Source organism: Natronorubrum sp. A-ect3 (assembly GCF_041821125.1).
Lineage (GTDB): Archaea > Halobacteriota > Halobacteria > Halobacteriales > Natrialbaceae > Natronorubrum > Natronorubrum bangense.
This window is the reverse complement of record NZ_JBGUBB010000005.1, coordinates 1-115,343: the sequence shown is the minus strand read 5'-3', so window position 1 is coordinate 115,343 and position 115,343 is coordinate 1. Positions and strand designations below refer to the sequence as shown.

Here is a 115,343-nt window from a genome sequence, read left to right as displayed (position 1 = left end):
GCCGCAGGAAATGCGTTCGACGAGACGGCCACCATCGAGGGCGCAACGCTGTTCGACGTCGCCCCAACGATCTGTACGCTGTTCGACGTGCCAGTTGACACCGAGATGGACGGGACAACCCTGCCGGTTATCGATGGAGAGACGGAAGCCGCGTATCCAGCGTACGAGGGCGATCAAATCCGTGCAACCGACGATGCAGCGGTTGAAGACAGACTCTCAGATTTGGGGTATCTCTAACAATGGGTGTCGAGATAACCGTACTCGATCCACAGGCCGATGCTGACGAGTGGAACCGCTACGTCGAGCGATCAGACGGCACCAATCCGTTCCATCGAGCGGAAGCACTGCGACTGCAGGCAGAGGACACCGATTCGACGCTTCACTTACTGGCCGGCTTCAAAGGACAGGAAGCTGTTGGTCTCTTTCCCGTCTTCGAGTACACGAAGGGGCCGATCACCGGCGCGTTCTCACCGGCACCGTTCTCGTGGTCGTGTTACCTCGGGCCATCGCTGTTAAACGTCGACAAACTCAAGCAGCGAAAAGCCGATCGACGAACGAAACAGTTTCTCGAGGGAAGCCTCGAGTGGATCGAAGCGGAGATTTCGCCACAGTATACGAAGTTCGTCGCCGCAGAGTTCGACGACATGCGCCCGTTCACCTGGGCAGGGTACAACGTCGAACCCGGCTACACCTACGTCGTCGATCTCGAGGGTGACGAAGAGGCGCTGTTGAAACGGTTCAGCAGCGATGCCCGGAACAACGTTCGGAATGCCGACGAAGATGCCTACGTCATCGAGGAGGGCACCAACGACGACGTCGAACGGATCGTCGAACAGGTCGCAAAACGCTACGAGAATCAGGGGCAGGCGTTCCAGTTGAGTCCGACGTTTGCACGATCAGTCCATGAAGCGTTGCCTGACGGCGCGATTCGACCCTACGTCTGTCGTGTGGACGGCGAGTTTGTCGGCGGCATCTTGGTCGCCGAATCCGAAACAACCCGCTACCGATGGCAAGGCGGTGTCAAACCCGATACCGAGATCGATCTCCCGATCAACGATCTCCTCGACTGGCACGTCATGCGTGACGGGCTCCACAGTGGGATCGAGACATACGATCTCGTCGGTGCCGGCGTCCCGAGCATCAACCGATACAAGGCGAAGTTCAACCCACGTTTGGAGACCCATTACGAGATCACGTCGGGCTCGTTCGGCCTCGACCTACTGGTCGATCGATATCGGAAACTCCGGTAGCCAAAATATCAGTCAACGATTCGATACTTCGACTGCCGGGCATCCTCGAGAGAGACGCGGCTGGTGACCAGTTCCTCGTTTTCGAGTTTACCGAGCCCGTATCTGACCGTCCGAGAGCAGAGCCGTGACTCCGCGGCGATCTCCTCCTGGGTCATCGGACCCTCGTACTCGAGGACTTTGTAGACGAGTTTCGAACTCGGCGGCAAATCGGTCAGTGACGGACTCGAGTCCGGTTCGTCGACTTCGGTGTCGGGTTCGGTTGCACTCATTGGTTACCCCGCCGGGTTGTGGCGTCGGTTCGCACGGGACGGTGTGTGAGCGTGTGGATGAACCCTGTTGCCAGGAGACGTCTCTCAGTCACGGGTTCGATCAACTCGGTCCGTTGACGACGATACGATACTGAATCCATTACCAAGAGAGTCCAACGCTGGTGACTCATATATACGATACAGACAGTTCAGAAATATAGGGGGCCGCTAACGCGGCCACAAGCGGGGTTCGATCGGCCCCACAGCTGTGGGCGAATGGCTTTCTCAACGCCACGAACGACGCCGACCACCGGATTTCGGTCGTTGAAATGGTTCCGACTCCAACTCGAACTCAGTGACATCGCGTGGCGGACTGTGGTCGGGGGCCACCAGATGACGAACAGGCCACGTCCGTCGCCACCCCTTCTGTTCGGGAACGACTGCTCACTGTGATCGCGATGAAAAATCCGGCTGGATACGACACACCGTGGAGGGGGTCACAGAACCGTCAAGACGGAGCGGTAGTCTGTAGCAGCACAGTAGTTGAACACACGGCAACGGAACATGCACTCGAGAATCAGCTATCGGCGCTCTTTGGGGATGAAATCGGACGTCTTCATCTCACGGTACGTTGCACAGTCAGGACAGGCGTGAACGACGTCACGATTGTCCCCGAAGACACGAGCGAACTGCCGAGTGACCTGATTTCCACAGTTGACACAGCGAGGGGCATTCGTTTGCTGGCCGGACGTCATCGGTGTCCACTTCGTATCGGTAGGTTCCGTCGACATCAACAGTCCGTAGCCACAGAACACTATTTACTATAGACAGCATAATCAAGATAAATACGAATTCAACTGGCCATAAATCACAACTCTCAGCGAAAAATGAGAGTTCGGAAAACAGCAGTGTTATCGCACGACACGCCAGTAATACCGTATTTACATACAGTAACAGATCATTTTATTGGCTGTACGCGGGTGTGTACGCAGTGGGTGGGTATCCACAGCGACACACGAGTGGTGAGTTGCGTTCACCGCCCGTCACTGACACGGTTGCCCTTTATATTCTCTCGAGGTGGGTTCTCCGATGGAGAGAGACTGTTTGAAAGACAGCCGACAGGACGTTTCTCTCCAGGATGAAACCGCTTCGCTCGAGTGTGGGTCATGGGTCGACGGGTGACGATACCGTCTGGACTCGTGTCTACGGGGGTGGTCCGGGTCCGCTAGAATCGATGACTCGCGCTCGACAAAACTGAGGAGGCCACAGCGACGCCGCCGTGGCGGGTTCGGCTACTCGACGGTGACGCTTTTCGCGAGATTACGCGGTTTGTCGATCGGCCGATCCAGGAGGTCGGCAGCGTAGTACGAAACCAACTGGAGCTGAACGTTTGCGAGTAGCCCAGCGAGTGCGGGTTCTGTCTCGGGAATCTCGAGGTGGGCGTCGGCGACGTCGACCGCCCGGTGGCCGTCGGGACAGACTGCGACCACCGGTGCACCACGGGTCTGCGCTTCTTCGGCGTTTTTGAGTGTTTTCTCGTCTTCCTCGCCGGTAAAGACAGCGAAGACCGGTGTGTCAGGCGTCACAAGCGCCAGTGGCCCGTGTTTGAGCTCGCCCGAGGCAAACCCTTCAGCGTGTTCGTAGGTGATCTCTTTGAACTTCAGGGCACCCTCGAGTGCCACTGAAAAGCCGAGGCCGCGCCCGATAAAGAAGTACGACTGGCTGTCCGCGTACTGCTCGGCGATGAGGTCGGCGCCAGAGTCTACGAGCAGGTCGTCGAGCATATCGGGCATCGTGGCCAGTTCTGGCAGGAGCGAGCCGAGATCTGCCGGCGGCTCACCGTGTTGTTCAGCGGCGATACACTGGCCGAGCAGCGTGAGCATGACCGCTTGCGAGGAGAACGTCTTGGTGGCGGCGACGCCGATTTCCGGACCGGCCCGGATAAACACGGCCTCATCAGCCTCTCGAGCGGCGGTCGACCCGACGACGTTCGTGACCGTCACCGTCGTTGCCCCCTCGGCATTGGCCTGCCGAAGTGCGCTCAGCGTATCTGCCGTCTCACCACTCTGAGTGACCGCAATGACCAGCGTGTCGTCGTCAGTCGGCGGCGCCGAGACGCTGTACTCGTTTGCGAGCAGGGCAGTCGACTGAATTCCGGCCTGATTCAGCGCAAGCGAGCCGTACAGCGCAGCATGATAGGACGTGCCACAGGCAATGAGCTGGACACTCCCAACGTCAGTGAACGTCTCCGGGTCGAGATCCGAGAGTGCAATTCGCTCGTTTTCGGGGTCGATTCGTCCCTCGAGAGCCTGTGTCAGCGCCGTCGGCTGCTCGTGGATCTCTTTCAACATGAAGTGGTCGTACTCGCCTTTCCCGGCCTGCTCGGGGTCCCACTCGATCGTTTCGGGTTCCCGGACGACTGGGTTACCTTCGAGGTCAGTAAACTCGACGCCGTCGTTGTCGACGATGACGACGTCGCCATCTTCGAGATAGACCACGCTGTCAGTGTACTCGAGGAACGCTGGGACGTCACTCGCCAGGAAGTACTCGTCGTCTTCCATGCCGACGACCAGTGGCGACCCCTGTCGTGCGGCGTAGAGGACGTGTTCGCCCGACAGCATCGCTGTGACGGCGTAACTTCCCTCGAGTTCGTCGATCGCACGTCGGAACGCCGACTCGTTGTCCATCCCGTCGTCGAGATAATGCTGGATGAGATGGGGAATGACTTCGGTGTCGGTGTCGCTGGTAAACTCGTGGCCGTGGTCTGCGAGCCGAGATTTGAGTTCGACGTAGTTCTCGATGATCCCGTTGTGGACGACAGCAACGTCTTCCGTGCCGTCCGTATGCGGGTGTGCGTTCGCATCAGTTGGCGGCCCGTGGGTACTCCAGCGAGTATGCCCGATGCCGACTTCACCATCGAGCGGCGTGTCACCGATCGATTTTTTCAGTTCGTCGACTTTTCCCGATCGTTTTTGGATGTCGATACCGGAGCCGTTCTGCACGGCGACACCAGCCGAGTCGTACCCACGATATTCGAGATTTTCGAGACCGGTCAGCAGCGGTTCGAGGGCGTTCCCGTCACCGACTCGACCGATAATTCCACACATCGTAATTCACCCACCGTGAGCGTGTTCAGGGACAGGATCCCTGAACGACGTGGCAGTTTCTGAACGTGACCTCGGACGAGCGCGGACTGGAGATCGAACGGTCGCCCATGACTGTTGGAGTTGTTCCATAGGTAGTTGGTCGTCCGTGGCGACTGTTCGAGATGGCAAACGGTGCACGGACATACTACAGACCTTCCCGTCTGCAGTCATTACTATAGACGGACTACTGGAGGCGGTAGTTAGCGGGTAACAGACCGCCACAAAACGAGATCCGTAGTGATCAGTTCACAGGATAGTACTACATTCGAATTAATTTTTGAAGCATCCGTTCAATTTTTGCAACAATTTCTCCGAGAGATCGTTCAAAAGAAGATTAAAAACGGAGTATGTCAACCGAACGGCCATACAACGAGCGAGTATGTCTATTGGAACAAAAAGTATCACCCACCAAACAGCGAGCCTAATCTGGACCGCATCGGTGTGTCGATCACAGTTGCTGTCTGCGGCGCTCTCTTCACCCTGAGCGGTACAGTCGGAAGAGTCGTAAAGCCACGAATCTGAGAGCGGCGACGCCCATTCTGTTCAATATAGTGACAATAAAGTGTGAGTCGTATTCTCGAGATTTCGTGGGAGTGAACTGTGCGTGACTGGGCTCACCATCCCTGCAGCTGAAGCCACTGGACACAACGGAGCGTCGCCTTCGAACACAGAGACGACGGGCATCCGTCGAGTAAAATGGAATTGTACACGTATCCGCATTCAAGGATCCAAATGAGATATTTTATTACCCACCCGTTCATTTTCCGCGATGATTACGCTGTTCCGAGACGAAACTCACCGAATGCTGCCTAAATTGCCGGAACTGTCGCTCACCCTCTCGGTGGCAGCACGACAGTACAGCTATATTGACTGTCACGAACAGAGTGACTCGATCCACCGATGATCACACCACTCGTCGTCGACGGCCTCGAGGTCCCGCTCGACCAGCCGGTGCTGGTCTTTACAGTTGCCATGGCGGTCTTTCTTATCGGCCCCTTGCTGGCCAAACGGCTCGGCCAACCGGGGATCGTCGGTATCGTCGTCTTCGGTGCGATCATCGGCCCTGGTGCGCTCGAATTCGTCGAACACTCGTCGGCGATCGAACTGCTCGGTGAAGTCGGACTGATCTACCTGCTGTTTACTGTGGGGCTCGAACTCGACATTCAGGGGTTCAAAGAGGCACCGGAGAACGCAGCCCTGTTTGGACTTGCAAGTTTCTTTATTCCGTTTCTCGCGGGGACTGTCGCGACGTACACGATTCTCGGACTCGATATCTGGGCAGCACTGTTGCTTTCGTCGGTGTTTGCCTCGCACACGCTGCTCGCGTATCCGATCGTCAACCGACTTGGCGTGACAAAAAACCGAGCCATCACTGCCGTCTTCGGTGGCATTCTCTTTACTGATACACTTGCGCTGGTCGTTCTCGCAATCGTCACCGGTGCCGTCGAAGGGGAACTCACCATCTGGCTGTTTGCTCAGGTCGGCCTCGCAATCGTCGTCCTGTTCGGCAGCGCCTGGTTTATTCTGCCGCCGATTTCACGGTGGTTCTTCCAGAACTTCAGCGAGGAGAGCTACTTCGAGTTCCTGTTCGTGATGGTCGCGATCTTTGCGGCCGCGAGCCTCGCCGAACTCCTCGACCTTGCCGCGATCCTCGGAGCGTTCGTCGCCGGGCTGGCGCTAAATCAGCTCATTCCACAGGGTGGGACCCTGATGAACCGCGTCGAGTTCGTCGGAAACGCCTTCTTCATCCCATTTTTCCTGTTACACGTCGGGATGCTCGTTGATCCGAGCGTGATCCTCGACGGTCCCGAGACGCTACAGCTTACCGCGCTCATCGTCGTCGTCATGCTCCTGACGAAAGGCAGCGCCGCGTGGCTCGTCGCTCAAATACAGGGGTATACCACCAGTGAGCGAAACGCCATTTTCGGACTCTCAACCGGGCAAGCAGCCGCCGCACTGGCGATTACGCTTATCGGGTTCGAGGAAGGACTGTTCGGCGCAGAAATCCTCAACGCCGTCGTCTTACTACTGCTCGTGACCGCGCTCCTAAGCCCGTGGCTAACCGAACGGGCAGCGACGAAGATCGCACTCGAGCGTGAAACTGGTGAGGGAGACGACAGTACAAAAGACCCCAATATCCTGTTGCCGCTGTCACACAACGCCGAACTCCAGCAACGCCTGCTCGAACTCGCGTTCGTCATCAAAGGTGATCGTGGCTCCGAACCAGTTCACCTGATGACCGTCGTCCAGCCCGACAGCAAGCAGTCGACCGAAACACAGGTCGCGGAAGTCAACAACGAACTCGAGGAGCTCGCTGCGATCGGAAGCGCTGCAGAGGTTCCCATCGAAACCGAGACGCGTGTCAACCACAACGTCGCGTCCGGGATCGTACAGGGGTCGGTCGAGGTCGAAGCCAACCAGATCATCATGGGATGGGACGCAGCCGAGACGTTCCGCCACCGGGTCTTCGGGAGTATCATCGATCAGGTCCTCAAGCGGACCCCTCTTCCCGTGTTAATCTCCCGACTTGGCCATCCGATCAATACGACCAAACGGATCGTCGTGGTCGTCCCGATCGGTGCCGACCATCACGAAGGGTTCTACGAAGCCGTCCACATCGTCAAACGGATCGCTGCCAGTCTGGGTGCGGAGCTGAACGTTATTGTCGTCGAAGGATCGGCCCACCAGTTCGAACAGCTATTCGAACTCGTCGAGGAAGACGCCACAGCCGAGTTCGACGAACTCAGCGACTGGGGGCAGCTTCTGCCGACGCTCGAGGCCGAAACCGGCGACGATGATCTCATCGTCGCAATCGCACCACGACGTGGCGATGTTGGCTGGCACGAGGAACTCGAGGATCTACCGAGACGGCTGGCCGAGATGCCGCCGGAGTCGTTCATCACGATTCACCCACGTCAGGGTGAACCGGAGTACGACCGCCAGTATCTGCGGCTCAAGTGAGACGGCGTTGGGTGCCAGCCCGGATGAGTGACCGTCTCATGCATCGAATCCACAGAGACGGACTGAACCGGCACACCTTTAGGACTCACTAATCAAGGTAACATATGGGTTTTGGTAGCTACGACGAATCCGAACAACAGCAGCAGACGGCCGACGACGACGAAGACGTAGAAGCCGTCAACGTCCACAAAAACGACCACGACGGACAGATGTCCTTCGAATCCGACGCTTCGACCGACGAACTCGTCTCTCAGCTTGGTTCGATGAAAGACGACGACGAAGACGACGACGCGTAACCGGTCAGAAACGGATCACAGCAGTCGGCAGTCTCATCCACCGCGTTACTGGGACAACGCAGTGGAACGGAGGAATTTTGGTTTTTCATTCATCTGTCAGGAAGCGACGGGTCACCAAGTCGCTCTGTGATCCGCGGATCGTTGATCACACCGCTCACGGCAGTTTGACCTCGCAAGGGCGCTGTGTTTCCTTCTCATGGAACATAATATCGTATCAATACTTGTATCAAAGTGCTTTTTTAGAGTAATCTAAATCGAAAGACCGTATGCTGGATACAAATCACAGCAGTCAGTTTGGTGTTAGCACGGCAATCAACGAGAGTCGCCACGAACGCGGGCGCACGCTTGAAGAACTAGTTCTCGACCTTCTCCAGGCAGAGTTTGCAGGTGTTATCCGCTCACACGTCCGAGGTGAAACCTATGGAGGTTGCTAATTCCAACCTCGAGTTCCACGCTGACCGTGTCGATGAAATAACCGACGACGAGTACGTTGCGGTCACTCAGGAGACGTTCATCGGCCACGCTATCGACGAGTTCCGTGACTTCGAGCCTGTCACTGAGGAAACGACTGTCTACTATCTCTACGCCACCGACAACGCGGGTCGCCTCGTCGGCGTCATGTCTCTCCGGGAACTCCTCAACGCTCCGGAGGATGACGTCGTCGAGGATCACATGCAGACTGACCTCGTCACAATCGACGCCGACGCCGATCCGGAGTTTGCTGCCGACGAAATTGCCGAACTAGATTTCCCTGCACTGCCGGTCGTTGACGATGACGACCGTCTCGTTGGTGTCCTCCGAACCGACGACATGATCGATGTCGTCGAGGAGGAAGCCACCGAGGACATTATGAAGAGCGCAGGGTTTTCGTTCGCTGATGTCGAGCAGTCCCGGAGTTCTGCAATCCTCGAGTCGTCAATCCCAAAGATTCTCCGGCTTCGGCTCCCGTGGCTTATCGTTGCACTCGCAGGTGGCTTACTCGCTGGCGGTGTGATCGAGGCCTATGAGGATACACTAGAAGCCGTCGTCGCGCTTGCCTTCTTCGTTCCAGTGATTATGGATATGGGCGGCAACGTCGGTACACAGGCCTCGACGATCTTCGTTCGTGGACTCGCACTCGGTCATATCGACGACCGCAATGCGATGAAATACTTCGCTCGTGAGGGATTGATCGGCCTGCTGATCGGCCTGATCATCGGCGGCATCGGAGCGGGTGCGGCGTACATCTGGCAGATTGACGAGCCGTACGTCTTCGAACTGGCGACCGTCGTCTTCGTCGGCCTCGTCTCGGTCTGTGTCGTCGCATCGGTCGTCGGCTACGTCATCCCGTGGATCATGAACAAGCTCGGGTTTGACCCCGCAGCTGCGTCTGATCCATTGATTACGACAGTCAAGGACGTTACCGCCCTCCTGATTTACTTCGGGCTGGCGGCCGTCCTCCTGTCGGAACTGCTCTGAGAGGAGCTATCGGTTCGTTTGTTGCCTTCGGTTTTAGAGAACGGGGCTTGAAAAGACCCATATGACACAGCACGTTCTTGTCCCTGTCGATGGCTCCAGTCCAGCCCGAAGCGCCGTCGAATACGCAACGGAACAGTTTCCAGACGCACATCTGACGCTGTTGTACGTGATCAATCCAATAGCTGATTACAGTCGTCACCGAGCGTATCCGGGCTACACGCAAGAAGACGAATACAAGAGTGAACGAGAGAAGGGGGAACGCATACTCGAGTCAGTACGGACAGCGATTCCGGACAGTGTTTCTGTTGACACCGAGCTTGAAGCGGGTGATCCGGCTCGAGCGATCCTCCAGTACGCTGATGAGACGGATGTGAACCAGATCGTGATCGGCAGTCATGGCCGGCAGGGACCTGCACGATTCCTGCTCGGCAGTGTCGCTGAGGCAGTTGTTCGACAGTCTGCGGTCCCAGTGACAGTCGTCCGGTCAGACGAGAATCGGAGCCACTGACTGTCACTGTAAAGAGACCAACCGCTCACGAGTCGCCAGTCACCGACTCGAGCCGACCCTCAACACAGCGTCGACGCACAGAGTTCGCCGATTGCACGGCGGAGCCGCTGGGAAACCGCCGACTTCGAGACGCCCAATCGATCCGCCAGTTCGTCCTGTGAAATCCCGCGTGGAACGTCGAAGTATCCCTCCTCGTGAGCGACAGCGAGCAGTTCCTGTTGCTTTTCGGTCAGGGCGACGACGCCGTCGTCGTCGTCGTCCGACAGCCGCAGATGGTCGACCGTCACGGAAATGTCGCGCCCGCGGCAGTAGTCATTGAACGAGACGAGGTCGTCCCGATTCGGGAACTGAAGTTGGACGAGCCAGCCGTCGCGCGAACTCGAGAGGTCGAGCAGTCGGCCACCGGCCGTTGCCGTCTCCGCAATGAACGATACCGCCCGATCGGTCAGCGCGACCCGATAGACGCGCCGGTCAGGGTAGCGGTCGACGAGGATCGGATCGTCGATCGTCGGATCCATCTCGAGGGCTGTCTCGAAGCTATCGAACGAACTCCCATAGACACTACAGAAGACGAGCGTCCGGCCCGTCTCGAGTGTCGTCCAGTATTCGGGTTCGACAGTGACCTCAGGTGCGCGACGCAGAGTCGGTCGCAAGAACAGCGACGAGTGGTCGAGACGGAGTTGGGTAACGATGCCACCATCTGCCTGGGATCGAATTCCCGGCTCTCGGCGGGCTTCCGTACTCTCGATGCTCACAGATTGATCCGCCATCCAGATGGATGACCGCTGTAATATCCTGTTACCGTGAACTCGCTCATTGAACGTCTGATTCGACCGTGGCCATATGGTGGTAGACGCTATACAGGAAACGAACGGGAGCGCACACCGCTATATCTATTCAGCCGTCGTTTGTGCTGACTGTTTTCTGTAGAAAGAAACAACTGGTTAGCAATGGGTTTCAACGCAGGTCGGGACGGTAAGCAGTAACTACCGGGCTCGAACACGGTCACTCACCGCGTTCGGGAGCACGTTCGTCGAACAGCAACTCGAACAGCTTCTGCTGGGCAAGCCGGAGATGGCGACTGAACGTCGGCTGGGAGACACCGAGCGACTCAGCGATCTCTTCGCCAGTGCTCTCGCGGGGCCAGTCGAAAAAACCACCGTAGTACGCCGTCTCGAGGGTCCGGAACTGGCGCTCCGAGAGCCGACTCCGGAGTTCGGCGTCGAACGCACGGGCTGGCTGATCGGATCGATCTCGCTCGCGGCGGGCGAGCAGCTCCGTTCCCGGATGCGTTCGTTCGAGCATCTGGACGAACGATCGGACGTCGACAGTGCTCGAGAGCGCGATCACGAGCCGAGTTCGATCGTCAACTGGCGTTACCGATTGTAACACCCCACCGTGATACGCAAGCGTCTCCGCGACGGACGACTCGTCGAGGACGAGTTCGACCAACGAGTCATCGACACGGTCGCCAATGAACCGGACTGAGTCGACCGCAGCCACCGACTCGACGGCAGTGTCGATCGCTTCCTCACGTATGTCCGGGATCGTACAGAAAACCGTCGATCCACCCGACGATCGGGGGACAACCGCCTGCACGTCGAGTCGCCGCTGCAGTCGATGTGCGATCGTCGACAACGTCTCGGTGTCGTCTCGGAGCACGACCTCGAGTTCGGTGACGCGGTCGGCCAACAGCGCGCGTTTCCGTTCGATCGAAGCGATCGTGGCGCTGGCGACCGCCGCAAGATGCGTACACAGCTGCTGGAGATCCTCGTCAAACGTCGACGGCTGGTCTGCATACAGGGAGAGTGTTCCATAACAGAACTCCTCGGTAACGAGTGGAACGCTCAGAACAGACCGGAACCCCTCTTCGAGCGTCCGTCGTCGCCACGCCTGGTCGATCGGCCCGGACTCGAGTTCGTCGACAACTACCGGCTCGAGCGTTTCGGCTGCGGTCACCGTTGGATGGGCAGGCTCAACGTCACTGTCCATCGGAATCGAGACCGACTCGAGGAACTCGCCGTTCCGGCCGGCCCAGGCGCTCGGCGTGATTCGCTCGGATCCGGTCGCGACATCGCCGACCCAGGCCAGATCGATCGAACCCAGGGGGTCATCGAACTCGAGAGAGACGAGTGCCTCACAGAGTTGCTGTTCGAGTTCGTCGCGGGAGTCGCTGGCGAGAAGCGTTCGTTCGAACGCGTGCAGTTGGCGACAGCGATCGGCAGCAGACTCGAGGCGCTTGAGGGAACCGTGTTGGCGCTGGACCGTCGCCTCTCGCTCGAGTGACTCGAGTGCAGTCGTCGCCGCCCGAGAAACGATCTCGACAGGGGTCTGCTCGAGGGCGTCGAACGCCATCGGGTCGGTACTGGTCGCAAGGAGCAGACCATGGTCGGCGACAAGGATGGCGAGCACCCGATCGGCACGGATACCGGCTCGAGAGAGCACTGGTTCGAGTTCCGACCGGTCGAAGACGATTCCCTCGCCGTTGGTCTCGGTCTCCGTCTCGAGACGCTCGAGCAGGTCGATCCCAGCGCGCTCGATCGGTGGAAGCTCGACAGGTTCGGTGTCGTCTCGAACGGCGACCGCCGCCGGTCTGAGAACAGCCGGTTCGATGAGATACCAGCCGGCGAGGTCAGCCTCGGAACAGGCGACAGTGGCATCGACGGCTGACTCGAACACGGCAGTTCGGCTCTCGGCATCTCGCATGGCTGTGATCGCCTGCTGGAGCGTCGACAGGACAGTGGCTGGCGACCGACGACTGTCACGGACGACACAGAGTGTCTGGTCGCCGGGCAGCGGAGTGACGAACACGTCGACCGGCCGACGGGCAGCGCCGATGACGAGCGATCCCGAAACAGGGTCCATCCATCTGACGACCGGTGACTGTGCTCGCTCGCGTACCGCCGCCGCGAGGTCGTCGTCGAAGACGGTCTCGATCGCACGGCCGACAAGCGGCTCTCCCGCAGCCAGATCGAACAGTGTCGCGTTGGCAAACCGGATCGTCGACCCCTCGAGAACGATGAGTCCGTCCTCGAGCGCATCGACAACTGACTCGAGGAGATCGAACCGCTCCCGATCGACGGCGACGGATTCGGAATCCGGAGACTCGCGTGCGGACACGGTGACACCATCCTCGCTGGGATAGACAGCCACCGCGAGTTGCGTCTCGAGGGGAGGAGGGGTGATCTCGAACTCGACGGTGGTGTTCGTCGTCTTCGCCTCGAGAACGCGTTCGTAGAACTGGCTTCGAACGGAGTCATCGAGGAGATCCCAGACGACGGTTCCCTGCGCTGGGGTCCCCTCCGAGACGAACAACTGGGCCGCAGCTTCGTTGGCGTAGCGAAGCTCCCACTGTGGACCAAGGGTAAAAAACGGCTCCTCGAGTCGATCGAGTGCCGTTCGAACACCGTCAGCCGAGTCGGCCACCGGCACCGCCGAGAGCGTGAGCACGAGCCCTTTGACGAGCGGATCCGCAAATCGGTTGGCCACGGTCAGTTCGTATGCGTGCCACGTCCCGTCGGCGTGGCCGATGCGCACCGAAACGCGTTCGGTCGCCCCGAACGCGGCCGCCGAAACGCGCTCGAGACAGTCGTCGACCAGTTCCTGATCGTCCGGATGGACGAGCTGGGAAAGCGGCGTTCGCTCGAGTTCGTCCGGCGTGTATCCAAGCCGGGACTCGACAGCTACGCTCGCATACTCGATAGCAGCCGTCTCATCGAGCACCCAGACGAGCGCGTCGGATCGCTCGAGAAGCGACTGGCTGTACTGATCGGAACCGCTCTCGAGCCGGAACCGTTCGGCTGCGTTCCGAACCCGTGTCGCGACAAGCGGCCGAGGCGTATCAGACTCGATAACGTCGATCGCACCCGCCTCGAGTGCCTGCTCAAGTTGCGCTTCGTCGACTGGTTCGCTGTCCGCTACGGCGATGATCGGCACCGAACCAGCCCGATCTCGAAGCGCCTCGAGTGTCGACGGATCGGCCTCTGTTGGCTCGAACGGACAGACGACACAGTGGATTTCGAGCTGTCCGAGCCGGTCGACAGCGTTCGAGAGCGTTCGCTCTCTGACAAGTGAGATAGACGCAAGCTGCGAGGAGAGCGCCTCCATCGCTGCGTCGATCGATCGTGAGTCACCGACGACGAGCACTCGAAGCACGTCGCCGACGACGGTCGCGGCTCCGTCGCTCACTGGGTGGCCACCTCCAGCAACGGTCGGGAGCATGGCTGCTCGAGCAGGGACAGCGGCCGCTGGAGGGCCCGCTCAGTCACTGCTCGACTGTTGGATTTCAAGCGACGAACAGCCACGATGACGAGTCGTTTCAGCCCTGACTGGTTAATTATCGATTCCGTATCCTCGAGTAGCACTGGATTACGGTGGGTTCAACCGGCTCATGACGAGTTGGCGAACACACAGGCATCGACCGCCGGCCACAGCTGTGTCCGCCAGCCCTGTTTCGGAAGCGCCACACTCGAGCCGAGCAACGAGATCAGGCCCGATCTCGAACAGTAACGACTGGAACCGGCGCGTTTCGAACGACCTCTTCAGCGACGCTCCCGACGATCAGATGATCGAGCCCGGTGCGGCCATGGGTTCCCATCACGATCATATCGATCGGCTCCGTCTCGGCGACGTCAACGATCTCCTCTTGGGCAACACCGTGGCGAACGATCGTCGTCGACTCGAGTCCGGATCTGGAGACCGCCTGCTCGGCCTCATCAACTGCCTGGGCGGACTCGTCTTCCGGATCAGCGCGCATCTGATCGCGTTTGTCCGAGCTGTGGGGGCCGTCTTCGGAAACCGAGAGGATATGCAGGGTTGCATCGAGCTGAGAAGCGAGTTCGATCGCATGCTCCGTTGCCTGGTCTGCACCTTCGCTCCCGTCGGTTGCGAGTAACAGGTCCTGATACATCGTGTGACTGGATATTCAGTCGAGAGGCGGATACATCCCGGACTTGCCGATGCCGGCTCTTGTGAGTCGTTGACACCCCATCGGTTCCAGCGAACAGGGCTACGGCTGGGTCTGTTTGTGGTGCTCGTGTTGTAACGCCTGTCGCGTCGACGAGCTGAGCTGATCGATCACACCACGTGACTCAGCAACGTCGACCAGCAACTCGGTCAGGTTCACCAGGTCAGTGACGTATGCCTGGCGTCGTCGCTGCCAGCGGGCTGCTGCGCCGTCGTCGGCAAGGATCTCGAGTGCGCGCTCACGAATCGCGGCGTACTCGTCGAACTGCTCGGCAAGCCCAGCGCGCTCGAGTGCCTGAAACTCACCGTACTCGTGATCGTCGGTGCCACGATATCGGAACGCAGGCGTCCCAAGGAGTGCCGCCTCGGTTGCCATCGTCCCCGTATCCGCGACCAGCAACGACGCCTCGGCCATCGCGTCGTGGATCAACGCCGGATGGAGGCTGTACGGACGAGCAGGCAAGTCGCGAAGCTCTATCTCGCCGCCCTCATCCGAGACGAAGACCGTCGCGTGGTCGCTCAGCCGTTGGATCAGATCGCGACGCTGGTGCGGACTGAACCCTTCGAGACCAGCGTCGTGCAGCGCATCGAGCGCGTTGAATCGGACGATAACGTAGGGTTCGTCCGGATCGACGCCGAGGAACTCGCGGACGTTTTCGTCCCGCTCAAACACGTCGGGGTGGAGATACGCACATTCTTTGAATCCATCGAACGTGTAATGATCGTCACCGAGATCGCGGCGGGTGACTGCCGGCGAGAGAATCGTATCTGCAAACGGGCGAGAGACGGTGTGATTGAAATCACCCGGCTCGTCGTCGAGCACGAGCACGACCGGCGTTCGGGTGAGCGTCCCAGCATAGGCGGCGTACGGCCCCCGGCCGAAGATGACGTCCGGATCGAACCGGCGTGCCTCGCGAGCGATGGTGGCAAACTGACCACCGATCTCACGGGCAAACCGGAGTTTCGAGTAGCTCTCAGTCCCGTGGGTGCCGTATATCCGGTACGGCATCCCGAAAAACTCGAGTAAGTCGGTCGTACAGGCGTACTCTCGGGTCAGGACGAGCACGTCGTGGCCCGCGGCCTCGAGCCGGTCGACGGTGTGTCGATACAGATGGACGTGCGCAGGTGTGTTCGCAAAGACGAGGATCCGCATCACGTCAACATAGCTGCCGTCGATGCTTTGTAATCGTATTGCTACGGCCTCTGACGGCTGAAAACCGCGATCTCGAGTGCACTACATGTGCGTGTACGAGAAGAAAACTCACAGCCGATCGGGAACTAACAGACTGTTGTGACAGGTATTCCCGGATTGACTGCGGTGCCAGCGGCGTGCAGCACGGATAACAAAACGGTTCCGTCCCGTCTCTCCGGCAGTTCGAGATGCACGTCCTCACACTCACGACGCACGCCGACGCTCCATTCATGACACAGCAGATGGCCGCGCTCGAGGATCGAGGCGTCTCGTTTTCGACGCTGTCGGTGGCTGGCGAGGTCGACGCCGAGACTGCACGCAGTCCGGCCGATTATCTCCGCACCGTCCCATCGGTCATCAGCGAGGCAGGCAACGGGTACGATCTGATCCACGCCCACTACGGGCTGACGGCACCGATGGCGGTCGCACAGCGCCAGACGCCAGTCGTGTTGTCGCTGTGGGGGTCGGACGTTCACGGTCCCGTCAAACCGATCAGCACCGCGTGTGCGCCGCTGTGTGACGAGGTAATCGTCATGTCCGAAGGGATGCGAACGGAGCTGGGACAGGACTGTCAGGTGATCCCCGACGGCGTCGACCTCGAGCGATTCCAGCCGAAACCGCAGGCTCGAGCCCGCGAAGCCGTCGGCTGGGACGATGTCGGCGACGCCTTCCAGGTGCTCTTTCCGTACCCACCCGAACGGACGGTCAAGAACCACCCACGAGCCGAGCGGATCGTCACTGTGGTCGATAACTTACTCGAGCGACCGGTCGAGCTCCGGACGGTCCACGGCGTCGACCACGACGCAGTATCGGACTACATGAACGCTGCAGACGCGCTGCTGTTGACCTCCGACAGCGAGGGCTCGCCGAACTCGGTGAAAGAAGCGCTCGCCTGTAATCTACCCGTGGTCGCCACCGACGTCGGCGACGTCAGCGAGCGGCTGGCCGGCGTCGAGCCGTCGCGAATCGCAACCAGCGACGAGGAACTGATCGACGGGCTGATCGACGTCCTCCAACGTGAGGAGCGCTCGAACGGCCGCGAGGCTGTCCGCGAGGTCAGTATCGAACGAACCACGGAGCAGTTGCTCGAGGTCTACGAACGGGTTGCGGATGCGGGACGGCCGAAACGAATGACGGCTGCCGTCGACGCAGTCATGCAGCGACATCGCTGACGTGGAATCAGCGTACAGTGTCACGATCATCGGTTGGAACGCGGTGGCGGAGAGACACCACCCGTTCAAACGTTGCTGACGAAAACACGCTTTCGTCTCCTTACCCCACCCCAGACCCCACCGTGTCCAGTGTCTTACGGTCAGACGGTTGCACAACACCCCAGTACGTCCAGTGTCTTTGTACGCAGTAAGGTCGATCCACAACACACGCCACCGTGTCCAATGTCTAGCATCCATCAAATACGCTAACTACGCCGTTTCCGGATTGACTCGGTCACCCCAACCATATCCACTGTCTCATCAAGTGCCTCAAGTAACAGATCGGGATTCGTATCAAGCGAATACTCGTAATATCGTCCGCCGACCTCACCTTTATTCCGCTCTACCCGGCTGGCAATCCCTAACATTGCGAGCTCATTCAGGTGATCTCTCATTCGCCGTGGAACGAGTGAATCAACTGCAGCCCGATCACAGACGATTTTATACCGGTCCTGAATAGCACGTGCACGAGTCGGCGTTTTACCTTCTTCATGTAACATGACTAATGCATACAAAACAAGATGACCTTGTTGGGTGAGGCCAGCAACGCCATCGACAATCCGACTCCGCTCCAGGGCGGCACGTGCCTCATCGACGTGAGCCTCGGTAACTTGATCAGCATCTTGTTCGACAGCGATGTCGCCAGCCTCCATGAGCAAGTCCAGACTCTGGCGAGCGTCGCCAGCATCCCTTGCACCGAATGCTGCGCACTTTGCAATCACTTCTCGGGGAACAACATCCTCATAAAATGCAGTATCAGCACGTTGGCGAAGGATAGTTCGAAGTTCATTGGCGTTGTAGGCAGGGAATTGGAGTTCTTTCTCACAGAGACTGGATTGAACCTTCGAACTTAGACTTTCGCGGAATTTAAAATCATTTGAAATTCCAATGATTCCTACTTTTGCCTCCTTGAGGTTGCCATTCGCTCGCGCTCGTGGAATTTGATACAGAATGGAATCATCCTCAATATGGTCTACTTCGTCGAAAACAATGATGATGGTTCCGCCGATAGAGTCGAGTTCGTCCCAGAGCCATTCGTTCACTTGACGCCGGGGGTACCCAGTCGGTTTCAATCGATTCTCGGAACCACGGAGGTCATTAATCAGTTGAATTGCAACCTGATAACTCGTACTCAAATCTTCACAGTTAGTACGAATAGTCGTGAGATCAACACCGTATTCAACAGCATCTGATTTGAGCTCAGAGAGAAGATAGCGGGTACATGCAGTTTTCCCGACACCGGCTTTGCCATACAAGAATACATTCGCAGGTTGATCTCCGTTGATCACAGGCTGGAGAGCAGCGATATATTGTTGAAGTTCTTCGTCTCGGCCGACGATCTCATCCGGTTGGTAATCCTCTCGAAGAGCATCACGGTGACAGAAGATGTCCGTATCTGGTTGGAACAATCCCATTATGATCGTTATGTTACAATATTCAGCATTTATTATAAAACCATCGCGTCCAGTGTGTCTACTGTCCCCAAAATAACCCTACACCCCCACCCCAGTGTGTCCAGTGTCTACCAGTAGAGCGAGGTAGTCCGCTCTCAACGAACTCCGATCATAGAAAATTTTAATTGGAATGCTACTAGACTAGTCCGAATAGCAGCTATAATTAGTGGTTTGTGTCAACGTTATACCCATCTATCGGCCCACTCTCCAACTACACCTGAAGACACTGGACACACTGGGGTGGGTGTCTGCGGATCGTGCGTAAAACCGCACTGATCGGCTAGTGCTCCGACCGATACCAGTCCATCGTCTCGGGGAGATGGTCCTCGAGTGGCTGGTACTCGTACCCAAGTTCTTCGCTGGCTTTCCTCGAGGAGTAAAACAGCCGCTGGGTCGCAAGCTGGGCCATCTGTCGGTCGAACGGGAACATCCGAACGCCAGCGACAGAGCTCGCGGCTTCGGCAACTGGCCCGGCGGCGTGGATCGCCGTCGCCGGAACGCGGATTCGAGCCGGCGAGCCGTCGGCGGCGTTGGCGATCCGTGAGACGGCCTGGTTGTAGGAGAGGTTCTCGCCGCCGAGGATGTAGTGCTCGCCGTTCGTGCCGTGTTCAGCAGCCGCGAGCAGGCCATCGACGACGTCCGAGACACCGACGATGCTCAGTCCGCCGGGAAGATAGGCAGGCATCGTCGGCTCGAGTCCCATCGACAGCAGTTGGGCGGTAAAGGCCTCGTCACCGGGGCCGAAGATCGACGTTGGGTGAGCGGTGACGGCGTCGCCGTCGGCCTCGGCATACTGGTCGACCAGTTGCTCGGCCTGTGCTTTCGAACGCTGGTAGGCCCCAACAGGGGTCGCAACGTCCGTTTCGTCCGCGACCATCTTCTCATCGGGCGGGCGGCGTGTTCCGGCCGTGCTCGTAAAGACGAGCCGTCCAGCCCCGCGGTCGCGACAGGCCTCGATGACGTTCCGAGTCCCGTCGACGTTGACCCGTTCGACCATCTCGGGGCTGGCGTTCCAGAGGCTGACGCCAGCGAGATGAAAGACTACGTCGACACCGTCGACCAGCGATCGAAGCGTCTCGGCATCGAACAGATCGCCGACGTGCCAGTCGACGCCGTCGAGGTCGCCACGATCAGACGTCGGCCGACTGAGACCGCGAACGTTCCACCCGTCCTCGAGCAAGCGCTCACAGAGCCGCGAGCCGAGAAAGCCCGTCGCGCCGGTGACGGCTGCAGTGTGGCCGGTCATCGGCGTTGCTCCAGTTGTGGTGGGACGGCGTCACCGGCAACCGCCGCGTACAGTCGGTAGGCAGTCGAAACAGCTGGATGGGTGTCATCCGGCGGTGGTAACTCGCCATCAGTGAGCCGGCGTCGGAGTGACGTGAGGTCGACGGATTCACCCGTCACGTTTTCGACGGTGATTGAGGGATCGTCGTCACCGACTGTCTGTCTGCACACCGGATCCGTCTCGGGCGAGCGACCGAACAGTGAGACGCCGAGGGCATCGATCTGGGGTGTCGGTCCCGCAAACAGCGTGTCAGCCGCGACCGGATCGTCGCCGTAGGCGGTCGTCGCATCCAGCAGGGTAAACGCGGGCTCGATGGCCCGTGTTGCGCCAACGGCCGTCTGAGCAGTGTCTGCAACGCTCGTGACGAGTCTCGCAAGCGTTCGCATCCCGCCCGCGACGGAACCGTCACGGGTGGGACGGAGCGTCGGGACGACGATCACAGTGCTCTCGAGGAGTCGCTCCGGGACAGACACCGAGAGCTGCTGGTCTGCAACCGAGACGACGCGGTCCCGTCGGGACTCGTCGGCGAGGTCGACGAGTTCGACACCGAACCGCTCGAGGACGGACGGATAGCCCAGATAGCTGGCAGCGCGATCGAACGCGATGTTGTCGTCGGTCGCCCCGGCGACGGTGATGTCGGCCCCGGTCTGAGCCTGCAACACGGCTGCGGCCGAGCCGACGACGGCGGGGTCGGTAACGATCCCTGTTGACGGATGGAACGGATAGTGGGCGTCGGGGACGAGCGTGATTCGGTCGGTGTCAGAAAGCGAGTCAGCGTACGGCTCGAGGACGGATCGAACCGGCGACTCGAGCGTCGCCAGCCGTCGGTCCATATCGGTCGTCCACCCGCCCCGTCGTTCGGGGAGGTCGACGGTGGCGGCGCGAACGTTCACAGCGTCACCTCCGGCGCCTCGAGCGTGTCGCCCTCGGCCGCTGCAGCCAGTTCGTAGGCGGTCTCGGCGAGTTCGATCGTTCGCCGGCCGTCGGCGCCATCGACCGGTGGCGTCTCGCCCTCACGAACGGCGTCACAGAAGTCAGCCAGCGCGTCGTAATGGGCCTGCAGGTAGAACGTCGGGCCGAAGACGTCCGGCTCACTACCAGTAAAACGGCTCGCAACGTTCGAAAGCGCGGACGTCGCCGCACTCGCATAGAAGTTCTCAGGCAGATGCTCTTGATTGCTTATTGTGCCCGTGATCCCCTCGAGCCGTAATCGCGTATTGACTTCCGGAAGCTGTTCCCACTGGTAGGTCCCACAGTGGAGCGTGATCGTCGTTCCCGTCTCCGGAGCCTGAAGCAACACCGTCGCAGCGTCTTCGGCAGGAATATTCAGACTCTGGCCCATCGTCGCATCCCGAACCTCGAGGTCGCCAAAGAGCCACTCGAGGACGTCGAAACAGTGGACACCGAGTTCGACCAGCGAGCCGCCGCCAGCAGCATCGGGATCAAGCGGCCATTCCGGCGGGGCGTCGTCTGCGGGTGGCCGACCGAGTGGATGGTCGTTGAGCCGCGTAATAGAGGCGTAGGGGACGTGGCCGACAGTGCCATCGTCGTAGTCAGCCTTGACACCCGCCATGTCAGGCTGGTAGCGAAGCGTGTGGTCGACGCCGACGGCGATACCCGCCTCGCGAGCCGTCTCGAGCATCTCGTCGGCTTCGTCAGTCGAGCGGGCAAGCGGTTTCTCGACGAAAACGTCGACACCAGCCTCGGCGGCACGCTCGACAGCGTCAGCGTGGAGAAACGGAGGCAACGCGACCACTGCCGCATCGAGATCCTCTGCATCGAGCAGCGTCGTGTAATCGTCGTACGTTCGGGCCACACCAGCGCGTTCGGCCCGGTCACGATTCGCCGGGAGCGCATCAGCAGCCGCGACGACGTCGACGTCCGGCATCGCAACTGCCGATTTCAGGTGAACCATGCCGATATTCCCGACCCCGAGTACGCCAACGGAGAGCGCACTCGAGTCGGTCCATCGGCCGAGAAGTGTTGGTGGCATCTGCTCCAGAACGGACCGGGAGCGGGCTTTGTTATCGCTTTCATATCCACAAGTGTAGCACGTCCCTTCGTACATTTGCTGTGTGGACTGGTCCCATACGGTCCAACAGACCGAAAGACAGCGTCTGGACACTCCGATCGGTCAAGCAGCGCCCGTGTGCCGAAACCGACGGCATCAGGGGCGAAAATCAGTTCCAGCTCGCTTTCGCCTGCGTGTCGACACGGGTCGGTGTTCCATCGATCCCGCGTGAGTACCGAACCCGTTGTGCCACGTCAGCCATCGTTTCGACCGTCAGGTCAGATTCCGATCGACGACGGTCGAGATACGAGAGGATCGCCCGCATGCGCTGGTCATCCCGTTCGGTCGTCAGGTTGTTCGGATGCAGCCACATGTGGAACGTCTCGTCACTGGTTGCGGCCTCATCGATGCCGCGGCGAGCCAGCGCAACCATCGGATCCGTCCAGATCGACTCCGCAATGCTCCGGGCTGAGCCTTCGAAGCCGAAGAGAAACAGCGACGCTGGCACGTTCACGAGTCCGTATTCATCGATGTAGGGCTCGACCAGCAACGAACGATCACGAACCATCGAGTCGAACACGGCACGGACACCCTCCCGGTTTGGCGTCCAGCCCCGGTATGCGGAGACACCGTACTCCGCGAGGACATCCCGGTGACCAACCTTGTTTCGCGGGTAAATGAACGACTCGAACGAACACCCCCACTCCTCAGCAATCGCCGTACTGCACTCGAGTTCGGCGACAGCCAGTTCCCGATCCGTCTCGGGGTGGCCAAAGAGGACGTGAGAGAACGTATGGCTCGCGAACTCGTGGTCGACATCGGATTCGAGGAGCTCGCTGACGAGGTCGGGACCGAACCGAAGGTCCTCGCGGTCCTGCCACTCGCCGCGTTCGCGTTCGAACCAGCCATCGGGGGCTGGATGCTCGGCATGTCTGCCGTCACAGGAATCGAGCATGAGGTGGCCAACGACGGCCCACGTCGCTGGAATGTCGAACTCCTCGAGCAACTCGAGCATCGCGTTCCAGCCGCGTCGACCAGATTCAACCCGCTCAGTCGGTGGGTCCTCGAGGTCGTGAAACCCCCAGCCAAGCTCAGCATCGAGTGACAGAACGACGCTACCCACGGCGTCCACCACCAGCGGACAGCCATCGCATGTGGCTCATAGATCGATGCTATCCAAGGGACGGTTTTGTTATGGGTTACCTTTCTGTACTGATAGCTTCTGTAACGGCCTATGTAGCCCGACAGTACGACCGACGGAGGCCGTCGTACACTATATCGTGAATTTCGGCAGTAGATCGACTAAATCGACCACTCACCGGCACACAGAGTCATGAAATCTCCCCATAACAAAGCGGTCATCTCGTCATCTGCAGGACAGCAGACGTCGCTGACGTCTCAATAACCAATCATGAGCAGGTCCTCTTCGACAGCCGAGCGAGCATTTGTGCTCGGATTCGACGGCGTACCGTGGAGACTCATCGAACAATGGAGCGAGGAGGGGAAACTCCCGAACTTCGCTCGAATGCGCGACGAGGGCGCATCCGGAACCCTTGAGAGTACCCAACCCGCGACGACGCCACTGGCATGGCCCTCGATCGCGACGGGTGTCTGGCCCGATAAGCATGGCTGTTATGGCTTCCAGAACCTCTCGTCGGGGTACTCCCACGAGATGTACACGAGTCACGATATCAAGCAGCCGGCGCTCTGGGAGCAGGTCACGCCCGCCCACGTCGGGAACGTCCCGATGACGTATCCAGCGCAAGAGATCGACGGCACGATGGTAACGGGGATGATGACGCCATCGACTGAAAAGGAGTACACCCATCCGCCCGAACTCAAGTCCGCAATCGAGTCACAGATACCCAACTACGAGATCAGCCTCGATTACCCCGACTACGCCGATCGTCTCGACGAGTTCGAGCTGGCCGTCGACGACATGCTCGCGAATCGTCGCAAACTCATGCAGCTTCAGATGGACGAAGCCGGCGACGACTGGGGGCTGTTCTTTTTCGTTTACACCGCTCCCGACCGATTCCAGCATCTCATCTGGGACAAAGACCGAATCCTCAACCACTACAAGCAACTCGATGAGATCCTGGGCGAGGTGATGGAGTATACGGATCGTCACGATGCCGACCTCTACGTCGTCTCCGACCATGGATTCGGCCCGATCGAAGAGTTGGTGTACGTCAACCACTATCTCGAGCGGGAGGGGTATCTGTTCAGGGAAGAAGACGATGGCACCCGCGGCGCACTCGCGAGCCTGGGCATCTCGCGGGATCGGATCACGGACGCACTCGATCGAATTGGGATCTCCGAAGAGATGATCGTCTCGACGCTCCCTCGAGCGCTCGTCGATAGCGTCGCCGAACAGATTCCAGGCGATCACGCGCTGTACGACGTCGACTACGATCGCACCGTCGCGTTCGTCCACGGTGCTGGCTGCTGTTATATCAACGATACAGAACGGTTTGACAGTGGTGTCGTCGATCCGAGCCAGATTCCAGCGATCAAAGACGAACTGACTGACCTGTTCGAATCGGTTACCGACGACGACGGCCAGCCGATGCTCGACGTCTTCGACGGCGACGAACTGTTTCCCACTGACGATGGGTCGCCGGATTTGGTCGTCAACGGCCACGGCGTCTACGAGGCACGCAACGCACTCACCGGCGAGCCAACCGGCGACACCGGGACGTACGCTGCAAGCCACCTCAAGGAGGGGATCGTGCTCTGCCGTGGTCCTTCAATCGACGCCAACGCAGTGCTTCGCGGTGCACGCGTCGTCGACATCGCTCCGACCCTGCTCCACGGCATCGGCGAACCGGTCCCGAAAAACGCCGACGGGCGGGTGCTGTTCGACGCTTTCGACGAAGACAGCACGCCTGCAGGAACCAAGGTCAAACGAACCGGCGTGTCGCAGACGGATCACGACGAGGAGGTCGACGACGACTTCACCGACGTCGAAGACCGACTGAAGGGACTCGGCTACATGGAATAAGGGCCAGCTGAAATGGTCTGAAACAGCGCGACAGTGTCCGATCGTCCTGTGGACGTGACTGACGACTCCGATTACGTCGGAGCACATCGCTGTGGCGGCAGTACGGTATTGCTAAACAGGTGGACGGACGCCGACGAAGAGTTGTACGCTTGGGATACTGACAGTCAAAACGATTGTGACCTGTCACACGGTGTCGGTTCGATGCGGTGTGCAGTGACACACAACGAGCGCTTCGACGGCACAGCATCAACCGACGGGTAAGCGGTCTCCTCCAGATGTAACCGTGCCTATAATTAAACATCCAGACGATGTCAGCTTTTCATACGTATGCTGAGCCGCCGAACGTGCTCACCCATCCTGGATGCGCGAAAACGGCGTTCTCGAGCATACGACCACGAGATGACGCCAATGAAACGATACAAGACCCTGTTTGGCATCGCAAGCGCAGCGGTTGGTGTCCTTGCGCTTATCGGCTCCACCGTCTCCTCGTCACCCGCGAACAGCCGTTCCGAACGGTCCGAACCCTCCACGACCGTGTCTATCGAGCGTGATGACGACGTATCAACGGCGAGGACATGGGTTCGGCAGACACGTCGACTCGGTTCAAGACCGAAACGGTATCTCGACCCGATATTCCGCACTCCATGAACAACAGCCCGCGTCTTGATTTTTACAGCAGTGTTCGCTAACACGCATTCGTGAACCGCCTCGAGACCACATCGTTCGAGAGACGGAGTCGCTTGTGATCTCGAGGCACGTGGCCCTGTAGAACCGAGTCCAAGAGAGCAGCGAGGCGGTTACCAGTCCGGCTGCGAAAAATCGGAGCGATCGCGCTGCCCGTAGCAGGGAGACGTTGTTCCAGTATTCACGGACAGCAATTAGCTCGGTTGCAGAATTATCAGTCTGCTACTTTCTATTCGGAGACAGAGTTTCAGTTATACGATTATTTACTAATAGCGTGTCTGTAGCGGGCTTAGACGGTCAAATAGCGCATGGATCGAAGTCACAGTCACAACAACCGTTCGCTCGGACACAGCCGGCAAAGACGCCGCTATACCTCGAGGGCAGCATCCAGCGAGGAACGCGAGAACAAGCCGTACAGGACGCCGACGGATGAGAAACTCACCACCGAAATAGAGGCCGAACGATCGAATGAGGTGGCAAGCTGATGGACGTCCTGTCGGTCGTCGGTGCCAGACCACAGTTCGTCAAGGCTGCTGCCGTCTCCCAGCAGCTCCAAGACGACCACAAAGAGATCATGGTCCACACCGGCCAGCACTACGATGCCGAACTCTCCGAGGTGTTTTTCGACGAACTTGCCCTTCCAGAGCCTGATTTCCATCTCGGAATCGGCTCTGACACCCACGCCCGACAGACCGCGGCAATGATGACCGAGTTAGAACAGATCGTCGACGACGAGTCGCCAGATGTCGTGCTCGTCTACGGGGATACCAACTCAACACTCGCGGGCGCGCTCGTCGCAGCAAAGTCGTCACCGACGCTTGCCCATGTCGAAGCCGGGTTACGATCACACGATTGGTCAATGCCCGAAGAAGTCAATCGACGGATTACTGACCACTGCTCGGACCTCCTCTTTGCGCCAGGTACCCACGCAAAGGACACCCTCGAGCAGGAAGGGATTACCGAGGGTGTGTTCGTCTCGGGGGACGTTATGTACGATACGCTCTTGCAGATTCGAGACGAGGTCTGTGGGACCGAGTTCGACGAATTCACCGTTCCCGACGAGTACGTGCTCGCGACGGTCCACCGCGCCAAGAACACGGACACCCGAGATCGGCTTGCAGCGATCATCGACGCGTTCGAACAGCTCAGCGTTCCGGTCATCTTCCCCGCACATCCGCGGACGGTTGCCGCACTGAACGAGTACGGACTTTGGGAACGAGCAGCAGCCGCAACCCGCATGATCGATCCCGTCAACTACGGGCAGTTCATCAAACTCGTGGAAGGGGCCGCCTGCGTCGCAACGGACTCCGGTGGCGTTCAGAAAGAGGCGTTCTATCTGGATACGCCCTGTGTGACCCTCCGCGAAACGACGGAGTGGATCGAGACGATCGACGCAGGATGGAACACACTCGTTGGCGCAGAGACAGAACAGATCGTCGACGCCGTTCGGGCCGCCGCCGATCCGCCGGCAAAGCCCGACCTCTATGGGAGTGGAAACGCAGCGGTTCGGATCGTGAGTCAGCTCGAACAACAGGTTGACTGCGCTGACTGACCGACACCCTGACGACTCTCGAGGAGGTCAGCGGTTACAACGCCCATAACTAACCCGTCGAAGCGGCTGCCTTCCCCTGATGTGGCCATGGGAGCATGCGATCGTCGGCTATCTCGCCTACTCACTGTTCAGTCGGCTTTATTATCGAGAGCCGCCGACCGCCCTTGCGGCGTTTGCAGCCGTGTTCGCCTCGGTCCTCCCAGATCTCATCGATAAACCGCTCGCTTGGGAGTTCGGCGTGTTCCAGACGGGGTATGCGCTCGGGCATTCGATCTTCTTTGCAGTCCCGCTTGCGATCGTGGTCGGGCTTCTGGCTCGGTCGGTCGGTCGGACACCAGCAGGGGTTGCGTTCGGTCTCGGCTACCTGCTTCACCCCCCATCGGACGTGCTCGATGGCTATCTCCGGGGCGGACAGATAAACATCGAGGTGCTGCTTTGGCCAGTCGAAACGGTCGGATCAAACGACCACAGCCACGGATTTCTCAACGAGTTCACGCGGCTGTTTACTCGGTACCAGCAGGACCTGCTGGCGGGCGAGCTATCGACGTATATGTGGCTCCAACTCGGGCTCGTGATGGTCGCAGCCCTCGTCTGGCTCGCAGACGGTGCCCCCGTTCTGCGAGAGTGTGTGCTGGCCGGCAAACGACTCATCATCGGGACGCTCCCGAGTCGTAATCGGTCTGAACGGCGCTCTGAGCGACGAGAGTAGCGTTCGAGGCGACTCGAGGCACACTGTTCGATGAGCTGAAACGGCCACCAGTCCGCAGTTATGGACATCCAATAAATCCATAATGTCGTCGTTTACTATCGTATTCGTTCCAGTGATACTGAAGATGTAATGAGTGACACGATTCGGATCGATCGGCTCTCAAGAGCTGCCCGACGGAATCCGTCGGAACCGGCCGCGGGGTCGCGGCAACGAGACGTGGTGTCGAACGACCCTGCTGTCGGCGGCGTCGCATTCGATACGACCGGGACCGACCGGTGGGTGAACGAATGAGCAGCGAGGCGGACCGCTCGAGTTGGCACCCTGACTCGAGCCCAGTAATCGACGGCCGTGGACGAAACGTGATGCCGCCATCCGAGGACGAGAGTTCGGAGCTACAGCTCTCACGCGTCGACGCGCTCCCCGGAGACGCCGAATTCGGGCTGTGTCTGACTCACGACGTTGATCGGCCGTACAAGGGACTCCGATCGCTGTACTACGCAACCCAGGAGCGACCCGAGTACCACCTCCGGACGGCGCTCTCCTCGTCGAACCCGTACTGGCAGTTCGGCGAGATCATGCAACTCGAGGCAGAACTGGGCGTCCGCTCCGCGTTTTACTTTCTGAACGAACAGCACTTATTAACCGACCGCCCAGCCAGCGACTGGCTGTCGCCGTCGAACTGGGTACAACACCTCGGTCGATACGATATCACTGCCAATGAAATCGCCAGCATCATCCAAGCACTCGATGCTGGCGGCTGGGAGGTCGGGCTCCACGGCTCCTATCACTCGCCAGACGATCCAGACCGGCTGCGCGAGGAGAAACATGCCCTCGAGAACGTGCTCGGCAGGCCCGTTACCGGTGGTCGACAGCACCACCTTCGGCTCACAGTCCCCGACACGTGGCGCCACCATCGCGAGATCGGTCTCGACTACGACACGAGTCTCGGCTCGACAACAGAGTGTGGCTTCCACGGCAGCTACCGCCCACTCCGACCGTTCGACGACGAATTTCTCGTCTTCCCATTGACGATCATGGACCAGGCGCTTCCGGATCCAGGAACCAGCTTCGAGGAAGCCCGCCGGACCTGTGAACAGTTGCTGACAGAAGCCGCGGAAAACGACGCCGTCATGACCGTTCTCTGGCATCCACGCTATTTCAACGAACAGGAGTTCCCCGGCCACCGCAAACTCTATCGCTGGCTGGTCCACCGAGCCCAGGAGCTCGGTGCATGGGTCGGCTCACCTGGCGCGTTCTGTAACGAACTCGAGTGTGAAAGTGAGCAAGCACCACACGCGCAGACGACAGAACGCTCGGTCGACAGAACACCGGAGACAGTTCACACGGAACGTGTTGGAGGACAACAATGAACACGAATTCACTGGCTGCTGTCGCCGTCGCGTTACTCCTCGTCCTCAGCGGTGTCGGCGGTTTCGTGCAGCTTTCTGGCGCAAATACAGATACGACGGCGAGCACACCAACTGACAGCTACGTCGTCGAGCAGGGCGATTCTTGTTACCCAATTGAACCGCTGTCGACCAACGGCACGGTCGAGTCGTTCTACGACTACCGAAACCACGAAACACATCCAGAGGACGTGGATCGAATGTACAGCTCCTACGGCACCGAACACCTCCAGGAAGACGATACGAGTATTCTCTTCTTGCACGAGGGAACTGACGGGCTGAGCCTCGTCATGGTCCACGATCAGGTCGATGGCGATACCGAGGGCGGCGCCGTCACGTTCGATATCGCTGGCCTGCCATCCGAGGCAGAATGGGTCGTCCAGGACGACCTCTACGACGGTGAAACGAACATGGCAACATGGGATAGCGGCGACGGCTGGGCCTCCGCGTCCTGGATCTGGAGCGAGGCCAGAACCGATGGCGGTGCAATTCAGGGCGGCCTCAACGACGAGTTCGCGGTGACGATTCAGCCAGCGTTCAACGAGGACGCAGAACACTACGACAACGAGGATCTGTACGATCCCGAGTTCCACGGCGACGGTGAGATCGAAGACTGGGAAGTGCTCTCCGGCGATGCTGACGATCCCGACCGCACGGCGCTTCCATCGCTCGAGGAGCCAGTAACGATCCGGACCGGGACGTGTGACACCCCATCGGTCTCGTACGACCGAACTGACGACGGAACGACCGCGAACATCCAGGGTGCGTCGGTCGACGACCGAATCGCGCTGCAGCCGACGGCTGGAACCGATGCTAACGTCACGTTCGAGACGGTCGAACTGACCGGCGTCGAGGACAGTGGGTCGATCACGTTCGAAGACCGACAGCCCGACGGCTTGCCAGACGCACCCGATGATGTCGAATCGCTATCGTATCTGACGATGAGTGGCGAGTCCACACAGGACACTTCGGCGACGATCACGTTCAGCGTTGAAGCAGAGTACCTCGAGCAGCAGGGGCTCAGTCCCGAGGACATCACACTCTACGAGGCCGACGGTGGAGACTGGGTCGAATCCGAGACGGCAGTGACCAGCGAATCGGGGTCGGCATATCAGTTCACCGCTGAGGTGTCTTCGCTCGAGGGGGTAACTGTCACCCAACAACCGGCGTCTGAGTCGGCGATCCCCGGCTTCGAAGCCGGAATCGCCGCTGCGGTGATCGCGCTGCTTGCTGCCCTGTGGGCAGTTCGGGGCCGCGATCGGTAAGCCAGCAGCGTCGTGTCTGGAGACGCAGTTTTTTGTTCGTTGTGAAGTCGGTCTGGAACGCTCGCTCGAGAGACGGGACGACCGACTCAGCGTCGCTCTGAGACGCGATCGGTGGACACTGCGAGGACGTCATCTCAGCGGTTCGTCGCCGTATTCGGGATGGAGACGAGATGAACGCCTCGAGTATCTCGCTCGCGTCGATATCGAGTCAAAACAAAAACCAGTCACCGAACGGGGAGGAACGACCTGTGAGCGAGAAATCGATCGAGAACCGCGGACAGTGCGATGGGTGTGTCAATCGGTTCAGTTGTTACGACAGTTTTGGTGCACCCGAAACCCACTCTGCGGGTGCACCACCCCATCGAGACAGCAGCCCGTCTCAGTCGCCGCCGATACCAACGGATTTCGCGGGTTCGGGCTCCGGTGTCTGTCCGAACTGCTGGAGCGCCTCGAGGTCATCGACGTGGCCTTCGTTGATCGCGACGTCAACGATGACGTCGGTGAGATTGACCTTATCAGCAAGAAGCGCGTTGCGCCGTCGCTGCCACTTCTCGTCGGTATCAGTGGCTTCGAGCAGTGGCATCGCCCGTTCGATGATCGCATCTGCCGACGCGACGTTGTAGATCAGCCCCTGATTCTCGAGTTCGACGAAGTTGCCCATATCGTCGGCGCCGACGAACGAGTTCGATCGGATCGCCGGCGTTCCGAGCAGTGCCGCTTCGGTCACCATCGTCTGCGTGTCGGCAACGAGCAGTTCGGCCTCGGCGAGCGCATCGTGCATCAACGCGGGGTGGAGGTCGAACGATCGGGCCGAAAGCCCTTCGAGGTCGGCGTCACCGCTTTCGTCGGAGACGAGAACCGTCACGTCATCACCGAGGTGGTCGACGAGACGACGGTAGTCGTCGTCCGTGATACCTCGTTTTCCGACGTCGTGTTGTGAGCCAAAGGCATTGAGCCGAAGGATGGCGTAGGGCTCGTCAGTCTCGAGGTCGAGTCGATCTCGAATCGATTGGTCGGACTCGTAGGTCTCCGGATGAAGGTACGCACACTCTTTGAATCCGGTGAACACGTAGTGATTCGCACCCAGGTCCTTCCGGAACGTATTCGGTGTGAGAATGGAGCGAGCAAACGGTGTCGAGATCGTGTGATCGAACGACGCTGGCTCAGAGTCGATCAGCAACACCGTCGGCGTTCGCGTCACTGCACCAGTGTGGGCTGCATAGCCCCCCATTCCAAACACGAGGTCCGGATCGAACCGTCGAGCGTGCGTAATTGCACGGGTGTAGTGGGCTGGCAGCCGACTCAGGAGCGAGCCTTTCGACGTCCCACAGGCGCCATAGACCACGTACGGAAGCTCGTACCACTCGAGCAAGTCGGTCGTGCAGGTGTAATCCCGGGCGAGAACGAGCACCTCGTGGCCACGGTCTCGCAGCCGCTGGATGGCGTGTTTGTACAGGTGGACGTGTGCAGGCGTGTTTGTAAAAAACAGGTAGTTCATGCTGAATAGCACCCTCGCATGAGTGACTCCTTTTCCAGCAGATGGGTTTGTTATCTAGCTCGTACAGAATGTAATGGAGAACCGGATCATGGACAGTCGATCCCTGTCTCGATCGAGACATCGGTAGCGGGTGTATAATAATGTGAATATGTTCTGAGAATGCCATCAATGCAGTCACGAACTTCTCCCGAGCCAGACGGACAGGCCGCGTCGTCCTGGTCTTCTCGAGACGACGACTACTACGTCTCGGTTCTCGATTCGACCCTCGCATACGCCCGTCGTCGGGACTACGCTGGGCCAGATTACGGAGACGGGATGAGCAGTCAGCTCCTGCAGGCGTTGCCGTTCGAAAATCGCGTTCTCAATCTGGTCGTCCAGGAAGTCGTCAAACGCACGCCGGTCGACATCAGGCCACTCCTCCGCGTCGAACACCGGCGAAACTACAAGGGGGTAGCGTTGTTTGCGATGGCGAATCTCAACTATTACGAACTCGCATGTCGCCGGAACGAGCAAGACCAGCTCGCGTTCGATCCGATCGCTGAAGCCGACCGACTTGCCGAGTGGCTCATCGAGGAACAGATAACGGGGTACAGCGGCTTCTGTGGCGGCCATCGACACGAAATTCAGCACTTCCATACGAAAGGGGTTCCAAGCGATCCGGATATCGTCTCGACTGCGTACGCGGTCAAGGCGCTCTTACGAGCCACAGAGCGCGGGCTCGGTGACGAGTACGCTGACATCGCCAGGACGGCGACGTCGTTCCTGGTCGAGGATCTGAACTATCGAGAGGTCGATGAAGGCGCAAAAATCAACTACCACATGAACCATCCAGAGGACTCCTACACCGTCAACGCGGCCGCACTGGGGGCAGGGATGCTCGTCGACCTCTATGAGCATTTCGGTGACGAGGACCTCCGCGAGCGGGCAACGAAGATCCTCGATCATATCGCAGCCAACCAGACCGACATCGGTGGGTGGCCGTACCGACTCCCGGCGTCAGCGTCACACCTCTCGATGGACAGCCACCACAATGGGTTCGTCATCGAGTCGTTCCAGCGGTACCGTGACGTCGTCGACGCAGACCGATACGCGGAGACGCTCGCGGACGCACTCGAGTTCTACCGAACCGACCTGTTCGAACTCGACGGCGCGCCGAACTTCGACGAGGAAAACGCCTATCCGCGCGATATCCACGCCAGCACGCAGGGAATGCTCGTCTTTGTGAACGAAGGCGACCTCGAGTTCGCCGAGCGAATCCTCCGATGGGTGCTTGCGAATCTGCAGGTCAACGAAGGACAGTTCTACTACCGCAAGTATCGCCACCACACGAAGCGAGTGACGTTGATGCGGTGGTGTCAAGGGTGGATGTCGTATGCGCTGTCCGAGTTCCTGCTGGCGGCCGAAGAACGGGCACCATCAGGTGTGGAAACTGAACGCAAACGGGCGTCGCTGCACTCATGAGCCAGCCCGCAACTGAGTCAACAGCAACGGACGAGGCGGATACCCTCGAGCCAGCGCCGGCTGACGACGAAGGGCGTCGCACTCGAGCGACTGCCGATCGGGACCAGCACCAGGGGACACACACCACGGTCGGCTCCAGTCCCGAGGAGATGCGCGTCCTCGTCATCACGGGCCTGGCGCACAAAAACGAGCGCCACTACGGGCCACTCGCGGACGTCGCCGGCGAAACGACGCTCGTCTGTCTCGATCCTGACACCGATATCGACGGCGCAACCGCCGTTCCGGTACCGGACGTCGGCCCACGGATCGTTCGAGTCGTCCTCCTGTTTTTCCTCGCCCTCTACGAGGGGTATCGCAACGAGTACGACGCGGTCGCGTCGATCTCACTCGTTCCCTACGGGATCTACGCGCTGATCCTGAAAGCGCTCTACGGCTATCCGGCCCACCTCGGAATCATCGGCATCGACCTCGACCATCACGCACAGCAGTGGTACGGTGCTGGCCCCCGGTGGGCGTTCAGGCGGTTCGACGCGGTCTCTGTTCCCGGAACTGATCACACCGAGCGCCTCGTCGGCTGTGGTGTCGCACCCACCCGAATCGAAATCTTGACCAACGCGATCGACATCGAGACCTACCGACCGCCCACGGATGACGTCGAGCCTGACTACGAGTTCGTCTGGGTCGGCCGCTTCAGCGAAGAAAAAGACCCGGTACGGTTCGTCCGCGCAGTCGCCGAACTCGACGCAACCGGCCGGGAGTTCCGGGCAGCGATGGTCGGCGACGGAGCGCTCCGAGACGACGTCGTCGAGGAGATCAATCGCTTGGGAGTTGGCGATCGAATCGATCTCGTCGGCTGGGTTGATGATCCACTCGCTTACTACCACCGCGCTACGGCGTTCGTTCTCACCTCGAGTCGCGACGCGTTGCCGCTGGTGATGCTCGAGGCGATGGCGACCGGACTCGCACCCGTGGTGCCGCCGGTCGGGTCGATCCCGGACGTCGTCGTCGACGGCCACAACGGCCTCGTCGTCACCGATCGGGAGCCGACGATGTTCGCGGCCGCGATGGCTCGGTGTCTGGACGCTCCCGACGAGCGCGACGCGCTCGCGGCGAACGCGACCGACGTTCGGTGCTCGTTCTCGCTGGCTCGAGCAGGCGAGGACTGGCGTCGCATTCTGACGACACTCGAGGCGTGACCGGCCCCAGCGGCGCCGACGGCCGGTCGTGAGTGATTCGGTCGCCATCGAGACGCGGTTACAGCCGCCGTTACGCGCGGTAACAACGCGATAACAAAACGAATAGTCACCGCACGATGACCCACATGGAGACTGAACGACTGACGCTCGAGGAGTGGGGCGAGGCGTTACCGCGGTCGGGGTACGAACTGTTTCACGACCCGGACGCACTCGCTGTCCTCGACGCCCACGTCGACGCCGAACTGCGACTTTACGGGACGGCCAAGGGCCAACAGATCGTCGGCCTGTTGCCGGTGTTCGTCGACGAGAGACCGGTCGGCCGAACGGTGTTTTCACCACCGCTCTCGTTCGGCGTCCCCCGACTGGGTCCGATCATCAACCCCAATAGTCCGAAACAGCGCAAGTGGGAACGAATCAACAGCGAGTTAGCCAACGCGGTCGCCGATGACCTCGAGGTCGACAAGCGGTCGACGCTCTTTCGGATGACCTGCCCGCTCGAGTATCCCGACCCCCGGCCGTACGGCTGGAACGAGTTCTCGATAGAGCCCGAGTTTACGTACGTCGTCAACCTCGAGGATTGTGCCGACCTCGATGACGCGATGAGCGGGTTCAGCAAGAGCCTTCGAAACGAGATGCGCCGGTACGACGAGCTCGATCTGACGATCGGCACCGAAGGCATCGACACCGCGCTCCGAATCTACGACGACGTCGTCGACCAGTACGAAGAATACGACGACACCGCCCCGATGTCGCGGCTGTTCCTCCGTGACCTGCTCTCGAGTCTGGACGACGATCGATGGCGCGTGTACGCGGCCCGAACCCCCGATGGGACGTACAAAAGCGGAATCATCACGCTGTTCTCGCCCGACCTGGCCTACTACTGGCAAGGCGGCGTCACCGCCTCCTACGAACACGTCAGCGTCAACAACCTGCTTCATCGCGCTATTTTGGAGGACATCGTCACCGATCCCGACCTCGAGTCGGTGACTGGCTACGATCTCGTCGGGGCGAACACCGAGCGCCTCTGTGAGTACAAAGGGAAGTTCAACGGCGAGTTGCGGCCGTACTATGTCGTCGAGTCGTCGGGGCTCGAGATGACGCTGGCGAAGTCGGCGTATCAGAAAATTTCAGGTTCGTTGAAGTAAGAACCCGCTTCAAAGCCGTCGTCAGTGTCGGAGGCGAGTCGCTTCGGTCGTCCAAGATTCGTCTGCTCACGGACCATCTACTGCTGCTTTTCCGATGACGATGTACCGACGGCGAGTCAGCGCGTTCAGGTCCCAGCTCGTTCACAGCAATGCCGCGACAGTAGCGCTCGAACGGGCTCAACACGATAGCTGACAAATTTATATAACATATCAAAACCGGACATCGATACCGCTCCGTCCACGCCGCGACCGCAAGCCAAAAACAAGCGTCGCTGGTCGGTGTTGTGACCCGATCGTGTCGTTCGCTTACGAACGGTACCGTAGCGCAGTTCGAATGCCTCGAGCAGGCTACTCCATGTAGCCGAGTCCGCGAAGTCGGTCCTCAACGTCGTCGAAATCCTCGGTCTGCTCGGCGTCCGCGTCGTCGACCGCTGACTGGCTAACCGCACGCATAGTTGGCGCGTTGTTAGCGGCGAGACACGCAGTGCTGACCTCGCCGTCGACGGTTTCCGGGATAGGTTCGCCGACACTGTGGAGTATCGTCGGAGCGACGTCCACGACAGACAGGTCCGGGATCGAGTTGAGTTCACGAGACTTGACGCTCGGTCCACGAGCAAAAAAGACCCCCTCGCTCCGGTGACTGGCTGCTTTCGCGCCAGCGGGTTCGAAAACGTCGTTGGCAAGCTTTGTCTTCTCCTCATAGCCGTCCTGTCCGACGGCGACGATATCAGGGGAGTAGGTGTCTGTCGGAAAGAGTTCGTCGCCGTCAGAGACTGTCAGTACTGTCTCTCCCGTCTCTGGATCGGTGACTGCCGAGAAAATCGACATCAGCTCCCGTTTGATCGACGGGACCTCAGCTGGCGACACGATGCCCTCTTCGAACCGCTCTGTGTCGTTGATGTAGACGTGACTTGGTCCGTGTGCGAACGCGACCGTCTCCGAGAAATCGACGTCGTACAGACCGTGATCGCCGGGAACCTGCGTCGCAAAGCGATCGACGAGAGGTTTTGGAAGGGTGTCGACGACGTGCCCATCGTCGATCCCGAGCTTCCGTATTGTCCCCAGAATTGTCGATTTCGTAATTCCAAGTTTGTCGAGTGATCCCCGCGTTGCCGTCCGTTCCGTCTGCGATAGATACCCCTCGTTTTCCAGAACTGCACTGAGATTAACAAACTTCGAGATCGGTCCAAACCCGTGGTCAGAGACGACAAACAAGTTCGCCCCCTTCTGATCTGTATACTCGATGACCTCACCGAGAATGTCGTCAAGTTGTCTGTAATGTTCAAGCATGACGTCATCGTCCCAGATGAGATGCTGGAGTCGGTCAGGTGCAGTGTAGACGAAGAAAAACAGTCGCCAGTCATCGGTCTCCATCAGTCGATTCATCAGCGCCCGGCGAGCGTCGACGAGCGACGTAAGATCGTCCCTGAACCGCGTTTCCTCGCCAGAGTACTGCTGCCAGTTCAGCCCGATTTCGTAGTTGGGAATGTGAGTATCGATTTCCGACGCAAACTCGGGTGGATGCGTCGCCCGGCGGTTGATTTTCGGGGAAATCATTCCCGAAACCATCGTACCGTCGATGCTGCTTGCGGGAAATGTCATCGGGACGTTTCCTACGAGCGACGGCGAAAGCAGGTCCCACAGTGCCGGCTGCGTGCGATCGGCGCTCGTGTTCATCTGCTGGGTGTAGTCCTTGTTCAGTTTCTGAAACCCGTAGATGCCGTGTTTGTCAGGCCAAACGCCAGTGGCAATCGACGGCCAGGCAGTGGGCGTGGTCGGCGGTGTCGTGCTCCGTAGCGGCGTGCCGACCCCCTCGTCGGCGAGCGTCTTGAAATTCGGTAACTCTCCTGCTTCGATCCACCGGTGGATGCGATCCCAGGGAACGCCGTCGATTCCAAGCACGAACGCGCGGTCCGTCTTGGTGTATTGATTCGTGGCAGACATCAATTGCTCCAGTGTCCGACACCTCCTTCCCGCCACGTATTGTTATGCGATTTCTTCCACGGAACAGCTATCACCTATCCGACAATCGGCGGACAATGCGGTTCGAGAAGGGGCCTCGCTCTTGATTTGTTATTCTGTCAGCTCGACAAAAAAGATCAGTAAACACACACATACTCAAATACCAATACGTGGAGGCAGTGATAATGAGTCTCGAGACGCTCACAAAAACCGTCGAGAGTCGAGGGTTCGCATGCGCGGTCGCGCTCACGACGCTAGACCGAAACCGGGTGACAAGAGCCGAACTGTACGATCAGTTCGTCGAAAACGATACACTCATTGAATACGGGCACCCGGAATCGGTCACCGTTTCTGAGCCTGACGGCTACGCCGGCAAGATTCCGGGCATGGATCGGTGGCGAGGACGGTATACGGTCTCCAAACCGTTTGTCGGCGTCGTCCACGATGCCCATCTCGTCGGCTCGCCACCGCTTGCGGTGACTGAGTCTGGGTACGTCGCCGACGCTTCCGTGAGTCCGAACGTACAGACGCTTAATGTCATCAACTCAGTCCGGGAGTCGCCAAAACGGATCGCGACCGGGAACGGCCGGCGAGAAGATATCGACGAAGCAGTCCTACTCCACAATAGCTGGGACGGCGGCTACTTCCACTGGGTCGCAGAAACGCTGACGCGACTCGAAGGCGTCGAGCAGTACACCGCCGAAACGGGTCGAACACCGAAGCTGATCGTCGGTCCCGATCTCAACAGTTATCAGCTAGAGACGCTCGAGTTACTCGGCTACGACAGCGACGATCTGATTCGGTGGGACGCCACGTACTGTCAGGTCGATCGGCTTGTCGTTCCCGCGATGCGACGCGAAATCAACCCACCCAGTCCGTCCCCATTCTCACATCAGTGGCTCCGGGAGTCACTTCGCGAGCAAGCGCTTCGTGCCGTCGACACCAGCCGCTTCTCTGACCGTGTCTATATCAGCCGAAACGACGCGACCAGCCGCCGCGTTCGAAACGAACGAGACGCGTTCAAGCGACTCGAGCACGCTGGCTTCGAACGGTACGAACTCTCATCGATGGCGGTCAAGGAGACCATCGCCCTGTTCGCCCAGGCCGACTGTATCGTGACGCCACACGGAGCCGGGTTGACGGATCTCATCTACGCAGACAATGTCTCGGTTGTCGAACTGATGCCGATCAACCGCGTCAACGGGATCTACTACATGCTCACAAAGCAGGTCGACGGCTGGTACGGCTACATCGGCTGTGAGACGAACGAGAGCGACCTCATCGTCGACGTCGACGATCTCGAGGCGATGGTCGACGCAGCGCTGGCGAGAGATTCGGTCGGGCAACTCTCGTGACATCCACCCACCCGGTGTTGGGTGGGCAGGTCACTCTTGAACGTTGAGAGTTTACGGTTTACTGGACAGTCAGCCAGTGACATGTCACGAAGCCGTTACTCGTACCCTGTAGGAGACTTCGAGTCATCTGATCGGGTAACGACACGACTGTCGGCATGGTCGGCTTACTCCGTGCTTTCGGCGATGAGCCGTGGCGAACACCGAGCCAACCGCCAGTTCTCCTCACACGCTTTTCGAAATGAACGGTGTTGGTCGACGGAATCAGTTATCAGCGTTGTACTCGAGGGTTACGTCGGCTTCGCCGGCAAGCCAGAAATCGGTGATCTCGCCGCTGAACCGGTAGGCGTCGAGACCGTCGTCGACGGTGCCACTGGCAGTGGTCCCTTCGACCTTGTCGCCGTCATCGATCGTCGCCCCGCTGTATTCGGACTGGACAATCTCATCACTGACTGAGAGCGAGTAGTCGGTCGTGCCAGCTGCCTCCGCGCCGTCGATGACAATCGCGTGGGGAAGGTCCGACGTTTCGGCATCGTCGTCGCCGTCCCAGGAGCCGACCCCTTCCAGTTCGCTGAGGTCGAACTCGTGGCCGTTAACCGTCGCAGTCAGGTCAGCGGTCGTGTCGACATCGGTGATGGAACCGGTAATGTAGAAGTCGTCGACGTGTCCGCCGAGGAAACCCTCGACCAGGAAGTCGTCGCCGTCGGTCGTCACGACATCCTGATACGGATCGTCGGGGTTTGTATCCGCGTTCTCGCCGGCTTCGGCGTCGCCGGATCCCAAAATCTCGTACTCCGCGATCTGATCGGGTGTGCCGCCGCGGAGTTCGACGTGATTTGACTCGTTGTCCTCCCAGACGTCCTCGATGTCGACGTCGTCTTCGTCGCTGTCCCAGGAGCCGACCCCTTCCAGTTCGCTGAGGTCGAACTCGTGGCCGTTGACCGTCGCGGTGACGTCCGCGCTGGCATCGACCTCAACGACTGCACCAGTGATGTGGTAGTCGTCGCGGAAGCTCCCGAGGTAGCCTTCGACAACGAACTCGTTGCCATCGGTTGCGGTACTGTCATGATACGGATCGTCAGGGTTCGTATCAGCGTACTCTCCCGACTCGGCGTCGCCATACCCCTCGAGTCGGTATTCGACGGTGCTCCGTCCCGAGGTGCGCTCAAGTACAACGTGGTTGGATTCGTCGTCGTTCCAGACATCCTCGATACTGCTGTCGTCCTCGTCGTCGTCGCCGTTCTCCGGCGAACTCGGGGACGGCGACTGCGATGGCAACGAACCCGATGAACCGGATGCGGCTTCCTCTGCCGACAGTGGCAGTCCCTCGATCTCACTGGGTTCGGTACGGGGTTCACGGTTGGCTGGCGATCCATTGATGTTGCCTGTGCTCGCCCCACCGTGGGAGCCTTCTGTTTCCCAGTACGTGTTCTCCGCGGTGACCGAAGCGTGGTCCGACGCCGACCATGCGCCGTCCCCGAGGACCACATCGCCGAGTCCGCTGCGGTGACTGATGTCGCCGGTCCCGTCGGCGTTGCTCAGGTCGCAGTCAATGAGTTCGGTGTGCTGAAAGAACGCCCAGTAGTTGCGGTAGTTGCGGTGCATCACGCAGTTCTCGAGTTTCGAGCCGTCAGTCCCGAGACGGAACCCAGCAGGGGTACACTGAGACGCGTATGAGTTCCGAATAATCACTCGACCACCGCTACCAGGTGCAGGATGGTCATTCGGGTTCCCTGGACTCGAAGCGTAGACTGCGTTATCACCGAAGTCCTGAAAGTTCGCACCCTCGATAATAATTTCGCCCGAGTGGCTCGGCGGGACGAACATTCCTGTCACAGCACCGCCGCCAGCCGTCCAGTTCGTCCCGTCAGCCCAGTAGAAATTCTCGACTCGTCCGTTGCCAGAGAGGACAATCGGCTCGTCTTTGGCAGTGTCGTCCCACTCGCCACGGATGCCGACGTTTCGGATCGTCCAGTCGTTCCCGGTCGCGTTGATACGGAATTTCGCACCGCGAGCCGAGATATCGATGAGGACGTTGCCCCACGTCTCACCATTCGAAAGGCTCTTCGAGTACGTCTCGTTCGCAGACACAACAATTTCATCATAGTCGTCGGATGCCGCAGCGGTGATCCCGGCAGCGATCGGTAGCGACGCCGTCGCCGCGATTCCTTTGAGATACGACCGACGGTCGACCTGCGAACGCCTGTCATCATCCGCGTCAATAGACTCTCTGTCGAACATTGTATGCTGAGAAAGAGAGTCTATTCGCAAACACTGTCCCGTTAATCAGTGCTTTCTTTATACCAGAACAAACTCATCGAAAGATGTGTAATACAGATAATATATAGAGAGAAACAATACCATCAGTCGGAAAGCACTATACGCGAATCGGTCCGAACGGACGTTTGGAACACTCTCGTACTCAGCGCAGTAGCTTACGTTCGCCAACTGTTCAAGATGTAGTAAATTTCGCCTATTGGTAGAGGAGCGGCCGATAACGGCCAATAGCTCTCACCGGTACCCGAGCTGTTCGAGATGTTCTTTGGTTTCTTCGTCGAGCGAACGTTGCTCCGGCTCAACAGTAACGGAAGCGACTCGTTCGGTCAACTGCCGCGCCTCAGATTTCGAAATTGACGGCGTTCCGTACGTCCGCTCCGACGCGAGGTAGTGTGTGATCGTGTTCAGGAGCTTTCGGGATGTGGATTGGCCGCCGCCGAATGACCCAGTGTATCCCGAAAAGAGCGCGTCGTACATGGCGGTTAGTGGTAACACGAATTTGCTCGTTTCGTTTATTACATACCCACCGTCCGCCGTCCAGATACTCGGCGCATCGTAATTCGGATCAAGCACCGTGTCACGGTACTTCGCGTTCGGACGCATCACACCCTGAGTGTACACCGGACGGTCTGGCTCGAGGGCAGTGAGTAATGATTGGCCGTCGCAGTCGACCACCGGTTTCGAGTCGTCGACGAGTGACTGAATTGTCGGGAAGAGGTCGGTGTGATGGAGGAACGTCTCGCCGTGCTTGTTATCGAGTGAGTCGTGGATGAAGACTGCCGGAACATAAACGACCTCTGGGGCAGCCGGTAGTCCATGGCCGACAAAGCCGCCGTGCTCGCCAAGTAACTCACCGTGATCGGCAAGGTATATTACAAGCGTATTATCGAGCAGCCCGCGCCGTTCGAGAACCTGTAATCGCTGTTCGAATCGATCAGTACTTTTTTCGACCGTTCTCAGATACAGCTCGCGAAGTTGCTCGATGTCCGAGATTTCCGAGAACATCTCTGCGGTCGTGTGGTCCTTATATCCAACGTACGGCGAGTGACCACCGTTATCATGCTCGAGAACGACAAACGGTTCGTCAGCCGTTTCGAGGTCAACCGTGCCAGGATCGTTAAGAATGTCTTGGACTGCTCTTCCTTCCCAGACGACCTCGTTATACCCCGTCGTCACGTCGAGATCGAACAATGTCGGTAACGAGTTAGTGAGTGACTCGTTGAACCACGTCACTCCGTGGTGAGGTGCATCCATCCCAGTTGCGATGCTTGGCATCGCCTGCGGTGTACAAAGGGCTGCCGCAGCCATCTTGAACGATCGCCCTCGATCCGAAACACGTTGAGGAAGCGCGTCATACCGGACCGAGTCAGCGATAAACACGTAGACATTGTCAATTGAATTCGTCTCTAACCCACGAAGCGGAACGTTTCGCTCCATCAGTATCACTCACCAGGGACGACAAACCGACTGGTGGTTAGCCACCCAGCAGGTGTGGTTTCCGGAATCATCTCACCACCGACCTCACCGCCGTTATCAAACGGTTCGTGCAACGCTGGCAGGTATTGGTCCCATCGCTGTCGATCGATCGATCGCGCTGGCAGTCCGGAACGTGAATGGCCTGTCGGAACAATTGCAGTCATACACTCGTGATACTGGTCCGGACATGCAGGCATAGTTATGGGTCTGGTATAGATTGTTAGCACCCACTTCGAACCAAGTTCCACACAAGTCACCCGTCAATCGGAGTAGCCGTCGGCTGACGTGACCGTCATAACTAGTCCGTCGGCAGTGACTCGGACGTCTCGCCGGCCGTCTCAGACACCGGAATCCACTGCCGGAGTATGTCGAGGGAGATACCGGTTTTCTCCTCAAGGACGTCAACCACTACAACGTCGTCGGGTTCGAGTCCGCCGACCAGTCCAACGACAAGCAACGAAAGTAGGCCGACGAGCACGAGCACTGGACCGAGAGTCAGCAGCGAAATTGAGAACCACGGCTCAAGAACGAACGCGATCGGGAGCAGCACCAGCGGGAGGAACACGTAGCAACGGATTGCCTCATGTGAAAGCGGCGTAATGTCGTAGCGGATCGCGAGGATACCACAAATGACGCCGTGAACCGCAGTGAGCGAAATAGCGGACGCGACTCCAGCACCCATGAACCCGTATTGCGGAATAAGAACGAGGTTGATCAGTACGTTGAGTGTGACGCCGACCCCATTGCCAACCGCGATCCAAGTCGTCGCACCGACAGCCGACAGCGTTTCTCGGTCGCGGCCGGCAGTCGCGCTCAGAAAGAAGCCGATCGCGAGTATCGGTAACACTGTGGCCGCGTCCGCGTACGAAGGGCCGAAGACGAGCGCCATAATGTCGTGTGGGAATATGACGAGGAGGAGAAAAACGGGAAAGGTGAGCACGTACACCCATTTCGTCGACGTTGCGTAGATGTCGTCGACGGCGTCGCGCGCACCGTCGGCGTCGAGCCGCGATGCGATCGGCAGGTACAAAAACCCGAATGCGGAGAGCACAATCGTCAGGCCGGTCGCTATCGGATACGCCGCATCGTACATACCGACCTCGTAGGAACTCCGGAAGTAGCCGAGCATGAGCGTGTCCGTTCGTGCGAGCATCACACCGATGACGGTCGAAATAACCAGTGGCGCGGAAAACGTGACCAGTTCTCGAATGTGCGTCCGATAGCGCCCACGCAACGTCATTAACCGACTAAGCAACAGGTGGGCGACGACGAACGTGATGATTGCAGCGGCGAGATACGCGATTCCCACCGCGACGATTCCGACCCCGGCCAGCAGCAATAGCGCGATTATCGCAGTCCGAAGGAATGGGTCGAGGAAGCTCTGGATGATTGTCTTATAGACTGTGTTTTCGTACCCGCGGATCGCCGCGACAGCAATTCGGAAGCCGACGATGAACGGGAGTGAAATAGCGATACACTGAACGAGGAGGACCGCTGCGTTCGTTTCGAAGAATTGGGCCGCAATCGGTTCCGCGGAGACGAACAATGCGGCGCCGATCAGGACGGAGAGCAAGACCGTCACAACGAGGCCACTTACCCAAACACCCCGCTGGTCCTCGACATCATCATAGCGTGGAATGAACCGTGAGACACCCTGTTCGCAACCCGCGAGCGCGATCATCAACGTGAATGTCAACAACGCAATACCGATGCTTACCTCGCCGTATGCGGACGGCGAGAGCAATCGGCCGATCACAACCCGTTCGGCCAGATTCGCAACCGAGCTGACGATGCCACCGAGCATCACTATCGCCGCACTCGAGAGTAAAGCCGACAGTTCACGTTTTTGATCTTGATCTGCCATTAGTAGGAGTTTGAACCAGTGTCTTGCATCGTGAGACAGTAATTACGGAGTCCGCGTAGCGCAGCGCTCCGTCGCTTGTGATTCCACAGTGATCGGCCAAAACACGATTTCGGAAGGCTTCTGCCTCGGGTGAGTGTCACCATCGATTGACAGATCATAGCTGATCGATCAGTCACGGCGCTCGTCCGGTCGTGCCGATCGGCTAGCGCGTTCGGTTTTGAGTCCATCATATCATCAGAGTATTAATTTTCACTTTGTTGTTAATTGGCTCCAGTTAATCAATGAGCGAATGTCGACTATCTGTCGCCTGAGTTGGTCACGCTCATTCGGCCCCGGCGTTGACGTAGTACAACTCGAAGTCACCGTTCGACTGGATGCGATCGACCCCCTGCTCGGTCGTTGCCGACTGCAGATCCTGTTCGGTGTACCGCAGGCCGTGGTAGGCGTGTTGCTCGCGCTCGTAATCTGCCTTCGTGAGTATCAGATAGCGATCCGAATCGTAGGACGACACCAACCCATCTTCGACCGCCGATTCGGAGGCGCTCTCGTGTGACCGCATACGTTCTTCGTTCCCGTGAATCGCGTCGTCGAATCGGTCAATAGTACCCCGAAGACCGACAAACTCGATGTCGTCACTCTGGTTTGCGAACGCCGTCTCGTAGCCGTTCATCGATGAGTCGGTGACGTGTGGCGACGCGTTGTAGATGTACGGCGAGGGAAAGATTACGAGTAACGAAGCCACCAGCAGAATGGCGAACCCGACCGAAAAGAGTGGTTGGACGCTGCGGCGGGAGAGACGGCGCGAGAGCGACGTGAATCCGATCGTGATCGCGACCGAGCCAAGCACGATGGCAAAGACCATCATCAGCCCAAAGACACGGAAGTATATCTCTGACCCGGAAGCGATAAAGTAGAGGACGAACAGCGCACCGAGCGCGGCAAGACCGGCGGTGAAGTACGCTGTCATCGCTGGCACAGCCTCATACTGCGTCCGGACACCGAGTCCGAACACGGCAACAATCAGACCGGCGACGAGTAACATCATCACCAGACTCGTTCCGAAGAGTTTGAGAAAGATTTCGGCCATGCTCGCGCCAATCGCGCTCAGCGACGCCCCCTGAGACGCGACGGCTGCTCCTGCCTCTCCGGTTCCGAAAATGAAGTCGGCAGCCGAAGTCGTGATGTATGCGACCGTATCGAGGTAGAACCCGACACTGGCAGTCCAGGCCAGAAACACGGCAAGTAAAAATAACGTCTGTCCGTACAGCGGCCGGTGGGATCGAATCGTGCTCGCGACCGTGGATCGACTGCTCTCGGCCGAGGATCGACGAGCGAAAAACTGTACGAGACAGATCGCGATAGCGACAGGCAAGAGATGCGCGACGAGTTGCGGGTGATACACGACCGCTGCAACCGACAAGAGTGCAAGGGTTACCCCAGCGATAGACACCACCGCCTCACTCTGATCCGATTGGAGGTACTTCGTGAGTACGTACACGAAAAGCGCCGAAAACAGCACTGCCTGTGTCATTGGGTGGGGATGGTGATGCGTAGCAATCGTGGTTATCGGAAGTAACAGGAATGCTGAAAAAGTCGCAATAGTAGTTGCTTCTGGTGTTGGTATGATATTTCTTACACATAGTGGGATGAACACGAGAAATATAATTGTCGCAAGCAACGTGACGAACAACATTGCTCGAGAAATCGGAATTCCGATGGCTGCGCTGATAAACGTCCCACTCGTGTGAATGCCAGGATAGGCAAGATCTGTCGGAAGAAGAGATCCGTCGCTGATAGCCGTCGCCCATCCAAGATGAGTCAACGCGTCGTGGTGTCCATAGTACTGGTAGTTCCGGATGAGTGGCAAACCAGTGAAGACGACCATTACAAGTCCACCAAGGGCGAGTGCGATCGAACGACTTCCTCGATGAGCGCTCGAGAAGGGAACGAACGAAACGGCCAACGCGATGGCCAGCGCAACGAGCAGACCAACCCAGACGGCCGAAGGCGTCATCGAGTAAATCGACAGCTCGTATCCAATTGCCGGAGTGGCGTGGGCAACGAGTGCGCTCCCAGCTAGCGCGAGGAATCCGATCGACAGAATCAGTCTTGTGATTATTTCGTCATCCGCGATTGAGTGAGTTGACATTCGAAGCTGCTACAGCGTTTTCTGATAACAGACCTTGTTATTCACTGGTTTCTATACGTAACACAGCCAATACCCGCATCACAGCTTTTGCAGCGTTGATTTCGAAGTTTCTTGTTTCAATTGGCAGTACTGATAGAGACAAGGTTCCGACTCGTAGGAGAGCTATAATAACAGCTGAACCGATGTCCACACAGATCGCATCGCTCACGGGTCACGTCGTTCCCCGCTCGCCAGAGTGCGGTTCTCGCTCCGGTAATCGCTCACGGGTCGTTCCTCCCCGTTCGCTTTCCCGCGGTTCTCACTCACTTCGTTCGTTCCGAACCGCGCACGCTCCGAACCGCGCACGCTCCGAACCGCGCTCCCGTTATGCGATCTGGTGTGCAGTGACGTGCAGTGGCTACTATAATCCAAACGAAGTCGCCACCCGAATGTAGCGCAGTATTGCTCGAGCGCACCTTGCACTCGTGCTGTGACTGTCAGACGCCAGTCAGTGAACAGTCAACCGCAAACAGGTCGCTGTCGTCGTCAGCGACGGACGATGCAAATGGGAAACGTATGCGACTCGAGGATGCAACCGACAGCGCCGTAGATAAGCGATCCTCAAGCAAGATACAATCGGAATGTAATACCCACGCCGATGACAAACGAGACGGCGAGGTGGACCTCTCGGAGAGACAATTCAAACACCCGTGGGGAGGTCAAAATCGTAAAAAGTTCGTACAAGCGGTGGCAGTCCCGCTAACAGAGCTTACTCGTCCTCGAGGTCTTCGCCGATCTCGGTCCAGAAGTAGCCGTGGCGATAGGCGTTGTCGGTGGTTGGTGTCTCGGGAACTTCGTCGTCGTACAGCAACACCGCAATCCGAACGCTTCCGCTTTCAGCGTTCGGTGTAACGTTCTGTTCGTCTGTTTCAGTGACGCCGTCACTGACACTGTGCTCGGTCCGTTGTAACTCCGTCCGCTCGGAAACGTCGCCATCGTTGATCCACTGTTCTTGGATGACGACGGTGTAGTCCTTATCCTGACCTTCCTGGTTCTCGATAGCGGTCGTAAACGACATCGATTCGCCAGGCTCGATATCCGAGGGGTAGCCAGCAGCGACCAGTTCACCCGAATCGTCTTCCGTGAGCAACTGGAGGTCAGTGTACTGTTCGCCCTGCTGTGGGGAGACGAACGCATAGCCGACACTTGTCAGAGCAAGGAGCATACTGACGACGAGGACCACATTGACGGCAGTATGAACAGTCGACCCCGTTCCGAATATCGCCGTCCGGAGGGCACCGAGTGTTCGGCCGAGACGGAACTGGTATCGATCACGGACAGGCACTCGAAATCGTCTGATGGTGGCGATGGCGACACCAGCCAAGACAAAGCTGCTCACGGTGCCGACCACGGTCGAGGTGGTAAACCCCCACGAGAAAAAAGCGATGACAAGTCCGAGCAGCGGAAGAAGTGCGAAACTCAGGCCGAACGCGAGTGCGACGCGTTCGACGTCGGTCACGTCCCACGTCTGTCCGATTAGCGGCGTTGATTCGGTCGTTTCAGTCGGTGACGTGCGGGGAAACAGAACCGAGACCATGGCATACCCGGGTGCGAGAAACAACAGCGGAAAGCCGACTGCGGCTCGCACGACCGGAGATGCGACGTCGACAGCTGTCAGCAGTATAGTTGCAACAGCGACAAATCCAGCAACGCCAACGAGATCGGACGGGATCCGGGCGAAGAGATGTTTGATGTCTAGCCCAACGGCTGCAAACGGCCGAAACGTTCGGTTCAGGATGTCTTTCATTTATTCGTCAGTTATACGGATATCGATCGTTCCGGTCATTGTTACTAGTCGCATAACCGACTATTCAGCCCGGCTACCAGTTCGTCAGTCGACGAACGATCAACCCAGCCAGCGACCAGAACCGGCACGATTCGGTGTAACGGGCGGAGACGCGAGGCCACAGCAGCCAGCGATAGCTCGCTGTTCTGTGGCAGGATTTCGCTTCCGCATCGAACCCAACTCGAGTGGCCAGAACGACAGAAACAGGATGCTTACAAAGTGCTCGTAAAGCGATCCCTCTCGTATGAAACGCCGAGCGACCCACGACAGCACTCGAGCAGCCATCTCCGGGTGGTCGAACAGATGAGCATCGACGTCCGCGTCGCGACAGACGACGACCTGGAGCGATGGAACGGCTACGTCGCGCAGTCGCCACAGGGGACCCTCTGTCACGAACTCGAGGCGCTGCGAGTGCAGGCCGAACACGCAGACGCGAAGATCCACCCACTGATCGGGTTCAAAGGGCAGGAGCCGGTTGGGCTGTTTCCCGTCTTCGAGATTACGAAGCAGTTCGTCACGACGGTGTTTTCCCCGCCCCCACACCTCCGCGTGCCGTATCTCGGGCCGGCGTTTCTGAACATGGGGAAACTGAAACAGCGAAAACGCGAGCGTCGCCGCCAGCGGTTCATGGACGGCTGCTTCGAGTGGATCGAGTCGGAACTGAATCCGAAATACGGCCACATCCGGACAGCGACGGCGTTCGAGGATTCGCGCCCGTTCAAATGGAACGCATACGACGTGACACCGGAGTACACCTACGCTGTCGACCTCACCGTTGGGGAAGAGGACCTCCTGATGTCGTTCAGCAGCGACGCCCGGAGCAACATCCGGAACACCGACGACGACGCCTACGAGGTCACAGTCGGCGGCCCCGAGGAGATTCGACTGATCCACGAGCAGGTGAAACATCGGTACGAGTCCCAGGATATCAGCTTCGGCGTCCCAGTCGAGTTCGTCCTCGAACTTGCCGAGCGATCCGAGAACGGCCACGTGCGTCCGTACACCCTTCGCGTAGACGGCGAATTCGTCGGCGGCATTCTGGCGCTCGAGTACGACGGCACCACGGGTCGATGGATGGGCGGGGTGCGGACCGACGCCGATGTCGACGTGCCGACGAACGACCTGCTCGACTGGGGAATTATGAACGATGGCCTCGAGAACGGCCTCGAGACGTACGACCTCGTCGGGGCCGACACGCGCCGGATCAATCGATACAAAGCGAAGTTCAACCCCGAACTGGAGACGTACTACAGTCTCGAGTACGGCTCGTGGGGGATGCGAACGATCGCGTCGCTGTACGACAGTGTCAAGTAGCTGAATGAAGATCGGCAGCGTCTCATCCAGCGCGGCGCTCGTTTTGTCTCTCTGTGCCAAAGAGGAGACGTGGTAGGGCATGATTTCGCCGCTGCTTTTGAGAGGGAGTCAGCGTTCGGTTCGTCCGCTGTGGCACCAGGCTATCTCCGGTAAACGTAGACGCTGCTGGTAATCTAGGTCATAACGAAAGGTCAGTATCGTGGAGGTGTCGGTGATGAGCGACAAATCTTCCCTTCACACGCTGCTCGTCGGGATCGACGCAGCCTGTGACCGGGTACTCGAGCCGCTGTTCGAAGCTGACGAGATACCGACCCTCGAGTCGATTTACCGAGAGGGGACGAGTGGACCGCTCGAGTCCCAGATCCCACCGTGGACGGCGAGCGCGTGGCCCTCGTTATATACGGGAATGAACCCCGGCAAACATGGGGTCTACGGCTTTCTCTCGTTCGATGGCTACGACTGGGACGTGGTCAACGCGACCGACGTCCACGAGCGAACACTGTGGGAACTGCTCGACCGCCACGAGGTCACGAGCGCGGTCGTCAACGTCCCCGTCACGCATCCGCCACGAGAGTTCGATGGCGCGCTGATTCCAGGCTACACCGCCCCGGAGGACCCCGACTGTCATCCCGCGGGGCTGCTCGAGGACGTCCGGGAGGCGATCGGTGAGTACCGTGTCTACCCTAACGAGGACGCAGCCGACCTCGGGCAGGCGTACACTGACTGCGTGCGCATGCGAGGAGAGGCGTTTCGCTACCTCGCCGATGAGTACGAGCCCGAGTTCGGGTTCGTCGAGTTCCAGGCGACTGATTCGATCTTTCACGAGCGGCCGGACGACGACGCGGCGATTCGATCGATCTACCGCGAGGTCGACCGGCAGTTGGCCGAGATCCTCGAGGCAACGGAGCCGGCAAACGTGATCGTCGCGAGCGATCACGGAATGGGGCCATACGACGGACTGGAGTTCCGCGTCAATGACTACCTCCGTGAAGAAGGCTTCGTGACGACCGCAAGCGGCGGTCGGGGAATGCCAAACTGGGCGACAGTGCGGGACGGAAATCTCAAGGAGGGTGACGACACGACACGCCACGAGGCCGGCGTCGCCGAGCGAGCGATGGCGACCGCTGCCGGGTTTGGGCTGACAAGCCAGCGTATCGGGGCCGCCCTCGAGCGACTCGGGCTCGACGAGTTCGTCGCATCGCACGCCCCAACGGGGATGGTCAACGCGGGAGCAACGCAAGTCGACTTCCCCGATTCGACCGCGTACGTCCGCTCGCGGATCGAACTCGGCGTTCGGATGAACCTCGAGGGCCGCGAGCCAAACGGCGTCGTCCCGCCAGACGCATACGAGGAAGTTCGAACTCGACTCATCGACGCCTTGCGATCGGTTCGAACGCCCGAGGGGGAGCCCGTCTTCGAGGCTGTTCGACCCCGCGAAGAGTACTTCCACGGACCCGAGAGCGAGGATGCCGTCGACATCGTGACCGTCCCGGCCGACTTTGAGCACTTCCTGTCGGCGACGCTACGAGACGAGCAGTTCGGCCCGCCAAGCGAGCCGTGGAACCACAAACTCGAGGGAACGGTCGCGGCTCGAGGCGCGGATATCGAGCCCACAGCGGGCGTCGGGGACGCTCATCTCTTCGATATCGCTCCGACGGTCCTCTCGACGTTCGGGATTCCGTTCGACGAGCGGATGGACGGCACGCCGCTGCCGTGTGTCGACGCAGCCGGCACGGAGCAGTATCCACGGTTCGATGGGACACAGTCGGTCGAAACAGCGGACGACGATGTCGAAAAGCGACTCGCAGATCTCGGCTATCTCGAGTAATGGAGGCGAGGATTGCCCGAATCGGGAGACGATCACTCGGTGACGTGGTTTTGCACTTTTCCCCTGATATTTTTGAGTTCGATCCGGACAGTATCGACCAGCCCCGGGCACGTGTATAGCGGCCCGAGCTCGTCAGTGTGCGTGGGTCCGAATTCCGGATCTTCGAGTCGAGTGCACGCAGTTGCCAGCATGTCAGTGGAATTGTCAAAGAGTCTTTGTCTAACATTCTGCCACGTCCGACAGTCAGTGATGTCGATCGTCTTCTCAACGACAATCTCGCCACCGTCGAGGGTCGAAGTAAGCCGCTGAAGCGTGACACCGGCAGTCCGCTCGTCGTTCGCAAACTCCCAGACACCGGGTGAGCGACCTCGGTACTCCCTGATGTTGCCGTGGTGGTAGCTTAATACACCGTGTGACGGCGCTGATAGGACGTCTCCCTTGATGATACCGAACCCACGGCGAAACAGCAGATCCAACTCTGCCGACTCAATCCGCTCAATCGCTGCCGCCGGAAGCCGGTTACCGATGCCATCAGCAGGCTCCGGTCGAGCGTGGACGATTTCTGCATCGTCGAACCATGCTCGGTCCTCGAGCGGTATTTTTTCTAGATACCAGGGTGTGCTGGCGAGCTGGTGCCAAGCCAGCACGGGTGTCCACGCACCGTACTCCCTCGCGGCGGCGGCGTATCGCTGCCATGGAATCGACGACCCTGCTGTATCGGTGTCGGCCGGACTGTCAGCTGGTGGGAGTATTACCTGTGCTACCGAAACACCGGCGTCTCGTATTGCCGTTTCGACAGCCTCGAGAGCCCACCGTTCCATTGCTGATTCATCTAACAGGATGCCGATAGTGAGTCCGTCGTCAGTCATGCATCGTGGTCGAAGGGATGATCTAACGAGGCGTTCGCTGGTTTCGGTTGACCGACCTCTCGTGTCGGGCACAGGTCGTCTTGCTGTGCCTGTGCCGAATGGTCGCCGTGGGGTGCTCGCTGTTCGTACTCGGACTGGAGATCTTTCATCGTTCGGACGCGAATGTCACCCATCTCCTGTCTTTCGGAGAGCTGTCGAACGAACGATTCGACCTGCGGCCACTGTTTCTCGTTTGAGAAGTCGTACAGGTGACTCCAGTAGTGAACGAACGAATCAGTAGTCGCTGCAGCATCGATCCCTCGTCTGAGGTTGCGTTCGTGGAGCCGCTGTCGGACAAACAGTGGGATCGAACGATACACAGGATGTGGGTCAGACGTTCCCGTCTGCAAGAACGGGGCAGCAAAGGTGATATACTCCGGACTGTACGACTCCAGAACGCCCTGCCTGACGGCTGGTTCTACTGCCGGATGGCTTCCGAAAAGAATGTCGTACAACTTCCCAACAGCTGTCGCGGGGTGATGTTCATCGTGTGCCTTGTAGTGGGGAGTCCGCTTTGTTCGAATCCCGGTGTCAACAAGGACACCCGATGGCGGAGTGCTGTGGCGTGGTGGAACGATTGAACCGGTTTTTCCAAGGCCGTGTTCGTCGTGCACTCGTTGTGCCTGGTTGAGTTCCCACCGAACAATTTCAGGATCAACTTCGTCACACTCTATGTGAGAGTAGGTGTGCGTACAAATCTCGTGATCGGTACGCCGCGAGCGGATGTCGTCGATCAGATCCGGCGCGTAGAACTCGGGGTCCTCCTCGACGGACGTTCCCGGGTCGACATCCCACCAATCTTCATCGTGTGGGCCGTCATGCGTTCCATCACAACTCTCGTGAAGCAGATGCCCAACGATGTTGAACGTGATCGGCACGTCGTATTCATCACACTGATCGAGCAACCGAGAGAGATGTCGCGTTTCCGCCTCTCGGTTCTCACTGAGTTTATCGAATTTATCGAACCGAACCAGCCCCCATCCCAGTTCGATCTCGATACTGATAGTTACTGTTCCGACCATTGTCACGTATTTATCACTGGCCCAGTATCTTCAGTATGAATCGAATTATGAATTAGAAATAAAAGGTTGATTGAGTTTTATCAGGAACAACCGATCGAGTGCGGCGGGTTCGGGTCCAGGAACGTTGCATACCCAGACTGAACTGGATCGTGATGAGCGCGTCGCAGAACAGGTGCCCAGCGGTCCCAGTGCCATTGCTCTCTACGAAAGGGCCCACACCGGTGACAGTGCGGACGGCGGTACTGACGCGACCGCGACACGTCCTGCAGCCGCGCCGATACATCGTTACAGTAGTCCGTGTCACGTCAGCGCTTACGAGTAGCCGGAATGGAACACCGTTACTGCGTTCGGAGAACCGCACTGAGGCCTGCCCGTTGCCGACTCGCTCCGAGTTCGAAACACCCGGTTTCGACATGAACGCCGCTACCGTCGAAGACGCGCTCCACCGTGGTTTCGGGGAATTGATCGATCTCGAGACCGCCGTAGCCGACGGCTGAGGCCCTCAAGAGTTACGTTAGCCACGACATAACATTTCTACCCCATATTGGAGTGACCGTATGGACAACTCCGCCTGGAACGGGAACGAGTCAGTCGTCGTTCCGGGGATCGCCGCACCGAGTACGGTCGCCTGTGTGAGATCGCTCGGCAGACGCGGGATCCGGACAATCGTCGTCTCGAGTGATGAAACAACCCCGGCATTTCAGTCGAAGTACTGTGACGAGGCTGTGCGCGTGCCGTCGCCACACGAGGATCTCGTGGCGTACAAGGAGGCACTGCGCTCGCTTGCCATGCGCCCGGACGTGCGGACGATCATTCCCGTTCGGGAGCCGGACATCTACGTGTTATCGAAGTACAGAGACGAGTTCGCCGAGTACGTGAGCACTCCCTGGCCGACGTTTGAGACGCTCGCACGAGCACAGGATCGGATGCGACTGTTCGATGCAGCCGACACAGCGGGTGTCGCAGCGCCGGAAACGGCTCTGTTCACGACGGAACCCGACCAGGAACGCAAGTGGATCGTCAAACCACGGTATACGATTCTCGGAGACGAGTACGTCGACGAGTACACGCCCGAAACCTGTATTGCACCGCCGTCGACTCAGTATCTCGAGTCAACCCGGGGTGCCACAACGGAAGACATTCACACGGAGATGCACCACGTGCCGCTGGTCCAAGAGTACGTCTCGACGACCGAAGAGTACGGCTTCTTTGCACTGTACGACGAGGGCAATCCACTGGCGACCTTCCAGCACCGACAGCGACGCGGTTACAGCTACGCTGGCGGCCCAAGTTCCTTTCGCGAATCGGTCGACATTCCGGCCCTCGAAGAAGCCGGGCTGGCGCTGCTCGACGAACTCGACTGGCACGGGCTCGCGATGGTCGAGTTTCTGCACGACGAGGAGACGGGTGAGTTCAAACTCATGGAAGTCAACCCACGGTTCTGGTCATCGCTTCCGTTCTCCGTCCAGACCGGCTCGGACTTCCCCTACTACTACTGGTTGTTGGCAAACGGCGAACAGGACCTGATCGACCACGACTACCAGTCGGGAATCGGTGGCCATCTCCTCCGCGGCGAACTGCTGTATCTCCACTCGGTGCTCACAAAAGATATCGACCTCGTCGAGAAGCCATCAATGACGGAGGCAGTAACAGACGTAGCGTGGTCGCTGTACGACCAGCCACGATTTGACTACCTCAGTCGCGACGATCCACGTCCATTCGTTCGCGATCTCTGGAACACGCTCTCGACGCTCCGATAGGCGACCGATTTGTCGGACAACATGGCGCCGAATGTCGATCAGCTACCGCCAACTGAGGGCCCCCCATGTCCGTTTGTTATCATATCCTGGATGACTATCCTCTCGTCATGCTGTATCTGACTGCCTAAATTTCTCACATAGCTACCAATGTTTCGACAAGAAGGCTTATGCCGCAGAGACAGACTTACCGAAGTATGGCACGCGACACACCGGTACAGAACCAGGTTGCCACGTCAGAATCAGAACCGCTCCCAAATCTCGTGACGATCATCGGCCGCGGCGTCCCCTCGAGTTTCGAAATTACCGTCGACGGCGAGATCGAGATGGACGCGCACGATCCGTTCGCCGAGGGAACGGTCGTCTCGGGCAGCGTCGCAGAGGGAGCGATCGACGTCGGTGTACAGCGATTTCGATTCGCTGGCCAGGTGACGAACGTCCGCGTCGTCGACTGGAACGGCGTCGAAGCACCGGACTCCGCGAGCGTCCCGGACGTCCACGTTGATTACGGCGTTCCAGAACGATAGTTCGACCGAGCCGGATAGGGGTGCAGTTTTGCGGTTGAATCACACAGTCAGCGACGACTCGAGCGCGTCTTTCGGCTCGATATCGACGGTGCCGGCTGGTTCATGTGATGTGGTCCACGCCAACAGACGGGACCACGGGGTCAGGACGACGGTTCAGTGGCGACAGCCAGACACTGTCCCGACATGAGTCTGTTACCGGCTGGAGCGAACGCGTCGCAGTCCCGACTTCGCCGTCGTCCAGGCAGGATAGACGGTGTTGTAGACGGGAGCCGGTGCGTTTCTCGCGCCCGCGCGGAGGAGACGGTGTGACAGCGGTGGTTCGGACTCGGAAACCAGATCGTCGAGATCAGCCTGCTCGAACCACTCGAAAAACGCCGCCGCTTCAGTCGAGTTTTGCTCCGTTTCGCGCGCTCGCTCCCGAATGTCCGCCCACATATGACGCTCGTCTTGACCAAGAACCCACTGCCCGTCCTCGAGTGCAGCCTGGATCTCACGGTAGTTGTGGTCTGAAAATGGGTAGCCGTGTGCCGTCGGCTCGAGTCCGGAGAGCGACAGCCCGACAGCAGTTCGGTAACACTTCTCACACTCTCCGCAGTTGCCGTCCATCCGGTCGTTACAGGTCTGGAGTTCGAGCGTTGGCGCCTCATCTCGGATGTAGTCCGCGATGACGTCCAGACGTTCCTGACGAGTGAGTTCGTAGCCGTCGTGGTGACACTGGGTGCCAGCCCACCGGACGTGATTGTCGATATCGGGCCGTGATCCCCACTCGAGGTCGATCCCCTCCCAGTGGGTTGCGGCAACGTAGAGGTCCTCGATACCGCGGGCGTAGGCCATCGGCGCGCAGAGACCAAGCAGCCCGAGGCCATGGCCGACGGAGCTGTACCATGCGCCGTCGACGTAGCGTTTGTAGTGGGCCAGCAACATCGGATGGGCGAGAAAGGAAAGCATGTTCGACTCGAGAAACGCCGTCTCGAGCTCGTGGTCCTCGGCGAACGACGAGACACGCGAGCGGAGATGGTCCCAGTTGTCGTCGTCGGCCGGCTCGGGTGTGATCGTCCATCCACGGATGCTGATGAGCGTCGGCGACTCATCGCGATGGCGGACGTACGAACACGTCGAGTCGACGCCACCGGTAAAAAGCAGTCCGCTCTCGCCGCTCGCCTCGGGATCGATGTCGACCGTCTCTTTTGCATAGAGCGTGCCGCCCTCGAGGAACTCGTGCATCGAGCACAGCGTCGTCTTGACGTCTTCGAGAGCGTTCGCGAACGTTGTATCCACTTCGTCGACGTAGACGTCGGCCCCATTCGCCCACGCGACAGGACAGACCTGTGCGAGGACTGGGATTGCGAGGATACCCTCAGGAACGTCCTCGATGGGGACGTCGTAGTCGGTTCGAAACGGTTCGTTCGTGAAAAACCGCTCGAGGTCGGCGGACGTCCGTACGTCCGACTCGAGGGTCGTGCCGTCGGCGCTGACGTGGTCGATAACGATGGATGACATAGGGATAGGTCGAACTGGATTGCAGTGACGAAACTGCGTGCACCGGTTGCGGTCATCTCGATGGATTACGGACGGGTACAAAAAGCATCAGAACCGTTGATGGTTCGACAATCGAAAATGCAACCCATACACGTCAGTTCACGGCCGATAGGGGTTGCGTACATCGGTTCAGAAGTCGAAACAGACGAAAGACGCCGTCTACGGTGGCTCTGGTGGCAACTGCGGAAACAGAGGCGACCAATGGGCCGGTGAGAACGAACAGGGGGCTGTCTCCCAGCAAAATAAGAGCCGGATAACAAACCGCTGGCTCGAGGACCGTTCCTCAAGACATGCGTATCGACATTGGAACGGAGCGCGATTCCCTCGAGAGCAGATGAAACAGTCGACACTCAACGTGACGTTCGCCGTAGGATTTCTTGCAGCCGCGGTTGGACTCCTTGTGGCACGGGCGAACCCTGCGACGAGCTACGAGCCGTCGATATATACGGGCACACCGACGGCAACGTGGGTCGCCTTCGCCATCGCGTTGGCGATTGCCGTCAGTACAGTACTGATCTGTCGTGGCCGCGAACAGGCGCTCGGGATCGGACTCGGTGCAACGACGGTCACGGGAATCGTCAGTCTCCCGGTGATCAGGAACTACCGCTTTTCCGGGATGGGGGATGCACTCACGCATCTCGGATGGGCACGGGATATAACCAGGGGTGAGTTAGCTCCCCACGAGCTGTTTTATCCCGCCGCTCACTCGATCGGGGCGGTCTTTCACTACGTCGGTGGCGTCCCGATCGAACGCGGATTGCTTTTTACCATGATCATCCTGTTCGTTCCGTTCCTGATTTTCATTCCACTGGTCGTTCGAGAGCTGACCGGAACCAGTCTGGCAATCGGAGCCGGGGCGATCGTTTCCTGGATGATACTACCGATCAACAACATCGCGACGCACATGGGCGTCCATACGAACTCGAACGCCCTCTTTTTGGTTCCCGTTGTCATCTTCGCGGTCCTTGCCTATCTCCGTCGCCGAGCCGCGATCGAGCGGCTGCCGCTTGGCCTCTCACCGTTTAGCCTCCTGCTGATCCTGTCTGGGGTTGGGCTTCTGTTAGTCCACCCACAGCAGATGGTCAACGTCGTCATCCTGATCGGAGCAATCAGCGTCGTGCAGTACGTCGTCCGACGTCGTTACGACGATCATCCGATCCTCGACCATCCAACGATGTACGCACACACGGTCGTCCTTGGGGTCGTCTTTACCCTCTGGGCGGCGAGCAACGAACGATTCAGGGGCGCCCTCGTCGGGCTCGTTACTGGGATCTTCACAGAAGACATCGGTGGGAGCGCAGAGGTCGACCAGCGTGACTCCTCGCTTGCAGAGATCGGCGGCAGTCTCGGCGAACTGTTCGTCACGATGTTTCTCGATCTGGCACTGATCTCGCTGGTCGTCGGATTCTTCATCTTGCTGGTGTGGCTCGGCCGGACCGGTCTCGATCCCGAAACGAAAGCGATAGTCAACTATCTCTCGCTCTCGCTGGTGCCACTGACCGGACTGTTCGCCGTCTACTTTCTTGGGACTCCGGTGATGTCGTTTCGCCAACTCGGCTTTATCGCCGTCATCCTGACGATCCTTGCAGGAGTCGCCATCGCACGTGCTGTCGGCGGGCTCTCGAACTATATTACGAGACCAGGAGGCAACGCCGTCGCAGCAGTTGGGCTCGGTGCCTGTCTCGTGCTGGGACTGATGACCGTGTTCGCCTCACCGATGATCTACGATCCCGGACAACATATTACTGATCAGAAATTCAGCGGCTACGAAACCGGTCTGGCACATGCCGACGATGACATTCCCCACGCGGGAATGGGCTATGACCCCTACCGGTACGACCACGGCCTCAACGGAGTAGAAGCTGACGAGGCACTGAGCGGTGCAACAGTTGCGACCGGCGACGTCGATCCAGAGGAATTCGAAGCTGGCAACTACGATACGGCGTACCACGACAGGGATTACTACTTCATTATGACGCAGTACGATATTACCCGCGAGATTGAAGTCTATCAGGAACTCTATCACAGCGAGGCGTCACTCGAGGCGTTCGAAACCTCCCCAGGGACTAATAAGGTGATTTCGAACGACGAGTTCCGAATGTACGCTGTTGCCGGCCCGGAGTAACACGGGGAAGCCACGTCAGGCCATCATCACGACTTTTGCTCGAGGATGGCCTGATACCGATATATTCTTTTTAGTTTCGCGCACACGCGCGAGACACCGGTTCCAGAACATCCCACTCCGCCGGTCACTGACGACGAAAGAAATCAACACCACGGGACGGTGTCCACGCGACACTCCACGGGGAGCCTGCTGTGGCCTGTCGCCGATCGAAATCGGAGATCAACCAGCAGTCAACAAACAGCGGTCTGTTCTCGAGTTTATTCCACTCATCTACTCACTCTTACCGTCCCAACTCAACACAGGCAACTCCTCCACTGACAGAACGTCGTGACTACGCCCACTCTACAGCTGGTCGGTCACCGACCGACCCACATTCCATTCCCACGTCGGTTTCGGCCAAGTAATAACGGACTTTCGCCATCAGTTTGGCCTCGTGAACCAACGGCGTCGACGTCTCGCTGTCGATCGCGACGATCACGAATCAGGTAGTAGACTGCTTCTCGAGCGTCGTAAGATGATATTTCTGCAGAAAAATTGTCTTACTCGAGCGTCGATTTGCCGGTTAGTCATTCATATATTCGTGGTAGAACAGTCACAATATCTGTTGTATTATACAATGTTAGAAATATATTCTGTAAATTTTATCTACAACGACAAAGAAAAGTTTATGGCTGTAAGGGCAGGTTACGCAAGTGTATGGCGCAGAACCCCCGTACGTCTGAGACGGACACTACGCCGAATGCAAGCCGTAACAGTGGATTAAGCCGCCGCAGCTACGTGCGCTCGCTCGCTGCGGTCGCAACTGCAGCAGCCACTCTCGGCGCAACCGGCACAACCGCCGCTGAGGACGACTACGAGGAGACCGAAGCCACCGGCACGCCTGCCGCAGAAGGCGACTACGAAGAGATCGAAGCCAGTGGCCAGACCATCACCATCGGTGACGGTGAGACCTGGGAGAACAAACTGATCGATATGACGACCGGCCAAGACATCGTCATTACCACCAGCGGCAGTGACTGGACGATCCGAAACATCGGCTTCAAAGGAGAGAACACGTCCGGAACCGGCTCCGCGACGTTCGGTATCTCCGACTCCGGTGGCTCGAGCACGGTCGAGAACGTCTACCTCGGTGACGGCTCCGACGAGCGAAACGGAAGTTCGTCCGGGCACGGGCAAACTGCCTTCTGGGTCAACCCAGACCACGCCGGCCACATCGACTTCGAGAACGTCAACATTCAGGGCTTCGCCGACAACGCGATCTACGCCTCCGCGCCCGGCAACGCCGGCGGTGGCACGATCCACATCGACAGCTGTTTCGCCGCCAACTGTTATGTCTCGCACTTCCGACTCGCAACGGAAGGCAGCAAGGTGACGAACTCGAGCGTGTACGTCGGCAACGAGGGCTATGCGGGCCGTGGCATCTGGGCCTGGTCGCCCGGCACGATCGAAGTCGAAGGCTGCCAGATCGAGATGAACGGCCAGCACACCGCAATCGACGCCGGTGCCAACGGTCAGGGTACAAACGTTGTGGTCCGCGATACCGACTACGACGACGCAGCCGGCATCGCCGAACACGCTGGCTCGACCGTCCAACTCGAGGGCGACACGGGCACCGATCCCGAGGCGTTCATTCCGGACGGAACACCGACCAGCGCCGAAGAGGCAGCGGCCGGCAGCAACTGACGCTGCGAGATTGAAAGCAGATTCCCGCTGACGCATCCTCCACCTGCTGACGAAACTCTATCCCGCTGACGTACCCTCCACCCCGCTGACGTACCCTCCACTTTGCTGATTCGGGCAGGTGTTTTTGACCGATTTCATCGAACTGTTTTTGCTCGGTATTCCCTGACGCTGTAATCAGGAGTCGAAATCGGGTAGTAATAGCGTATTACTACCCAGAGAGCGGGGTATCTCGAGTGCAAAACAGTGGTAAAATTATCTTACTCAGGAAATCGAGATCGGCCCGCGATATATAAAATATCGTGAGGGAAATGCGTTCATTTCTTTATAGAATATACACATAGTATTCAAAGTCTGTAAATTTTAAGTAAAATAGAAGAGAAAGTTTATGGTGGTAGTATCATATTACCCGATTGCATGGCACGCGAATCTTCGGTACTGAACGATAGCGAATCCGCCGACAGCGAGGACCAGTCGGCGGACGAGAGCGGTAATAGTGGATTACTCCACCGGCGGTCGTACATGAAGTTGGCCGGTGCAACGACCGCAGCAGCAGCGGCGTTCGGAGCAAGCGCAAGCGCCGACGAAAACGACTACGACGTCATCCGCGCACGCGGCCAGGTGATCAATATCGGTCGCGGAGAGACGTTCGAGAACAAGCTCATCGACGTATCAACGGGTAACAGTGTCCTGTTGAACGTTACGGGGGCAGACTCAGTGATTCGAAACATCGGGTTCGAAGGCCTCTATCGCGGCGATCAGTTCCTGGTGTCGATCAATGCCGATCGCGGTGACATTCTCTTTGAAAACATCTATATGGGAGATGGGGCGACCAAAGAAGGCTCGAGTTTCGTCCACGGGCCTGGTGCAGTCTTCATGCACCGCGGCAACGACGCAAGCGTGACGTTCCGACACTGCAACGTCCAAGGATTCCCGAACAACGGCTTTTACTGTTCAAACACCGCATCCGGACCGAGCAGTGTCCACTTCGATACCTGCTTTGGAAAGAACAACGGCGTCACGACGTTCCGCTGTGCAAGCGGCAATGACGTGATCGAAAACTGTGTCGCGTACAACGACAACACCGACTACGGCCCCGGCTACGGTGGCTACACCGAGACCAACGGCCGGCCGGTCTGGGTCTGGAACGGCGGCACCGTGACGATTCGGGACTCACACTTCGCCGACGGGCCGTACCCCTACGCACTCGTCGCCGGCGCGAACGGCTCGCCCGGCAGCGTCAACTTCGAGAGCGGTGGCTACCGAGGAGATATTCAGCGTGCGAGCGGGTCGACCGTCTCCGTCGGTGACGGCGTCTCGACCTCGCCGGATCTCTCGGTCCCCGACGGCGTTCCGACCTCGGCAGAGGCAGCTGCGTCGGGAACTGCAAGCGCCGACAGTGGGACAAGCGGGACGGACAGTACCGAGGAAGAAGCCGATGAAGCGGACGACGACCTCCTCGAGAACGTGATCCTCTTCGACGGCGACGACTCGGACGTAACCCGATACGAGTTCGAAGTCGACGGCGATGTCGAGCCATCGAACTACGAGGGCGCGACGATCGACGATGAAGCCGAGATCGAAGACTCGCTTGTAAGCGGCGTCGTCGCAAACTGGAAAGACGCGTTCCGCTTTTCCGGCGACCTCGAGGAACTCACCGTCGACGGCCCGGCGACAGTGCTGGTCAACGACGAAGAGATCGATCCGGCAGATTACGGCGACGACCTCCCACACGTCCTCGAGGTCGAGGGCCAGGGGTCGCCGACGAGTTTCGAGATTACGGTCGAAGGAACGATCGAACTCGCTGGCGACGATGATCCCGAAGACGAAGCGACGACGGTTTCGGGTTCGACAGGCCAGAGTACTGTCACCGACGGGAGCCAGATGTTCCGCTTTTCGGGTGCACTGACAGATGTCACGCTCATCGATGGTGAGGCGACAGTCAGCCTCGATGGCGAGGAGATCGATCCAGCCGACTACGGCGACCACGAGGTGCTCCCTCACGCACTCGTTATCGACGGAACGAACGCTGAGGAGCCAAGTACGTACTCCTTCGAGGCCAGTGGTGCCGTTGTTAAGTCGACCTACCGAGACGCCTCGATCGACGACGAGGACGTCGTCGAGGGCCGAGCCGTTCGCGGTGCCGTCAGTAACTGGCTCGATGCCTACTGGTTTGACGGCGATATCGAGAAGTTCACGCTCTGTGGCGACGCAACCGTCGACGTCCAGTACAACGTTCGCGAGCAGTGAGGAACTCGCCGCTGCTCGTACACTGATAACCGGTATCGAAACCCAGTCTTCTCACTTCTCGCGGTGACCCAGTAATCGACGCTCTACGTCTGAGCGATAGAGCAAGCGAGACAGTCAGGTGAGCTGTGCAATCGTCTCACGTGGGTCGATAACGCCGCTTGCTGTGACCAGAACGCCCCAGATAGCGATGCCGATCGCGATTACGCCGAACAACGCCGGAATAGACGAGGCGTACGGGACGAGAAATAGCACTGATAGTCCCATCCCGCAGGCGATAGCCGACGTCAAGACGAGCGATCGACCGATCCGAACGAAATCCAGCGACAGTTCGCTGTGCATGACGTAGACGTTGACCAGCGTGTAGATCCCAAACGTAAGCACTGTCGCAGCAGCTGCGCCAGTGACGCCGTAGATCGGGATCAGAACGATGTTGAGACCGACATTTGCGACCGACGTCGCGCCTTTCGCATACGCCCGTGTTTTCGCCCGGCCGAGATAATCGAGTCCCTGCGTCGTGACACCCGTGATTGCCTGGAAAACAACGTAAACCGAGAGCACTTGCAACACCGGTGCTGCACCCGCATACTCAGTGCCGAAAATAAGCGTAATAGCAGGCTCAGCCACGAGCAAGATCCCCACCGCGGCTGGAATGTACAGCAAGAACATATACTGAAGTGTCGTCTCGTAGATCCGGGCCGCACGATCGAGCGAATCGTTCGCTTTCTCTTCGCCATAGGCCGGCGAAACCGAAAACCCGAGCGAACTAGCCGGGACGAGGACGAACTCGGTGACCTGCTTACTCAAAACGTAGTAACTGACTGCGACCGGATTGATGAAAAACGCAACCAGAATCGTATCGACCTGCCGGTCAAGGATGTTCGCGCTGTGAGAGGCAGTTAGCGGGACGCTGTACTCGAGCATCCGGTTCCGGAGCGATTTGCTCCCACCGCCATCCGCATACTGGGTGTAGAATCGACGGTAAAGCAACACCAGCCCGGCGGCTGTTGCGAGAGCAGCGCCCAGAATGTATCCAAACAGTGCCCCAGCAACACCCAGGCCGAGCGCTGTCAGGCCGACAACGAACAGAACACGTGTGACGTTGTTGATGATCTCGAGGACAGCACTCAAATTCACCCGGTTGAACCCCTGAAACAGCGACATGTGATACGAGTACAGCGACTGAACGATCAGATAGCCGGCGGCCAACCACATCAGCGCCGAGAGTTCAGGAATCTCGAGGACGGTGGCGAGCATGTCACGCGTTGCGATGAGGGCGACAGCGACAACGCCGAGCAAGAGCACTCGGTAGCGAAGCGACGTTCGCACGAGATACGGGATAACAGAGGGCTCGGTCTCCTTTTTTTCGGAAATGTAGCGTGCTGCCGAGCGAGCGAGCCCGAGGTCCGCACCGAGTTGCGCGACGGCAACGATGGAGATAATCGTAAACAACAGCCCGTACTGGTCGTTTGTCAACAGAAAGCGGGCAAGCAACAGCAACAGGAGCCCGTTCGCGATGTTGTTTACGAGCCGAGCACCGAGTGTTGCCTTGAACCCGTCAAGGATACGATCAGTGAGCGACATGCTCGACAACTCGTCCGTCAGCAGTTCGATTTCGGGGCAGTTCGTCGTCGGAGCGCCAGCCGTCGCCGTCGATCAGGCCTCGACAACACGCGCGACTGTCGAGACACCAGGAGAGAGCCAGTGGCGACGTCAACCACCGAATGCGTGGAAAGAGAATCGAAATCACTTGATCGCCGCTACTCTGAACACAGTCATTGTAATCCCTCCCGTACCTTCCGTTTTCCGTGCCATATCAATCGTTGGGCAAGAGATATCGACGAATATCGACTCCCGCAGCCCCAGCAGCAGGTTCGTCAGCCACGAGACTGCGTTTTCGAGGCGAACACCGATACGTGAAGAGTACTGACAGTACGAAATAGATAACAAAATAGTCGTGACACACTAGTTAGAGTATGAAAATCGGGTTCTATCACGACGCTGCAGGGACTCGTCATGCGGGTGGGATTGCGGTGTACACCCAACAGATGGCGGCAGCACTTAGCCGATCGAACGATGTCTACCTCTACACCCAGGAAGGAGACCTGTCACCGCTGTTGACCGAGTCGGACGTGACCGTGATAGAAACACCCTCGTTCAAGGACCACTGGACACAGTCGCTCGATCCGGTGCATCAGCTTGGCCCCCAAAACCGTGTCAAGCTCCTGATGACCCAGTGGGCCATCCGAAACGGCCTCATCGACCATATGAACGAGCACCTCGACATTCTCCTTACTTACCAGTTTCTGGATGACCTCCTCCTCTCGAACGTCGTCGACGTGCCAACCGTCTACACGTTCCATCGTCTCACGGGGTTCGGTCTTGGCGTCACACTTCGAGACAAGCTGTCACAGACAGAGCACCTGCTGGCAAACTCGGACGAAACCGCAAAGCGAGTGACGAACGCACTCGACTCCAGCGTCGAGGGACTCATCTATCCAGGTGTCGACGCGGATCGATTCCAGCCGGGAGTCGAACCCGCAATCTCGAGTGACGATCCGATCATCCTCTTCGTCGGTCGACTCGTCGAATCAAAAGGGATCTACGACCTGCTCGAGGCGGTGTCTCGTCTCGAGGGTGAGCAGGAACTCCACTTCGTTGGTCGTGGTGGCGAGAAAGCGCAGTTGCAACGCCGGGCCCGCGAACTCGGGATGTGGGAGCGAGTGGAACTCCACGGCGAAGTCCCACATCCGGAACTGCCGGCCTACCACGCCGGTGCCGACGTGTTCTGTCTGCCAAGCCACAACGAGAGTTTCGGGATGGCAAACGTCGAAGCGATGGCCTGTGAACTCCCGGTCGTGACGACGGCTCTCGAGGGAGTCAAGACGTATCTGGTCAACGGTGAAAACGGGCTCCTCGCACGGGTCAGCGACCCACAAGATCTGGCCGACAAGCTCACCATGGTCCTCGAGTCGCCCGAGCTCCGAGACACACTCGGCAGGCAGGCCCGCGAGGATATTCAGGCGTTTACCTGGCGCGAGCAGGCGCGACGGCTCGAGCAGTTCTGTTACGACGCAGTAGATCGATCCGAGCCAGCAGAGCCAGCACACCGCGAGCCGGTCGAGATGGAGCTGGATACGGTCTGATACTGCCAGACAACAGTCAGTAACCGCCCGATCGCGTCCCACGGCTCGTTGCCGTCGGCGACGATTGTTCGCGTGCAATCGGTGCGCAAATCGTGTTGTCCGGCAGTATGAACTGCCGGAAGCAACGAGCCACGTGTCGACTATCGAGACGAGTTTGGTTCAAAAACGGCCCCCGCGCCTGAAACAGGAACAGATGCTGGCACGCGAACTGCTCCGGTACTGGATGACGGTCGTCGGGAGCCAGTCGTCCGTTCGGGATCCGTGAATAAAAGTCCTTCTTCCCCCATAATCACCCTATCTGAAACCGCTGGACCAGTCATCGAAGCCAGCGATCGAAGCTGAGGAACGTCTCAGAGCAGTTACTCGATTCGTGATAGTTTGCCGTCGACAGTACGTTCCTGTTGGCGGTTCGTAACGACGTGTGCAGCCGAAAGGAGGAAAAACGCGACGACAACGATACCAGCGACACCGAGCGTCGGGATGGCCGACAGCGGTGGCAGGCCAAGAAAGGCGCCAGTAACAAGCGCTGCACCGACGACACTCAGTGCGGCATACCATCGATCCCACCGATCCTGTCGATGCGTATCCGTATCGAGATACATCATCAACAGATCGGCATTGTCCGCAAGCGAGATCAGCCCTCGATCCTGGTCGTACTCGACGATTCCAGCGTCATCCATCTTCGGAAGATGAGTCTGATAGAGGGCGACATACACCCGCTTGCGCTGATCAGAGCTGAGTGCGGCGACGTCAGTATCGTTCTCCCAGGCGGCGATCTGCTCGGCGAGTTCACCGAGTGTCACTGTTTCCTCGGCCTCGAGCAAGTATGCAAGCACTTCGCGGCGACGTCGGTTCTTCAGGAGTTCGAAAATAACGTCTTTCGAGAGCCGTTGTTCCTCGCCTGAGTCGGCCACTGACGCGATTTCGTCGGGAAGCGAGGTGTCGATCGAAGACATTATTCGTGGCCTCCGGACTCAGGAAGCCCAGTTGCGCCTGTGTCTGGTAAATTATGGAACGCAAAACAGTGGCTATACTGTTTGATCGACGGGAGCGGCATCGTTCTTGATCTGCAGGTCGCAATCACGGTTGACACACCAAGTTGTACACCAATACTGACACTCTTAAGCACAGCCACGTTTCGCACCGGCTGCAAAGCAGGTACGGATCGACTTCTCGGCCTCGAGAGTGTCGGAGCTGACCGCCGAGTCAAGAGCTGTGTGCCGTCGAAAGTCGGGAGGGCAAGTATCAGACGGTTGTGCGTGTGTATCGACTGCGTACGGATGAAACAATCGTGTAGTCGTTGGGGCGTGGAGTGGAGGGGCCGAAACGTGGCCGGAAACCAAACGGGAAGGATACGACACGACACTGGTACGGAACGTTTGCTGCCTCGAACATAAAGACGAACGACAGTTCGATTCAAAAAGCTGAATTTATGGAATGAATGCGTGATTTACGGTGGGCAATCACCGAAACTATGCCCACATTTCATGTGGGTGGATCACATTGCACATGGTAGGGCGAGGACGTCAGGCAGGACGCTTCGCCCACAGCGGACCGATGGGACACGGCTTCGGCACGAATCAGTCGATCGCTTGATCGGGCACAGCGACGCTGAATCGCTGTCTTCCTTCTCTTCGTCGAACGTCACCGACCACACTAGTAAGTCCGGGTTTCTCACGAAACCATGTTATCCCCTTACAATGCCTGCACGGATGCATTTATTACTGATGACGCGGTCCCTCATCGATCATACGGAGAAAGAAGCAGAAAAGACAGAGCCCGGGCTGTGTCCGGACTGTGAGACCGAGACGATCGTACACGACCCGGACCGCGGCGAGCGAGTCTGCAAGGAGTGTGGGCTCGTCTTAACCGAAGATCCGATCGACTACGGCCCGGAGTGGCGGGCGTTTAATGCCCAAGAACACAACGAACTCTCTCGAGTCGGTGCACCGCTCACACAGTCGATGCACGACCGAGGGCTGACGACAACGATCGACTGGCGGAACAAAGACGCCAACGGACACTCGATGTCGGCCGACAAGCATGGCCAGCTCCATCGACTCCGTGTCTGGCAGGAACGGATCAGAACGAAAAACGCAGGCGAACGCAATCTGAAATACGCCCTCTCGGAGATCGACCGGATGGTCAGTGCCTTAGGCGTCCCAAAACCCGTCAAAGAGACTGCAAGCGTAATCTACAGGCAGGCACTCGAGCAAGATCTCATTCGCGGTCGATCGATCGAAGGGGTCGCGACCAGCGCCCTCTATACCGCCTGTCGAAAGGAAGACATTCCACGCAGCCTCGAAGAAGTAACCGCCGTCTCACGGGTCGACCAACGGGAAATCGGACGGACGTATCGATACATCGCCGACGAACTCGACATCAACCTGGAGCCGACGAACCCTCGTCAGTTCGTCCCCCGCTTTTGCTCTGAACTCGACGTCAACAAAGACGTCGAGACGAAAGCCGTCGAGATTATCGACCAAACGACCCAACAGGGACTCCACTCGGGGAAATCCCCAACCGGGTTCGCCGCCGCGGCCATCTACGCCGCTGGACTCCTCTGTGACGAGACGATTCCACAGCGAGCAGTCGCCGACACTGCACAGACGACCGTCGTTACCGTTCGCAATCGATATCGCGAGCAGCTCGAGGCGATCGATCAGACACCGGCCTGATCACGGAGACGTACCCTCAGGATACAGCCGCTCGGTTCTGCTGCGGTCGTATAGTCGCTTGCCGGTGAGAGTAACTGACCAGTAGTCTTTTGTTCTGTCATTGTCTTGTCTTAGAAAGACGACGCCAGCTAATTACGATTGGCAACCGCCAGCTCAGATCACCATGTCCCAGAACCGACCCGGCTCAATCCTCCACGTGACGGCGACTCACTCGAGTTCGTTCGAGACGCGACTCCGTGAAGCCACGCCGTTTGACGTTCGGTCGGTCTCGCCAGCAGCCGATTTCGAGGCGGTGGTTGGTTCTGAAACTGTCGCCCCCGAAACCCGAGACGAAGACGGCGCAAACGAGCCCGTTGCCGTTACCCTCGAGTTCGAGTGTCCGGAGCGGACAACGGCGGTGCTCGAGCGAATCAACGCCGCCGAACCGTCGATTCCGACAATCGTCGTTCCACCGTCAGGGAGTGAGGCGCTTGCCGCGGCTGCAGTGCGAGCGAATGCGGACGACTACGTGCGGCCCGACCGCGAGGAGAATGCTGTCGATCGAGTTATCGAGACGGTCCACTCGAGTCGGGCGGAAGATGCTGTGGAATTGCACACAGACGAATCGACAGCGGGAGCGTCAACAGCAGAAACAGCAGCGGAGACGGCAACAGAAGGAGCGTCGACAGCCGAAAAAACAGCGGACGAATCGACGCACGGAGCAGCCGAAAACGAGTATCACCAAGTGCTCGCGAACGAGCTCCCCGACGAGGCGTTTGTCATCACCGCCGACGGGACCTACGTCGAGGCGAGTGTCCGTCCAGGAGCGGCCGATCTGTACACGGTATCGAGCGATGAGTTGACCGGGAACCAACTTGAGGACGTCTTTGCAGCGGATATGGCGTCGAAGTTACAGACGTGTATCGATCGAACGCTCGCGACCGATGATATCCAGTCGATCGAGTACGGAGTCAAAACGACTGACGGCGATCGACGGTATGAGGCGCGAGTCGTCCCGATCAACGAACGGATCGAGGGGCAACGCGCTGTTGTCTGGCTTGCAAGAGATATCACCGAACGGGTCGAACGAGAGCGCGAACTCCGATCGCGACAAAACCAACTCGAGACACTCAACAAAATCAATGCGGTCGTCGGACAGGTGATCGAGACACTGGTTGAGGCCCACTCCAGAGAGACGATCGAGCACAAAGTCTGTGATCAACTCGTCGACTCCGAGCTGTACTGTGGCTCCTGGATCGCCGAACACACGGGCGAGAGATCGCTTGCGTACCGAACAGGGGCCGGCAGTGCCAAAACGTATCTCGAGTACGTCACCGACTCCACCGTCGATCATGGATGGCTGGCTCGACGAGCCGTCCAGACGGGAACAATCCAGACACAGACAGCGATTCCGGAAACTGAAACCGTCCCCGACCAGCTGCAGGATGGTGCACGGGAAGACGGGGTCAGATCCGCAATCGCCGTCCCAATCAGCCACAACGAGTCGATCTATGGCGTTTTGACTGTCCTTTCAGACCGTGCAGAAGCGTTTAGTGAGGGAGAACGGGCCGGGTTCAGACTGCTCGGCGAGACGATCGGCTTTACGATCATGGCCGTCCGGAACCGCCAACTGCTGTTTGCCGATACCGTCATCGAACTCGAGTTTCGAATCAACGACGGAGACACGTTCTCGTTCGATCTCTCCAGAGAGTACGACTGTACCTGCTCGCTCGAGTGGGCCGGCACGACCTCAGACGGTCACACTGTCCAGTACGTCACCGTCGAGGGGATCGGTTGTGAAACCGTTCTCGAAGCGGCAGCCGCACACGAGTCGATCGAAGAGTGTCGGCGTATTCACGACGGGAACGACAGCTGCACGGTCGAGATGTCCCTCTCGAAATCGGGTGTCCGCGCGCTGGCAAACCACGGGGCAACGATCAGAGAGATTACCGTTGAAAACGGTGTTGGGACCTGCCTGGTAGAAGTGTCACAGAGTGCGGACGTTCGAGAGATCGCGGATGCACTGACCGTTATCTACGATGATACGGAACTCGTCGCTCGGCGGGAAGTCGATCGGCCGGTGCGAACGGCAGCCGAGCGATGCAACCGGATTCTGGATCAGCTCACCGATCGACAGCTGACGACGTTGCGACTCGCCTACTACGGCGGCTTTTTCGAGTGGCCACGTGAGAGTACCGGAGAGGATGTCGCCGAAGCAATGGGCGTCTCACCACCGACGATGCACCAGCATCTGCGAAAAGGGCTCAAAAGCGTTCTTAGCGAGTTTTTCGAAATTACCGAGGAACGATCGTAACGCCGAACGCGTGTGTGTTCACTGTCGATACGAATGGGTTCGCGCGGTGGGCTGCTGGCAGTTGACACAGTGTGAGAGCGACGAGGAACAGAGCACGCCAGCGGCGTTGATCGGGATATGAGTGGTATCGACTCGGGAGCCGTCGTTGTTCTCGCCTCGCACAAGATGTATCACCGATACCGACACTCACGAGATAATAAAAGTACTCTATGTGAACCCAAATGGCGATGCAGAAAACTCGACACCGTTCGAATGAATGGGGACGACGGATTCCAGGGGCCAGCCAACGGGGGATACACAGCCGTGGTAATGGACGTACCCGTCGATTCGCTCTATGAGGGATCGAACGGCCACTACTACACCGACTGTCAGATTGCGAGGCGTCTCCGTACCGAGCAATGGAAGCCATGCATCCGGCAACGTGATCCGGATCGGCGACTGGTGGAAACGGGCGACGGGAACTTGCTGCTTTTGACACCGACCGACACCCTTCCCGAGTGGGCGGAACTCCGGATCGACGACCGCGGCGCTCGTATCGTCGATACGCGGGGCCCACTACCGAAGTAATTACACCGCGCCTAGTTGAGCTGGTAGCCACGGGCGTCGTCCGCTCGCGGCGCACAAAACATGCACAAGGAGACTACCGCATACCAGACAAGCGTGTCTGGGGACCGCTATTGACGACAAACGACGGGAGAGACGATTATTCGTCGTCGTCAACTTCGTCCTCGCCACGGACGAAACCGGCCTGCGTGCCGCCATTCTGTTCGACGCTCCCTGCGTCGGGCCCCTCGATGAGCGACTCGAAATCATCGACGTCGTCGTACTGATCACGATAGACAACTGCTGCTTTTCCCATCGGTGTGATCTCGTACAGACCAGACCGTTCTGCTGGCCCGATTTTGGAAACAAGGCCGTAATCTTCCAAAACAGGCAGCCGAGTGTTGATGTTCTTGCGGCTTTTCCCCGTGTGTGCAGCGAGATTCGTTGCAACGTTTCGTCCCTTGTCCTCAAGTTCTTCGAGAATCAAGAAATCAGTAGGCTGACGTAGTTTCACTATCGTTCACTCTCACTAAGTACTCTATTTCCAGTGGTAACTAATACTTTCGACTTCTTTGTTTGTGTTTTATCCGGAGGATCATCGGAACAGCGCCTCACAATCGAAACAAGATGTCGCACGCAGATCAAATACCAGGAGCCAAATGACAACAATCAGTCAGTTCGGGAGTTCCCGTTCATAGCTGATTACCGTCGAGGGACGACCCGTCGACAGCGTTCAACCGAGTGTCATCCCGTTCGAGAAGGTCAACACCGACTGAACCAAGCCATTCTAACACTGCCGCCACCTCAGCCGGCGCGTCGATTCTACAAGACGCCGCGGATGGCTCATCGCCACCGACTCGAATCCCGATTCCGTCGTGTTCGACGGTCCGGAACGCCGACTCATCGGTTACGTCGTCACCGATATAGATCGGCACCGTCTCGGGAGGCATATCCGCCGCGATCAACGCGACCGCGTTTCCCTTCCCCCAGGGAATCGACGGCCCGATCTCGAAGATCCGTTTCCCGGTCGAAACCTCAAGCGCACCACCTCCAAGCCGGTCAACGATCGCCTGCGTGTGCCGCCGAACGACTGGCCGAGCGCTGGATGGCACGGCTCTGACGTGAACCGTCCCCGTCAGTCGTTTGTTTTCGATTCGACAGTTCGGCACTGGCTCGAGAATCGTCTCAAGGGCCTCACACACGGTCTCGAGTCGTGACACTCGTTTACGAGCAATTGGATGGACAGCGACCGATCCACGGCGGGCGAGTTCGAGGCCGTGATTGCCGGCGTACGTCTTCGGACCCTCGATACGACTGCGAACATCTGCCAACGCGCGGCCGCTGACGATCGCCGTTGACACTGTGGGCTCCGACGCAAGGGTCGCCAACGCAGCCTCGTTCTCCGGGGTCGGTGCAGCCTCGTCCGGATCGTCGACGATCGGAGCAAGCGTGCCATCGAAGTCCAGACAGAGCAGGAGTCGTGATGCCGCTGTGAGTGTCGAGCGGAGTCGTGCCCGCTGCTCGTCGATCGGACGCGGGGTTGTCATCGACATCGATTACATTGACGGCGTCCGTTCGTAGGAATCGCCATCCGGATCGGAGTCTCGAGTTGCCGCATCACGACTAGTCCTGTGTCGGAGATACCGAATCCAGTCGAACTGGGTTTCCATCCACCACTCGAGATCCCGGTCGAAGACCCGGTTTCGAAGTGTGTGCATCCGGCGGTGACGTTCACTGGGTGACAGTGAGACCGCCCGCTCGATCTGGTGGGCAAAGTCAGGGACATCGGTCGGATCAACCGTGAGCGCGTGGGAGCCAAGCGTCTCATGCGCACCAGCGTCCTGACTCAACACCAACGTCCCGTCACTATCGACGCTCGCCGCGACGTACTCCTGTGCGACGAGATTCATGCCGTCGGCGAGAGGACTCACGATCATGAGCTCTGCGCGTCGATACAGCGCACAAAGGTCAGCAGCCGAAATGTAATCTTCAGTGTAAACGATCGGATCCCACGACTGCGTGCCGAATCGCTGATTGATCCGTTCGACTTCACTTCGGACGAGGGTACCGTGTTGCTCATAGGTCTGAATGTCGGTCCGAGAAGGTGTCGCCGTCTGGATGAACGTGAACTCATCGTGCCACGACGGGTTCCACTCGAGGAAGCGTTCAATCGCAGCCAGTCGTTCGGGAATCCCCTTCGTGTAATCGAGTCGGTCAACACCGAGGCCGATCAGGTTCTCGCGTGAGACGTCGTACCGGTCGAACAGCGAGGAGAGCTGCGACGAGGAGACCGACCGTGCATCCCGATCATAGGATTCGGCGTCGACACCCATCGGCGTTGCGACAACGCGAGTTGATTCGCCATCGTACGTGACAGTCTGTCGTTCCCAATCGACAGCAGCGGCCGGGAGAGACCGCTGGACGCACTCGAGAAAGCGTTCGGCGTATCGGTCGACGTGGAAACCGAGCAGGTCGTTTCCGAGCAGCCCCTCGAGAATTCGATCTCCGGCTGGACAGTGCTGGAACGTTGCCAGAGTTGGCCACGGAACGTGCCAGAACTGGGCGACAGTCGTCGAGCGCGGAACTCGATCACGGATCATCCGTGAGGCGAGTGCGAAGTGGTAGTCTTGGAGCCAGACGATCGAATCAGCCGTTGCGTGCTCGCTCACTGCCTCGGCAAAGCGTTCGTTGATCGTCCGGTACCACTCGAAATCATTCGATCGGTCGTTGACGAGATCGACGAAGCCATGACAGAGCGGCCAGAGGACGCGGTTGCTGAACCCGTAGTAGTATGAATCAACTGCCTCTTCCGAGAGGTCGATCCGCTGGAGCGTATAGGACGGGTCGTCCGGTGGGACAGCCACACAGTTGTGCTCATCAGCAACATCGAAGTCAGCGTCGCCATCGCCCCAGGCGATCCAGGTTCCCGAAGCCTGCTGGAGAACTGGATCGAGCCCCGCAGTCAGCCCGCCAGTCGGTTCATCGACCGTGATGCGGGCGTCGGTCGGCTCGGGGACGGCACCGTCGGTCCGTGTCGACACGTCCGACGGTTGGGTCACACGATCGCCATCAGCCGCGGTTGGCACCGCTTCGTATTCGTGTCGATAGGGCTGACGATTCGAGACGACGATCAAAGAGTCAAGACCAGTCACTCCGTTAGATTGTGAGTCGTCAGTCCTCTGGCCGTTCCCATCGGCTCGTATCTGTCGATTGCTCGGAGCCGTCAACGACAACCGCTCGTCGGTAACTCGCATTCGCTGCTATTGGACAGCCTCGTTCCGGGTTGATTCGTGGCTTGCACCCGCATGGGAGTCTAATAGTGGTCCGATACTGGCCGAAATCGATTGACCGTCCCACCAGCGAGAGTATCCGATCGACAAGACGAAAAGACGGCGACGGACTGGAGAGAGCCAGAACAGTTAGATATGAGATATGATCGCCAGCCAGGTAGTGGAGGACACCAGATTTCCGGTGAAAAACCCGGTGTGAGCGGCCAGCATGGTTGCTCTCGGACAGCGACACCCATATGGCAGATGTATTATGTATCGTTAGTCTCGACAAGGACTTTTCGGACGACATCTGGATCCTCGAGCAGTTGATGTTCAGTGTAACTTCCCTCCGCACTTCCACCACTCTGGCGAGACTGTTCGATAATGTCGAGAAATGCGTGTTCTTTCAACAGATCACGAACCCGACGCAACGAAAGCGTGTCGGAGCCTTCCTGACGACAGATTTCCTCGTAGACATCGAAAATTCGAGTTGTCCGGAACCCGTCCTCATCGGCGGTGTTGAGCGCGAGAACGGCAAGCGCCTGCAACACGTACCTCGAGTGCGGCGTCGATCCCCGAATGAGTTCTCGGAACCGATCAGTCTCAGCTCGTTCCCTGGCCTGTACGACATACTCCTCACGGACGGTCTCGTTGCCAGTTGATTGGGCGATCTCGCCAGCGTACCGCAGGATGTCGATCGCTTTCCGCGCATCACCGTGTTCCCGCGCGGCAAGCGCCGCAGCACGCGGGATGACCGACGGATCGAGAACGCCATCTTTGAACGCATCGCTTCGAGCCTGCATGATCTCTCGAAGCTGGTTTGCATCGTACGGCGGGAAGACGAACTCGCGTTCACAGAGACTTGACTTGACGCGTTCGTCCATCCGATCTTTGTACTTGATCTTGTTGCTGATCCCAATCACGCCGATTTTACACGACTCGAGTTTGCCAGCTTCGCCCGCACGCGAGAGTTGCATGAGGATGTCGTCGTCGTCGAGCTTGTCGACCTCGTCTAAAATAATGAGAACAACCTCGAACTGGGTGTCCAGTACTCGCCAAAGGCGCTTATAATATGTCGATGTACTGAGTCCTTTGTCAGGTATCTTGACGTCGGTGACCGCTGAGTCGTTCAACGAGTGGGCGATCGTCTGGACCGCCTGCGTCTCCGTGCTATCCTGGGCACAGTCAACGTAAGCGAACTTGGCCGTGACACCCTCTTCCTTTGCGACACGGACAAGTCGTTCGGAGATATGCTTGGCACAGAGTGATTTTCCAGTGCCGGTTTTGCCATAAATAAGGAGATTGCTCGGACTCTGGCCGAAAATTGCGGGATTAACCGCGTTGGCGAGTTCCGCGATCTCGTCATCTCGGCCGACAATTCGACCCTCCTCGGGGAGGTGATTGATCTCGAGCAACTCTTTGTTCTCGAAGATCGGATCGTCACGGGTAAAGAGGTCATCGCCGGAACTCGACATAGATTGTAGACACCACGTTTCCGGTGAAACGTCTTTACTGTTTGGACTCGACGTCGGAAAATCGGTGAGCGTCCTGAATTTCGCTGACAGAGCGGTTCTCGAGCAGGTGGGTGAAAACCAGGATTTCGGAGCGAAAAACGGAGCACACACACACCACGTTTCCGGTGAAACGGGGAAAAGGGGGGTGAGGGGTTCCAGTTGAAACGGGGGTTAGACTGTTTTGGGGGCTTCGAAGCTGACCAGACAGATACCTACCCACCCATCATCAAAACCTGCTCTCACCTACAAAACAAGAGGTAGAGAACTTGAAGCGATCGAATAGGCTATTATACGATCGAACAGTCAAGAGAACGATCGACAATCGGAAAACGTGTGACGAGTTTTCCAGAGCAAGATACGTGACGCCTGATTGATATTCTGCCGTCTCGAAGAAGCGTTTGAGTTAGATTTCCGGTGAATTTGCGGGTATTGACTTTTCGTCAATACTTTTTCTAACTTAGGACTTACTGGACTATTTTAGCTATTGGTACTTATACCTAACTATCTAGCTAGTGCAAGTAGAGAGTTTCAGAGCAGGAAATCCGAGACCTCTACCCCATGGCAATTAGATTCGGTCATGGCTAACCCCTCCATCTTGAGTCACCAGTTCTATACACACATCTGAATATAGACATCACTAACTCACATATGTTCAATAGCGGACTGAATAATGCTTGATGTGCGTTATCCTTCCAACAAACAGCGATCCCTCCCCGTAGCGGTGACCTCCCCCACCTCTTTAGAGCGTTTCACCGGAAACGTGGTGTGTGCGCGCGGCATGTTCTGGACAACACCCATTGGTCGTTCCCCGTTTCACCGGAAACCCGGTGTGCGCGCGCATCCAGTTGAAGTCATTCCTACCCGTTCCCTGTTTCACCGGAAACCCGGTGTGTGAGTGCACGCAGTATCTGGCGGGTCGTCGCGGTGTCTACTGGTTGACCACTCGCTGGTGTCTCAACCCAACCAGCAGCTGTGTCCAGTTCACCGGAAACCCGGTGTGTCCCTTTCTGTTCTCAGATCGACTCGAGCCGCTGTCGTAAACGAACCACGAAAATGAAAAGTCATTCAAAAATGAACTTATCCAAACAAACACAGTCACATCTGGTTGTATTTCACCGGAAACCCGGTGTGTGTTTGTTGGAGTCGCCGGATCCTGGGACGGATGTTCTTTGGAGACTCCAGTCTCGTATCTGGTTCGATACTCGTCGGTTACGACTCGACATTCGAATCAGAAGTCGCGCTCGCCAGTAATGGTGGTGTTTGGTCGCCAAGAGGTAACGTTTGACCGACAAGAGGTGATGTTCGATCGTCAGTAGTAGTAGAGTTCGAGTTCGTGCCCACAGTTTCGACACGCCGCTTCGGTCCCTTGCAGTCGGTGGGAGTGACTCTCTTCGTCGATCCCTGGTCCCGGTGGGACGGATGCGTTGATTGCTGTATCACACTCCGGGCACCCGATACGCATCTCTGAGTGGTCTGATTGAGACATGCCCTGATTGTATTCGACACACTCCGATAGTTATCCCAGTCGTACGATCAGTTTTGGACCGATTTCGGTGAGTTGTGTCTCTGTTTCTGTGTGTTCACACGATGTCGGTCACGTCCTCGAACCCGAAAAATTCCGTTTCGTAACCGTCGTATCGTGAGATCTGTGGTGGGGTGTCGACGGACACCGTTAGCGGTTCATCCTCGAGGACGTTCGTGCCATCTCGTTCGATCGTTACGTTCAGCGACGCAAGCGGGAAGATAATATCGTTGTACGGGGTCAGGGTGTCCGCCTCGACCGCCAATGAAACCATCCGCTGGGAGAGCACCGGCTAGGGGGAGCGCTGTTCGCCCGTCGAATCACTATCGTGAAGCATCTCGAGTTGGCCGTTCACCGGAAAGACGGTGTCCGTTTCGACGAGGGGTGACTCGACCAAGTGGACTGTTCTTCGAAGCCGAGTCGCTCGAGACAGCCAGCAATCCCAACACTGCCGGCCACGGCTGTTCCACGCAGGAAGCCCCGACGATTCAGTCTACCCGATCATTGAAGCGACCAACAAAACGACCACGGTAGCGACTAACAGATCGAGATGCTGTTTTCCATGAACAAACCAACGAGGCTTTGCTTGCTCGTTCCAAGTTTCCACGTATGAACAGGCGTTCGTACATTGGAGCGCTAGGTGCAGCCGGAGCTGCCGGCCTGTCGGGCTGTCTTGGTGATAGCTTCGGTAACCCCCTCTCGTCTGGCGACAGTGACACGGTCTTAGATCCGCCAGAACAAGCCCGCGGTGATCCGAGCTATCCGATTCATGGCGAAGAGTTCTCGTCGTTTTCGATCCCCGACCCGATCGCAGAGACGACTGTCTCGCTCGACGATTTCGTCGGTGAGCGCCCGTTCGTGATGACGTATTTCTTTACGTCCTGTCCTGACGGTGCCTGTCCCGCCCTGCTCTTGCGGCTGCGGCGGCTACAGGAAGACGCCGTCGAGCACGGCTATTCCGACGATGTCGGATTGCTCGCCTTTACATTTGATCCGGAACGTGATACGCCGGATCTTCTCCGAGAGTACGCCACCGAACGGAGTATCGACTACGAGGCCGACAACTGGCATTTCCTTCGGCCTGACACCTACGATGAGGCCGAGACGTTGGCGAGCGATACCTTCGGATTAGCACTCAGACGAGTCGACGAGGACGACGACCACGACCTTGATCACGATGACGACCACGATCACGGCGAGTACACCTTTGGTCACAACAATCTGATTACACTCGTCAACGAGAACGGCATCGTCGAACGCGCGTACGACGGTGCAGTCCAATCCGACCGTGCAGTTAGTCCCGAGACGGTCGTCGAAGAGATGCGGATGATCATCGGGGTGGAATAAGAATGCGCCGTCGAGATGTTCTCGCCGGACTCGGCAGTGTTGGTGTTGTCACCGGCGCTGGTGCGGTTGCGGTGTATGGGCTTCCGTCCACCGAGTCGCTGCTTGATGAGGACGCCGACGGCGACGCGTATGACCCACTCGAGATCGAAACAGTCGACGCCCGTGGAAGCGATGCCGGGACGATGCTCGTGCCTGATCCCGATCAGGTGACGTTCGTGGATTTCTTCGGGACGTGGTGTGCTCCGTGTATCGAACAGATGCCGGCACTCGCTGAAGCAAACGAACGAATTGGTGATGACGTGGTGTTTTGTTCTATCACTAACGAAAACGTCGGCGAAGACGGCGCACTCACCGAGGCAGAACTCGTCGAGTGGTGGGAGGAAAACGACGGCAACTGGACGCTCGCTCTCGATCCAGCAGCCGAACTCACGGCTCGCTATCTTCAGGGTGGATTCCCAACGGCTGTCGTGCTTGATACCTCGGGACGAGTCCAGTGGGGTGACTCCGGTGTCAAGACCGCAGACGAACTGGTCGGTGGAATCGAACAGGTGCTCGAGGCCGAGGAGTAATCATGATTGATGCAGCACTCCTCCCGACAATCGCGTTTGCGCTGACGGCGGGTGTCGCAACGTTCTTTTCGCCCTGTGCATACCCGCTCTTGCCGGGATATGTCGGGTTCTACGTGAGCCAGACCGAAGGAGAGGAGGCATCGCTTTCCGGCGCGCTCAGCCGTGGGCTCGTCGCGGGTGTCGGTGTACTTGTGACCTTTGTGCTCTTGTTGGGTGCAGCGTTCTGGATCGGCCACTCGACGCTGTCGAACATCACCTTGTTTGAGCCGATCGTCGGCGCACTCTTGGTCGTCTTCGGCGTGTTGATCGTTCTCGACCGTGCCCCCTCGTTGTCGTTTGCACTCCCCAAACGCCGTTCGGGTGTGCTCGGCTTCGGTATCTTCGGTGCCGGCTACGCCCTGGCAGCGGCGGGCTGTGTTGCACCGTTGTTTGTCGGCGTGATCGCTCGAGGACTGTCCCTGCCGCCGCTGTCAGCGGCGATCGTTATCGGCACCTACGTCGGGAGCGTCGTGTTGCTGATGGTTTCGCTGACCGTCGCGACGGGGATGGGACTGGTCGCAAGTGCCGGCCGGCTGGCCGCACACAGCGGGACTCTCAAACGTATTGCAGGCGGGGTCATGATAGTTGCTGGCCTCGGACAGCTCTATCTTGCGATCGTCATTCTCGACGTCATCTGAGCACGATCGGTCGCCCCCATCTCGTTTTGCCCACAGTCCCACGCGCCTGTCACATCACACGCCACGGGGACGGATCGAACCGCCGGCCCGCGCTTTCGTTTGCAAGGTGACCGCTTGTTTTCCTCCTCGTCGTACCGTCAACTCATGGACTCGAAACGACCCGACGTCCGACTCGACGACTCGGCGGACGAGAATGGGTTCGTGACCAAACGTGATGACCCGGACGACGAGTCACGTTCTATCCTCGAGGCGATTCGCTCGTCTCTCTGGCAAAAGTGAGTCCACTGGCTGGCTTGACCTGACTCTACTTCTCGAGCAGTCCCAGTTCGGTGGCCACGAGGTCGGCGATCTGGTCGGCGACATCGGGATCGACGGCGGCGACCTCGTCGCCATCGTGAAGCTGCTCGTTGTGTCTGTCGACTGCGTCGGCCACGTCGGCCAGTGGCACACGCGAGGTCGTTTCACATTCAGTACAGACGATCGGCACTTGGGGATCGTCCGATTCGTTGGTGACTGTCATTGGTAGGCTCTCTCGAGTGGATTGTCAAAGTCTCACTGGTTGGACTCGCTGCAACGCTCCAGGCGGGGCAGGCGACGTTGGGTTCGTCCGAAACGCAAAGCGGATTCGAGAGCATGAACGACGAACGCTCTCGAATGGGGAACTGTGACAGCCCCCTCGAGGTGGGTTCCGATGAGAAACAGCCAGTGGGGGGTCGCTGTTAGTGCGTAAAGCGGCGAGAACCGACAAGCGCGATGAGTGCAAGCGCGACAATCGCGGTGGTGACGCCGAAGCCAGGAAGCTCGTCGTCGGCTCCGCCATCGTCATCGTCGTCCGTCTCGCCTGTGGTCGCCGAGTCGTTGTCATCGGCGTCACTCGCGTCCGAACCGTCGGCTATGGGTTCACCATCGGCACCAGTCACTTCGCTATCGAGTTGGAGGACAGCAACGGCTTGCCCGTGTGAGCCGTCTTCGTGGTATGTCCAGCCGCCACCGGCGTCTTCGTACGACTCGGCATCTTCGATCGGATCGACATCGGTATCCCACGTGTCGTGTGCCTGTTGGATGTAGCCGACAACCTCGATTTTGTCGGCGTGCTCGCCCTCGATCTGCGCTTCGCCGTACTCGACGGTTTCGTCCTCGGGGAGGCCGTGCCACTCGATGCAGTGTGAGTCCATGTAGCCGTTGCCCTGTGGAAGGTCGTCGGTCGTCCCGAACTGGTCGGCGTCGAGTTCCCGTTCGTAGTGGTCGGTGAGCGGATAGTCGACGGTCATCGGGTCAGTCTCGGCGTGCCAGGATAGCGACTCACCGGTCGGGACCGTCACGGTCGTGTTCGGAACGGTCTCGCCGACGATTGGCTCACCCGCTTCGTTCAGCAGCGTGACACAGAGTTTCCCGGATGCATCTCCGAGGTACGGCGTTCGGTACTCGTCGCGTGGGTTAACATAACTGACCCAGTTGCCGTCACTCGCTTCGTAGTACACGTCGTCCGGTCCAGGTGCGTCCTCGACGTACGCTTCTTCAGAGACGTTAGCGCTCCCGGTGTCCGAATCGGGAAGCGTTGCAGCCGGGTTCGTTGCTGAATCACCGCTTGCACCGCCAATCGCGGCGACCCCGACAAACCCGATACAGAGCAAAATGAAGAGGCCAGTTGCGACGAGTGTGCGTGATCGGGACATGATTATCGACCTGCCCCGATGTGAGTTCCGTTTGCCCGTCCAGCTCGCACGTGCTGGCGCTCATGGACGCAACTCGGTTGCCGTCCCACGGACGTTCGCTGACGCACTCGTGGTCGTTTTCGTGTCATCAGTTGTGAACGTCACATGTTTAATTGTAAATATGAACGTGCTAACGGCGAGTAAACAAGGTATTACAGACAGTAGGCAGTCGTTTCGACACGCTATGCGACCCCGAGCGCGCTTTCGGATCGTGGTCAGTCGAGATCGACCGTGGTCTCCACTAGTGTCTCCAACTCGAAGTCGTTGAGTGGGTGTGGTTCATTTTTAACTGTCTCGACGACGAACTGTGAACTCGTCCGAACGACTTCGTTGATGCTCTCGTAGTCGCTGATCAGACGGTGAACCATTTCCCGATCCGCGAGGTGTGCGATCACGACAAAGTCAGTCTCTCCCATCGTGAAATAAACCTGATTGACCCCTTCGATCTCGGCGAGTTTCTCACCAACCTGCGTGTGGTACTGTTCGTCGTACTCTGCGATGACCTCCGTAATAACGGTTATCTCGAGACCGAGCTTCTCGAGGTCGACATCGAACAAGTCGTCAAGCACGATCCCCTCCTCTTTGAGCTTCGTGATCCGATAGTGGACCGTCGACTTCGGGATATCGGTGTGCGCCGCGATTTCGTCTGGGCTTCCCGTTTTGAGTGTCGCGATCGCCTGTAGAATACGAATGCTGCGCTCGTCCATATCTCGCGTGAAGCAACGGCTGAATAAACACCATTCGAACGAACGGCCCTTCTTCGGACGACAATCAACTGACGTAGAATATTTCGTTGGCAGTACGCACGATCCATTACGACATGTCAACGCCGGTCTCGACTCCGAACGGACTGTACAGCCCGTCACTCGTGAACACCAGCTGTGCGGTCGCCGTGAGCGAAACTGGGTTTCGGGGGTCGAATGCTCTTCCGTGAGCCGCATTGATCAGTCTCTCCGGTTCTACAACCCTGTTTTTATATGAATCTCATCCAACAACACATGAGAAGTTAGACTTATTTGCCAATGGTTCCCAATACGCTATATTGTGTTCGAAAGGGTGTTGATCGCGAACCGCGACGAAATCGCCGTTCGAATCATCCAGGCATGTACGGAACTCGGTATCGAAGCAGTGGCAGTCTACAGCGATGCGGACGAAGACGCCAAACACGTTCGGCTGGCCGACGACGCCTACCATATCGGCAGCTCGAAAGCAAAAGAGAGCTATCTCAACCAGGACGCGCTCCTCGAGGCTGCGCGTGCGGCCGACGTTGATGCGATTCATCCGGGGTACGGCTTTCTTGCAGAGAGCGAATCGTTCGCTGCCAACGTCGAAAACAGCGCGTTCGAGTGGATCGGTCCACCGAGTGACGTGATGGCCAACTTCGGCGAGAAGACCAAAGCTCGACAGATTATGGAGGCAGCGGATGTGCCGATCGTTCCAGGGACGACAGAGCCGGTGTCGTCGCCAGCCGAGGTCGAGGCGTTCGGCGAGGAACACGGGTATCCAATCGCGATCAAAGCCGACGGCGGCGGCGGCGGTCGCGGCCTCAAGATCGCCACCGACCCCTCGGAGATCGAGTCGAAACTACAGGAGGCGATTCGTGAGGGAGAGGCATACTTCGACAACCCCAGCGTCTATCTCGAGCGATTCCTCGAGGATCCACGGCACATCGAAGTGCAGATTATCGGTGATAAACACGGGAATATCAGACATCTCGGTGAGCGCGATTGCAGCATCCAGCGTCGTCAGCAGAAACTCCTCGAGGAGTCGCCGTCGCCGGTGTTAGACGAAGACACCCGCGAGGAACTCTGTGCAGCTGCGTGTCGGGGTGCTGCCTCGGCGGACTACGTCAACGCCGGGACGGTCGAGTTCCTCTATGAGAACGGTGAGTTCTACTTCATCGAGGTCAACGCTCGGATTCAGGTCGAACACACGGTCACTGAACAGCTCACTGGGATCGATCTGGTCAAATGGCAACTTCGCGTCGCTGCCGGCGAGGAACTCAGCTTCTCCCAGGACGAGATCGATCCCCGTGGCGCGGCCATCGAGTTCCGGATCAACGCTGAAGATCCCGACAACGACTTCATTCCGCTGCCTGGCACGTTGTCGACCTACCGGCCGGCCCGCGGAATCGGGGTCCGTGTCGATGACGGTGTCGATGAGGGCGATTCGATCGCCCCCTTCTACGACTCGATGTTCGCGAAACTGGTCGTCACCGGTCAGGACAGAGCCGAAGCGATTGCCCGCGGTAAGCGTGCTCTCGAGGAGACCACCATCGAGGGCGTGCCGACGACGATCCCGTTCCACAAGATGCTACTCGAGGATGAGGGGTTTCTCGCAAACGAACACACGACGACGTACGTCGAAAAGGACTTGCTCGCCGAGTAAGTCGTCGACCCACATCCGTTTGCAGGCTGTACAGAAACCGTCACCGTCGCTTGCGCTACGGTGTCGATGCTGTTAGACGAGCTCGGGCAGCGAGACGAGATCGATATCGTTCTCCTCGACACGGTCGTGAATGGCCTCGAGCACTGCGACGGCGTTCGGATTGTCGCCGTGGATACAGATGCTGTCTGCCGGAATCGATATCTCCTCACCGTTTGCCGCCTCGACGACGCCCTCGGTAGCGATCGAGACGAACCGATCAGCAACGAGTTCGGGATCGCGGTCCTCGAGCGTCTTTTCGACGATCAGGGAGCGATCGGCTCGGTAGTCCAGATCGACGTAGCCCTCGAAGACGGCTCGGAGGCCATCGACGTCCTGTGCGACCTCGTAGATGTTCATATCTGTGGCAAGATAGATGAGGTCGTCGTCGACCTCGAGCATGCCCTCCATGACCGCACGGGCGTGGTCGGGACTTTCTGAGAGCATCGAGTACATCGCTCCGTGCGGTTTGACGTGCTGGACGGTCGCCCCGTGGCGGCGTGCAAACGCCGTCAGCGCACCGAGCTGGTAGACGACATAATCCCGTACCTCCTCCGGGCTGGCATCGATCTTCCGGCGTCCGAACCCCATTTTGTCCGGCAGGCCAGGATGAACGCCGATCCCAACGTCGTGTTCGGCGGCCAACTCGACCGTCTCGCGCATGACGTGGGGATCTCCCGCGTGATAGCCGCCGGCGATGTTCGCGGACGTGATGTAGGGCATGACGGTCTCGTCGTTTCCCATCTGCCAGTTGCCGAAGCTCTCGCCCATATCGCAGTTGATATCGATCGTTGCCATGGGTGTAATTCTATCACAATCGCGCATATATCTTCCGTCGGGCTGTCTAACGAAGTGCTGAATATTTACCTATCATTCATCTATCCAGCAACGATTCGGCTTCCATTCGAATCGTCGGCTCCCTGTTCGAGCGAGAGACAGTCCTGTCGCGTCATCGACTGCCCCCACTTCGAGTCTCGGATGAATAGATCACTGATTTGTCGCTCCGCGACTGCTCTCTACGTATGGCAGACGACCAACTCGAGTACAACCCAATCGGCGTGATCCACACACCGTTCGAGTCGCCCGAAGGGATGCCGATCCAACCGGCCGGCGCGGATGCGACAGGCACTGTCGAACTTGCGCCGCGGTACGCGGCGGGATTGCAGGATCTAGCGGAATTTTCTCACTGCATCTTGCTGTATCATTTCCATGCGTCCGACGACGACGTCTCGTTGACGGTCGAGCCATTTCTGGATGAGACTGAACGAGGACTCTTTGCGACCCGTGCGCCACAACGACCGAATCCGATCGGCCTCTCGGTCGTCGAAATCGACACCGTCGCCGATCGGGAGATAACTGTCAACGGCGTTGACGTCGTGGACGGAACACCGCTGTTGGACATCAAACCGTTTGTCCCCCAGTTCGACGCCCCGGATGATGTCGACGCGGGCTGGCTCGAGACGTCCCAGTCGGCAGTTCGCTCAAAACGAGCTGACGATCGATTCTGCTGATAGCGACGCGCTGTCTCCGGCTACCGGTTTTCGACCGTTGACTTCTCGCTCGAGGCCGTCACTCGATCGTGACGAGCTCTTGGTCGGCTTCGATCTCGGCTTCGTCGTCGACCAGGAACTCGCTGATCGTCCCTGCGGTGTCGGCTTCGATGTCGTGAAAGTTTTTCATCACTTCGACGAGACCGATCGTCTCGCCTTCCTCGACGGTGTCTCCCGCTTCGGCAAACGGCGGGTCCTCGGGATCTGGACGGCGATAGAAAACGCCCGGCATCGGTGAGTTGACTGTTGTTTTATCGGACATAGTGTGTGTTGTGTGTTGAACTCGGTCTGGATTAGCTTCTTTGCTTCGGCTTTCGTTCGGATTCGTGTCGGACTGTTGGCTGTCAGTCCGCCGATTCGATTTCGGCTCGAATCGTCTCGAGGCGTTCGTCGCGTTCGTTGCGGGCAGCGAGTGCTTCGTCGACATCGACATCCTCGAAGTACACCGACTTGTGCGTCTGTCGCTGTGCGAGCAGTCCACGGTCGGCGCTGATGACGGTGCCGACGGTCGCGTACCCCCCGCCCGTGACTGCATCTTGCAAGAGAACGATCGGTTTCTGGGGCATCTGGATCGAGCCAATTGGGTAGCCGAGGTCGACGACGTTCGATGGATCGGTTCCGGCACCGAACGGCTGTTCGCGCTCTTTGAACTCCATCTCCGGTCCCTCGAGTCTGTAGCCGATCCGGTCGGCTTCCGGTGAGACCGTCCACTCGGCCTCACAGAGTGTCTCCTTGCTCTCCTCGGTCAGCCGGTAGCCGGTGAGACCGAGGACGACACGGACGGTGTCTTCGTCAGCATACGCCGGAATGTACTCGTCGTCGAGTTGCGTCCCGACCAGTTCTGTCGCGGTGTCGTCGGCGTCGCCGATCGGCAGTTCGTCTCCCTCCTCGAGCCCGCGTCCTTCGTGACCGCCGATCCCGACGAGGGTGTACGTCGAGCGACTGCCCATCACTTCTGGGACGTCGACGCCACCGGCGACGGCGAGATACGCACGTGCGCCTTCGGTGGCAAACGCTAACTCGAGTTCGTCACCGGCGTCGACGGCGACGGTCTCCCACGTTCCGATCGACTCGCCGTTGAGACTCGGCGACATGTCGGCACCGGTGATGGCGATGACAGCATCTTCGTCGAACGTCGCCGTGATCCCTTGGTAGGTCATCTCGATCGTCGCGGCGTCGGCGTCGTTGCCGACGAGATAGTTTGCGATCGTGTGGGCGTACTTGTCCATCGCTCCCGATGGCGGCATGCCGATGTGGTAGTGGCCAAAACGCCCGCGGTCCTGTACCGTACTCGCGATCCCGCCCTCCTGAATGGTGATCATGCGATTTCCTCCGTGAGTTGTTCGTTGTACTCGAGTGGCGATTCGAAGAACTCCTCAGTCGAGAAGTTCACGCGCTCGTAGGTGTACTCGTACGTTCCGGCCTCGACTTCCTCGCGGATCGCGTCGTACTCCTCGCGATCGATCCGTCTGTAGTTCAGGATGTCGCCGGGGTTTGGCAACACCATCGAGTCGCTGAAGTCGGCCAACTGCTGGTCGACGTCGAGCACTTCGACAGGGGTCCGACCGTACAGCTGATACCCTCCAGCACCCTGTACTGGGTAGATAACGGAGAATGCACCACCGAAGCCGACCGCACGGCTTGGCGTGTCGGTCCGTGGCTCGACGTATTTGGGGACCTCGAGTTGCTGGTCTCGTGGCACCATCTGGAAACACCACGGCAGCCCCGGGACGAACCCGACCATCGTGACCATATGCGGTGCCGAGACGAACGCATCGAGGAACGCTTCGACGTCGTCAAACCCGTTGAGTTGGGCCGAGTACTCGAGGTCGGTCCCGTCCGGATCCTGATGCCGGTCACGGAACTCCATGAGCGTCTCGTGGGTCCATGGATCCTCAAACAGGACAGGGATGTCGATGACGCGGGTGTCCCACTCGTAGTTCTCGATGTCCAGTTCCGATTCGATCGCTTTGAGTTCCGCGATTACGTCGTCCGGATGGATGACGCCGGGATCGATGCGAAGCATGTAGGAGGCGTTGGCCGGACAGTTCTCGATGATCCCGTCAATATCTCGCTCGGCGACCTGTTGGGTAATCGCCATCGCCTTAAAATTTGCAGTAAAACTCATTTCCTCCGCGAGCTCGACGAATACGTGGTCATCAGCCCCGTACTCGTATCGTGGCTCGGGAAGTTCCTGTGGTGTAATCTCGCTTGCCATGCTGTACGATGACAATTCAGAGTACACGCATGAATAGATATTGGTCCGCAGATAACATTCGTGCCAGATTTCGAACCGAATTCAACCAGTCGGTGATCAAAGAAATTACATGCAATATCTACACGTCGTGTAACAAACGGTGTCGTCTGCCTGACTCGAGGCCGCTGTCGACGTCCTCGAGTGTTCGTCGTCCGCCCTTTCGAGTGGCTGTTTCTCAACCCCGGTCGGTCACTGCCGACTCGAGTCCCCCCAACGCACTTCCCGGCCGACGTGGGAGACCACGTAATGGGAGTTCGAACAGCTCTTGACAGCGGAGCAGTACCGGCGTTCAGGACGGAGTCTGCGGCCGGGCGCTCGTTGGGCGGTCGCCTCGGGAGATATCTGTTGATCGCGGTCGGCGTCGTCCTCGTCGCCTACATCGTCGCTCGAGTGCGTGGCTCAAGCGATGACGCCATCGACGAGATGCGAGACCGAGCCACGGATGCGGTCCCGGACGACCCAACCCAGGCTGCGACCGAGACACTGGATCGGGCCGACGAGGTCGCGACGATTCCGATCGGGGAATCCGAGAGCGACGACCCCGAATCCGACGCCGAGTCGCCACCAGAGACGGCCGACGATGACGACGATGTGATCGACGACGCGGAGACGAACGCCGAGTACACTGACGGCGAGCGCTCGGCCGACGAAATCGCCGAGCGTGCCGAATCAGACGTTCAGGAGGAACCGGCGGAACCGGGCGAGATGGCAGTCGACGAGGACGTCGCGGAGGAACTCGTCGACGAAGTCGATACCGACTCGCCGTCCGAAACCGACGCCGAGAGCGACAGCACCGACGACGAGGAGTGAGGTCGACAGCACCGACGACGCCGCGCCGCATCGATTGCAGCCGTTGCTCTCTTGCCTTCAGCTGCTCGAGTTGCACAGAACGTGGTGCTTATCCGCCGCTCGTCCCTAACGCGTTTCGATGACTGACGGGGATGTCGCGGCGTTTACGCACCTCGGATCGACGGTTCGTGGGGCGCTCTCTGAACGCGGCTTCTCGAGGCCGACGCCACCACAACAACTGGCGATTCCGCCGCTGTCGGCCGGCCAGCATACGCTCGTGATCGCGCCGACTGGAAGTGGCAAGACCGAGACAGCGATGTTGCCGGTCTTCGATCACCTGCTCGAGGACCCACCCGAGGGATTCGGCGCGCTCTACGTTACTCCGCTGCGGGCGCTCAACCGCGACATGCGCGAACGCCTCGAGTGGTGGGGCGAGTACCTCGACCTCGCGGTCGACGTCCGTCACGGCGATACGACCCAATACCAGCGCGGGAAGCAAGCGGAGAACCCACCGGACGTGCTGGTGACGACGCCCGAAACCCTCCAGGCGATGCTCACCGGGGAACGCCTGCGGGAGGCCCTACAGGACGTCTCCCACGTCGTGATCGACGAAGTCCACGAACTCGCGGCGTCGAAACGCGGCGCCCAACTCGCTGTTGGCCTCGAGCGCTTGCAGGATCTGGCGGGCCCGATCCAGCGCATCGGCCTCTCGGCGACGGTCGGCGATCCGGCCGACGTCGGCCAGTTCCTTACTGGGGGTCGACCCTGTGAGATCCGGGAGATCGACGTCGGCAGCAACATCGACGTCACCGTCCGCGAACCCGAGATCACCGACGAAGACGAACGGCTGGCAGGCGAGTTGATGACCGAACCCGATACGGCCAGCCACGTTCGATTGATCCGGACCCTCGTCGCGGAACACGAATCGACACTGATTTTCGTCAACACGCGTCAGACAGCGGAGGCGCTGGGCTCGAGATTCACTGAACTTGACCTGCCGATCGGCGTCCATCACGGCTCGCTCTCGAAGGAGGCCCGAATCGATGTCGAAGACCGGTTCAAAGCCGGCGATCTCGAGGGCCTGCTCTGTACGTCCTCGATGGAACTGGGGATTGACGTCGGCCGCGTCGACCACGTGATTCAGTATCAGAGTCCCCGCCAGGTGACCCGACTCCTCCAGCGAATCGGGCGTGCAGGCCACCGCCAAGACGCGGTCTCGAGTGGGACCATCGTCACGACCCGGCCCGACGACACGCTCGAGGCGATTGCGATCGCCCGCCGGGCTCGAGATGGCGAGGTCGAACCGGCGGCGATTCACGAGGGGAGTCTCGATGTGGTCGCAAACCAGATTCCGGGGTTCGTCCAGAGCCGCGGCTCGACACCACTCCGCGAGGCCTACGAGACGGTTACGCGCGCGTACCCGTTCCGCGACCTTCCCGAAGAAACGTTCCGCGAGGTCGTCTCGGAACTGCATCGCAACCGAATCGTCTGGTTCGACGAACGCGAAGACTCTCTTGGGGCCACAGGCGGCACCTGGCAGTACGTCTACGCCAATCTCTCGATGATCCCCGACGAGGAGTCCTACGAGGTCCACGACATCGCCTCGAGCACCCAGATCGGGACGTTAGACGAGCGGTTCGTGGTCAACTTCGCCCAGCCCGGCGAGGTGTTCATCCAGCGCGGCGAGATGTGGCGCATCGCCGAAATCGACGACGAGGAGTGTCGCGTGAAAGTCAGTCCGATCGAGGACCCAGCTGGGGAGGTGCCGTCCTGGACCGGCCAGGAGATCCCCGTTCCTGCGGCCGTCGCCGGCGAAGTCGGTGAGATCCGCGCGGTGGCCGAGCCACAGCTGTCGGCTGGCGCTGACGCTGGCGCCGTCTCGAGAGCACTCGCCAATCGATACCCGGCCGACGAGTACACGCTCACCGAAGCCTGCGGACAACTCGAGCGCCAGGTCGAAGCCGAGGCACCGATGCCGACGGCGGAGCGACTCGTCCTCGAGCGTCAGGGCCGAACCATCGTCCTGAACGCGCCGTTTGGACACATGATAAACGAGACGCTCGGTCGCGTGCTCTCCTCACTGCTCGGCCAGCAGGCCGGTTCGTCCGTGGGTCTCGAGACGGACCCCTACCGGATCGAACTCGAGGTGCCGACCTCGGTCGCGACCAGCGACGTGCTGGCCGTTCTCGAAGACACCGATCCCGACCACGTCGAGGCGATCATCCAACTCGGACTCAAGCGCTCGGATGCGCTTGCGTTCCGTCTCGCACAGGTGTCGGCCAAATTCGGCGCGCTCAAACGCTGGCAGAACGCCGGCTCCGGGCGACTGTCGAACGAACGGCTGCTGGCAGCGCTCGAGGACACGCCCATGCACGAGGAGGCGGTCCGTGAGGTGTTTCATGAGGATCTCGATGTCGACCGAGCGAGTGACGTTCTCGAGCGACTCCAGTCGGGCGAACTGGAACTCGTCACTCATCGGGGCCGAACGCCGGTCGGTCAGGGTGGTCGATCCAGCGGCAAAGAGCTTCTGGCACCCGAAAACGCGGACGCAAGCGTGATCAAGACGGTCAAAGAGCGGCTGCAAAACGACCGAATCATTCTGCTCTGTACCCACTGCACCGAGTGGCAGGCGAAAACGAAGGTCAGACGCGTCGCTGACCAGCCCGAGTGCCCCGACTGTGGCTCCACTCGGATCGCATCGCTGAACCCGTGGGCCGATGAGGTCGTCCAGGCGGTCCGCGCCGAGGAAAAAGACGACGAACAGGTGTCGATGACCGAACGCGCGTATCGGAGCGCGAGCCTCGTTCAGAGCCACGGCAGACAGGCCGTAATCGCGATGGCTGCCCGCGGTGTTGGCCCACACAACGCTGCTCGGATCATCAACAAGCTCCGAGAGGATGAAGCCGAGTTCTATCGCGACATCCTCTCGAAAGAACGCGAGTATGCCCGCACCCAATCGTTCTGGGATTGAGACGGCTGCGACGGTCAGACTGCCAGACAACGGTCAGCAACCGGCCGACCGCGTCTCACGGCTCGTTGCCCCCGGCAACGATCGTTCGCGTGCGATCGGTGCGTGAATCGTGTTGTCCGGCAGTATCATAACTAACCGACGGTATCACTGCTGAACGAGAATGTTTTTCCGGCGAACCCAGTCCTTATGATGGCGACAAGCCAATCATGCCCAATGGACTTCGGTCCGCCTCCCTCTGCCGGAAATACGGACCGCAGCGATGGGTCGAGCCTCTCCGACCACGAGAGGGATTCGCTCCTCACAGCGGCGGGTATCGCCAGCGTTTGGATGCACGCGAACGGCACGGTCATCGACGCCAATGACGCCTTCGTGTCGTTGACCGGGTACAGCCGCCCGGAGCTGCGTGGAACCGCGTTTTCGACGCTCGTCGAGGACGATCTCCCGTCGCTCGAGTCACTCGTTGCCGACGACGCGGCGAGCCCGGTCTCAACGACAGTTTCGATTCGAACCAGTGTGGAGACGAGACGTTCCGTCGAGATCCATCTCGAGCGCGTCGGGACTGACGGCGACGAGTCACGGATCGTCGGCCTCGTCAACCGTCGAGCAACGCCGACGGAATCCGTCTCGTCGTCCGAGTTCACGTACGGGCGGACGTTTCAGGCGCTCGCCGAGGCGCTCCCCGATGGGATCATCGTTCTGGATACGAACAGCGACATCCAGTATGCCAATCCCGCCGTCGAACGCATCCTCGGCTATCCGCCCGACGAACTGGTCGGCTCCAACAAGGTCACGATTATCCCGCCACGGCTTCGACAGGCCCACATCGACGCGTTACAGCAGTATCTCGAGACCGGCGAGCGAAAAATAAACTGGACGTACGTCGAACTGCCGGGCCAACACAAGGCGGGCCACGAGGTCCCACTCGGTGTGTCGCTCAACGAATTCTGGTACGATGACGACCGCTACTTCGTGGGACTGTTCCGTAATATCTCGCCGCGAAAGGAGGCCGAACGAACGCTCAAGGCGAAGGTCGTCCAACTCGACTCGATCGCCTATCTGGGCCGACACGCCCTCGAGACCAGAGATACGGACGCCCTCCTCGAGAACGCGACTGAACTGGTCGCTGCGGCACTGGATATCAAGTGCTGTGTCATCTACGACGCCGAGACGAATAGCACCGACGACGCGTTTCGGGTTCGCTCACACGTTGGCTGTGACGACGCCATCCTCGAGACTGAAATCCAGCGCTCGAGTACTGACTCGCTGCCCGACGCCACGCTTGCCGCACGTGAACCGATCGTCGTCGAATCGTTCGAGACCGATTCTCGGGTTCCCGATTCGACTGCACTGATCGCCCACGGCATCAGGAGTGGCATCGGCGTTCCGATCGGACCGACGACCGACTCGCCGGGTGTCCTCGCCGTCTACGACACCACCGAACGGGAGTTCGCCGGCCACGACGTCGACTTCCTCGAGAGCGCTGCGACGATCATCGCGACGGCGATCGAACGCCAGGCGTACGAGCGCCGACTCAACGACACGGTCGCCGAACTCGAGGTCTCGAACGAGCGGTTAGAGCAGTTCGCCTACGCGGCCTCCCACGACATGCAGGAACCGCTGCGGATGGTGTCGAGTTATCTCCAGCTCCTCGAGCGTCGGTACGCCGACGAACTCGATTCCGACGGCGAAGAGTTCATCGAGTTCGCCGTCGACGGCGCTGAACGGATGCGTGACATGATCGACGGACTCCTCGAGTACTCTCGGATCGACTCGAAAGGCGCGCCGCTCGAACCCGTCGACCTCGATGCGATACTCGCGGATGTTCTGACTGACCTGCAACTGATGATCGACCAGCACGACGCTGAGATTACGGCAGCGTCGTTGCCCGAGGTACAGGGTGACGCCGGCCAGCTCCGGCAGTTGTTCCAGAACCTCCTGTCGAACGCGATCGAGTACAGCGGCGACGACAAACCGCGGGTCCACATTGATGCCGAGCGAACCGATTCGGTGTGGACAGTTTCGGTCCGTGACGAGGGAATCGGTATCGATCCCGAGGACACCACGCAAATCTTTCAGGTGTTCCAGCGACTCCACAGCCGCGCGGAGTACGATGGGACGGGAATCGGCCTCGCACTCTGTCAGCGGATCGTCGAGCGCCATGGCGGCGAGATCTGGGTCGACTCCGAACCTGGCGACGGATCGACGTTCTCGTTTACACTCCAACCCACAGAGGATCACCAACGGGCCAACTGAATCGAACCGACGCTGACGTGTCCATCGTAACGGCCATACGAACCGATCGCGTCTATTGAGACATGAACTTCGCGCCGGGGGCCTGGAAGTATGCCATTTTGCCCCTGCTCGTTGCGCCGTTTGCACTCGTCTTTAGCGTAACGGCGAGCCTTCTTGCACTCGTAGCCAGTGCTGGGACGCTTGCGTTCTTTCGCGATCCCGAGCGAACACCGCCGCCGACTGGTGTGATCTCACCCGCCGACGGGACCGTCTCCGTGCTCCGCGAGGAAGGCGACCGCGTTCGACTGGGCGTCTTCATGAACGTCTGGCACGTTCACGTCATCCGCGCGCCGTTCGACGCCACGGTGACCGACGTCGAGCACGTTTCGGGTGCAAACCGCCCCGCTTTCTCAAAAGAGTCAGACCGCAACGAACGGGTTCACGTCCGCTTCGAGACGACGTCGCCGAATCTACCTGCGCCTGCAGAGCCAGCCCCGGACACGACCCAGAATCGGGATGAACCCACGAGCGATGCCGAAGTCACCTTTATTGCCGGAGCGTTCGCCCGACGCATCCACCCCTACACCGAACGCGGCGACGACGTCGACCGCGGTGACCGACTCGGTCACATCGCATTTGGCAGTCGTGTCGACCTGCTTTTTCCACCCACAGTGGACCTCGAGGACGTCGCTGTCGATGTCGGCGATTCGATGACTGCTGGCGAGACGGTCGTCCTCGAGTCAGCAGCCGACTCAGGGGGCACCTTCGTGCTGGAGCGATGAGTTGGGCACAAGACCCCACACCGTTTTAATCACGACACAGCGGTTTTCGACGTCGATACTTTCGTTGTTTCTGTGTAGTTGGAAGATCGGTGGCGAGAACATCAGCACACAGTGTAGACCGTTTACACCGTGTACACTGTGTGGACGGTCCGACTGCTCGTGACGTACTACTCGTGCGAAAACACACGGATCTGGCCAGTCTGGTGCTGGTCGCAGCTGTTACGCGCTGCCAAACTGAATCGCTCCGCTCGTTACAGGTCGGCTGGGCTCGCAGCGGCCACTCGTGTGGCGAACTGGGTTACAGTTCGCCCTGCTCTTTGAGGTCCTCGATGATGTCGTCGACGAACGCTTCGGGATCGTCGTAGGGGAAGTCGCCACCGGAGGTTTTCGTGTTCAGTTCCATTGCCGTGACCGAGAAGTCGCCAGACTCGAATTTCGTCCCGGGCCCGTTCGGCAGTGCTGGAACGAGATCCATCGGACTCGAGATTGGGTAGTCGGCTCCTTCGAACGCGTCGATCATCTGCTCGCGGATTTCATCTACGTCTGCCATTGCGCACTCTACTTGCGTATGATAAATAATAAATTTGTAGGTAGTTGCAACGGCCCGTTCTGCCCGACTGATACGCAATCTCTGCAGGCTATAGGGTGTATAGAGCGTTTTGAGGGGTCTAGTTCCTGCTGGACCCACTCGCGACGGCCGGATGCGTCCATAGACTGATTTCCCACGCACAACTGTCTACTAGCAAACAATTCTTCGAAACAATAATGAGTCAGTAGCGAACAGTATTCGGTATGGCGAAAGATACCGTCAGATATCCCGACGAGGTCGTCGAAGAGATCGATTCCCTCGTCGACGACGGTATGTTCGAGAGCAAATCCGAGTTCTACCGCTTCTCCGCAGAGTACGTTCTGACGCTGATCACCGACGATCATACTGTCGAGACGTTCAACTTCGACGAGATCAAATCCGAACTTGATATTACTCAGGAAGATCACGCAAAGGCACTGGGAACTGACGGCGGAACCTTCTTCCTCGATGCCGTGATCACGATTCGAAAACACGGGCTTCGTGGCGACTTCGAGGCCGCAGAACGTTTCATCGACACACATTACGAGCCAACCGACCAGGAGTGTATCATCCTCGAGGAACTGCTCGGAACCTACCGCGGTCAGTCCGCGTAGGCCATCTCAGGCGGCTGACTGCTACTGCCCGTCTTTTTTCGCATCCGCAGCGAACGGCTCGCCGAGCGCCTCGAGATCGATATGCTCGCGAACCAGCGTTGCAGCGCGGTCGTACGGCGTCGTGCCGGCCTCTGGCTGCGATTCCCTCTCGCCTTCGAGTTCGCTCTTCGGCGGCCAGTCTTTCCCTGCGTCTGCAGCGACAGCCTCGAGAAATGCTGTCCGAACCGACTCGTTGTCGAACAGGCCGTGGAGATACGTTCCGAGGACCCGTCCGTGGGCCGCACTCGACTCGCCGAGTGGCCGATCAACGTCCTCGAGCGTCCGCGTTCGACCGGCGTGGATCTCATAGCCCGAAGCGGGGCCGTCCGCGCCCGCAAGCGACGGTGTCGCGCCGTCGACAGGCACCGTCGTCTGCTCGACGTGTTTGGTACCCTCGAATCGCGTCTCGACGGGCAACAGCCCAAGTCCGTTGACGACGTCATCGTCACCCGTTCCCTCGAGGGCGGCGTTGGTGATCCGCTCGCCCAGTAGCTGATAGCCGCCACAGATGCCGACGATCGGGCCGTCGAAGTCGGCGAGTGCCTCGCCGAACCCGATCTCGTGGAGGGCCAAGAGGTCGTCGACGGTGTTTTTCGTTCCTGGAAGCACGACTGCGTCCGCGTCGAGATCCGCGAGCGGATCGTCTGGCGATCGCGTGTCGCTGCTCGTCGGGCCGGTTTCGACTGGTATGAACACGACTGAGACGCCGGGTTCCGCCGCGAGCGCCTCGAGATCTGTCGCGTTCGAGATTCGTGGCAGTCGGGGAACGGCGATCGTTATCCGGCGGTCATCGGCGACGCCGTCATCGTCACCCAACACGCCACGTTCGGTCGTTGACGGCAGCCCGACGCTGTCCTCTTCGGGGAGGCCGGGATCATCGTAGGGGAGCACGCCCAGAACTGGGACGCCGGTTTTCGATTCGATCTCTTCGATTCCTGGCTCGAGCAGCGTCGGGTCGCCCCGGAACTTCGTAATGATTGCACCTGTGATGCGATCGCGCAGTGAGTCGGGCAACAGTTCGATGGTGCCGTAGAGACTGGCGAAGGCCCCGCCGCGTTCGATATCGACCAGCAGGAGGATCTCGGCATCGGCAAACTGGGCAGTCTCGACGTTCGCGAGATCTCGGTCGTGGAGGTTGATCTCGGCGATGCTGCCGGCTCCTTCGGCGATGATGACGTCGTGGTCGGTCGCGAGTCGCTGGTAGGAGTCTTCGGCGGCAGCGCGTGCCTCGTCCCAGTACTCATCGTAGTACGTGCCTGCAGGGACGTGCTCGTGGGCTCGCCCCTGGACGATAAGCTGACTCTCCCCATCGCCGCGGGGTTTGAGAAGGACTGGGTTGCAGTCCGTCGTTGGCGTCATGCGGGCTGCTCGCGCTTGGACGAACTGTGAGACGCCGATTTCGCCCCACTGGTCAGCGCTCGAGACAGCACGTACGCGGTCGCTGTTCTCGGCCTCGGAGTGGACGACGACGCGAGCGTTGTTACTCATGTTCTGTGCTTTGAACGGGGCAACCGAGACACCCCGATCGACGAGCAGCCGACAGAGGCCAGCGGCAATCGTCGATTTTCCGACGTGGCTTGCAGTCCCTGCGACGAGAAGGGTTCGTGTCATCCGCGTGGGGACTACTCACGCGGCCCACAGTATCGTCCTATCGATTCGGTTGTGTTACCGTCCCAACTGAATCGATGGGCACACTCACTGTGAAACCGTCGTGTGAGCAGGTGTGCAGACTTTCAGTGGCGACTATACAGCTACTCGTCGTCGTAGGCTGGCTCAGGCGGCTGTCCATCCTCGAACTCGAGTCGTTCACCCGGATGCGGCTCGATATGACTCAGAATTTCGTGGGGGACGTAGCCAATGTTGTATCCGGCCTCGTTGTGGAGGACGACGCCGTGTTCGTACTCACGAAAATCGAAGCAGTTGATCTCTTCGTAGGCGTTTCCGGGTTTGTAGACAACCTTCATAGATGCCTGTGCAACGCATCGACTGGTTTCGACACGCCTTGCAAATGAAAGTCGCTTTCAGGTCTGTACTCGTTCCGGAGTGGTGAGCACGCTCGAGCACCGATGAGCATGTCGTTTCTCCTTAGTCTCGGCTGATACGATGCCACCGTGCTTTCGTTCGGCAAGGGAGGGCTCGTCAGGACCGGGAAACTCGTCTCGTCCGAGATCCGACTGTTGCGGGATGTTTTTGCCGGCCGTCATCAAAGAACGGGCCATGTACGACACGATTTTGGTTCCGACTGACGGCCGACCGAACACCGAGCGAGCGATCGAAGAGGCGATCGAACTCGCACGCGTTCACGGTGCTTCCATCCACGCGCTGTACGTTATCAACTCCGCCGAAATCGCACCCGGAATGGCGTTCGAAGACCTCGAGCCGATCGGCGAGCGAGCCGTTGAGTACGTTGCAACCCAGGCAGCGGAGGCCGGAATCGACGACGTTCAAACGGCAGTCGTCCACGGACTCCGCCATCAAGCGATTCTCGATTACGCTGCCGACCACGATGTCGACCTGATCGTCATGGGCCGACACCGTGGTATCGAGCGATTCTTCCGAAAGAGCGTCTCCGAACAGGTCTCGAGAAAGGCACAGACCTCCGTTCTCGTCGCCGAGTAGTCGGACTCGTCGCTACACCGGTATTGCGGCGACGACAGACCGACCAGTCGATCACAACTCGGGACCAGGAACGACGACGACCGGCAGTGGGGCTGCCTCGAGCACGGCGTGTGCGGTCGATCCGACCGCTGCCGACTCGTTGGGGATGCCATCGACGGATGCGATGACCAGTTCGTCGGCATCGGCCGCGGCTGCGGTCTCGAGGAGAACTTCGGCGGGATCGCCATCGTCCTCGCGAATCGCTGTGTTGAGTTCGCCAACGGTCGCGAGCCGAACGGGGGCAACGTTTAGCGCCTCTTGGGCATCTCGTCGTGCCGTCGCGTCGCTGGGTGGCGTGACGGCGACGACCGTCACGGTATCTGCCGCGGTCGCTCGCTCGTCGAGGTAGTCACAGATCGCTGCCGTCGTGTGGACAGATGCCGTGCCGGCGAGATAGTGCATACCTGGTTCTCGAACGGCAGTCCAAAGAAGCTGTGGGCAGTTCGACTGACTGTGCCTCTCGGACGCCCGCCCTCGATATGACAGCCGATACGGCCCGTCTCAGGACGTGGATTTTCCAGGTCAGAAAACGCGCTTGTGACTCTATTAGGTGACAGCGGAAAACAGTGGCTGGGGACACTCGTCCCGACTCGGCACGGCGTGACCCGCCCAGTTGGATCATCCCCACCGATCATCGCTGGACACATCCCACTCGACGGACGACCGCATCCTCCCACCTCCGCGGTCGGTCCGTCAGGGTTCCGCTATCCAGCAACCCCCGCAACTCCGCTTCGGCCCACACCGACTCGAGTGTCGCCCTGTACACGGTCCTCGAGAGTCGAATTGCTTCTCCACGCGTTAACGACCGTAATCAGTTTCACACACCATGCAGGTGCGTGGCTCCCTAATGCTGTCCGTACAGCGAGTACATGATCGCGACGAGCCCAGCTAACCGGCTCACGTTTTCGAGAAACGCCGTTACGACCTGTTCCGCGCCGACGAGCGTCGTGACTGCCACGTTGATCAGGAACGGACAGAGCGTCAACAAGAGCAATCCGACGGCGAGATAGAGCATCGATGACGCGTCGTTGCGCCGATAGCCTCGGTAAGCCTGATAGGCGATGATCGTCCCGATTAGTGCAACCAGAAAGAGACTCGCAACCGTCAGCAGTTCAAACAGGGGTGCCTCGTCGAGCCGGACGACGTTCTGGCTCATCGCATCCCCTCCCACAGCCGGGTGAATTTGTCGGCGACGTCCTCATCACGATACGTCAACTCGAGGGTAAACGAGCCGTCCTCGAGAGATAACTCGAGTTGATCGAGGTTCGCGCTGTAGACGCTGAAGTGGTTGCCGTCTGGTGCGAGTTCCGTCTCTTCGGTGACGAGGTGACACTCCTCGAGGCGCTCGAGGCGCCGGTAGATCGTCGGCAGGGACGCATCACACCGCTCGCTCAGGGTACTGGCAGACATTGGTTCGATGCTCGTATTGGTGAGGATTTCGCGTGCGTATTCGTCGTCGAGGACGGCAAGCACAGTTGATAGATCAGTATCCTCACTCACTGTTAGCTCATCGTTCCGGCATGGCTATCAAAAACGGTCCGGTTTTTCTGAACGAGAAAATCCCGTTCCGTCCGTCGATCTGAGCTGGCAGCGTGTGGAACCGAACACCTCCTCGGTGACTGCGTCGTGTCTGTCCGGTGTCCCAGGACAGGGTCTGCAGTATCATATCGCATAATAGGATTTATCAATGGGGTTGCACAGTGGCGAAACTGTCTTCCTGGGTCGCGTCTCTGTTCCCTCAATGCGTTTCGAGCCAGTGAAACAGTCGCTCGAGCAGCCGTGTCTCTGCTTCCCTCGAGAACCGGTGGCCCTCCGATGCGAACGTCTCGAGGAGGACGTCCGTCTCGAACTGTGCAGCTGCGTCGAAGCTGTGAGCGACATCGACGACGGCGTCGTCGCTGCCGTGAAAAATTGCGATCGGGATGTCGAGGTCGATGGTCGCGAAGCTGTAGGTGTCGAAATCATCGAAAAAGCGTCCATCGATTCGGTCACCGGTATCGAACTGACACTCGCCATCGCGTTCGACGGCTTGCCGATACGCATCAAACACCCGGTTATAGGTCACCGGTGCCCGCGTCACGACCGCGCTGACGCGACTGTCCTGGGCGGCGGCGTGAAACGCGACCTTGCCGCCGAAACTCGAGCCAAAGAGTACGTACGATGCGGGATCGAACTGATCGACGACGGCACGCAGATCAGCGAGTTTTGCGCTGAGTGTCTGGTCGACGAACTGTCCATCGGACTCGCCACAGCCGCGAAAATCGAACCGAACGGCGTTGTATCCTTCGTCGACGGCTCGCCGACACCGATGTTCGTAGCTCCCGGTCTTGTCGCTGAGAAAGCCGTGACAGAAGACGATCCAGTCGTCTCCGGGTGCCTCGTGGTGGACGGCAGCGACAGCCCCACCATCGACCACCGGAATTCGGTGCTGTGTTTCGGTCATTGGTTTCATCCACGGTGGTTGCTGTCGTAACCGTTGTGTCTGTCGGCTACATGGCCGTCGCTGGCACATCATTTACGCACGTGTTCCTCGAGGACGATACTGTATGGCCCAGACGACCTACAGGTGTCACTGTGGCGCGCTTCTGGAATTCAAACAGGATCTCGAGAAAGAGCCCGGGCTCACGACACGGAGCTGGAAGTGCAAGGACTGTGGGATACCCGTCCCCAGCCAGTACGCCGAGAAGATCAGCCACCAGCATCCATCCTGATCGCGCGGTGGGGTCTCATTCCCGAACTCGTCTCCGATGACCGGACGGCGTCGCGGTCGAAAAGAGTACTTGTGATTACTCGTCTAATCTAAAGTACCCCCTATTTTCGGCTGAAGTGGCGAACGATGCGTTCTCGAGGGCTGTATCTGGTATCTCCGTCCTCACTGCCAACAATATATCGTATGATGATATACAAACTTTCTGCTGACAAGGAAAACGGAGTTCCACGACGCATCACCACCGAGCCGACAGGGAGGCTGTCAAACTCCATCACCCGCGATTTGGAGTTCCAGTTTCTTTCCAGACCCCCAGTTCCGAAACACAGATTTAGGGTGCTGGGCTAGTACCGTATGAGTAGATGATTCACGGCGTCGATACCGGACCGAACGGCAGGGTGATCGAACCGTGACCGACTCCGAGACAGATGTCGCCGTCGTCGACGCGGTCGATGCGTACCTCCAGCGGAAAGCCGTTGGCGACCCTGACGGGAGAGGGGCCGGCACGTACGCCTCCAACGCCGAATCGATCCTGCGACGCTGGGCTGACTGGCTCGAGGCCGAACACAACGTCCACTCACTGTTCGTTCTTGACGTCGAGCATATGCACGCCTACGCCACTGAGTTACGCACTCGAGTCGACCGCGGCGAGTACACGGCCTCGACTGCTGGCACCTACTACGCGGTTGTCCGCGCGTTTCTCTCGTGGTGTGTTCGTGGCGGCATTCTCGAGTCGAATCCGGCCGCGACCGACGACGCCACGGCCACGCTGCCGACCGCTGACGATCGACCGGGCCGCGAGTACTGGACGGCGACCCAGCGCCGTCGACTCGAGCGCTACCTTCGAGAACGCACACTTGCGGCATCGACGGCACCCGACAACCACGACGAGCGGTGTAATCGCTTGCGCGAGTACGCGATGGTCTCGTTGCTCGCCCACTCGAGCGTGCGGGGCTCCGAACTGTTTAGCGTCCCCGACGACGAGCGCCGCACCGGGGCGACGTGGGAGGACGTCGACTTCTATACGGGCACGATTCGCGTGCTGGGAAAATCCCAGCGACTCGAGGATGTGCCACTGCCCGGCCCGGCTCGGACGCCACTACGACGGTATCGGGTCGTCTTCGATCCGCCGGCCAACGACTGGCCGCTGTTTCCGACCCGGCATGCACCGTCGATCGCTCGCCGAGTCAAAAACGTGCTGGCAGAGCGTGGCTACGATGACGAGGAGATCGACGCGCTGTGTGCGGATGCGACGGCGAGCGAGCTCGCCCGCGAACACGCGATTTCGCCACCGGCGATCACCACCGAAGGCGCTCGGTCGGTGCTCAAACGGCTCTGTAAGGACGCGAACGTCGATGTCGACGGCAACTACCTGACGCCACGCGGTGTCCGAGGGGATCACGACGGCGACAGCTACCGGCGCGAAGCCACAGCGTCGAAACCTGCCTTACGCACATCTGCACTCGAGCAGACGATCGCGGTTCCGGAAACGTACCCACCGATCGTCGACGTCGACTCGAGCGAGCACGACGAACATTCGGAGAGTCGCTGACACTGCCGGGTGTCTCAAGTCACGGATCGCTGACTGTTCGGATTGTCACGGCGTGGTACTGATTTTAGTAGATCGTCTGGCTACCGGCCGCTAATTGATTTTCACCATCATCGACCGGACGACCGATTCGAGTGTCGGTCGAGTCTCGCCTCGAGAACGCGAAACGGCGTTAGGTAATCAGCAGCCAGAGGACGACCGTCAACAGGATCGTCAACAGGAGGACGGTGGTGCCGATCCCGGTTCGAAGGTGGATCGTCGATGGACGACCGCCGTCTGCGGCGCGGCGTTCCTCGACGTCGACCATCGGGAGTCGGCGGGCAGCGGCATCGACAGCCAGCGCGGGATTGTTCCCGATCCAGTAACAGCTCGTGACGAAGTTAACGACAGCAGCGTCGACGGTGGCGTACGTCCACGTCGTGACGCGCATCGTCCCGCGTCCGAGATGGTACATCGCGGGGTTGACGATCAGTGCCGGGTCGGAGTAGTCGAGTTTCGAGAGCGGCTTGCGGATGATCTTGAAGCCGACTGCGGAGATGGCGATGAGGATCGCTGCATCCTGCAGGTGGCCCATGCTGTACGGCGTGAGCGTTTGCTCAGCACCACCGGGGCCAATGAACCCTGTCCCATCAATCAGCGGCAGCAGATCGGTGAAGACCGGCCAACCGACCGCTGGCAGTCCGAGGACGACACACGCGCCGCCGACCGAGAGCATCGCCGTCGTCTGTCCCGGCTTCGAATCGCGGACCTCGCGATCGCTCTCACCGTGGAAGAAGACGTAGTAGCCGAGTTTGATAAAGGAGAGGAACGTGCCGATGGCACCGATGAACAGCAACCAGTACAGTGCCTGGTACTCCGAGCCACCGTAGTAGCTCGGATCGGCAGCGTCGAGCACCATCCCCTTGCTGATGAAGCCGCTGAAGCCGGGTACGGCGGTAATCGAGAGCGCGCCGATGAAGAACGCAATCGCGGTCAGCGGCATCTCACGCCAGAGGCCGCCGAGTTTGTAGAGGTCGTTCTCTTGAGTTCGGTAGATGACGACCCCGACGGCCATGAACAGCAGGCTCTTGTAGAGGACGTTGTTGAACAGGTGTCCCATTGCGCCGGCGGCACCGATTGCGGTCCCGATCCCGATCCCGGCGACCATGTACCCAAGCTGAGCCTGGATGTGATAGGACAACAGCGCACGCATGTCGTGCTGGAGCAGGGCGAAGACGACGCCGTAGACGGCCATCAGGCCGCCCATGTACGCGAGGTAGATGTTCCCCTCCGGAACGGCCCGCAGGAGAATGTATGCGCTCGTTTTCGTCGTAAAGGCGGCGAGGAACACCGACGCCGCGAAGTGTGGTCGCGGGTAGGTGTCGGGCAGCCAGGTGTGGAAGCCGACGAACGCGACGTTGACACCGATCCCAAGCACTGCAAGCAAGAGCGGAAGCCCGTCGGCGATCCCGCCAGCCAGTAAGGCGTCGGCGTAGTTGACGCCCTCGCCGTAGGCGAAGGTTCCGACCTGCGCGTAGTGGGCGATCACCGCGAACAACATCAGACTGCCACCGATCCCGTGAGCGAGCGCGTACCGGTAGCCCGCACGGACCGCGTCGCCGCCGTATTGCCAGACGAGCAGCGTGCTCGTCAGCGCCATGATCTCCCACATGAACACGAGGACGAGCCAGTCACCAGCGAAGGCCGCACCGACCGCGCTGGCGACGTAAGCGAGTGCGAACGCAGCCATCGTCTTCGACGCCTCACTCGAGTAGGCGTAGATAACGGCGAAGGTGCCGAGGAACCCGAGTGCGACTCCCATCATTCGGGTGAAGTCGTCGATGTAGAACGGCTGTATCTCCGCGAATCCGAGGAACGTCCCCGTCAGATGTGCACCCTCTGGAGCGAACAGTGCGACTGCGACCACGGACGCAAGACTGAGCGCACCGAGCGCAAAGCCAAGGATCCGTGGCAAGACGAGCACGAGCAGGGCCGCTGCAAAGACAATCAGCGGCGGGTAGGCCATCGTCAACATGTCGATTTCGGTCATTCGTCGATCACCTCGAGTGCCTCAGCAAGCGAGAGGCCACGCAACTCATCGAACGATTCGACCCCGAAGACGCCTTCGACGATGTACGTCGCCAGATCGAGGAAGACGGCGTAGTCGGGGACCACTCCGAGCGTAACTGCGCCGGTCGCGATAATGCTGATCGGGACGAGCATGAGCCACGTGCTCTCGCTGAGCGGGGTGTGACGAGCCCAGCCACCGGCTGGTGGGCCGCCGTGGTGGTGGTCGTCGTGGTCGTCATGCGCGTCGTCGTGGCCACCGTGATCGTGGTGGTCATCGTCCGCAGCGTCGTCGGAGACTGTGTGGTCGCTTGGATACTTGTCGACAGCATACTCGTACGCTTCGTCATCGTCCAGCTCCGCCGGCGTTCCAGCGCCTTTGGATTCGCTTTCGTCGTCATCGCCAGCGGGCTGTGGGTGTCCGGATTCAGGCTTCTCGCCACCGTCGGTTGCGTACTCCTCGTCTGCGAAGTACGACTCGCGTTTGCCGCCCGGTGGGAACTCGAGGACAGGTTTGGCGTCGTGTCGGTCCTCGCTCTCGAAGAAGGCCGTGTAGACGACCGGCCAGAGGTAGGCGATGTTGAGGATTCCCGAGACGATCAGTGCGGCCGCGAAGATCCAGTAGCCGCCGCCGACGCTTCCCGATCCGATCAGCATGTAGAACTTGCTGACGAAGCCGGCGACAAGCGGCATCCCGGCCATGCCGGCCGCACCGATAGCGAAGGCGGACATCGTCAGCGGCATCCGTTTGCCGATGCCGGCCATCTCGCTGACGTAGTCAGTGTGGGTTTCGACGTGGACGGCCCCCGCACAGAAGAACAGGGTGAGCTTCCCGAACGCGTGGGCGGGGATGTGGAACAGCGCCCCGAGGATCGCGTACGGATGGAGCAGCGACAGCCCCAGTACGATGTAGGAGAGCTGTGCCGTCGTCGAGAACGCGAGTCGACGCTTGAGATGGTCTTTGCGCATCGCGATGATACTCGCTGCAGTGAGCGTAAACGCCGCGAGTATCGCCACCGGAATATTCAGCCCGACCTCACCGATCGCAGGCACGTTCAGCGGCAGGTCGTGGATAAGTCCCGGCCCGAACACCTCGAGGATCACTCGAGCGACGCCGAACGCGCCGGATTTGACGACTGCGACCGCATGGAGCAGTCCGGAGACGGGTGTCGGCGCGACCATCGCGTCGGCCAGCCAGGAGTGAAGCGGCATCACGGCGGCTTTGACGCCGAAGCCAGCGATCAGGAGGTAGAACGCAGCTTGGGCGATAGCCGGGTCTGCGGCAGCGGCTTCGGCCAGCATCTCGATACCGCCGGATTCGAACGCCAGATGGGCGTTCCCGGCAGGATCTGCGCTACTGGTGAGCCAGTAGACCAACACGGTTCCGGCGAGCAGGAAGACCCCGCCACCGAAGAACGTGTAGGTGAGGTATTTCCGACCCGCGATGCGGGCTTCGTTGTCTTCGTTGTGAGCGACCAGCGGGTAGGTGACGAGGCTCAACAGTTCGTAGAAGATGAAGATCGTCACCAGGTTCCCGGAGAAAGCGATCCCGATCGCCGTCGAGAGGCTCGCTGCGAACGCCGCGAAGAACCGGGTCTGGGCGTGTTCGTCCAGCCCGCGCATGTAGCCGGCGGCGTAGAACGAGGTAAAGATCCAGAGGAAACTCGCGAGCATCGCAAACAGCATGCCGAGCGGATCGGCACGCAGGACGAAGTCGATCCCGGCGAGGAACTCGACACCGAGTGACTCGCTGAGACTCCAGTAGTAGGTCGTCCCGTCCATGACGCCCGGGAGCATACTCGCGACGATCCCGAACTTCGTCAGTGCGGCGACGACCGACCAGCCCTCGCGGACGTTCGGATAACGATACGACGCGATGATCAGACACATCGCGACCGCCGATACGAGGACGGCGGCCAACGGCAGTATGGACGCTTCAGTCATTTAGTTGAACACCTCCGAAGTAAACGGCTCGAGCCACTCGAAGAAGGCACCACCCGTAAAGCCGAGCCCGATGGCGACGATGGCTGTCGCGATGAGGATGCCGAGCATACCGATCGAGACGGCTCCGGCCCTGCCACCGTCGGTTGCAACCCCTGCTGGGTGTGGCGAGTCGACGCCAGTTGCCGGCGTGAAATACATCTTCTCGAGCAGCCGCGCCGAATACGCCAGCGTCAGCATGGTGCTGAGGAAGATGACGAGCGCGATGGGCCACAGCTCGGCTTCGACCGCGCCGACGGCGATATACCACTTGCCGATGAAGCCAGCCGACGGCGGGATGCCGATCAGTGCGATCAGCAAGAGCGCGATCGAGCCGGCCGCAAACGGCCTGTTGCTGGCGAGTCCAGCGTACTCATCGACGGTTCGGGCACCGTAGCCGACGGCGACGACGCCAGCCCCGATGAAGAGACCGGCTTTGATGACGCCGTGGCCGATCAGGTGGATGACCGCGCCGACGAACGCCGTCTGTGTGACGAGGCCGTAGGCAACGACGATGAGGCCGAACTGCGAGACCGAGGAGTACGCGAACATGCGTTTGACGTCGCGCTGGATCACGGCGAGTGTGCTCCCGGCGAGAACGCTCACAGCGCCGACCGTGACGACGATCTCGGTCAGATACGGTGTCGCGGTGAGGAACTCGGGTCCGAAGACGTTGTACATGATTCGACCGAGTGCGTACGCGGAGACGGTCGAGACGAGGGCGGCAATCATTGGGGTGACGCCGTCAGGAGCGTGCTGGTAAGCGTCGGGCTGCCAGCTGTGCAAGGGCCACTGGGCCACCTTCAGCGCGAAGCCAACGAAGATGAACGCAAAGGCCGCACGGAGCAGCGTCAGATCGCTCCCGCCGTTGTCGGCGATCTGTGGAATCACCTCACCGAGGACTTCCATGTTCAGTGCGCCGGTCGCCATGAACAGGAAGCCGACACCGATCAGGTACATCGAGGCCCCGAGCGTGCCGAGGATGAGATATTTCAGGGCGGCGACTGCGGATTCGGGACCGTCGCCGCTGGCGATCATGGCGTATGTTGCCAGCCCAACGATCTCGAGGAAGACGAACATGTTGAACACGTCGCCAGTCATCGAGAGGCCGAGCAGGCCACCGACGAGCAGCAGGTAGCCGGTGTAGAACGTGTTTCCGCGCGGACCGCCGGTGCGGGTGTATGCGAGGACGGCCGCAGCAGTGACCGTGACGAGAAGGGCGATCAGCACGGAGAACTCGTCGGCGACGAGTTCGATGCCGATCCCCTGTGGTTCGCCCCAGCCGCCGAGGACGTGGACGACGCGGCCGGTTTCGTAGACGGCGGCGGCGAGATAGGCCGTCGCCGCAAACAGCGCCGTCGTCGTGATCGCAGCCACGGACCAGCCGGTTCGGTCGAACCGGAGACCGAGTGCGATCGGCACGGTCGCAAGCAGGATCGGCGCGGCGATCAGCAGGGCCGGCAGCAGTTCGGCGAGTCTACTCATCGGCACGCACCTCCCGAAGGGTATCCTCGCGGAGGGTTCCATACTCCGCGTAGATGCGGACGATCAGTGCCAATCCGACGGCAGTCAGCGCGATCCCGACGACAATCGCGGTCAGCACGATCACGTGTGGGAGCGGACTCGCCATCGCGAGCTCGCCCGGGTTTGGGTCGGCTGGCACGATCGGTGCGCTTCCGCCTTCGACGTAGGCGACCGCGACGAAAAACAGGAAGATCGCGGTCTGGAAGAGGTTGACACCGATCAGCTTCTTGACGAGGTTCTCGCTTGCGATCATCATATACATCCCGATGCCCATCACGACGAACATCAGCGCGTAGGCGTAGCGGGTCGTCAGAACGTCGACTGCAGCTTCAATCATCGTCTCTCACCTCCGTCTCGAGGCCGTCGTTTTCACGACGTTCGGGCGTAAAGCCCGCGGCGGTCGCGAAAAAGAGCGTGATGACGATGCCGGCGACGATCAGTGCGACGCCACCGACTTCGATCGCTTCCATCCCCCAGTAGTGGGCGATGCCGAAGGCCTCGGTGAACTGGTCGTACTCGAGGAAGTTGCCCCCGAGTGCGATGGTCGCGAGACCGGTGGCGATGAAGATGGTGACGCCGCCGGTCACGAGACCGACAATAAAGGAGTTTTTCAGCCACCGACGGGTGGGTTCGATCCCGAACGCGAAAGCGAGCATGAGGACGGTGACGCCGATAATGGCACCACCCTGGAAGCTCCCACCAGGTGTGTCAGCGCCGTGGAGACTCATGAACATCCCGTAGGTGAGGATAAACGGTGCGATGATCTTGACCGAGGTCATGATCACCTGGCTTTCGGTGTAGGTATCGTCGTAGGATTCTGCACGAGACATTATGTGAACACCTCCCGTTTCAAGACGAGGAGAACGGCGAGCCCGGCCGCGAAGACGACGACGGCCTCACCGAAGGTGTCGAACCCACGGTAGGAGGCAAGCACCGCACTCACGGCGTTCTGGGCACCGGTATCAGCGTACGTTTCCTGCAGGTAGTACAGCGAGGGCGTCTGCTCGAGCACCCCGCCACCCCAGACCGGCGCGTCTTCGACACCGACGGCGTACATATCCGGCAGTAGCGTCATCAAGACGAGCACGAACGCGCCGACGGCGACGATCGCCGGCACGTTGATCTTCTCGAACAGCCGGTCGGTCGGTGGTCGGGTCGTCCGCGCGATCGTCAACAGGAGCAGGATCGTCGTCACGCCAGCGCCAATCGCGGCTTCGGTCATCGCGACGTCGGGCGCAAGCAGGTACGTATAGAGGATCGCCATGCCGAGGCTGTAGGCGCCGAAGACGACGATCACCGAGAGGACGTCCCGAAACAGGGCCGTCGCGAGCGCGGTGAGCAGGATGAACAGGGCCAGCGTCAGTGCGAACGGGCTCATTTCGACTCACCCTCTTCTGTGTCGTCGGCAGTCAGTGGATCGATCCCGCTCTCTGCGGCGGAACGAGCGATCGCGTGTGCTGCCGTCGGGTTCGTGATGAACACGAAAAACAGCAACAGGACGGTGTACACCGCCGAGTGCTGCCAGCCGAGCGCGATCGCGACGGCTGCAAGTGCGAGTCCAGCACCGAGCGTGTCCGCCTGCGATGCGGTGTGGGCTCGGGCGTAGACGTCGGGCAGTCGAAGCACGCCCACCGCCGAGACGAACGTAAAGAACAGTCCGAATGCGACGAGCACAACGATCGCCCAGAAGCGAAGCGATTCGATCATAGCACACCACCTCGCTCAACGGTGAACTTCGAGATGGCGATCGCCATCAGGAAGTTCAGCAGGGCGTAGATCAGCGCGATATCGAGGAACCACGGCTCGTCGAGTCCCGCCGCGAGCAGCGCGAGAATCACGACCGTGTTCGTCCCGAGAACGTTCACCGCGAGCAGTCGATCCTGGGTCGTTGGCCCCGCGACTGCACGATAAAACATCATGATCGCGAGGACAACGAACAGCGCGGCCGCCCCGAGGAAGATCTCCTCGATGGTCACACCACTTGGAATCACTGGTCGTCACCTCGGATAATCTCTGTATCACCGCGCTCGCGCGGCGTCGGGATCGCTGCCGATTCGCGTCCGTAGAAGACGAACCTGATGGCCCGCTCGAGGTCGCCATCGAACAGCCCCTCACGTGCGGACGGAATCAGGGTATGGACGAGCAGCCGCTGGTCGTCGGCCCGGACGACGAGCGTGCCCGGCGTGAGCGTGATGCTGTTTGCCAGCGCGAGCAGCGGAAGCCCGCTTCTGACGCGGGCGTTGACCCGTGTCATCGTCGGTTCGATGGGCATCGATGGCCGCAGGATGACGAGCGAGATCGCGAGGTTGGATTTGACGATCTCCCAGAGGAGATACGGCACGTAGAACGCAAACCGAATCGTCCGGATCGGCGACTGGACACGGTCCAGCGGGAACGTGAACGTGATCTGTGCAAGCGACACCGAAACGATCCCGGCAACCGCGGCTCCTGTCACGAGGTCGAACCAGTACGTTGGATCACCGAGCACGAGATAGAAGCCATAGGAGATCCAGAACATCGCGAACAGCCGATCGAAGCGTTCGGTTCCGTCACCGACCAACCGCTCGTGGCGAGCCGGTCGCTCGACTGGCGCTTCGTCGTAGGCGAGTCCGACGCGCTCGAGTTCGCGCTCGATCGATTGCAGCATCTGGGCCGTCGCTCCGGGCTGGTACTCCGGATCGAGAACGACCTGATCGATCCCGTGTTCGTCTGCGTAATCGTTGAACGTATCGGCGAAGTCTCGAGGACCAAAGAGGTACTCGTCTGTTCCGAGCAGTGCTGTCTCGATCGTTACTGGCCTACTGCCCGCATCTTCCTGCGCCCAGCTTCTGGCCTTCGAGAGCAGTTCTGATGCTGCTTCGGTGTGTTGTTGACTCTCTGGCAAGTCAGCCTCGTGGGGTAAGGCCACCACGAGATGGATGTCGAGTTCGTCGCTGTTCTCGAGGCCAGACTGAACCGCATACCCGACCGTTTGTCGGACGGTCACCGTGTCCGACAGCGGTACGAGTAGTCGTTCAGCCGCCACGGCGAACCCCCCTTCTTGGTGACCGTCGTTGGACATTCATGGACTCGTTGATAGTCGACTCAAGCGTTACCCGTAGGAAAACAATTTCGTTATCCTGCAGTTGGCCCAGTCGTTCATCATACACCCATTAGACGATCGTATCTGTTCAAATCTGTCGGCTAATTCCGATAGTGTGTGGGTGAACGTTGTATTTCATCGGATTTGCGGGGGTAAGTGACTCGAGGACCGGCCCCGAAGCAGTTCACCGTGTTTGTCACGTGCGTGCGATGTGTGTCTCATCTCATAGCGCTCATCGCGCAAAATCACGATCTCGAAATCGTGGTATCACACCAACTGCACCGATTTTCACGTCCATCTATAGTAACAACTGCAACTATTTACACACTGATCGCATCGCTCACGGGTCGTCCCTCCCCGTTCACTTTCCGCGGTTCTCACTCACTTCGTTCGCTCCGAACCACGCACGTTCCGAACCGCGCACGCTCCGAACCACGCTCCCGTCGTGCGATCAGGTGTGCATTGACTTGCAGTGGCTACTATAGCCGCTTTGCAGTCTGGTGTGCACGACGGTCAGAAGCGACCACTGCTTCCAATACGTGTGTTCGCTACCGACCACAAGCCTTACAATATTAGTTTCAGTAGAGAAATTCAACTTTCATGCCGATGACCGAACCCGTCTCGATCCGAATCGATGTCCCCGCGAGTCGAGTGCAGCCGAAATGAAACGCCGAACTGACCAGCAACGGGAGCGACTCGAGGCGCAGGTGTTCGTCTGCACGACCGACCGCGATGGTGAGTACGCTTGCTGTGCCGATGCCGGCGGAAAAGAAACCGTCGAGGCAATCAAATCCTGGCTCCGCGACCGCAACGCCTTCTGGTCGCCGATTTCGGTGACAGAGACCCAGTGTCTGGGGCTCTGTAGTGAGGGTGGCACTGCGCTTGCGATTCAGCCACGCAACGAGTGGTACTCCGACGTCCAACCAGAAGACGTACCCGACCTTCTCGAGTCCGAGTTCGGTCCGAATGCCGACCGTGTCGGCGACGCGTACGAGCAGCGAGCGCCCGAGTGAGACGCTCGAGGACACAGGCGGACTCGTAGCGAGCACGTCCCGACGCGAGACACCGCCTGCGACACAACGTTTTTCTCTCGACCTGACGACACCTACCCGATGGCCAGACTCCTGCGCGATGCGGTTGCACTCACTGAGAGCCAACAGCTCGTTCGCTCGAGTATCAGCGACATCTGTTCGGATTTCGACCACGAGTACTGGCGGCGACGAGCTGCCGACGGCGAATACCCCCACGAGTTCGTCGATGCGCTCGCAGACCACGGCTGGATGGGGATTCTCGTCCCCGAACAGTACGGCGGGGCCGGAATGGGGACTCAAGAAACCGTCGTCATGATGGAGGAGATCGCCGCTAACGGCGGCGGCTTCAGCGCCGCACAGGCCGTCCACGGCGGCGTCTACAACTCCGTGCCGATCGTCGAATACGCGAGCGAGGAACTCAAAGCGGATCTGCTTCCCCACGTCGCCAACGGCGAGCGCTCGATCCAGGCGTTCGGGCTGACCGAACCGAACGCGGGCTCGAACTCGACGGCGATCGAGACGCGGGCGGAGAAAAGCGAGGCACGTCGCGCCGCGGAACGAAACGGTGCAACCGCGGCGGAAGACGGCGGCGAGTACGTTATCAACGGGCAGAAGATCTGGACCTCCCGCGTCGATGTCTCGGATTACGTCGTCGTCGTTGCGCGGACGACACCGCGGGACGAGGTCGAGAAACGAACCCACGGGATCTCGATGTTTCTCGTCGACCTCGAGGACGCCCACGAGCAGGGCGCCCTCGAGATGGAGTCGATCCCCAAATCAGCCAGCGAGTTCGTCCACTCGTTCGAACTCTGGTTCGACGACTTGCGCGTGCCCGCGAAGAACCTTATTGGTGTCGAGGGCGAGGGCTTCTACCAGGTACTCGATGGATTGAACGAGGAACGACTCGTCATCGCTGCCGAGTGTATCGGCCTGGGACGGCTGGCACTCGAGCGCGCAGTCGAGTACGCCAACGACCGGGAGGTCTTCGACCGCGCCATCGGCTCGAATCAGGCGATCCAGCACCCGCTGGCGGAGGCCTACGCTCGCCTACAGGCGGCAAAACAGCTGACCTACAACGCCGCGGATCGCGCCGCCTCGGACGAGGATGTCGATCTGGGCGCGTATGCGAACGCAGCAAAGTTCCTCGCCGCGGATGCGGCCTACGAGGCGGCCGATGCAGCGGTCCAGACTCACGGCGGGTTCGGCGTCGCAAGGGAGTACGACGTCGAACGCTACTTTCGAGAAGCACGCCTGACGCGGCTGGTACCGATCACCCAGGAACTGGCGCTGAACTATCTCGGCGAGAACGTGCTTGGACTCCCGCGATCGTACTGACGACGTACCAACTGCTGTCACCAGAACCACCCCACGAATCATGTCCGATACAGACGAAACCAGCGATACAGACGCTACTGACGACGAATCAACCGAAAAGCGACTCGTCTCCGGCTGGCACGGCCGCTACTACGAGGATTTCGAGGTTGGCGACATCTACAAACATCCGTTCGGG

General features: G+C 59.2%; 98 protein-coding genes and 1 pseudogene (1 of these 99 running past the window's edge). 45 read left to right on the top strand and 54 right to left on the bottom strand.

Annotated features, from left to right (window positions below; translation table 11 throughout):
* Positions 1 to 237: the final stretch of an alkaline phosphatase family protein gene (locus tag ACERJA_RS15485; protein WP_373609149.1), read on the top strand. It extends 1,389 nt beyond the left edge of the window; only the last 237 of its 1,626 coding nucleotides appear in the window; its start codon lies beyond the left edge, outside the window; the stop codon is at positions 235 to 237.
* A 2-nt stretch (positions 238 to 239) separates the two neighbouring features.
* A complete protein-coding gene (locus ACERJA_RS15480) occupies positions 240 to 1,250 on the top strand; it encodes a lipid II:glycine glycyltransferase FemX (RefSeq protein ID WP_373609148.1) in 1,011 nt (336 codons plus the stop codon).
* Between the two features lie 8 nt (positions 1,251 to 1,258).
* Here ACERJA_RS15480 and ACERJA_RS15475 read toward each other — a convergent pair whose 3' ends face one another.
* The 3 genes from ACERJA_RS15475 to glmS all read right to left on the bottom strand — a co-directional run bounded on the left by ACERJA_RS15475 (position 1,259) and on the right by glmS (position 4,605).
* Positions 1,259 to 1,519 (bottom strand): helix-turn-helix domain-containing protein, encoded by a 261-nt coding sequence (locus ACERJA_RS15475; protein ID WP_006067304.1) that lies wholly within the window; start codon positions 1,517 to 1,519, stop codon positions 1,259 to 1,261.
* A gap of 560 nt (positions 1,520 to 2,079) precedes the next feature.
* Complete coding sequence (locus ACERJA_RS15470) at positions 2,080 to 2,289, bottom strand: hypothetical protein (protein ID WP_049889953.1); 210 nt, start codon at positions 2,287 to 2,289, stop codon at positions 2,080 to 2,082.
* A 501-nt stretch (positions 2,290 to 2,790) separates the two neighbouring features.
* Complete coding sequence (gene glmS / locus ACERJA_RS15465; RefSeq protein WP_373609147.1) at positions 2,791 to 4,605, bottom strand: glutamine--fructose-6-phosphate transaminase (isomerizing); 1,815 nt, start codon at positions 4,603 to 4,605, stop codon at positions 2,791 to 2,793.
* A 939-nt stretch (positions 4,606 to 5,544) separates the two neighbouring features.
* Between glmS and ACERJA_RS15460 the strand changes: the two genes are divergently transcribed.
* The 4 genes from ACERJA_RS15460 to ACERJA_RS15445 all read left to right on the top strand — a co-directional run bounded on the left by ACERJA_RS15460 (position 5,545) and on the right by ACERJA_RS15445 (position 9,867).
* On the top strand, positions 5,545 to 7,605 hold the full coding sequence (locus ACERJA_RS15460) for a cation:proton antiporter (protein WP_373609146.1): 2,061 nt from the start codon (positions 5,545 to 5,547) through the stop codon (positions 7,603 to 7,605).
* Between the two features lie 104 nt (positions 7,606 to 7,709).
* Positions 7,710 to 7,901, top strand: a complete 192-nt coding sequence (locus ACERJA_RS15455) for a DUF5786 family protein (RefSeq protein ID WP_373609145.1) — start codon at positions 7,710 to 7,712, stop codon at positions 7,899 to 7,901.
* Between the two features lie 420 nt (positions 7,902 to 8,321).
* Positions 8,322 to 9,359, top strand: coding sequence for a magnesium transporter (gene mgtE, locus ACERJA_RS15450; RefSeq protein WP_373609144.1), 1,038 nt, complete (start codon positions 8,322 to 8,324; stop codon positions 9,357 to 9,359).
* Positions 9,360 to 9,420: 61 nt separating this feature from the next.
* Entirely contained in the window at positions 9,421 to 9,867 is a 447-nt protein-coding gene (locus tag ACERJA_RS15445) for a universal stress protein (RefSeq protein ID WP_373609143.1), read from the top strand.
* Between the two features lie 59 nt (positions 9,868 to 9,926).
* Here ACERJA_RS15445 and ACERJA_RS15440 read toward each other — a convergent pair whose 3' ends face one another.
* From ACERJA_RS15440 to ACERJA_RS15425, 4 genes are all read right to left on the bottom strand, one after another.
* A complete protein-coding gene (locus tag ACERJA_RS15440) occupies positions 9,927 to 10,637 on the bottom strand; it encodes a helix-turn-helix domain-containing protein (RefSeq protein ID WP_373609142.1) in 711 nt (236 codons plus the stop codon).
* A 235-nt stretch (positions 10,638 to 10,872) separates the two neighbouring features.
* Entirely contained in the window at positions 10,873 to 14,055 is a 3,183-nt protein-coding gene (locus ACERJA_RS15435; protein WP_373609141.1) for a bacterio-opsin activator domain-containing protein, read from the bottom strand.
* A gap of 298 nt (positions 14,056 to 14,353) precedes the next feature.
* Entirely contained in the window at positions 14,354 to 14,776 is a 423-nt protein-coding gene (locus tag ACERJA_RS15430; RefSeq protein ID WP_373609140.1) for a universal stress protein, read from the bottom strand.
* 99 nt (positions 14,777 to 14,875) lie between these two features.
* The gene (locus ACERJA_RS15425; protein WP_373609139.1) at positions 14,876 to 15,985 is read right to left on the bottom strand and encodes a DUF354 domain-containing protein; all 1,110 of its coding nucleotides are present in this window, start codon (positions 15,983 to 15,985) and stop codon (positions 14,876 to 14,878) included.
* Between the two features lie 227 nt (positions 15,986 to 16,212).
* Between ACERJA_RS15425 and ACERJA_RS15420 the strand changes: the two genes are divergently transcribed.
* A complete protein-coding gene (locus ACERJA_RS15420; protein WP_373609138.1) occupies positions 16,213 to 17,196 on the top strand; it encodes a glycosyltransferase in 984 nt (327 codons plus the stop codon).
* A gap of 245 nt (positions 17,197 to 17,441) precedes the next feature.
* Here ACERJA_RS15420 and ACERJA_RS15415 read toward each other — a convergent pair whose 3' ends face one another.
* The 5 genes from ACERJA_RS15415 to ACERJA_RS15395 all read right to left on the bottom strand — a co-directional run bounded on the left by ACERJA_RS15415 (position 17,442) and on the right by ACERJA_RS15395 (position 23,108).
* Complete coding sequence (locus ACERJA_RS15415; protein ID WP_373609137.1) at positions 17,442 to 18,650, bottom strand: orc1/cdc6 family replication initiation protein; 1,209 nt, start codon at positions 18,648 to 18,650, stop codon at positions 17,442 to 17,444.
* A gap of 319 nt (positions 18,651 to 18,969) precedes the next feature.
* Entirely contained in the window at positions 18,970 to 19,935 is a 966-nt protein-coding gene (locus ACERJA_RS15410; protein WP_373609136.1) for an NAD-dependent epimerase/dehydratase family protein, read from the bottom strand.
* The gene (locus tag ACERJA_RS15405) at positions 19,932 to 20,867 is read right to left on the bottom strand and encodes a DUF362 domain-containing protein (RefSeq protein WP_373609135.1); all 936 of its coding nucleotides are present in this window, start codon (positions 20,865 to 20,867) and stop codon (positions 19,932 to 19,934) included. The genes ACERJA_RS15410 and ACERJA_RS15405 overlap by 4 nt, the downstream gene beginning before the upstream one ends.
* Positions 20,864 to 21,967 (bottom strand): Gfo/Idh/MocA family protein, encoded by a 1,104-nt coding sequence (locus tag ACERJA_RS15400; protein WP_373609134.1) that lies wholly within the window; start codon positions 21,965 to 21,967, stop codon positions 20,864 to 20,866. The genes ACERJA_RS15405 and ACERJA_RS15400 overlap by 4 nt, the downstream gene beginning before the upstream one ends.
* Positions 21,968 to 22,154: 187 nt before the next feature.
* A complete protein-coding gene (locus tag ACERJA_RS15395; RefSeq protein WP_373609133.1) occupies positions 22,155 to 23,108 on the bottom strand; it encodes a polysaccharide deacetylase family protein in 954 nt (317 codons plus the stop codon).
* A gap of 288 nt (positions 23,109 to 23,396) precedes the next feature.
* Here ACERJA_RS15395 and ACERJA_RS15390 point away from each other — a divergent pair, with 288 nt between their 5' ends.
* The 6 genes from ACERJA_RS15390 (at position 23,397) to ACERJA_RS15365 (ending at position 30,605) form a co-directional block, all read left to right on the top strand.
* The gene (locus ACERJA_RS15390) at positions 23,397 to 24,989 is read left to right on the top strand and encodes an alkaline phosphatase family protein (protein WP_373609132.1); all 1,593 of its coding nucleotides are present in this window, start codon (positions 23,397 to 23,399) and stop codon (positions 24,987 to 24,989) included.
* A 1,168-nt stretch (positions 24,990 to 26,157) separates the two neighbouring features.
* Positions 26,158 to 27,225 carry a non-hydrolyzing UDP-N-acetylglucosamine 2-epimerase gene (wecB, locus tag ACERJA_RS15385; RefSeq protein ID WP_373609131.1) on the top strand — a complete coding sequence of 356 codons (1,068 nt, stop codon included), beginning with the start codon at positions 26,158 to 26,160 and terminating at the stop codon, positions 27,223 to 27,225.
* A 79-nt stretch (positions 27,226 to 27,304) separates the two neighbouring features.
* A complete protein-coding gene (locus tag ACERJA_RS15380) occupies positions 27,305 to 27,934 on the top strand; it encodes a metal-dependent hydrolase (RefSeq protein ID WP_373609130.1) in 630 nt (209 codons plus the stop codon).
* Between the two features lie 129 nt (positions 27,935 to 28,063).
* On the top strand, positions 28,064 to 28,225 hold the full coding sequence (locus tag ACERJA_RS15375) for a hypothetical protein (protein ID WP_373609129.1): 162 nt from the start codon (positions 28,064 to 28,066) through the stop codon (positions 28,223 to 28,225).
* 71 nt (positions 28,226 to 28,296) lie between these two features.
* Positions 28,297 to 29,304: a polysaccharide deacetylase family protein gene (locus tag ACERJA_RS15370; RefSeq protein ID WP_373609233.1), complete on the top strand. Its 1,008-nt coding sequence runs from the start codon at positions 28,297 to 28,299 to the stop codon at positions 29,302 to 29,304.
* Positions 29,301 to 30,605, top strand: coding sequence for a PGF-pre-PGF domain-containing protein (locus ACERJA_RS15365; RefSeq protein ID WP_373609128.1), 1,305 nt, complete (start codon positions 29,301 to 29,303; stop codon positions 30,603 to 30,605). The genes ACERJA_RS15370 and ACERJA_RS15365 overlap by 4 nt, the downstream gene beginning before the upstream one ends.
* A gap of 379 nt (positions 30,606 to 30,984) precedes the next feature.
* Here ACERJA_RS15365 and ACERJA_RS15360 read toward each other — a convergent pair whose 3' ends face one another.
* Positions 30,985 to 32,103, bottom strand: coding sequence for a DUF354 domain-containing protein (locus ACERJA_RS15360; protein ID WP_373609127.1), 1,119 nt, complete (start codon positions 32,101 to 32,103; stop codon positions 30,985 to 30,987).
* Positions 32,104 to 32,271: 168 nt separating this feature from the next.
* Here ACERJA_RS15360 and ACERJA_RS15355 point away from each other — a divergent pair, with 168 nt between their 5' ends.
* The 3 genes from ACERJA_RS15355 to ACERJA_RS15345 all read left to right on the top strand — a co-directional run bounded on the left by ACERJA_RS15355 (position 32,272) and on the right by ACERJA_RS15345 (position 35,905).
* The gene (locus tag ACERJA_RS15355) at positions 32,272 to 33,564 is read left to right on the top strand and encodes an antibiotic ABC transporter permease (protein ID WP_373609126.1); all 1,293 of its coding nucleotides are present in this window, start codon (positions 32,272 to 32,274) and stop codon (positions 33,562 to 33,564) included.
* Positions 33,561 to 34,760 carry a glycosyltransferase gene (locus tag ACERJA_RS15350; RefSeq protein ID WP_373609125.1) on the top strand — a complete coding sequence of 400 codons (1,200 nt, stop codon included), beginning with the start codon at positions 33,561 to 33,563 and terminating at the stop codon, positions 34,758 to 34,760. The genes ACERJA_RS15355 and ACERJA_RS15350 overlap by 4 nt, the downstream gene beginning before the upstream one ends.
* Positions 34,761 to 34,885: 125 nt before the next feature.
* Positions 34,886 to 35,905: a GNAT family N-acetyltransferase gene (locus tag ACERJA_RS15345; protein WP_373609124.1), complete on the top strand. Its 1,020-nt coding sequence runs from the start codon at positions 34,886 to 34,888 to the stop codon at positions 35,903 to 35,905.
* Positions 35,906 to 36,253: 348 nt separating this feature from the next.
* Here the strand turns inward: ACERJA_RS15345 and ACERJA_RS15340 are convergent, their stop codons facing one another.
* Positions 36,254 to 37,849, bottom strand: a complete 1,596-nt coding sequence (locus tag ACERJA_RS15340; protein ID WP_373609123.1) for an alkaline phosphatase family protein — start codon at positions 37,847 to 37,849, stop codon at positions 36,254 to 36,256.
* 203 nt (positions 37,850 to 38,052) lie between these two features.
* Between ACERJA_RS15340 and ACERJA_RS15335 the strand changes: the two genes are divergently transcribed.
* On the top strand, positions 38,053 to 39,222 hold the full coding sequence (locus ACERJA_RS15335) for a DUF563 domain-containing protein (RefSeq protein WP_006067276.1): 1,170 nt from the start codon (positions 38,053 to 38,055) through the stop codon (positions 39,220 to 39,222).
* Between the two features lie 261 nt (positions 39,223 to 39,483).
* Here ACERJA_RS15335 and ACERJA_RS15330 read toward each other — a convergent pair whose 3' ends face one another.
* The 5 genes from ACERJA_RS15330 to ACERJA_RS15310 all read right to left on the bottom strand — a co-directional run bounded on the left by ACERJA_RS15330 (position 39,484) and on the right by ACERJA_RS15310 (position 48,771).
* A complete protein-coding gene (locus ACERJA_RS15330) occupies positions 39,484 to 41,460 on the bottom strand; it encodes a hypothetical protein (protein ID WP_373609122.1) in 1,977 nt (658 codons plus the stop codon).
* Between the two features lie 270 nt (positions 41,461 to 41,730).
* Positions 41,731 to 42,933: a sulfatase-like hydrolase/transferase gene (locus tag ACERJA_RS15325; protein WP_373609121.1), complete on the bottom strand. Its 1,203-nt coding sequence runs from the start codon at positions 42,931 to 42,933 to the stop codon at positions 41,731 to 41,733.
* A 337-nt stretch (positions 42,934 to 43,270) separates the two neighbouring features.
* A complete protein-coding gene (locus ACERJA_RS15320; protein ID WP_373609120.1) occupies positions 43,271 to 44,836 on the bottom strand; it encodes a flippase in 1,566 nt (521 codons plus the stop codon).
* Between the two features lie 322 nt (positions 44,837 to 45,158).
* Complete coding sequence (locus ACERJA_RS15315) at positions 45,159 to 46,367, bottom strand: hypothetical protein (RefSeq protein WP_373609119.1); 1,209 nt, start codon at positions 46,365 to 46,367, stop codon at positions 45,159 to 45,161.
* Positions 46,368 to 47,733: 1,366 nt separating this feature from the next.
* The gene (locus ACERJA_RS15310) at positions 47,734 to 48,771 is read right to left on the bottom strand and encodes a DUF1616 domain-containing protein (RefSeq protein ID WP_373609118.1); all 1,038 of its coding nucleotides are present in this window, start codon (positions 48,769 to 48,771) and stop codon (positions 47,734 to 47,736) included.
* 342 nt (positions 48,772 to 49,113) lie between these two features.
* Here ACERJA_RS15310 and ACERJA_RS15305 point away from each other — a divergent pair, with 342 nt between their 5' ends.
* Positions 49,114 to 50,124, top strand: coding sequence for a lipid II:glycine glycyltransferase FemX (locus ACERJA_RS15305; RefSeq protein WP_373609117.1), 1,011 nt, complete (start codon positions 49,114 to 49,116; stop codon positions 50,122 to 50,124).
* 214 nt (positions 50,125 to 50,338) lie between these two features.
* Positions 50,339 to 51,952 (top strand): alkaline phosphatase family protein, encoded by a 1,614-nt coding sequence (locus ACERJA_RS15300; protein WP_373609116.1) that lies wholly within the window; start codon positions 50,339 to 50,341, stop codon positions 51,950 to 51,952.
* Positions 51,953 to 51,984: 32 nt separating this feature from the next.
* Here the strand turns inward: ACERJA_RS15300 and ACERJA_RS15295 are convergent, their stop codons facing one another.
* A complete protein-coding gene (locus ACERJA_RS15295) occupies positions 51,985 to 52,821 on the bottom strand; it encodes a formyltransferase family protein (protein ID WP_373609115.1) in 837 nt (278 codons plus the stop codon).
* Positions 52,818 to 53,882, bottom strand: coding sequence for a polysaccharide deacetylase family protein (locus tag ACERJA_RS15290; protein WP_373609114.1), 1,065 nt, complete (start codon positions 53,880 to 53,882; stop codon positions 52,818 to 52,820). The genes ACERJA_RS15295 and ACERJA_RS15290 overlap by 4 nt, the downstream gene beginning before the upstream one ends.
* A gap of 557 nt (positions 53,883 to 54,439) precedes the next feature.
* Here ACERJA_RS15290 and ACERJA_RS15285 point away from each other — a divergent pair.
* Both ACERJA_RS15285 and ACERJA_RS15280 read left to right on the top strand, forming a co-directional pair.
* Positions 54,440 to 55,642, top strand: a complete 1,203-nt coding sequence (locus ACERJA_RS15285) for a carboxylate--amine ligase (RefSeq protein WP_373609113.1) — start codon at positions 54,440 to 54,442, stop codon at positions 55,640 to 55,642.
* Between the two features lie 194 nt (positions 55,643 to 55,836).
* Positions 55,837 to 56,166, top strand: a complete 330-nt coding sequence (locus ACERJA_RS15280; RefSeq protein WP_373609112.1) for a hypothetical protein — start codon at positions 55,837 to 55,839, stop codon at positions 56,164 to 56,166.
* A 192-nt stretch (positions 56,167 to 56,358) separates the two neighbouring features.
* On the opposite strand, the gene ACERJA_RS15275 is transcribed toward ACERJA_RS15280, so the two are convergent.
* Positions 56,359 to 57,666 (bottom strand): hypothetical protein, encoded by a 1,308-nt coding sequence (locus ACERJA_RS15275; RefSeq protein ID WP_373609111.1) that lies wholly within the window; start codon positions 57,664 to 57,666, stop codon positions 56,359 to 56,361.
* 373 nt (positions 57,667 to 58,039) lie between these two features.
* Here ACERJA_RS15275 and ACERJA_RS15270 point away from each other — a divergent pair, with 373 nt between their 5' ends.
* The 3 genes from ACERJA_RS15270 to ACERJA_RS15260 all read left to right on the top strand — a co-directional run bounded on the left by ACERJA_RS15270 (position 58,040) and on the right by ACERJA_RS15260 (position 63,760).
* Positions 58,040 to 59,830 (top strand): hypothetical protein, encoded by a 1,791-nt coding sequence (locus ACERJA_RS15270; protein WP_373609110.1) that lies wholly within the window; start codon positions 58,040 to 58,042, stop codon positions 59,828 to 59,830.
* A 696-nt stretch (positions 59,831 to 60,526) separates the two neighbouring features.
* Complete coding sequence (locus ACERJA_RS15265) at positions 60,527 to 61,513, top strand: hypothetical protein (protein ID WP_049889930.1); 987 nt, start codon at positions 60,527 to 60,529, stop codon at positions 61,511 to 61,513.
* Positions 61,514 to 61,927: 414 nt separating this feature from the next.
* Positions 61,928 to 63,760 carry a hypothetical protein gene (locus ACERJA_RS15260; RefSeq protein WP_373609109.1) on the top strand — a complete coding sequence of 611 codons (1,833 nt, stop codon included), beginning with the start codon at positions 61,928 to 61,930 and terminating at the stop codon, positions 63,758 to 63,760.
* A 114-nt stretch (positions 63,761 to 63,874) separates the two neighbouring features.
* On the opposite strand, the gene ACERJA_RS15255 is transcribed toward ACERJA_RS15260, so the two are convergent.
* Positions 63,875 to 65,341 (bottom strand): flippase, encoded by a 1,467-nt coding sequence (locus tag ACERJA_RS15255; RefSeq protein WP_373609108.1) that lies wholly within the window; start codon positions 65,339 to 65,341, stop codon positions 63,875 to 63,877.
* Positions 65,342 to 65,733: 392 nt separating this feature from the next.
* On the opposite strand from ACERJA_RS15255, the gene ACERJA_RS15250 reads away from it, so the two are divergent.
* Positions 65,734 to 66,903: a glycosyltransferase family 4 protein gene (locus tag ACERJA_RS15250; protein WP_373609107.1), complete on the top strand. Its 1,170-nt coding sequence runs from the start codon at positions 65,734 to 65,736 to the stop codon at positions 66,901 to 66,903.
* A gap of 359 nt (positions 66,904 to 67,262) precedes the next feature.
* Here ACERJA_RS15250 and ACERJA_RS15245 read toward each other — a convergent pair whose 3' ends face one another.
* Positions 67,263 to 67,859, bottom strand: coding sequence for an ArsR family transcriptional regulator (locus ACERJA_RS15245; protein WP_373609106.1), 597 nt, complete (start codon positions 67,857 to 67,859; stop codon positions 67,263 to 67,265).
* Between the two features lie 771 nt (positions 67,860 to 68,630).
* Here ACERJA_RS15245 and ACERJA_RS15240 point away from each other — a divergent pair.
* The 3 genes from ACERJA_RS15240 to ACERJA_RS15230 all read left to right on the top strand — a co-directional run bounded on the left by ACERJA_RS15240 (position 68,631) and on the right by ACERJA_RS15230 (position 72,441).
* Complete coding sequence (locus ACERJA_RS15240; RefSeq protein ID WP_373609105.1) at positions 68,631 to 69,581, top strand: transcription initiation factor IIB family protein; 951 nt, start codon at positions 68,631 to 68,633, stop codon at positions 69,579 to 69,581.
* Positions 69,582 to 69,744: 163 nt separating this feature from the next.
* Positions 69,745 to 71,874: a bacterio-opsin activator domain-containing protein gene (locus tag ACERJA_RS15235; protein WP_373609104.1), complete on the top strand. Its 2,130-nt coding sequence runs from the start codon at positions 69,745 to 69,747 to the stop codon at positions 71,872 to 71,874.
* A gap of 309 nt (positions 71,875 to 72,183) precedes the next feature.
* The gene (locus ACERJA_RS15230; protein ID WP_373609103.1) at positions 72,184 to 72,441 is read left to right on the top strand and encodes a hypothetical protein; all 258 of its coding nucleotides are present in this window, start codon (positions 72,184 to 72,186) and stop codon (positions 72,439 to 72,441) included.
* Between the two features lie 136 nt (positions 72,442 to 72,577).
* Here the strand turns inward: ACERJA_RS15230 and ACERJA_RS15225 are convergent, their stop codons facing one another.
* The 7 genes from ACERJA_RS15225 to ACERJA_RS15195 all read right to left on the bottom strand — a co-directional run bounded on the left by ACERJA_RS15225 (position 72,578) and on the right by ACERJA_RS15195 (position 79,196).
* Positions 72,578 to 72,931 (bottom strand): winged helix-turn-helix domain-containing protein, encoded by a 354-nt coding sequence (locus tag ACERJA_RS15225; protein ID WP_373609102.1) that lies wholly within the window; start codon positions 72,929 to 72,931, stop codon positions 72,578 to 72,580.
* A 178-nt stretch (positions 72,932 to 73,109) separates the two neighbouring features.
* The gene (gene otsB, locus ACERJA_RS15220) at positions 73,110 to 73,964 is read right to left on the bottom strand and encodes a trehalose-phosphatase (protein ID WP_373609101.1); all 855 of its coding nucleotides are present in this window, start codon (positions 73,962 to 73,964) and stop codon (positions 73,110 to 73,112) included.
* Positions 73,965 to 73,973: 9 nt separating this feature from the next.
* A complete protein-coding gene (locus ACERJA_RS15215; RefSeq protein WP_373609100.1) occupies positions 73,974 to 75,671 on the bottom strand; it encodes a trehalose-6-phosphate synthase in 1,698 nt (565 codons plus the stop codon).
* 284 nt (positions 75,672 to 75,955) lie between these two features.
* Positions 75,956 to 77,161, bottom strand: coding sequence for a Cdc6/Cdc18 family protein (locus ACERJA_RS15210; RefSeq protein WP_006067252.1), 1,206 nt, complete (start codon positions 77,159 to 77,161; stop codon positions 75,956 to 75,958).
* A 1,348-nt stretch (positions 77,162 to 78,509) separates the two neighbouring features.
* Entirely contained in the window at positions 78,510 to 78,686 is a 177-nt protein-coding gene (locus ACERJA_RS15205; RefSeq protein WP_373609235.1) for a hypothetical protein, read from the bottom strand.
* A gap of 94 nt (positions 78,687 to 78,780) precedes the next feature.
* On the bottom strand, positions 78,781 to 78,996 hold the full coding sequence (locus tag ACERJA_RS15200; protein ID WP_373609099.1) for a hypothetical protein: 216 nt from the start codon (positions 78,994 to 78,996) through the stop codon (positions 78,781 to 78,783).
* A 77-nt stretch (positions 78,997 to 79,073) separates the two neighbouring features.
* Positions 79,074 to 79,196 (bottom strand): hypothetical protein, encoded by a 123-nt coding sequence (locus ACERJA_RS15195; RefSeq protein ID WP_373609232.1) that lies wholly within the window; start codon positions 79,194 to 79,196, stop codon positions 79,074 to 79,076.
* A 135-nt stretch (positions 79,197 to 79,331) separates the two neighbouring features.
* On the opposite strand from ACERJA_RS15195, the gene ACERJA_RS15190 reads away from it, so the two are divergent.
* From ACERJA_RS15190 to ACERJA_RS15175, 4 genes are all read left to right on the top strand, one after another.
* Entirely contained in the window at positions 79,332 to 80,069 is a 738-nt protein-coding gene (locus tag ACERJA_RS15190; protein WP_373609098.1) for an SCO family protein, read from the top strand.
* A gap of 2 nt (positions 80,070 to 80,071) precedes the next feature.
* Positions 80,072 to 80,638, top strand: a complete 567-nt coding sequence (locus ACERJA_RS15185) for a TlpA family protein disulfide reductase (RefSeq protein WP_373609097.1) — start codon at positions 80,072 to 80,074, stop codon at positions 80,636 to 80,638.
* A 2-nt stretch (positions 80,639 to 80,640) separates the two neighbouring features.
* Positions 80,641 to 81,315 carry a cytochrome c biogenesis CcdA family protein gene (locus ACERJA_RS15180; RefSeq protein ID WP_373609096.1) on the top strand — a complete coding sequence of 225 codons (675 nt, stop codon included), beginning with the start codon at positions 80,641 to 80,643 and terminating at the stop codon, positions 81,313 to 81,315.
* Positions 81,316 to 81,459: 144 nt separating this feature from the next.
* The gene (locus ACERJA_RS15175) at positions 81,460 to 81,594 is read left to right on the top strand and encodes a hypothetical protein (protein ID WP_373609095.1); all 135 of its coding nucleotides are present in this window, start codon (positions 81,460 to 81,462) and stop codon (positions 81,592 to 81,594) included.
* Between the two features lie 25 nt (positions 81,595 to 81,619).
* Here ACERJA_RS15175 and ACERJA_RS15170 read toward each other — a convergent pair whose 3' ends face one another.
* The 3 genes from ACERJA_RS15170 to ACERJA_RS15160 all read right to left on the bottom strand — a co-directional run bounded on the left by ACERJA_RS15170 (position 81,620) and on the right by ACERJA_RS15160 (position 83,737).
* On the bottom strand, positions 81,620 to 81,835 hold the full coding sequence (locus ACERJA_RS15170; protein WP_373609094.1) for a hypothetical protein: 216 nt from the start codon (positions 81,833 to 81,835) through the stop codon (positions 81,620 to 81,622).
* A gap of 199 nt (positions 81,836 to 82,034) precedes the next feature.
* On the bottom strand, positions 82,035 to 82,991 hold the full coding sequence (locus ACERJA_RS15165) for a PGF-CTERM sorting domain-containing protein (protein WP_373609093.1): 957 nt from the start codon (positions 82,989 to 82,991) through the stop codon (positions 82,035 to 82,037).
* 254 nt (positions 82,992 to 83,245) lie between these two features.
* Complete coding sequence (locus ACERJA_RS15160) at positions 83,246 to 83,737, bottom strand: Lrp/AsnC family transcriptional regulator (protein ID WP_373609092.1); 492 nt, start codon at positions 83,735 to 83,737, stop codon at positions 83,246 to 83,248.
* 337 nt (positions 83,738 to 84,074) lie between these two features.
* Here ACERJA_RS15160 and ACERJA_RS15155 point away from each other — a divergent pair, with 337 nt between their 5' ends.
* Positions 84,075 to 85,418 carry an acetyl/propionyl/methylcrotonyl-CoA carboxylase subunit alpha gene (locus tag ACERJA_RS15155; protein WP_373609091.1) on the top strand — a complete coding sequence of 448 codons (1,344 nt, stop codon included), beginning with the start codon at positions 84,075 to 84,077 and terminating at the stop codon, positions 85,416 to 85,418.
* 72 nt (positions 85,419 to 85,490) lie between these two features.
* On the opposite strand, the gene ACERJA_RS15150 is transcribed toward ACERJA_RS15155, so the two are convergent.
* Positions 85,491 to 86,252, bottom strand: a complete 762-nt coding sequence (locus ACERJA_RS15150) for a LamB/YcsF family protein (protein ID WP_373609090.1) — start codon at positions 86,250 to 86,252, stop codon at positions 85,491 to 85,493.
* A 224-nt stretch (positions 86,253 to 86,476) separates the two neighbouring features.
* On the opposite strand from ACERJA_RS15150, the gene tsaA reads away from it, so the two are divergent.
* Positions 86,477 to 86,965: a tRNA (N6-threonylcarbamoyladenosine(37)-N6)-methyltransferase TrmO gene (gene tsaA / locus ACERJA_RS15145; protein WP_373609089.1), complete on the top strand. Its 489-nt coding sequence runs from the start codon at positions 86,477 to 86,479 to the stop codon at positions 86,963 to 86,965.
* A 58-nt stretch (positions 86,966 to 87,023) separates the two neighbouring features.
* On the opposite strand, the gene ACERJA_RS15140 is transcribed toward tsaA, so the two are convergent.
* From ACERJA_RS15140 to ACERJA_RS15130, 3 genes are all read right to left on the bottom strand, one after another.
* Complete coding sequence (locus ACERJA_RS15140; RefSeq protein ID WP_373609088.1) at positions 87,024 to 87,266, bottom strand: acetyl-CoA carboxylase; 243 nt, start codon at positions 87,264 to 87,266, stop codon at positions 87,024 to 87,026.
* An 82-nt stretch (positions 87,267 to 87,348) separates the two neighbouring features.
* Complete coding sequence (locus ACERJA_RS15135; protein ID WP_373609087.1) at positions 87,349 to 88,326, bottom strand: biotin-dependent carboxyltransferase family protein; 978 nt, start codon at positions 88,324 to 88,326, stop codon at positions 87,349 to 87,351.
* Positions 88,323 to 89,222, bottom strand: a complete 900-nt coding sequence (locus ACERJA_RS15130) for an allophanate hydrolase subunit 1 (protein WP_006067237.1) — start codon at positions 89,220 to 89,222, stop codon at positions 88,323 to 88,325. Before ACERJA_RS15130 ends, ACERJA_RS15135 begins: the two co-directional genes overlap by 4 nt.
* Before the next feature lie 285 nt (positions 89,223 to 89,507).
* Here ACERJA_RS15130 and ACERJA_RS15125 point away from each other — a divergent pair, with 285 nt between their 5' ends.
* The 4 genes from ACERJA_RS15125 to ACERJA_RS15110 all read left to right on the top strand — a co-directional run bounded on the left by ACERJA_RS15125 (position 89,508) and on the right by ACERJA_RS15110 (position 96,035).
* Positions 89,508 to 90,071: a hypothetical protein gene (locus tag ACERJA_RS15125; RefSeq protein ID WP_373609086.1), complete on the top strand. Its 564-nt coding sequence runs from the start codon at positions 89,508 to 89,510 to the stop codon at positions 90,069 to 90,071.
* A gap of 118 nt (positions 90,072 to 90,189) precedes the next feature.
* A complete protein-coding gene (locus ACERJA_RS15120) occupies positions 90,190 to 93,021 on the top strand; it encodes a DEAD/DEAH box helicase (RefSeq protein ID WP_373609085.1) in 2,832 nt (943 codons plus the stop codon).
* 213 nt (positions 93,022 to 93,234) lie between these two features.
* A complete protein-coding gene (locus ACERJA_RS15115; RefSeq protein ID WP_373609084.1) occupies positions 93,235 to 95,274 on the top strand; it encodes a PAS domain S-box protein in 2,040 nt (679 codons plus the stop codon).
* Positions 95,275 to 95,336: 62 nt separating this feature from the next.
* Positions 95,337 to 96,035 (top strand): protein sorting system archaetidylserine decarboxylase, encoded by a 699-nt coding sequence (locus ACERJA_RS15110; RefSeq protein ID WP_373609083.1) that lies wholly within the window; start codon positions 95,337 to 95,339, stop codon positions 96,033 to 96,035.
* Between the two features lie 298 nt (positions 96,036 to 96,333).
* Here the strand turns inward: ACERJA_RS15110 and ACERJA_RS15105 are convergent, their stop codons facing one another.
* Positions 96,334 to 96,585, bottom strand: a complete 252-nt coding sequence (locus ACERJA_RS15105) for an MTH865 family protein (protein WP_373609082.1) — start codon at positions 96,583 to 96,585, stop codon at positions 96,334 to 96,336.
* Between the two features lie 242 nt (positions 96,586 to 96,827).
* Here ACERJA_RS15105 and ACERJA_RS15100 point away from each other — a divergent pair, with 242 nt between their 5' ends.
* Positions 96,828 to 97,217, top strand: a complete 390-nt coding sequence (locus ACERJA_RS15100; protein WP_373609081.1) for a type II toxin-antitoxin system ParD family antitoxin — start codon at positions 96,828 to 96,830, stop codon at positions 97,215 to 97,217.
* Between the two features lie 21 nt (positions 97,218 to 97,238).
* Here the strand turns inward: ACERJA_RS15100 and ACERJA_RS15095 are convergent, their stop codons facing one another.
* Together ACERJA_RS15095 and ACERJA_RS15090 are read right to left on the bottom strand one after the other, a co-directional pair.
* The gene (locus ACERJA_RS15095) at positions 97,239 to 98,867 is read right to left on the bottom strand and encodes a cobyric acid synthase (protein ID WP_373609080.1); all 1,629 of its coding nucleotides are present in this window, start codon (positions 98,865 to 98,867) and stop codon (positions 97,239 to 97,241) included.
* Between the two features lie 140 nt (positions 98,868 to 99,007).
* Positions 99,008 to 99,220, bottom strand: coding sequence for a hypothetical protein (locus tag ACERJA_RS15090; RefSeq protein WP_373609079.1), 213 nt, complete (start codon positions 99,218 to 99,220; stop codon positions 99,008 to 99,010).
* A 253-nt stretch (positions 99,221 to 99,473) separates the two neighbouring features.
* Here ACERJA_RS15090 and ACERJA_RS15085 point away from each other — a divergent pair, with 253 nt between their 5' ends.
* Positions 99,474 to 99,875: a universal stress protein gene (locus tag ACERJA_RS15085; RefSeq protein WP_373609078.1), complete on the top strand. Its 402-nt coding sequence runs from the start codon at positions 99,474 to 99,476 to the stop codon at positions 99,873 to 99,875.
* Positions 99,876 to 99,926: 51 nt separating this feature from the next.
* Here the strand turns inward: ACERJA_RS15085 and ACERJA_RS15080 are convergent, their stop codons facing one another.
* From ACERJA_RS15080 to ACERJA_RS15065, 4 genes are all read right to left on the bottom strand, one after another.
* Positions 99,927 to 100,316 (bottom strand): universal stress protein, encoded by a 390-nt coding sequence (locus ACERJA_RS15080; protein ID WP_373609077.1) that lies wholly within the window; start codon positions 100,314 to 100,316, stop codon positions 99,927 to 99,929.
* Positions 100,317 to 100,758: 442 nt separating this feature from the next.
* Positions 100,759 to 101,070: a hypothetical protein gene (locus ACERJA_RS15075; RefSeq protein WP_373609076.1), complete on the bottom strand. Its 312-nt coding sequence runs from the start codon at positions 101,068 to 101,070 to the stop codon at positions 100,759 to 100,761.
* A complete protein-coding gene (locus ACERJA_RS15070) occupies positions 101,067 to 101,414 on the bottom strand; it encodes an ArsR/SmtB family transcription factor (RefSeq protein ID WP_373609075.1) in 348 nt (115 codons plus the stop codon). The genes ACERJA_RS15075 and ACERJA_RS15070 overlap by 4 nt, the downstream gene beginning before the upstream one ends.
* A gap of 238 nt (positions 101,415 to 101,652) precedes the next feature.
* The gene (locus ACERJA_RS15065; RefSeq protein ID WP_373609074.1) at positions 101,653 to 102,357 is read right to left on the bottom strand and encodes an alpha/beta hydrolase family protein; all 705 of its coding nucleotides are present in this window, start codon (positions 102,355 to 102,357) and stop codon (positions 101,653 to 101,655) included.
* Between the two features lie 103 nt (positions 102,358 to 102,460).
* Between ACERJA_RS15065 and ACERJA_RS15060 the strand changes: the two genes are divergently transcribed.
* Positions 102,461 to 102,625 carry a hypothetical protein gene (locus tag ACERJA_RS15060; protein WP_373609073.1) on the top strand — a complete coding sequence of 55 codons (165 nt, stop codon included), beginning with the start codon at positions 102,461 to 102,463 and terminating at the stop codon, positions 102,623 to 102,625.
* A 405-nt stretch (positions 102,626 to 103,030) separates the two neighbouring features.
* Positions 103,031 to 104,173, top strand: coding sequence for a tyrosine-type recombinase/integrase (locus ACERJA_RS15055; RefSeq protein WP_373609072.1), 1,143 nt, complete (start codon positions 103,031 to 103,033; stop codon positions 104,171 to 104,173).
* Between the two features lie 169 nt (positions 104,174 to 104,342).
* Here ACERJA_RS15055 and ACERJA_RS15050 read toward each other — a convergent pair whose 3' ends face one another.
* The 9 genes from ACERJA_RS15050 to ACERJA_RS15010 are packed head-to-tail and all read right to left on the bottom strand — an operon-like array spanning position 104,343 to position 112,781.
* A complete protein-coding gene (locus tag ACERJA_RS15050) occupies positions 104,343 to 106,199 on the bottom strand; it encodes a Na(+)/H(+) antiporter subunit D (protein ID WP_373609071.1) in 1,857 nt (618 codons plus the stop codon).
* A complete protein-coding gene (locus ACERJA_RS15045) occupies positions 106,196 to 108,160 on the bottom strand; it encodes a proton-conducting transporter membrane subunit (RefSeq protein ID WP_373609070.1) in 1,965 nt (654 codons plus the stop codon). The genes ACERJA_RS15050 and ACERJA_RS15045 overlap by 4 nt, the downstream gene beginning before the upstream one ends.
* The gene (locus ACERJA_RS15040; protein WP_373609069.1) at positions 108,161 to 109,681 is read right to left on the bottom strand and encodes a proton-conducting transporter membrane subunit; all 1,521 of its coding nucleotides are present in this window, start codon (positions 109,679 to 109,681) and stop codon (positions 108,161 to 108,163) included.
* On the bottom strand, positions 109,674 to 110,057 hold the full coding sequence (locus ACERJA_RS15035; RefSeq protein ID WP_006067408.1) for a cation:proton antiporter subunit C: 384 nt from the start codon (positions 110,055 to 110,057) through the stop codon (positions 109,674 to 109,676). The genes ACERJA_RS15040 and ACERJA_RS15035 overlap by 8 nt, the downstream gene beginning before the upstream one ends.
* Positions 110,050 to 110,550 (bottom strand): MnhB domain-containing protein, encoded by a 501-nt coding sequence (locus tag ACERJA_RS15030; protein ID WP_373609068.1) that lies wholly within the window; start codon positions 110,548 to 110,550, stop codon positions 110,050 to 110,052. The genes ACERJA_RS15035 and ACERJA_RS15030 overlap by 8 nt, the downstream gene beginning before the upstream one ends.
* Entirely contained in the window at positions 110,550 to 111,098 is a 549-nt protein-coding gene (locus tag ACERJA_RS15025; protein ID WP_006067406.1) for a DUF4040 domain-containing protein, read from the bottom strand. The genes ACERJA_RS15030 and ACERJA_RS15025 overlap by 1 nt, the downstream gene beginning before the upstream one ends.
* A complete protein-coding gene (gene mnhG, locus ACERJA_RS15020; RefSeq protein ID WP_006067405.1) occupies positions 111,095 to 111,427 on the bottom strand; it encodes a monovalent cation/H(+) antiporter subunit G in 333 nt (110 codons plus the stop codon). Before mnhG ends, ACERJA_RS15025 begins: the two co-directional genes overlap by 4 nt.
* Entirely contained in the window at positions 111,424 to 111,711 is a 288-nt protein-coding gene (locus ACERJA_RS15015) for a cation:proton antiporter (RefSeq protein ID WP_006067404.1), read from the bottom strand. The genes mnhG and ACERJA_RS15015 overlap by 4 nt, the downstream gene beginning before the upstream one ends.
* Positions 111,708 to 112,781 carry a monovalent cation/H+ antiporter subunit E gene (locus tag ACERJA_RS15010; RefSeq protein WP_373609067.1) on the bottom strand — a complete coding sequence of 358 codons (1,074 nt, stop codon included), beginning with the start codon at positions 112,779 to 112,781 and terminating at the stop codon, positions 111,708 to 111,710. The genes ACERJA_RS15015 and ACERJA_RS15010 overlap by 4 nt, the downstream gene beginning before the upstream one ends.
* A 683-nt stretch (positions 112,782 to 113,464) precedes the next feature.
* On the opposite strand from ACERJA_RS15010, the gene ACERJA_RS15005 reads away from it, so the two are divergent.
* The 3 genes and pseudogenes from ACERJA_RS15005 to ACERJA_RS14995 form a co-directional block, all read left to right on the top strand.
* Positions 113,465 to 113,815, top strand: coding sequence for a ferredoxin (locus tag ACERJA_RS15005; protein WP_373609066.1), 351 nt, complete (start codon positions 113,465 to 113,467; stop codon positions 113,813 to 113,815).
* 99 nt (positions 113,816 to 113,914) lie between these two features.
* Entirely contained in the window at positions 113,915 to 115,168 is a 1,254-nt protein-coding gene (locus ACERJA_RS15000) for an acyl-CoA dehydrogenase family protein (RefSeq protein ID WP_373609065.1), read from the top strand.
* Between the two features lie 40 nt (positions 115,169 to 115,208).
* Positions 115,209 to 115,343, top strand: a pseudogene (locus tag ACERJA_RS14995) (MaoC family dehydratase); the annotation flags it as partial.

What these genes read in the sequence shown, in the direction of transcription:
- ACERJA_RS15480 (WP_373609148.1), top strand. Translation starts at nt 240, where the DNA reads ATGGGTGTCGAGATAACCGTACTCGATCCACAGGCCGATGCTGACGAG.
- ACERJA_RS15475 (WP_006067304.1), bottom strand. Translation starts at nt 1,519, where the DNA reads ATGAGTGCAACCGAACCCGACACCGAAGTCGACGAACCGGACTCGAGT.
- ACERJA_RS15470 (WP_049889953.1), bottom strand. Translation starts at nt 2,289, where the DNA reads ATGTCGACGGAACCTACCGATACGAAGTGGACACCGATGACGTCCGGC.
- glmS (WP_373609147.1), bottom strand. Translation starts at nt 4,605, where the DNA reads ATGTGTGGAATTATCGGTCGAGTCGGTGACGGGAACGCCCTCGAACCG.
- ACERJA_RS15460 (WP_373609146.1), top strand. Translation starts at nt 5,545, where the DNA reads ATGATCACACCACTCGTCGTCGACGGCCTCGAGGTCCCGCTCGACCAG.
- ACERJA_RS15455 (WP_373609145.1), top strand. Translation starts at nt 7,710, where the DNA reads ATGGGTTTTGGTAGCTACGACGAATCCGAACAACAGCAGCAGACGGCC.
- mgtE (WP_373609144.1), top strand. Translation starts at nt 8,322, where the DNA reads ATGGAGGTTGCTAATTCCAACCTCGAGTTCCACGCTGACCGTGTCGAT.
- ACERJA_RS15445 (WP_373609143.1), top strand. Translation starts at nt 9,421, where the DNA reads ATGACACAGCACGTTCTTGTCCCTGTCGATGGCTCCAGTCCAGCCCGA.
- ACERJA_RS15440 (WP_373609142.1), bottom strand. Translation starts at nt 10,637, where the DNA reads ATGGCGGATCAATCTGTGAGCATCGAGAGTACGGAAGCCCGCCGAGAG.
- ACERJA_RS15430 (WP_373609140.1), bottom strand. Translation starts at nt 14,776, where the DNA reads ATGTATCAGGACCTGTTACTCGCAACCGACGGGAGCGAAGGTGCAGAC.
- ACERJA_RS15425 (WP_373609139.1), bottom strand. Translation starts at nt 15,985, where the DNA reads ATGCGGATCCTCGTCTTTGCGAACACACCTGCGCACGTCCATCTGTAT.
- ACERJA_RS15420 (WP_373609138.1), top strand. Translation starts at nt 16,213, where the DNA reads ATGCACGTCCTCACACTCACGACGCACGCCGACGCTCCATTCATGACA.
- ACERJA_RS15415 (WP_373609137.1), bottom strand. Translation starts at nt 18,650, where the DNA reads ATGGGATTGTTCCAACCAGATACGGACATCTTCTGTCACCGTGATGCT.
- ACERJA_RS15410 (WP_373609136.1), bottom strand. Translation starts at nt 19,935, where the DNA reads ATGACCGGCCACACTGCAGCCGTCACCGGCGCGACGGGCTTTCTCGGC.
- ACERJA_RS15400 (WP_373609134.1), bottom strand. Translation starts at nt 21,967, where the DNA reads ATGCCACCAACACTTCTCGGCCGATGGACCGACTCGAGTGCGCTCTCC.
- ACERJA_RS15390 (WP_373609132.1), top strand. Translation starts at nt 23,397, where the DNA reads ATGAGCAGGTCCTCTTCGACAGCCGAGCGAGCATTTGTGCTCGGATTC.
- wecB (WP_373609131.1), top strand. Translation starts at nt 26,158, where the DNA reads ATGGACGTCCTGTCGGTCGTCGGTGCCAGACCACAGTTCGTCAAGGCT.
- ACERJA_RS15380 (WP_373609130.1), top strand. Translation starts at nt 27,305, where the DNA reads ATGTGGCCATGGGAGCATGCGATCGTCGGCTATCTCGCCTACTCACTG.
- ACERJA_RS15375 (WP_373609129.1), top strand. Translation starts at nt 28,064, where the DNA reads ATGAGTGACACGATTCGGATCGATCGGCTCTCAAGAGCTGCCCGACGG.
- ACERJA_RS15370 (WP_373609233.1), top strand. Translation starts at nt 28,297, where the DNA reads ATGCCGCCATCCGAGGACGAGAGTTCGGAGCTACAGCTCTCACGCGTC.
- ACERJA_RS15365 (WP_373609128.1), top strand. Translation starts at nt 29,301, where the DNA reads ATGAACACGAATTCACTGGCTGCTGTCGCCGTCGCGTTACTCCTCGTC.
- ACERJA_RS15360 (WP_373609127.1), bottom strand. Translation starts at nt 32,103, where the DNA reads ATGAACTACCTGTTTTTTACAAACACGCCTGCACACGTCCACCTGTAC.
- ACERJA_RS15355 (WP_373609126.1), top strand. Translation starts at nt 32,272, where the DNA reads ATGCAGTCACGAACTTCTCCCGAGCCAGACGGACAGGCCGCGTCGTCC.
- ACERJA_RS15350 (WP_373609125.1), top strand. Translation starts at nt 33,561, where the DNA reads ATGAGCCAGCCCGCAACTGAGTCAACAGCAACGGACGAGGCGGATACC.
- ACERJA_RS15345 (WP_373609124.1), top strand. Translation starts at nt 34,886, where the DNA reads ATGGAGACTGAACGACTGACGCTCGAGGAGTGGGGCGAGGCGTTACCG.
- ACERJA_RS15340 (WP_373609123.1), bottom strand. Translation starts at nt 37,849, where the DNA reads ATGTCTGCCACGAATCAATACACCAAGACGGACCGCGCGTTCGTGCTT.
- ACERJA_RS15335 (WP_006067276.1), top strand. Translation starts at nt 38,053, where the DNA reads ATGAGTCTCGAGACGCTCACAAAAACCGTCGAGAGTCGAGGGTTCGCA.
- ACERJA_RS15330 (WP_373609122.1), bottom strand. Translation starts at nt 41,460, where the DNA reads ATGTTCGACAGAGAGTCTATTGACGCGGATGATGACAGGCGTTCGCAG.
- ACERJA_RS15325 (WP_373609121.1), bottom strand. Translation starts at nt 42,933, where the DNA reads ATGGAGCGAAACGTTCCGCTTCGTGGGTTAGAGACGAATTCAATTGAC.
- ACERJA_RS15320 (WP_373609120.1), bottom strand. Translation starts at nt 44,836, where the DNA reads ATGGCAGATCAAGATCAAAAACGTGAACTGTCGGCTTTACTCTCGAGT.
- ACERJA_RS15315 (WP_373609119.1), bottom strand. Translation starts at nt 46,367, where the DNA reads ATGACACAGGCAGTGCTGTTTTCGGCGCTTTTCGTGTACGTACTCACG.
- ACERJA_RS15310 (WP_373609118.1), bottom strand. Translation starts at nt 48,771, where the DNA reads ATGAAAGACATCCTGAACCGAACGTTTCGGCCGTTTGCAGCCGTTGGG.
- ACERJA_RS15305 (WP_373609117.1), top strand. Translation starts at nt 49,114, where the DNA reads ATGAGCATCGACGTCCGCGTCGCGACAGACGACGACCTGGAGCGATGG.
- ACERJA_RS15300 (WP_373609116.1), top strand. Translation starts at nt 50,339, where the DNA reads ATGAGCGACAAATCTTCCCTTCACACGCTGCTCGTCGGGATCGACGCA.
- ACERJA_RS15295 (WP_373609115.1), bottom strand. Translation starts at nt 52,821, where the DNA reads ATGACTGACGACGGACTCACTATCGGCATCCTGTTAGATGAATCAGCA.
- ACERJA_RS15290 (WP_373609114.1), bottom strand. Translation starts at nt 53,882, where the DNA reads ATGGTCGGAACAGTAACTATCAGTATCGAGATCGAACTGGGATGGGGG.
- ACERJA_RS15285 (WP_373609113.1), top strand. Translation starts at nt 54,440, where the DNA reads ATGGACAACTCCGCCTGGAACGGGAACGAGTCAGTCGTCGTTCCGGGG.
- ACERJA_RS15280 (WP_373609112.1), top strand. Translation starts at nt 55,837, where the DNA reads ATGGCACGCGACACACCGGTACAGAACCAGGTTGCCACGTCAGAATCA.
- ACERJA_RS15275 (WP_373609111.1), bottom strand. Translation starts at nt 57,666, where the DNA reads ATGTCATCCATCGTTATCGACCACGTCAGCGCCGACGGCACGACCCTC.
- ACERJA_RS15270 (WP_373609110.1), top strand. Translation starts at nt 58,040, where the DNA reads ATGAAACAGTCGACACTCAACGTGACGTTCGCCGTAGGATTTCTTGCA.
- ACERJA_RS15265 (WP_049889930.1), top strand. Translation starts at nt 60,527, where the DNA reads ATGGCGCAGAACCCCCGTACGTCTGAGACGGACACTACGCCGAATGCA.
- ACERJA_RS15260 (WP_373609109.1), top strand. Translation starts at nt 61,928, where the DNA reads ATGGCACGCGAATCTTCGGTACTGAACGATAGCGAATCCGCCGACAGC.
- ACERJA_RS15255 (WP_373609108.1), bottom strand. Translation starts at nt 65,341, where the DNA reads ATGTCGCTCACTGATCGTATCCTTGACGGGTTCAAGGCAACACTCGGT.
- ACERJA_RS15250 (WP_373609107.1), top strand. Translation starts at nt 65,734, where the DNA reads ATGAAAATCGGGTTCTATCACGACGCTGCAGGGACTCGTCATGCGGGT.
- ACERJA_RS15245 (WP_373609106.1), bottom strand. Translation starts at nt 67,859, where the DNA reads ATGTCTTCGATCGACACCTCGCTTCCCGACGAAATCGCGTCAGTGGCC.
- ACERJA_RS15240 (WP_373609105.1), top strand. Translation starts at nt 68,631, where the DNA reads ATGACGCGGTCCCTCATCGATCATACGGAGAAAGAAGCAGAAAAGACA.
- ACERJA_RS15235 (WP_373609104.1), top strand. Translation starts at nt 69,745, where the DNA reads ATGTCCCAGAACCGACCCGGCTCAATCCTCCACGTGACGGCGACTCAC.
- ACERJA_RS15230 (WP_373609103.1), top strand. Translation starts at nt 72,184, where the DNA reads ATGGACGTACCCGTCGATTCGCTCTATGAGGGATCGAACGGCCACTAC.
- otsB (WP_373609101.1), bottom strand. Translation starts at nt 73,964, where the DNA reads ATGACAACCCCGCGTCCGATCGACGAGCAGCGGGCACGACTCCGCTCG.
- ACERJA_RS15215 (WP_373609100.1), bottom strand. Translation starts at nt 75,671, where the DNA reads ATGCGAGTTACCGACGAGCGGTTGTCGTTGACGGCTCCGAGCAATCGA.
- ACERJA_RS15210 (WP_006067252.1), bottom strand. Translation starts at nt 77,161, where the DNA reads ATGTCGAGTTCCGGCGATGACCTCTTTACCCGTGACGATCCGATCTTC.
- ACERJA_RS15205 (WP_373609235.1), bottom strand. Translation starts at nt 78,686, where the DNA reads ATGTCTCAATCAGACCACTCAGAGATGCGTATCGGGTGCCCGGAGTGT.
- ACERJA_RS15200 (WP_373609099.1), bottom strand. Translation starts at nt 78,996, where the DNA reads ATGGTTTCATTGGCGGTCGAGGCGGACACCCTGACCCCGTACAACGAT.
- ACERJA_RS15190 (WP_373609098.1), top strand. Translation starts at nt 79,332, where the DNA reads ATGAACAGGCGTTCGTACATTGGAGCGCTAGGTGCAGCCGGAGCTGCC.
- ACERJA_RS15185 (WP_373609097.1), top strand. Translation starts at nt 80,072, where the DNA reads ATGCGCCGTCGAGATGTTCTCGCCGGACTCGGCAGTGTTGGTGTTGTC.
- ACERJA_RS15180 (WP_373609096.1), top strand. Translation starts at nt 80,641, where the DNA reads ATGATTGATGCAGCACTCCTCCCGACAATCGCGTTTGCGCTGACGGCG.
- ACERJA_RS15175 (WP_373609095.1), top strand. Translation starts at nt 81,460, where the DNA reads ATGGACTCGAAACGACCCGACGTCCGACTCGACGACTCGGCGGACGAG.
- ACERJA_RS15170 (WP_373609094.1), bottom strand. Translation starts at nt 81,835, where the DNA reads ATGACAGTCACCAACGAATCGGACGATCCCCAAGTGCCGATCGTCTGT.
- ACERJA_RS15165 (WP_373609093.1), bottom strand. Translation starts at nt 82,991, where the DNA reads ATGTCCCGATCACGCACACTCGTCGCAACTGGCCTCTTCATTTTGCTC.
- ACERJA_RS15160 (WP_373609092.1), bottom strand. Translation starts at nt 83,737, where the DNA reads ATGGACGAGCGCAGCATTCGTATTCTACAGGCGATCGCGACACTCAAA.
- ACERJA_RS15150 (WP_373609090.1), bottom strand. Translation starts at nt 86,252, where the DNA reads ATGGCAACGATCGATATCAACTGCGATATGGGCGAGAGCTTCGGCAAC.
- tsaA (WP_373609089.1), top strand. Translation starts at nt 86,477, where the DNA reads ATGGCAGACGACCAACTCGAGTACAACCCAATCGGCGTGATCCACACA.
- ACERJA_RS15140 (WP_373609088.1), bottom strand. Translation starts at nt 87,266, where the DNA reads ATGTCCGATAAAACAACAGTCAACTCACCGATGCCGGGCGTTTTCTAT.
- ACERJA_RS15135 (WP_373609087.1), bottom strand. Translation starts at nt 88,326, where the DNA reads ATGATCACCATTCAGGAGGGCGGGATCGCGAGTACGGTACAGGACCGC.
- ACERJA_RS15130 (WP_006067237.1), bottom strand. Translation starts at nt 89,222, where the DNA reads ATGGCAAGCGAGATTACACCACAGGAACTTCCCGAGCCACGATACGAG.
- ACERJA_RS15125 (WP_373609086.1), top strand. Translation starts at nt 89,508, where the DNA reads ATGGGAGTTCGAACAGCTCTTGACAGCGGAGCAGTACCGGCGTTCAGG.
- ACERJA_RS15120 (WP_373609085.1), top strand. Translation starts at nt 90,190, where the DNA reads ATGACTGACGGGGATGTCGCGGCGTTTACGCACCTCGGATCGACGGTT.
- ACERJA_RS15115 (WP_373609084.1), top strand. Translation starts at nt 93,235, where the DNA reads ATGGACTTCGGTCCGCCTCCCTCTGCCGGAAATACGGACCGCAGCGAT.
- ACERJA_RS15110 (WP_373609083.1), top strand. Translation starts at nt 95,337, where the DNA reads ATGAACTTCGCGCCGGGGGCCTGGAAGTATGCCATTTTGCCCCTGCTC.
- ACERJA_RS15105 (WP_373609082.1), bottom strand. Translation starts at nt 96,585, where the DNA reads ATGGCAGACGTAGATGAAATCCGCGAGCAGATGATCGACGCGTTCGAA.
- ACERJA_RS15100 (WP_373609081.1), top strand. Translation starts at nt 96,828, where the DNA reads ATGGCGAAAGATACCGTCAGATATCCCGACGAGGTCGTCGAAGAGATC.
- ACERJA_RS15095 (WP_373609080.1), bottom strand. Translation starts at nt 98,867, where the DNA reads ATGACACGAACCCTTCTCGTCGCAGGGACTGCAAGCCACGTCGGAAAA.
- ACERJA_RS15090 (WP_373609079.1), bottom strand. Translation starts at nt 99,220, where the DNA reads ATGAAGGTTGTCTACAAACCCGGAAACGCCTACGAAGAGATCAACTGC.
- ACERJA_RS15085 (WP_373609078.1), top strand. Translation starts at nt 99,474, where the DNA reads ATGTACGACACGATTTTGGTTCCGACTGACGGCCGACCGAACACCGAG.
- ACERJA_RS15080 (WP_373609077.1), bottom strand. Translation starts at nt 100,316, where the DNA reads ATGCACTATCTCGCCGGCACGGCATCTGTCCACACGACGGCAGCGATC.
- ACERJA_RS15075 (WP_373609076.1), bottom strand. Translation starts at nt 101,070, where the DNA reads ATGAGCCAGAACGTCGTCCGGCTCGACGAGGCACCCCTGTTTGAACTG.
- ACERJA_RS15065 (WP_373609074.1), bottom strand. Translation starts at nt 102,357, where the DNA reads ATGACCGAAACACAGCACCGAATTCCGGTGGTCGATGGTGGGGCTGTC.
- ACERJA_RS15060 (WP_373609073.1), top strand. Translation starts at nt 102,461, where the DNA reads ATGGCCCAGACGACCTACAGGTGTCACTGTGGCGCGCTTCTGGAATTC.
- ACERJA_RS15050 (WP_373609071.1), bottom strand. Translation starts at nt 106,199, where the DNA reads ATGACCGAAATCGACATGTTGACGATGGCCTACCCGCCGCTGATTGTC.
- ACERJA_RS15045 (WP_373609070.1), bottom strand. Translation starts at nt 108,160, where the DNA reads ATGACTGAAGCGTCCATACTGCCGTTGGCCGCCGTCCTCGTATCGGCG.
- ACERJA_RS15040 (WP_373609069.1), bottom strand. Translation starts at nt 109,681, where the DNA reads ATGAGTAGACTCGCCGAACTGCTGCCGGCCCTGCTGATCGCCGCGCCG.
- ACERJA_RS15035 (WP_006067408.1), bottom strand. Translation starts at nt 110,057, where the DNA reads ATGATTGAAGCTGCAGTCGACGTTCTGACGACCCGCTACGCCTACGCG.
- ACERJA_RS15030 (WP_373609068.1), bottom strand. Translation starts at nt 110,550, where the DNA reads ATGTCTCGTGCAGAATCCTACGACGATACCTACACCGAAAGCCAGGTG.
- ACERJA_RS15025 (WP_006067406.1), bottom strand. Translation starts at nt 111,098, where the DNA reads ATGAGCCCGTTCGCACTGACGCTGGCCCTGTTCATCCTGCTCACCGCG.
- mnhG (WP_006067405.1), bottom strand. Translation starts at nt 111,427, where the DNA reads ATGATCGAATCGCTTCGCTTCTGGGCGATCGTTGTGCTCGTCGCATTC.
- ACERJA_RS15010 (WP_373609067.1), bottom strand. Translation starts at nt 112,781, where the DNA reads ATGTCCAACGACGGTCACCAAGAAGGGGGGTTCGCCGTGGCGGCTGAA.
- ACERJA_RS15005 (WP_373609066.1), top strand. Translation starts at nt 113,465, where the DNA reads ATGAAACGCCGAACTGACCAGCAACGGGAGCGACTCGAGGCGCAGGTG.
- ACERJA_RS15000 (WP_373609065.1), top strand. Translation starts at nt 113,915, where the DNA reads ATGGCCAGACTCCTGCGCGATGCGGTTGCACTCACTGAGAGCCAACAG.